This window comes from Serratia sp. H402Y, assembly GCF_051172415.1.
GTDB lineage: Bacteria > Pseudomonadota > Gammaproteobacteria > Enterobacterales > Enterobacteriaceae > Serratia > Serratia ureilytica.
In genome coordinates this window covers 1-113,632 of record NZ_JBPIYZ010000005.1, presented here as the reverse complement: position 1 = coordinate 113,632, position 113,632 = coordinate 1, and the positions used below count along the sequence as shown (strand labels likewise).

The 113,632-nt window shown below is 58.6% G+C and carries 105 protein-coding genes and 2 pseudogenes (1 of these 107 cut by a window edge); 42 read left to right on the top strand and 65 right to left on the bottom strand.

Annotated elements, in window-relative coordinates:
• The 10 genes and pseudogenes from ACSBQS_RS20625 to fdnG all read right to left on the bottom strand — a co-directional run.
• Window positions 1-266, bottom strand: partial view of a type II toxin-antitoxin system RelE/ParE family toxin gene (locus tag ACSBQS_RS20625; protein ID WP_117188038.1) — the 5' portion only. 10 nt of this gene lie to the left of the window's left edge; only the first 266 of its 276 coding nucleotides appear in the window; the start codon lies at window positions 264-266; its stop codon lies beyond the left edge, outside the window.
• Window positions 266-526, bottom strand: a complete 261-nt coding sequence (locus tag ACSBQS_RS20620) for a CopG family ribbon-helix-helix protein (protein ID WP_197666726.1) — start codon at window positions 524-526, stop codon at window positions 266-268. The genes ACSBQS_RS20625 and ACSBQS_RS20620 overlap by 1 nt, the downstream gene beginning before the upstream one ends.
• An 82-nt stretch (window positions 527-608) precedes the next feature.
• Window positions 609-2,458 (bottom strand): annotated as a pseudogene (gene selB / locus ACSBQS_RS20615) (selenocysteine-specific translation elongation factor).
• Window positions 2,455-3,849: an L-seryl-tRNA(Sec) selenium transferase gene (gene selA / locus ACSBQS_RS20610; RefSeq protein WP_342164472.1), complete on the bottom strand. Its 1,395-nt coding sequence runs from the start codon at window positions 3,847-3,849 to the stop codon at window positions 2,455-2,457. The pseudogene selB and the gene selA overlap by 4 nt, the downstream one beginning before the upstream one ends.
• A 69-nt stretch (window positions 3,850-3,918) precedes the next feature.
• Complete coding sequence (locus tag ACSBQS_RS20605) at window positions 3,919-4,524, bottom strand: glutathione S-transferase (protein WP_069100544.1); 606 nt, start codon at window positions 4,522-4,524, stop codon at window positions 3,919-3,921.
• Between the two features lie 40 nt (window positions 4,525-4,564).
• Complete coding sequence (locus ACSBQS_RS20600) at window positions 4,565-5,215, bottom strand: DcrB-related protein (protein WP_033645112.1); 651 nt, start codon at window positions 5,213-5,215, stop codon at window positions 4,565-4,567.
• Window positions 5,216-5,329: 114 nt separating this feature from the next.
• Entirely contained in the window at window positions 5,330-6,259 is a 930-nt protein-coding gene (gene fdhE / locus ACSBQS_RS20595; protein WP_089192377.1) for a formate dehydrogenase accessory protein FdhE, read from the bottom strand.
• A complete protein-coding gene (gene fdoI / locus ACSBQS_RS20590; RefSeq protein ID WP_004934017.1) occupies window positions 6,259-6,894 on the bottom strand; it encodes a formate dehydrogenase cytochrome b556 subunit in 636 nt (211 codons plus the stop codon). The genes fdhE and fdoI overlap by 1 nt, the downstream gene beginning before the upstream one ends.
• On the bottom strand, window positions 6,891-7,793 hold the full coding sequence (gene fdxH, locus ACSBQS_RS20585; protein WP_004934014.1) for a formate dehydrogenase subunit beta: 903 nt from the start codon (window positions 7,791-7,793) through the stop codon (window positions 6,891-6,893). The genes fdoI and fdxH overlap by 4 nt, the downstream gene beginning before the upstream one ends.
• A gap of 12 nt (window positions 7,794-7,805) precedes the next feature.
• Window positions 7,806-10,853: a formate dehydrogenase-N subunit alpha gene (gene fdnG / locus ACSBQS_RS20580; RefSeq protein ID WP_103101707.1), complete on the bottom strand. Its 3,048-nt coding sequence runs from the start codon at window positions 10,851-10,853 to the stop codon at window positions 7,806-7,808.
• A gap of 427 nt (window positions 10,854-11,280) precedes the next feature.
• On the opposite strand from fdnG, the gene sodA reads away from it, so the two are divergent.
• Together sodA and ACSBQS_RS20570 are read left to right on the top strand one after the other, a co-directional pair.
• On the top strand, window positions 11,281-11,901 hold the full coding sequence (gene sodA, locus ACSBQS_RS20575) for a superoxide dismutase [Mn] (protein WP_004934003.1): 621 nt from the start codon (window positions 11,281-11,283) through the stop codon (window positions 11,899-11,901).
• A gap of 125 nt (window positions 11,902-12,026) precedes the next feature.
• Complete coding sequence (locus ACSBQS_RS20570) at window positions 12,027-13,955, top strand: methyl-accepting chemotaxis protein (protein ID WP_047025983.1); 1,929 nt, start codon at window positions 12,027-12,029, stop codon at window positions 13,953-13,955.
• Window positions 13,956-13,987: 32 nt separating this feature from the next.
• On the opposite strand, the gene ACSBQS_RS20565 is transcribed toward ACSBQS_RS20570, so the two are convergent.
• Complete coding sequence (locus ACSBQS_RS20565) at window positions 13,988-14,602, bottom strand: histidine phosphatase family protein (protein WP_031299772.1); 615 nt, start codon at window positions 14,600-14,602, stop codon at window positions 13,988-13,990.
• 135 nt (window positions 14,603-14,737) lie between these two features.
• Between ACSBQS_RS20565 and yiiM the strand changes: the two genes are divergently transcribed.
• Both yiiM and ACSBQS_RS20555 read left to right on the top strand, forming a co-directional pair.
• Window positions 14,738-15,409: a 6-hydroxyaminopurine reductase gene (yiiM, locus tag ACSBQS_RS20560; RefSeq protein WP_033645117.1), complete on the top strand. Its 672-nt coding sequence runs from the start codon at window positions 14,738-14,740 to the stop codon at window positions 15,407-15,409.
• A gap of 102 nt (window positions 15,410-15,511) precedes the next feature.
• The gene (locus ACSBQS_RS20555) at window positions 15,512-16,291 is read left to right on the top strand and encodes a class I SAM-dependent methyltransferase (protein ID WP_033652303.1); all 780 of its coding nucleotides are present in this window, start codon (window positions 15,512-15,514) and stop codon (window positions 16,289-16,291) included.
• A gap of 11 nt (window positions 16,292-16,302) precedes the next feature.
• Here the strand turns inward: ACSBQS_RS20555 and ACSBQS_RS20550 are convergent, their stop codons facing one another.
• Window positions 16,303-16,665, bottom strand: coding sequence for a YibL family ribosome-associated protein (locus tag ACSBQS_RS20550; protein WP_021504152.1), 363 nt, complete (start codon window positions 16,663-16,665; stop codon window positions 16,303-16,305).
• A 73-nt stretch (window positions 16,666-16,738) separates the two neighbouring features.
• Window positions 16,739-18,205, bottom strand: coding sequence for a PLP-dependent aminotransferase family protein (locus ACSBQS_RS20545; RefSeq protein ID WP_042783403.1), 1,467 nt, complete (start codon window positions 18,203-18,205; stop codon window positions 16,739-16,741).
• A gap of 148 nt (window positions 18,206-18,353) precedes the next feature.
• Between ACSBQS_RS20545 and ACSBQS_RS20540 the strand changes: the two genes are divergently transcribed.
• Entirely contained in the window at window positions 18,354-18,962 is a 609-nt protein-coding gene (locus ACSBQS_RS20540; RefSeq protein WP_033652305.1) for a LysE family translocator, read from the top strand.
• Here the strand turns inward: ACSBQS_RS20540 and ACSBQS_RS20535 are convergent.
• From ACSBQS_RS20535 to ACSBQS_RS20520, 4 genes are all read right to left on the bottom strand, one after another.
• Window positions 18,959-19,510 carry an MltR family transcriptional regulator gene (locus ACSBQS_RS20535; protein WP_016929575.1) on the bottom strand — a complete coding sequence of 184 codons (552 nt, stop codon included), beginning with the start codon at window positions 19,508-19,510 and terminating at the stop codon, window positions 18,959-18,961. The two genes, ACSBQS_RS20540 and ACSBQS_RS20535, sit on opposite strands and share 4 nt — an antisense overlap.
• A 94-nt stretch (window positions 19,511-19,604) precedes the next feature.
• The gene (locus ACSBQS_RS20530) at window positions 19,605-20,750 is read right to left on the bottom strand and encodes a mannitol-1-phosphate 5-dehydrogenase (RefSeq protein WP_434991324.1); all 1,146 of its coding nucleotides are present in this window, start codon (window positions 20,748-20,750) and stop codon (window positions 19,605-19,607) included.
• A 58-nt stretch (window positions 20,751-20,808) separates the two neighbouring features.
• Entirely contained in the window at window positions 20,809-22,728 is a 1,920-nt protein-coding gene (locus ACSBQS_RS20525) for a PTS mannitol transporter subunit IICBA (protein WP_042783401.1), read from the bottom strand.
• Window positions 22,729-23,270: 542 nt separating this feature from the next.
• Entirely contained in the window at window positions 23,271-23,990 is a 720-nt protein-coding gene (locus ACSBQS_RS20520) for a DUF3053 domain-containing protein (RefSeq protein WP_342164482.1), read from the bottom strand.
• A gap of 217 nt (window positions 23,991-24,207) precedes the next feature.
• Here ACSBQS_RS20520 and ACSBQS_RS20515 point away from each other — a divergent pair, with 217 nt between their 5' ends.
• Window positions 24,208-25,212, top strand: a complete 1,005-nt coding sequence (locus ACSBQS_RS20515) for a Fic family protein (RefSeq protein WP_342164484.1) — start codon at window positions 24,208-24,210, stop codon at window positions 25,210-25,212.
• A 40-nt stretch (window positions 25,213-25,252) separates the two neighbouring features.
• On the opposite strand, the gene glyS is transcribed toward ACSBQS_RS20515, so the two are convergent.
• A complete protein-coding gene (gene glyS, locus ACSBQS_RS20510; protein WP_042783397.1) occupies window positions 25,253-27,322 on the bottom strand; it encodes a glycine--tRNA ligase subunit beta in 2,070 nt (689 codons plus the stop codon).
• A 9-nt stretch (window positions 27,323-27,331) separates the two neighbouring features.
• Window positions 27,332-28,249, bottom strand: a complete 918-nt coding sequence (glyQ, locus tag ACSBQS_RS20505; protein WP_004933966.1) for a glycine--tRNA ligase subunit alpha — start codon at window positions 28,247-28,249, stop codon at window positions 27,332-27,334.
• A 476-nt stretch (window positions 28,250-28,725) separates the two neighbouring features.
• On the opposite strand from glyQ, the gene ACSBQS_RS20500 reads away from it, so the two are divergent.
• A complete protein-coding gene (locus ACSBQS_RS20500; RefSeq protein ID WP_042783396.1) occupies window positions 28,726-29,400 on the top strand; it encodes an acyl-homoserine-lactone synthase in 675 nt (224 codons plus the stop codon).
• Here the strand turns inward: ACSBQS_RS20500 and ACSBQS_RS20495 are convergent.
• Complete coding sequence (locus tag ACSBQS_RS20495; protein ID WP_033645125.1) at window positions 29,347-30,093, bottom strand: helix-turn-helix transcriptional regulator; 747 nt, start codon at window positions 30,091-30,093, stop codon at window positions 29,347-29,349. The genes ACSBQS_RS20500 and ACSBQS_RS20495 overlap by 54 nt on opposite strands.
• Before the next feature lie 592 nt (window positions 30,094-30,685).
• Complete coding sequence (locus ACSBQS_RS20490; protein ID WP_033645126.1) at window positions 30,686-32,674, bottom strand: autotransporter domain-containing esterase; 1,989 nt, start codon at window positions 32,672-32,674, stop codon at window positions 30,686-30,688.
• Window positions 32,675-32,871: 197 nt separating this feature from the next.
• On the opposite strand from ACSBQS_RS20490, the gene ACSBQS_RS20485 reads away from it, so the two are divergent.
• The 8 genes from ACSBQS_RS20485 (at window position 32,872) to ghrB (ending at window position 40,307) form a co-directional block, all read left to right on the top strand.
• Entirely contained in the window at window positions 32,872-33,438 is a 567-nt protein-coding gene (locus tag ACSBQS_RS20485; RefSeq protein WP_042783395.1) for a DNA-3-methyladenine glycosylase I, read from the top strand.
• Window positions 33,435-33,887 (top strand): N-acetyltransferase, encoded by a 453-nt coding sequence (locus ACSBQS_RS20480; protein ID WP_434991335.1) that lies wholly within the window; start codon window positions 33,435-33,437, stop codon window positions 33,885-33,887. Before ACSBQS_RS20485 ends, ACSBQS_RS20480 begins: the two co-directional genes overlap by 4 nt.
• Before the next feature lie 248 nt (window positions 33,888-34,135).
• Window positions 34,136-34,798: an OmpA family lipoprotein gene (locus tag ACSBQS_RS20475; protein WP_108680009.1), complete on the top strand. Its 663-nt coding sequence runs from the start codon at window positions 34,136-34,138 to the stop codon at window positions 34,796-34,798.
• A gap of 124 nt (window positions 34,799-34,922) precedes the next feature.
• Entirely contained in the window at window positions 34,923-35,957 is a 1,035-nt protein-coding gene (locus tag ACSBQS_RS20470; protein ID WP_004933951.1) for a LacI family DNA-binding transcriptional regulator, read from the top strand.
• 165 nt (window positions 35,958-36,122) lie between these two features.
• Complete coding sequence (locus ACSBQS_RS20465) at window positions 36,123-36,875, top strand: sugar phosphate isomerase/epimerase family protein (protein ID WP_103101711.1); 753 nt, start codon at window positions 36,123-36,125, stop codon at window positions 36,873-36,875.
• A 7-nt stretch (window positions 36,876-36,882) separates the two neighbouring features.
• The gene (locus ACSBQS_RS20460) at window positions 36,883-37,848 is read left to right on the top strand and encodes a sugar kinase (protein WP_147881026.1); all 966 of its coding nucleotides are present in this window, start codon (window positions 36,883-36,885) and stop codon (window positions 37,846-37,848) included.
• 139 nt (window positions 37,849-37,987) lie between these two features.
• Window positions 37,988-39,256, top strand: coding sequence for an MFS transporter (locus tag ACSBQS_RS20455; RefSeq protein ID WP_033645131.1), 1,269 nt, complete (start codon window positions 37,988-37,990; stop codon window positions 39,254-39,256).
• 73 nt (window positions 39,257-39,329) lie between these two features.
• Window positions 39,330-40,307, top strand: coding sequence for a glyoxylate/hydroxypyruvate reductase GhrB (gene ghrB, locus ACSBQS_RS20450; protein WP_033645132.1), 978 nt, complete (start codon window positions 39,330-39,332; stop codon window positions 40,305-40,307).
• A gap of 67 nt (window positions 40,308-40,374) precedes the next feature.
• Here the strand turns inward: ghrB and ACSBQS_RS20445 are convergent, their stop codons facing one another.
• From ACSBQS_RS20445 to ACSBQS_RS20425, 5 genes are all read right to left on the bottom strand, one after another.
• Window positions 40,375-41,325 (bottom strand): hypothetical protein, encoded by a 951-nt coding sequence (locus ACSBQS_RS20445; protein ID WP_033652314.1) that lies wholly within the window; start codon window positions 41,323-41,325, stop codon window positions 40,375-40,377.
• The gene (locus ACSBQS_RS20440) at window positions 41,315-42,577 is read right to left on the bottom strand and encodes an ATP-grasp domain-containing protein (protein ID WP_033652315.1); all 1,263 of its coding nucleotides are present in this window, start codon (window positions 42,575-42,577) and stop codon (window positions 41,315-41,317) included. Before ACSBQS_RS20440 ends, ACSBQS_RS20445 begins: the two co-directional genes overlap by 11 nt.
• 103 nt (window positions 42,578-42,680) lie before the next feature.
• A complete protein-coding gene (locus ACSBQS_RS20435) occupies window positions 42,681-43,619 on the bottom strand; it encodes a phosphotransferase (RefSeq protein ID WP_080273428.1) in 939 nt (312 codons plus the stop codon).
• Window positions 43,620-43,624: 5 nt separating this feature from the next.
• Window positions 43,625-44,764 carry a trans-sulfuration enzyme family protein gene (locus tag ACSBQS_RS20430; RefSeq protein ID WP_047025990.1) on the bottom strand — a complete coding sequence of 380 codons (1,140 nt, stop codon included), beginning with the start codon at window positions 44,762-44,764 and terminating at the stop codon, window positions 43,625-43,627.
• Window positions 44,765-44,843: 79 nt separating this feature from the next.
• Window positions 44,844-45,623: a 2OG-Fe dioxygenase family protein gene (locus tag ACSBQS_RS20425; protein WP_033645137.1), complete on the bottom strand. Its 780-nt coding sequence runs from the start codon at window positions 45,621-45,623 to the stop codon at window positions 44,844-44,846.
• A gap of 1,014 nt (window positions 45,624-46,637) precedes the next feature.
• Between ACSBQS_RS20425 and ACSBQS_RS20420 the strand changes: the two genes are divergently transcribed.
• From ACSBQS_RS20420 to ACSBQS_RS20410, 3 genes are all read left to right on the top strand, one after another.
• On the top strand, window positions 46,638-47,888 hold the full coding sequence (locus ACSBQS_RS20420) for a valine--pyruvate transaminase (RefSeq protein ID WP_047025992.1): 1,251 nt from the start codon (window positions 46,638-46,640) through the stop codon (window positions 47,886-47,888).
• A gap of 73 nt (window positions 47,889-47,961) precedes the next feature.
• Entirely contained in the window at window positions 47,962-48,183 is a 222-nt protein-coding gene (locus tag ACSBQS_RS20415) for a ribbon-helix-helix domain-containing protein (RefSeq protein ID WP_025304767.1), read from the top strand.
• The gene (locus ACSBQS_RS20410; protein ID WP_025304766.1) at window positions 48,183-48,563 is read left to right on the top strand and encodes a type II toxin-antitoxin system VapC family toxin; all 381 of its coding nucleotides are present in this window, start codon (window positions 48,183-48,185) and stop codon (window positions 48,561-48,563) included. Before ACSBQS_RS20415 ends, ACSBQS_RS20410 begins: the two co-directional genes overlap by 1 nt.
• Window positions 48,564-48,573: 10 nt before the next feature.
• On the opposite strand, the gene ACSBQS_RS20405 is transcribed toward ACSBQS_RS20410, so the two are convergent.
• The 3 genes from ACSBQS_RS20405 to ibpA form a co-directional block, all read right to left on the bottom strand.
• Window positions 48,574-50,232: a putative transporter gene (locus tag ACSBQS_RS20405; protein WP_033652317.1), complete on the bottom strand. Its 1,659-nt coding sequence runs from the start codon at window positions 50,230-50,232 to the stop codon at window positions 48,574-48,576.
• A gap of 167 nt (window positions 50,233-50,399) precedes the next feature.
• Entirely contained in the window at window positions 50,400-50,828 is a 429-nt protein-coding gene (ibpB, locus tag ACSBQS_RS20400) for a small heat shock chaperone IbpB (protein WP_004933922.1), read from the bottom strand.
• A gap of 106 nt (window positions 50,829-50,934) precedes the next feature.
• Entirely contained in the window at window positions 50,935-51,348 is a 414-nt protein-coding gene (gene ibpA, locus ACSBQS_RS20395; protein WP_004933919.1) for a small heat shock chaperone IbpA, read from the bottom strand.
• Between the two features lie 309 nt (window positions 51,349-51,657).
• On the opposite strand from ibpA, the gene ACSBQS_RS20390 reads away from it, so the two are divergent.
• Window positions 51,658-52,005, top strand: coding sequence for a YceK/YidQ family lipoprotein (locus ACSBQS_RS20390; RefSeq protein ID WP_016929593.1), 348 nt, complete (start codon window positions 51,658-51,660; stop codon window positions 52,003-52,005).
• Window positions 52,006-52,035: 30 nt separating this feature from the next.
• On the opposite strand, the gene ACSBQS_RS20385 is transcribed toward ACSBQS_RS20390, so the two are convergent.
• Window positions 52,036-53,316 carry a DUF3748 domain-containing protein gene (locus ACSBQS_RS20385; RefSeq protein ID WP_033645140.1) on the bottom strand — a complete coding sequence of 427 codons (1,281 nt, stop codon included), beginning with the start codon at window positions 53,314-53,316 and terminating at the stop codon, window positions 52,036-52,038.
• Window positions 53,317-53,778: 462 nt separating this feature from the next.
• Here ACSBQS_RS20385 and ACSBQS_RS20380 point away from each other — a divergent pair, with 462 nt between their 5' ends.
• Together ACSBQS_RS20380 and ACSBQS_RS20375 are read left to right on the top strand one after the other, a co-directional pair.
• Window positions 53,779-54,747, top strand: a complete 969-nt coding sequence (locus ACSBQS_RS20380) for a threonine/serine dehydratase (protein ID WP_042783385.1) — start codon at window positions 53,779-53,781, stop codon at window positions 54,745-54,747.
• The gene (locus ACSBQS_RS20375; protein ID WP_197666720.1) at window positions 54,734-55,675 is read left to right on the top strand and encodes an ornithine cyclodeaminase family protein; all 942 of its coding nucleotides are present in this window, start codon (window positions 54,734-54,736) and stop codon (window positions 55,673-55,675) included. Before ACSBQS_RS20380 ends, ACSBQS_RS20375 begins: the two co-directional genes overlap by 14 nt.
• Before the next feature lie 25 nt (window positions 55,676-55,700).
• On the opposite strand, the gene yidA is transcribed toward ACSBQS_RS20375, so the two are convergent.
• From yidA to dnaA, 5 genes are all read right to left on the bottom strand, one after another.
• Window positions 55,701-56,516: a sugar-phosphatase gene (yidA, locus tag ACSBQS_RS20370; RefSeq protein WP_047025996.1), complete on the bottom strand. Its 816-nt coding sequence runs from the start codon at window positions 56,514-56,516 to the stop codon at window positions 55,701-55,703.
• Window positions 56,517-56,640: 124 nt separating this feature from the next.
• On the bottom strand, window positions 56,641-59,055 hold the full coding sequence (gyrB, locus tag ACSBQS_RS20365; RefSeq protein WP_004933898.1) for a DNA topoisomerase (ATP-hydrolyzing) subunit B: 2,415 nt from the start codon (window positions 59,053-59,055) through the stop codon (window positions 56,641-56,643).
• Between the two features lie 18 nt (window positions 59,056-59,073).
• On the bottom strand, window positions 59,074-60,159 hold the full coding sequence (recF, locus tag ACSBQS_RS20360) for a DNA replication/repair protein RecF (RefSeq protein WP_004933895.1): 1,086 nt from the start codon (window positions 60,157-60,159) through the stop codon (window positions 59,074-59,076).
• 45 nt (window positions 60,160-60,204) lie between these two features.
• Entirely contained in the window at window positions 60,205-61,305 is a 1,101-nt protein-coding gene (gene dnaN / locus ACSBQS_RS20355; protein ID WP_004933892.1) for a DNA polymerase III subunit beta, read from the bottom strand.
• A gap of 4 nt (window positions 61,306-61,309) precedes the next feature.
• Entirely contained in the window at window positions 61,310-62,704 is a 1,395-nt protein-coding gene (dnaA, locus tag ACSBQS_RS20350) for a chromosomal replication initiator protein DnaA (RefSeq protein WP_004933889.1), read from the bottom strand.
• Window positions 62,705-63,386: 682 nt separating this feature from the next.
• Here dnaA and rpmH point away from each other — a divergent pair.
• The 6 genes from rpmH (at window position 63,387) to ACSBQS_RS20320 (ending at window position 68,174) form a co-directional block, all read left to right on the top strand.
• The gene (rpmH, locus tag ACSBQS_RS20345; RefSeq protein ID WP_000831330.1) at window positions 63,387-63,527 is read left to right on the top strand and encodes a 50S ribosomal protein L34; all 141 of its coding nucleotides are present in this window, start codon (window positions 63,387-63,389) and stop codon (window positions 63,525-63,527) included.
• Between the two features lie 17 nt (window positions 63,528-63,544).
• Window positions 63,545-63,904, top strand: coding sequence for a ribonuclease P protein component (gene rnpA, locus ACSBQS_RS20340; protein ID WP_004933883.1), 360 nt, complete (start codon window positions 63,545-63,547; stop codon window positions 63,902-63,904).
• On the top strand, window positions 63,868-64,125 hold the full coding sequence (gene yidD, locus ACSBQS_RS20335; protein ID WP_004933881.1) for a membrane protein insertion efficiency factor YidD: 258 nt from the start codon (window positions 63,868-63,870) through the stop codon (window positions 64,123-64,125). Before rnpA ends, yidD begins: the two co-directional genes overlap by 37 nt.
• A 2-nt stretch (window positions 64,126-64,127) precedes the next feature.
• Window positions 64,128-65,765: a membrane protein insertase YidC gene (gene yidC, locus ACSBQS_RS20330; protein WP_033645144.1), complete on the top strand. Its 1,638-nt coding sequence runs from the start codon at window positions 64,128-64,130 to the stop codon at window positions 65,763-65,765.
• A gap of 96 nt (window positions 65,766-65,861) precedes the next feature.
• The gene (gene mnmE / locus ACSBQS_RS20325) at window positions 65,862-67,226 is read left to right on the top strand and encodes a tRNA uridine-5-carboxymethylaminomethyl(34) synthesis GTPase MnmE (RefSeq protein ID WP_434991323.1); all 1,365 of its coding nucleotides are present in this window, start codon (window positions 65,862-65,864) and stop codon (window positions 67,224-67,226) included.
• A gap of 147 nt (window positions 67,227-67,373) precedes the next feature.
• Window positions 67,374-68,174, top strand: coding sequence for an MBL fold metallo-hydrolase (locus ACSBQS_RS20320; RefSeq protein ID WP_016929603.1), 801 nt, complete (start codon window positions 67,374-67,376; stop codon window positions 68,172-68,174).
• A gap of 10 nt (window positions 68,175-68,184) precedes the next feature.
• On the opposite strand, the gene ACSBQS_RS20315 is transcribed toward ACSBQS_RS20320, so the two are convergent.
• On the bottom strand, window positions 68,185-69,192 hold the full coding sequence (locus ACSBQS_RS20315; protein ID WP_232092626.1) for a threonine/serine transporter: 1,008 nt from the start codon (window positions 69,190-69,192) through the stop codon (window positions 68,185-68,187).
• Here ACSBQS_RS20315 and ACSBQS_RS20310 point away from each other — a divergent pair.
• Window positions 69,191-69,337 (top strand): hypothetical protein, encoded by a 147-nt coding sequence (locus ACSBQS_RS20310; RefSeq protein WP_226772979.1) that lies wholly within the window; start codon window positions 69,191-69,193, stop codon window positions 69,335-69,337. The two genes, ACSBQS_RS20315 and ACSBQS_RS20310, sit on opposite strands and share 2 nt — an antisense overlap.
• Window positions 69,338-69,362: 25 nt before the next feature.
• Here ACSBQS_RS20310 and ACSBQS_RS20305 read toward each other — a convergent pair whose 3' ends face one another.
• Window positions 69,363-70,256, bottom strand: coding sequence for a hypothetical protein (locus ACSBQS_RS20305; RefSeq protein ID WP_089185144.1), 894 nt, complete (start codon window positions 70,254-70,256; stop codon window positions 69,363-69,365).
• 193 nt (window positions 70,257-70,449) lie between these two features.
• On the opposite strand from ACSBQS_RS20305, the pseudogene ACSBQS_RS20300 reads away from it, so the two are divergent.
• The 4 genes and pseudogenes from ACSBQS_RS20300 (at window position 70,450) to ACSBQS_RS20285 (ending at window position 73,409) form a co-directional block, all read left to right on the top strand.
• Window positions 70,450-70,551 (top strand): annotated as a pseudogene (locus ACSBQS_RS20300).
• A gap of 275 nt (window positions 70,552-70,826) precedes the next feature.
• Window positions 70,827-71,552 (top strand): 4'-phosphopantetheinyl transferase family protein, encoded by a 726-nt coding sequence (locus tag ACSBQS_RS20295; RefSeq protein ID WP_028128065.1) that lies wholly within the window; start codon window positions 70,827-70,829, stop codon window positions 71,550-71,552.
• Window positions 71,553-71,713: 161 nt separating this feature from the next.
• Window positions 71,714-72,280, top strand: a complete 567-nt coding sequence (locus ACSBQS_RS20290; RefSeq protein ID WP_033645148.1) for an NADPH-dependent FMN reductase — start codon at window positions 71,714-71,716, stop codon at window positions 72,278-72,280.
• A 76-nt stretch (window positions 72,281-72,356) separates the two neighbouring features.
• Entirely contained in the window at window positions 72,357-73,409 is a 1,053-nt protein-coding gene (locus ACSBQS_RS20285; RefSeq protein WP_033645149.1) for a hypothetical protein, read from the top strand.
• Window positions 73,410-73,444: 35 nt separating this feature from the next.
• Here ACSBQS_RS20285 and ACSBQS_RS20280 read toward each other — a convergent pair whose 3' ends face one another.
• A complete protein-coding gene (locus tag ACSBQS_RS20280) occupies window positions 73,445-74,782 on the bottom strand; it encodes an NCS2 family permease (protein WP_033652325.1) in 1,338 nt (445 codons plus the stop codon).
• A gap of 234 nt (window positions 74,783-75,016) precedes the next feature.
• On the opposite strand from ACSBQS_RS20280, the gene ACSBQS_RS20275 reads away from it, so the two are divergent.
• Together ACSBQS_RS20275 and yieH are read left to right on the top strand one after the other, a co-directional pair.
• The gene (locus ACSBQS_RS20275; RefSeq protein ID WP_033645151.1) at window positions 75,017-75,421 is read left to right on the top strand and encodes an NUDIX hydrolase; all 405 of its coding nucleotides are present in this window, start codon (window positions 75,017-75,019) and stop codon (window positions 75,419-75,421) included.
• A gap of 46 nt (window positions 75,422-75,467) precedes the next feature.
• Window positions 75,468-76,136 carry a 6-phosphogluconate phosphatase gene (gene yieH / locus ACSBQS_RS20270; RefSeq protein ID WP_004933845.1) on the top strand — a complete coding sequence of 223 codons (669 nt, stop codon included), beginning with the start codon at window positions 75,468-75,470 and terminating at the stop codon, window positions 76,134-76,136.
• Here yieH and ACSBQS_RS20265 read toward each other — a convergent pair.
• The 23 genes from ACSBQS_RS20265 to asnC all read right to left on the bottom strand — a co-directional run bounded on the left by ACSBQS_RS20265 (window position 76,133) and on the right by asnC (window position 98,765).
• The gene (locus ACSBQS_RS20265) at window positions 76,133-76,873 is read right to left on the bottom strand and encodes an amino acid ABC transporter permease (protein WP_047026001.1); all 741 of its coding nucleotides are present in this window, start codon (window positions 76,871-76,873) and stop codon (window positions 76,133-76,135) included. The genes yieH and ACSBQS_RS20265 overlap by 4 nt on opposite strands.
• Window position 76,874: 1 nt before the next feature.
• Window positions 76,875-77,588, bottom strand: a complete 714-nt coding sequence (locus tag ACSBQS_RS20260) for an amino acid ABC transporter permease (RefSeq protein WP_033645154.1) — start codon at window positions 77,586-77,588, stop codon at window positions 76,875-76,877.
• 81 nt (window positions 77,589-77,669) lie between these two features.
• A complete protein-coding gene (locus ACSBQS_RS20255) occupies window positions 77,670-78,509 on the bottom strand; it encodes an ABC transporter substrate-binding protein (protein ID WP_025304747.1) in 840 nt (279 codons plus the stop codon).
• A gap of 168 nt (window positions 78,510-78,677) precedes the next feature.
• Window positions 78,678-79,412 carry a phosphate signaling complex protein PhoU gene (phoU, locus tag ACSBQS_RS20250; protein WP_197666716.1) on the bottom strand — a complete coding sequence of 245 codons (735 nt, stop codon included), beginning with the start codon at window positions 79,410-79,412 and terminating at the stop codon, window positions 78,678-78,680.
• Between the two features lie 11 nt (window positions 79,413-79,423).
• Complete coding sequence (gene pstB / locus ACSBQS_RS20245) at window positions 79,424-80,194, bottom strand: phosphate ABC transporter ATP-binding protein PstB (protein ID WP_016929614.1); 771 nt, start codon at window positions 80,192-80,194, stop codon at window positions 79,424-79,426.
• Between the two features lie 54 nt (window positions 80,195-80,248).
• Window positions 80,249-81,139: a phosphate ABC transporter permease PstA gene (pstA, locus tag ACSBQS_RS20240; RefSeq protein WP_019455481.1), complete on the bottom strand. Its 891-nt coding sequence runs from the start codon at window positions 81,137-81,139 to the stop codon at window positions 80,249-80,251.
• A 1-nt stretch (window position 81,140) separates the two neighbouring features.
• Window positions 81,141-82,097, bottom strand: a complete 957-nt coding sequence (pstC, locus tag ACSBQS_RS20235) for a phosphate ABC transporter permease PstC (RefSeq protein ID WP_004933822.1) — start codon at window positions 82,095-82,097, stop codon at window positions 81,141-81,143.
• Between the two features lie 91 nt (window positions 82,098-82,188).
• Window positions 82,189-83,229, bottom strand: a complete 1,041-nt coding sequence (gene pstS, locus ACSBQS_RS20230; RefSeq protein WP_033645155.1) for a phosphate ABC transporter substrate-binding protein PstS — start codon at window positions 83,227-83,229, stop codon at window positions 82,189-82,191.
• 336 nt (window positions 83,230-83,565) lie between these two features.
• On the bottom strand, window positions 83,566-85,395 hold the full coding sequence (gene glmS / locus ACSBQS_RS20225) for a glutamine--fructose-6-phosphate transaminase (isomerizing) (RefSeq protein WP_060660119.1): 1,830 nt from the start codon (window positions 85,393-85,395) through the stop codon (window positions 83,566-83,568).
• Between the two features lie 152 nt (window positions 85,396-85,547).
• Entirely contained in the window at window positions 85,548-86,921 is a 1,374-nt protein-coding gene (gene glmU, locus ACSBQS_RS20220; protein ID WP_046687989.1) for a bifunctional UDP-N-acetylglucosamine diphosphorylase/glucosamine-1-phosphate N-acetyltransferase GlmU, read from the bottom strand.
• Window positions 86,922-87,211: 290 nt separating this feature from the next.
• Complete coding sequence (locus tag ACSBQS_RS20215) at window positions 87,212-87,631, bottom strand: F0F1 ATP synthase subunit epsilon (RefSeq protein WP_004933814.1); 420 nt, start codon at window positions 87,629-87,631, stop codon at window positions 87,212-87,214.
• A gap of 20 nt (window positions 87,632-87,651) precedes the next feature.
• Window positions 87,652-89,034: a F0F1 ATP synthase subunit beta gene (gene atpD / locus ACSBQS_RS20210; protein ID WP_004933813.1), complete on the bottom strand. Its 1,383-nt coding sequence runs from the start codon at window positions 89,032-89,034 to the stop codon at window positions 87,652-87,654.
• A 32-nt stretch (window positions 89,035-89,066) separates the two neighbouring features.
• Entirely contained in the window at window positions 89,067-89,930 is an 864-nt protein-coding gene (atpG, locus tag ACSBQS_RS20205) for a F0F1 ATP synthase subunit gamma (protein ID WP_004933811.1), read from the bottom strand.
• Window positions 89,931-89,989: 59 nt separating this feature from the next.
• Window positions 89,990-91,531: a F0F1 ATP synthase subunit alpha gene (gene atpA / locus ACSBQS_RS20200; protein WP_033652328.1), complete on the bottom strand. Its 1,542-nt coding sequence runs from the start codon at window positions 91,529-91,531 to the stop codon at window positions 89,990-89,992.
• Window positions 91,532-91,543: 12 nt separating this feature from the next.
• Window positions 91,544-92,077 (bottom strand): F0F1 ATP synthase subunit delta, encoded by a 534-nt coding sequence (gene atpH, locus ACSBQS_RS20195; protein WP_025160298.1) that lies wholly within the window; start codon window positions 92,075-92,077, stop codon window positions 91,544-91,546.
• A 14-nt stretch (window positions 92,078-92,091) separates the two neighbouring features.
• Window positions 92,092-92,562: a F0F1 ATP synthase subunit B gene (gene atpF, locus ACSBQS_RS20190; protein ID WP_004933804.1), complete on the bottom strand. Its 471-nt coding sequence runs from the start codon at window positions 92,560-92,562 to the stop codon at window positions 92,092-92,094.
• A gap of 57 nt (window positions 92,563-92,619) precedes the next feature.
• Window positions 92,620-92,859, bottom strand: a complete 240-nt coding sequence (gene atpE, locus ACSBQS_RS20185; protein WP_004093904.1) for a F0F1 ATP synthase subunit C — start codon at window positions 92,857-92,859, stop codon at window positions 92,620-92,622.
• A 49-nt stretch (window positions 92,860-92,908) separates the two neighbouring features.
• A complete protein-coding gene (gene atpB, locus ACSBQS_RS20180) occupies window positions 92,909-93,688 on the bottom strand; it encodes a F0F1 ATP synthase subunit A (protein ID WP_015376132.1) in 780 nt (259 codons plus the stop codon).
• A 22-nt stretch (window positions 93,689-93,710) separates the two neighbouring features.
• Window positions 93,711-94,094: a F0F1 ATP synthase subunit I gene (gene atpI / locus ACSBQS_RS20175; RefSeq protein WP_004933796.1), complete on the bottom strand. Its 384-nt coding sequence runs from the start codon at window positions 94,092-94,094 to the stop codon at window positions 93,711-93,713.
• Window positions 94,095-94,733: 639 nt separating this feature from the next.
• Complete coding sequence (gene rsmG, locus ACSBQS_RS20170; RefSeq protein ID WP_025304738.1) at window positions 94,734-95,354, bottom strand: 16S rRNA (guanine(527)-N(7))-methyltransferase RsmG; 621 nt, start codon at window positions 95,352-95,354, stop codon at window positions 94,734-94,736.
• Between the two features lie 138 nt (window positions 95,355-95,492).
• The gene (mnmG, locus tag ACSBQS_RS20165; protein ID WP_033645158.1) at window positions 95,493-97,382 is read right to left on the bottom strand and encodes a tRNA uridine-5-carboxymethylaminomethyl(34) synthesis enzyme MnmG; all 1,890 of its coding nucleotides are present in this window, start codon (window positions 97,380-97,382) and stop codon (window positions 95,493-95,495) included.
• Between the two features lie 380 nt (window positions 97,383-97,762).
• Complete coding sequence (mioC, locus tag ACSBQS_RS20160) at window positions 97,763-98,203, bottom strand: FMN-binding protein MioC (RefSeq protein ID WP_015379470.1); 441 nt, start codon at window positions 98,201-98,203, stop codon at window positions 97,763-97,765.
• 100 nt (window positions 98,204-98,303) lie between these two features.
• Window positions 98,304-98,765 (bottom strand): transcriptional regulator AsnC, encoded by a 462-nt coding sequence (gene asnC / locus ACSBQS_RS20155; protein WP_004933786.1) that lies wholly within the window; start codon window positions 98,763-98,765, stop codon window positions 98,304-98,306.
• Window positions 98,766-98,920: 155 nt separating this feature from the next.
• Here asnC and asnA point away from each other — a divergent pair, with 155 nt between their 5' ends.
• Entirely contained in the window at window positions 98,921-99,913 is a 993-nt protein-coding gene (asnA, locus tag ACSBQS_RS20150) for an aspartate--ammonia ligase (RefSeq protein WP_033645159.1), read from the top strand.
• A 6-nt stretch (window positions 99,914-99,919) separates the two neighbouring features.
• Here asnA and viaA read toward each other — a convergent pair whose 3' ends face one another.
• Window positions 99,920-101,383, bottom strand: coding sequence for an ATPase RavA stimulator ViaA (gene viaA, locus ACSBQS_RS20145; RefSeq protein ID WP_187048487.1), 1,464 nt, complete (start codon window positions 101,381-101,383; stop codon window positions 99,920-99,922).
• A gap of 2 nt (window positions 101,384-101,385) precedes the next feature.
• Window positions 101,386-102,894, bottom strand: coding sequence for an ATPase RavA (ravA, locus tag ACSBQS_RS20140; protein ID WP_089197564.1), 1,509 nt, complete (start codon window positions 102,892-102,894; stop codon window positions 101,386-101,388).
• A 283-nt stretch (window positions 102,895-103,177) separates the two neighbouring features.
• Here ravA and kup point away from each other — a divergent pair, with 283 nt between their 5' ends.
• The 7 genes from kup (at window position 103,178) to rbsR (ending at window position 111,030) form a co-directional block, all read left to right on the top strand.
• Window positions 103,178-105,046 carry a low affinity potassium transporter Kup gene (gene kup, locus ACSBQS_RS20135; protein WP_047026005.1) on the top strand — a complete coding sequence of 623 codons (1,869 nt, stop codon included), beginning with the start codon at window positions 103,178-103,180 and terminating at the stop codon, window positions 105,044-105,046.
• 170 nt (window positions 105,047-105,216) lie between these two features.
• Window positions 105,217-105,636 carry a D-ribose pyranase gene (gene rbsD, locus ACSBQS_RS20130; RefSeq protein WP_033645162.1) on the top strand — a complete coding sequence of 140 codons (420 nt, stop codon included), beginning with the start codon at window positions 105,217-105,219 and terminating at the stop codon, window positions 105,634-105,636.
• A 7-nt stretch (window positions 105,637-105,643) separates the two neighbouring features.
• A complete protein-coding gene (rbsA, locus tag ACSBQS_RS20125; protein WP_033652332.1) occupies window positions 105,644-107,149 on the top strand; it encodes a ribose ABC transporter ATP-binding protein RbsA in 1,506 nt (501 codons plus the stop codon).
• A 6-nt stretch (window positions 107,150-107,155) separates the two neighbouring features.
• Window positions 107,156-108,124: a ribose ABC transporter permease gene (gene rbsC, locus ACSBQS_RS20120; RefSeq protein ID WP_047026007.1), complete on the top strand. Its 969-nt coding sequence runs from the start codon at window positions 107,156-107,158 to the stop codon at window positions 108,122-108,124.
• 24 nt (window positions 108,125-108,148) lie between these two features.
• Entirely contained in the window at window positions 108,149-109,036 is an 888-nt protein-coding gene (gene rbsB / locus ACSBQS_RS20115) for a ribose ABC transporter substrate-binding protein RbsB (protein ID WP_025304729.1), read from the top strand.
• 61 nt (window positions 109,037-109,097) lie between these two features.
• Window positions 109,098-110,024, top strand: coding sequence for a ribokinase (gene rbsK / locus ACSBQS_RS20110; protein ID WP_434991322.1), 927 nt, complete (start codon window positions 109,098-109,100; stop codon window positions 110,022-110,024).
• A 4-nt stretch (window positions 110,025-110,028) separates the two neighbouring features.
• Window positions 110,029-111,030, top strand: a complete 1,002-nt coding sequence (gene rbsR / locus ACSBQS_RS20105) for a ribose operon transcriptional repressor RbsR (protein ID WP_047026008.1) — start codon at window positions 110,029-110,031, stop codon at window positions 111,028-111,030.
• Here rbsR and mdtD read toward each other — a convergent pair.
• Window positions 111,027-112,442, bottom strand: a complete 1,416-nt coding sequence (gene mdtD, locus ACSBQS_RS20100) for a multidrug transporter subunit MdtD (RefSeq protein ID WP_033645165.1) — start codon at window positions 112,440-112,442, stop codon at window positions 111,027-111,029. The genes rbsR and mdtD overlap by 4 nt on opposite strands.
• Before the next feature lie 67 nt (window positions 112,443-112,509).
• A complete protein-coding gene (locus tag ACSBQS_RS20095; RefSeq protein WP_033652336.1) occupies window positions 112,510-113,199 on the bottom strand; it encodes a FadR/GntR family transcriptional regulator in 690 nt (229 codons plus the stop codon).
• Window positions 113,200-113,632 lie beyond the last annotated feature (433 nt).

Sequence of the window (113,632 nt, the reverse complement as noted above, 5' to 3'; positions counted from 1 at the left end):
TCGCGGGTATGCCAAATACGCAGAACATAAATCGTTGCCGGCTGCATCTGGTAACGTATCTCATAACGGCCGACCAGAATACGCCTCACTTCCTGCGGTAAAAACTCGTCCAGTCTTTCACCCAGGCGAGGATTATCGAGCAACGCTTTAGGCGCGGCGACCAAGGCCTTCACCGAATTCGCTGCCGCAGTGCGGTTAGCCAAGGCAAAAAACTCAAACAAACGCGCCAAATCCGATAGCGCCTTACTCGTCCATTTTAACTCCATCAGCGCGGTACCGGCAGCGGCTCGTCACTGTCCAGGCTGGCCGCCCAGGCTTCTACCGACTCATGATCGATAACGTTTTGCTCTTCGACATCGGCCAGCGCCGCCAGCGTTAACCGACGGCGCTCTTCCTCTTGCTCAAGCCAGGCGGCGAGGGCTTGCTTCACTATCCATCCCCGTGAGCGTTCAAGTTTGGCGGCCATTTCATCCACCTTTGCAGCCAAAGGCAGCGGGACATGAGCGGTGATGACTTTCGTGTTCATCGTCTTGCTCCTCAGTACAATCAATATCAATCAAAGTGATTAAAGCTGATTATACCGCCATCAGAGAACAAAAAACACGCAATCAGTTGCCGAACAGCCCGCCGTCTCGCAGCAGATGCTCGTTGCCCTTGCGGCGGGTAAAGCCGCTGCGATCGAAGAACTCCAGCACCTGGATCGCCAGCTTGCGCCCGACGCCGAGCCGATCGCGGAAATCGGCGGCGTTGGCGCCCCCGCGCTCCGCATCCAGCTCGCGGATCAGCGCCGCGAACTGATCGATGCGTCGGCTGAGGTAGTAGCGATCCACCACCACCGCCGTCACATGGCCCAGTTGAGCCGCCTTACGCAGCACCGCGCGCACCCGGCTTTCCTCTTCGCCCAGCTCGCTCGCCAGATCGCGCACCCACCACGGCTCGTCGCCGAACAGCGGCTCGATGCGCGCCCACAGCGGCGCCTCGTCGGCGCTGAACGCCAGGCCGTGTTCCGGCAGATGCAGCCAGCCGCGCGTATTGCGCAGCGCGCCGGCCTTCAGCAGCCGATCGATCATCATAAACACCAGCGTTTCCGGCTGCTGAGGCAGAGCCATGCGCCGCAGGCGGGCGCGCCCTAAGCCCAGCTGATCGGCGTGCTGTTGGTGATACTCCGCCAGCACCTGCAACAGGCGGCTTTCCGCCTGTTGCACCTGATCCTGCGCCAGCGCCCGGTCACCGACGATCAGCAGATCGCGGTTCGCCAGCAGTGCCGCCAGGCCGTCGTCGGTCAACTGACGCGCCCAGGCAAACGCCGCCAGCGACAGCGCGCCGTGCGGCAGCTCAAGCGCCAGCGCCTGCGCATCGTCCTGCGCCTGCGCCAGGGCCTGCAGCCATGCCAAATAGTCCGGCTGGCGCTTGCCGCGCTTGGGCGCATTCAGCCTGAGTACCCGGGCCGCGCCCAGCGTTTGCCGCGCGCCGATATCGCGCAGCACCAGCCGATCGTTCTGTGCCAACCACAGCGGACGATCGAGGATCAGTTCCGCCAGCCCGTCGTTCAGCAGCGAAATGCGCCCGGTGATGTGGCTGGCGGCATGGTGCAGATGCAGCGGCTGCCAATGGCGGATCGGCCGATCCGTCTCCAGCGCCACCAGAATGCGTTCCGCCGCCTCCGGCGGGCGCTGCGCCAGCAGCCAATCGCCGCGCGCGATCCGGTCTTTATCGACATCGCCGCTAATGTTAAGCGCGATGCGTTGCCCGGCCCGCGCCTGTTCCACGGTCTGATTCTGGGCATGCCCAGAATCAGACCGCGCACCCGCACCGGCGCGTCGGCGCCGGTCAGCCACAGCGTATCCCCCACCTTCACCCGGCCGCCGAGCGCGGTGCCGGTCACCACCACCCCCGCCCCTTTGACGCTGAACGCACGGTCTACCGCCAGACGAAAACGGCGCGTCAGCGCATGCTCGCCGGGCGACAGCGCCAGCAAATGCGCGCGCAGCGCCTCAATGCCCTCGCCCGCCGCCGCCGCGGTGACAAACAGCAGCGCATCGGGCCAGCCCTGGCGCGCCAGCTCGTCGCGCACCTGAACGCGCACCTCATCGATACGTACCGCCTCCACCCGGTCGGCCTTGGTCAGCGCCACCGTCAGCGCCGGGCGCCCGCTCAGGCGCAGGATCGCCAGATGCTCGCGGGTCTGCGCCATCACGCCGTCGTCGCAGGCCACCACCAGCAGCGCATGGTCAATGCCGCCGACACCCGCCAGCATATTGGCGAGGAATTTTTCGTGGCCGGGCACGTCGATAAAGCCCAGCACCCGGCCGTCCGGCTGCGGCCAGTAGGCGTAGCCCAGATCGATGGTCATGCCGCGGCGCTTTTCTTCCGGCAGGCGATCCGCGTTGATCCCGGAGATCGCCTGCAGCAGAGTGGTTTTGCCATGATCGACATGGCCGGCGGTGGCGATGATCATGATGCGCTCAACACGTCGATCAGCGCCCCTTCCTGTTCCAGACAGCGCAGATCCAGCCACAGCCGGCCGTCGCCGAGGCGGCCGATCACCGGCTGCGGCAGGCGGCGCCAGCGTTCAGCCAGCGCTTCCAGCGTGGCGCCGCGGCCGTCGCGCGGCGTGAAGGTCAGCGCATAGCTGGGCAGGCGATCCACCGGCAGCGAACCGCTGCCAATCTGCGACCAGCACGGTTCGGCGCGCAGCGCGAAATCGGCGGTGAACCGTGGCGTCAGCGCCGTCAGCAGCCGCTCGGCCGCCTGTTGCATCTCCTGCTGCGGGCGGGTCAGCAGCCGCAGCGTCGGCAGTTGCTCAGCCAGTTTTTCCGGCTGCAAATAAAGCCGCAGCGTGGCCTCCAGGGCCGCCAGCGTCAGCTTGCCGACGCGCAGCGCGCGCTTGAGCGGGTGCTGCTGCAGGCGCGCGATCAGCGCCTTTTTGCCGACGATGATGCCGGCTTGCGGGCCGCCCAGCAGCTTATCGCCGGAGAACGTCACCAGATCGACGCCGGCGGCCAGCAACCGCTGCGGCATCGGTTCGGCGGGCAGGCCGTACTGCGCCATATCGATCAGCGAGCCGCTGCCCAGATCGGTGGCGGTCGGCACGCCCTGTTCGGCCCCGAGCTGCGCCAGTTCGGCCTCGTCGACCGCAGCGGTAAAGCCCTGAATGCTGTAGTTGCTGGTGTGCACTTTCATCAACAGGCCGGTCTGCTCGTTGATGGCCTGGCGGTAATCCTTCAGATGGGTGCGGTTGGTGGTGCCGACCTCAACCAATTGACAGCCGGCCTGGCGCATCACGTCGGGAATGCGGAACGCGCCGCCGATCTCCACCAGCTCGCCGCGCGACACCACCACCTCTTTGCCGGGGGCGATCGCCGCCAGCATCAGCAGCACCGCCGCCGCGTTGTTATTGACGATGCAGGCGTCTTCCGCGCCGGTCAGCCGGCACAGCAGACTCGCCACCGCCCGATCGCGATGGCCGCGCCCGGCGCCGTCCAGATCGTACTCCAGCGTCACCGCCTCCCCCATCACCGCGCTCACCGCATCCTGCACCGGCTGCGCCAGCAGGGCGCGCCCGAGGTTGGTGTGCAGCACGGTGCCGCTGAGGTTGAACACCGGCAATAACGCCGGGCGTTGCTGCCGGGCCAGCTCGGCCCGCAGCGCCTGCGGCCAGTCGCCGCACCAGGCCGGTAAACGTTGCTGCTGTTTTATCGCGTCGCGCGCCTCGGCCTGCAGCCGGCGCAGCAGTTCGCCGATCAGCGTCTGGCCATGCTGCGCCACCAGCGGTTCAATCGCGGGTTCACGCAGCAGGCGGTCGATGGCGGGCAGTTGGCTGTAAAGAAGGTGGGATTCAGTGCTCATGGTCGCTCGGTTTTCAGTTTAGACGTATCGGCATAGCAAAACCCCGCCGCGGCGGGGAGAAAAGAACGTTCAGGGCGGCGCCGTGCGGGCGAAACTTTCGCGGGCGAACAGGCGTTCGGCCAGCTTGACCAGCGCCGGACGTTGGACGCACCAGTTGGGCAGGATGCGGCGGAAATTCAGGTAGCCCAGCGCGCAGCCGGTGGCGATATCCGCCAGCGTCAGCCGCTCGGCATTGAGCCACGTTTTTTCCTGCGCCAGCGCCTCCAGCGCATCCAGACCGTGCGTCAGCTTGTCACGCTGGCGCAGCATCCAGTTTTCGTCCTGCTTTTCCGGCGCGCGCCGGCTTTCGCGGTACAGCGTCGCCGCCGCTTCGGTCACGCCGTCCGCCAGCGCCGCCACCTGGCGGACGCGCAGCGCTGCGGCGCGATCGGCCGGCAAAAACGCCGGCTCCACCGTCAGCAGTTCGAGGTATTCGGCCACGATCGGCGAGTCGTAAAACACCTCGCCGTCATCGGCGATCAGCACCGGCACTTTGCCGAGCGGGTTCTGCTCCTTCACCCGGCTGCCGGGCTCATACGGCGGATCGTTGACGAATTCAAACGCGATCCCCTTCTCCAGCAGCATCACGGAAATCTTGCGCACAAAGGGGCTGGTGTAACTGCCGATAAGCTTCATCCGGTCTCCTCCGCTTCGTCCTGGCCGCGGCGCAATGCCCTTACTTCACCGCCAGAGTATCGATAATCCGCTGCACCAGCGCCTGATGCACTTCCGGCGTTTTGGCCGGCGACAGCATTTGCAGCGTTACCACCCGTTTGTTGAACACCGTCAACACCAGGGTGGACACCACCTTTTGGCCGTTGACGGTCTGCTCGGTATCCACCCGGCGAAACTTCTGTTTGCCGACGGTGAAGTTCTCTTCTTTGGTGGTCTGGATATTCTGATAGCGCTCGGCCAGCACCGTGATGGCGCTCTGCGTCAGCTCTTTCAGCATTTTGTCGCTGGTATTGATCTTCATGCCGTCCGGCGGGATCACTTCGGACGAAACCGCGCTCTGGCGCGACTTGCCGTCAAGAAAGCGCTGGATGGTGGAGGTGCTGTCATTGACGATGCCGCTGTTCAGCGTTTGATCGCTAAAGCCCGGCGGCAACTCGAAGGTGATCTTGCCCTTCTGCAGCGACACGTTCAGCCCCGGCGGCGCGGGTGGGGCCTCTACCGGCGCAGGCGGCGGCGGTGGCGCGGGCTGCGTCACGGTCGGCTTGGTGTCCGGTGGCGGCACCGCCGGTTTGGTGTCGTCCTTGTTGTCGCAGGCCGCCAGTCCGATCGCCAGCACGGCGACCGCGGTCAGTTTTGCCAGGGTGTTTAACATCGTGGTTCCTTTCGCTTGGCGCGTCATGGCCTAAACGTAGCAACTCGCCCGGGCGAATGCCAGAAGCCCGTTCTGAAATTGCTTGTCCGGCCCCGCGCGAACGGGGCCGGGCGGTTACTCCGCCGGGAACAGGAACGGATTGATGCTGCTGCGGCCGAAGCCTTCCTCTTCCATGCGGGCGTCCAGCACCAGCGAAGCCAGATCGTCGGCCACCGCTTCGACCTGCGGGTCTTTTTCCTGATAGAGGATCTTCAGGTAAGTGCCGCAGTCGCCGCAGCTTTCCGCCTTCACCGCCGCCTGCTCGCTGTCCAGCGACCAGTAGTTGAGATCGCGGGTCTGCTCGCAGTTGCTGCACTTCACCCGCACCACGTGCCATTCGCTTTCGCACAGGTTGCAGTGCAGGTAGCGCAGGCCGTTGACGGTGCCGATATGCACCATGCTGGAAACCGGGATGCTGCCGCACACCGGGCAGAACTGGCGCTGCTCGCCGTATTCGGCGCGCGCCTTGCCGGGGATCAGGCTGGCCATCTGCGCCCAATAGAGCGACAGTGCGGCCCAGAGGAACGGCGCCTTCTCGCTGCCCACCTTGCCGAACTCGCGGTTGAGCAAGGCGTCGGCCATCAGCTCCAGCTCGTGCGCCGAGGTCTTCTCCAGGTTGTCCAGCACCGCCAGAATGTGTTCCGGCGCCTGCGGACGCAGCTCGGCGATCAGCGACGTCAGCAGCTTGCGCCAGTGCTCGCTGCGCGGGAACACGCTCAGATCGAGCGGCGGTTTGCCGCTGGCGGCGCCCTGCACCAACGCTTCACTCAGATCGAGCTGCAGCGGGTTATCGTGCAGCGCATGCTGCTGCGCCTGCGCCAGCTCGGCGGCAAAGTTCAGGTAGTCACCCAGCGGGTTGTCGACCGCCAGCTGACGCAGACGATCGGCGCGGCGGCTGTACAGGCTTTTCAGGTTGGCGAAAAGTAACGGCGGGATGTTCTCCGCCGTTGTGGACTTCTCACGCTGTGCCCCTAACTGCTCTTTAGGAACGATGCGGATACTCATCAGGGTTTATCTTCCTGTCGTTTCTCGCGGACCTCACGGTACCAGCGCGGATGATGTTTCTTGGCCCAGGCCGCCGGCACCCAGCCTTCCACCATCGCGGTAATGGTGCCTTTTACCCACAATGCGGCGTAAATGTGCACCATAATCACGATGATAAGGCCGACCGCGGCCAGCGAATGCACCAGCAGCGCGATGCGGATCAGCGGGATGGAGAACGACGGCGCAAAATACGGCCGCCAGATCACCACGCCGCTGGCCAGCAGCAGCACCAGGCTGATAATCGCCGCCCAGAACACGCACTTCTGGCCGAAATTATAGCGCCCGGTGTCACCCACTTCCTCGTTCATGGCGATTTTGTGGATGTTCTTGGCCCAGACGATATCTTCCCGGTTGATCAGGTTATGCTTCCAGTAGCGCAGGAACATCAGCAGGAACGCGGCGAACATGATGACCCCGACAAACGGGTGCAGAATGCGCGCCAGCTGCGGCGTCCCGAAGATGTTCATCAGCCAGTTGAAGGAGGGGAAGAAGAACCCCAGCCCGCTGATGGCGGCGAACACGAAGCAGAACGCCACTATCCAGTGGTTGATGCGCTCCGGCGCGCTGTAACGCTGAATGGGCTTTTCCTTTCTCATTTGCGCGTCTCCTCGTCATGCGACTCGTCGTGCTCGTCCTCATCCTCGACGCGGTTAGGCCCGACGCCGACATAGTGGAACACGCTGGCCGCGAAGGTGGCGGCAAAGCCGATGGCCGCCAGGGGTTTCCACACGCCCTTCCAGAAGGTCACCGCCGGGCTGATGCTCGGGTTGTCCGGCAAACCGTGGTACAGCTGCGGTTTGTCGGCGTGGTGCAACACGTACATCACGTGCGTGCCGCCCACCCCCGCCGGATCGTACAGACCGGCGTTCTGGTAGCCGCGGGTGTTCAGCTCGCTGACGCGATCCGCCGCCACCTGCTTCATCGCTTCCTTGGTGCCGAAGTGAATGGCGCCGGTCGGGCAGGTTTTCACGCAGGCCGGTTCCTGGCCGACGTCCACGCGGTCGACGCACAGGGTGCACTTGTACACCCGGTTGTCGTCCTTGTTCATGCGCGGCACGTCGAACGGGCAGCCGGCGATGCAGTAGCCGCAGCCGATGCAGTGCTCGGACTGGAAGTCGACGATGCCGTTGGCGTACTGAATGATCGCGCCTTCCGACGGGCAGGCCTTCAGGCAGCCCGGATCGGCGCAGTGCATACAGCCATCCTTGCGGATCAGCCATTCCAGCTTGCCGTTTTCCTCCACCTCGGAGAAGCGCATCACCGTCCACGACTTGGCGGTCAGATCGGCGGGGTTATCGTACACCCCGACGTTGTGCCCCACTTCGTCGCGGATGTCGTTCCATTCGGAACAGGCCACCTGACAGGCCTTGCAGCCGATACAGGTGGTGACATCGATCAGTTTGGCCACTTCTTCCTGGTGGTCACGGGCGCGCGGCGCCGGCGTGAAGCCATTGGTGGCGGATTTACGAATGATGTCTTGAGATTGCATGGCCATAATTCGTCTCCGTTACACCTTTTCCACGTTGACCAGGAACGCCTTGAACTCCGGCGTTTGCGTATTGGCGTCGCCGACGAACGGCGTCAGCGTGTTGGCGATAAAGCCTTTCTTCGCCACTCCTTCGTAACCCCAGTGAATCGGGATGCCGATGGTGTCGACTTCCTGGCCGTGCACCTGCAGCGTACGAATTCGCTTGGTCACCACCGCCTTGGCCTTGATGTAGCCGCGGTTGGAACTGACCTTCACGGTATCGCCCTGCTTGATGCCCTTCTTCTCCGCCAGCTTTTCGCCGATCTCCACGAACTGTTCCGGCTGGGCGATGGCGTTCAGCCGCGCGTGCTTGGTCCAGTAGTGGAAGTGCTCGGTCAGACGATAGGTGGTGCCGACGTACGGGAACTTGTCGGATTTGCCCATCGCCGCCAGATCGTCCTTGAACACGCGCGCCGCCGGGTTGGACACCACGTTCGGGTGCAGCGGGTTGGTGCCGAGCGGCGTTTCGAACGGCTCGTAGTGTTCAGGGAACGGCCCTTCCGCCATTTTGTCGGTGGCGAACAGGCGGCCCATGCCTTCCGGCTGCATGATGAACGGCCCGACGTCGCTGCCCGGCGCGGCGGTGCTGTAGTCCGGGATATCGGCCCCGACCCACTTGGCGCCGTCCCACTCCAGCAGCTGGCGTTTCGGATCCCACGGTTTACCCTGCGGATCCGCCGAGGCGCGGTTGTACAGAATGCGACGGTTGAGCGGCCATGCCCAGGCCCAGCCCAGCGTGTTGCCGAGGCCGGACGGATCGGCGTTGTCGCGCCGCGCCATCTGGTTGCCGGCCGGCGTCCAGCTGCCGGCGAAGATCCAGCAACCGCTGGCGGTGGTGCCGTCGTCGCGCAGCTGCGCGAACGAGCTGAGCAGCTCGCCTTTTTTCACCACCACTTTGCCGTCGGCATCCAGCAGATCCGCCAGCGCCTTGCCGTTGTTCTCCTGCGCCACCTCTTCCGGGGCCGGGTTGTCCGGCGTCAGGTAGTCCCAGCGCATGTTCAGCACCTGTTCCGGCACCGCGCCGCCGTCGCGCGCATACATCTCGCGCAGGCGGCTGAAGATGCCCGCCAGGATCTCGCCGTCGTTCAGCGCTTCACCCGGGGCGTCCGCGCCTTTCCAGTGCCACTGCAGCCAGCGGCCGGAGTTGACGATCGAGCCGTTCTCTTCGGCGAAGCAGGTGGACGGCAGGCGGAACACTTCGGTCTGGATCTGCGAGGAATCCACCTCGTTGAACTCGCCGTGGTTCTGCCAGAAGTTGGAGGTCTCGGTGTTCAACGGATCGATGGTCACCAGGAACTTCAGCTTGGACAGCGAAGCCACCACCTTGTTTTTGTTCGGGAACGACGCCACCGGGTTAAAGCCTTGGCAGAAGTAGCCGTTGACCTTGCCCTGCGACATCATCTCGAAGTACTGCAGCACGTCGTAGCCTTTGTCCCACTTAGGCAGCCAGTCAAAGCCCCAGCTGTTGTCCTTCTGCGCCTTGTCGCCGTAGAAGGTCTTCATCATGCTGACGAAGAATTTCGGGTAGTTGCCCCAGTAGTTCACCTGGCCCGGCAGCAGCGCCTTCGGCGTGTTGGCCTTCAGGTAGGTCTCGAGATCGGTCTGTTTCTCCGACGGCAGCGTCAGGTAGCCCGGCAGGCTCTGCGACAGCAGGCCGAGATCGGTCAGCCCCTGGATGTTGGAGTGGCCGCGCAGCGCGTTGACGCCGCCGCCCGCCATGCCCATGTTGCCGAGCAGCAGCTGGATCATCGCCATGGTGCGAATGTTCTGCGCGCCGACCGAGTGCTGAGTCCAGCCCAGGGCGTACAGGAACGAAGCGGTCTTATCCGCGACGCAGGTTTCGGCGATGTATTCGCACACCTTGAGGAAATCGTCCTTCGGCGTGCCGCAGATGTTGGTCACCACGTCAGGCGTGTAGCGGCTCACGTGCTGCTTCAGCAGGTTCCACACGCAGCGCGGATCCTGCAACGTGACGTCGCGCTTGGCGAAGCCGTTCTCGTCGAACTGGTAGTTCCAGGTGGTTTTGTCGTACTTGCGGTTTTCCGCGTCGTAGCCGCTGAACAAGCCGTCTTCGAAGGCAAAGTCTTCCCGCACCAGCAGGCTGGCGTTGGTGTAGGCCTCGACGTACTCGCGGTTAAACTTGTTGTTGGTCATCAGATACAGCAACACGCCCGACAGGAAAGCAATGTCGGTCCCGGAGCGGATCGGCGTGTAGAAGTCCGCCACCGATGCGGTTCGGGTAAAGCGCGGATCGATCACGATCAGCTTGGCATTGTTGTGTATTTTGGCTTCCATCGCCCAGCGGAACCCCACCGGATGCGCTTCCGCCGCATTACCGCCCATGACGATAATCAAATTCGCGTTCTTGATATCAACCCAGTGGTTGGTCATCGCACCGCGACCAAATGTTGGAGCAAGACTTGCTACCGTTGGTCCGTGTCAGACACGCGCCTGGTTGTCTACGGCAAGCATGCCGAGAGCGCGACTAAATTTTTGCGACAGAAAACCGGTTTCGTTGCTGGCGGCCGAGGCGCACAGCATGCCGGTGGTCAGCCAACGGTTGACGGTAACGCCCTGGTCGTTGGTTTTGATGAAGTTGGCGTCACGGTCTTCTTTCACCAGCTTGGCGATGCGGGTAAAGGCGTCGTCCCAGCTGATGCGCTGCCATTTGTCCGACCCCGGCGCCCGGTATTCCGGGTACTTGAGGCGGCTTTCGCTGTGGATAAAGTCAACCAGGCCGGCGCCTTTCGGGCAAAGCGCGCCACGGTTTACCGGGTGATCCGGATCCCCTTCGATATGGAAAATGCTTTCTTTGGCGTTTTTGGCGCCATCACCAAGGCTGTACATCAACAGCCCACAGCCGACGGAACAATACGTACAGGTATTACGGGTCTCGCGGGCGCGCAGCAGTTTGTACTGCCGGGTTTCCGCCAACGCCACTTCGGGGGCAAAGCCCAGCGCGGCTACCGTCGTTCCTGCCATACCGCCAGCGCAGATCTTAAAGAACTGCCTTCTGCTGACCTGCATGGGGGTCTCCTTTACTCTCGATTGTCACATTGTTCAAATGGCGCTCCTCGCCAAAACGGCGGAGCGCTAATGTCACTGTTGTTATGCTGATACGCGACGCGGCGATATTACCACAGCGTGCTTGTGGTTGTTACACACTCGTGCTCATTCAGTGAACGCATTGGCACATTTCGATACATTTCGGCGTCGCAGCAGGCTCGGCGCTCTCTACAGTATAGAGAGTAACCAACGCATCGGCGCCAAGGCATGAAGAGGCGCTCAAGGCCTCTTTTCTATCAGTATGTTAACGCAGCGATTTGTTCATTAACCACACAATCAGCAGGGCATTGATAATCATTTTCAATATCATTTAATTAACTATAATGATCCGACTGCTTACGCGGTGCTCGCCCTTTGCGCCGCCCATACACCACTGGAGATGATGATTATGAGTTATTCACTGCCATCCCTGCCGTACGCTTACGACGCACTGGAACCGCATTTCGACAAGCAGACGATGGAAATCCATCACACCAAACACCACCAGACCTACGTCAACAACGCCAACACCGTGCTGGAAGCCTACCCTGAGCTGGCCAAATACAGCGTTGAAGAGCTGATCCAGGATCTGGATAAAGTGCCTGCCGACAAACGCACCTTCATGCGCAACAACGCCGGCGGCCACGCCAACCACAGCTTCTTCTGGAAAAACCTGAAAACCGGCACCACGCTGGGCGGCGATCTGAAAGCGGCCATCGAGCGCGATTTCGGCAGCGTTGAGAAATTCCAGGAAGAGTTCGAGAAAGCCGCAGCCACCCGCTTCGGTTCCGGTTGGGCCTGGCTGGTGCTGAAAGACGGCAAACTGGCCGTGGTGTCTACCGCTAACCAGGACAGCCCGCTGATGGGCGAAGCCGTCGCCGGCGCTTCCGGTTTCCCAATCATCGGTCTGGACGTGTGGGAACACGCTTACTACCTGAAATATCAGAACAAACGCCCTGACTACATCAAGGCGTTCTGGAACGTGGTCAACTGGGACGAAGCGGCCGCACGCTTCGCCGCGAAGAAGTAATTCGCCCCCGTTGATGAAGATGCCCGCCGCCGGCGGGTATTTTTTTGCCTGAAATCCGCTAAAGTTTGACCACTTCTTGCCGATGGTTTGTTCAATTGACGTTCGCCCGGAGAAGGAAAAACGCTATGGCGGCATTGCAAGCATTGGCAGGAAAGTTCACCCATCTCACCGTAGGTAAAAAGCTCGGCCTCGGCTTCGCGCTGTTGCTGCTGTTGGCGGTCGTCATCGCCGGCACCGGGGCGCAATACCTGCACATCATCGAATCCCGCGCCGATCGCATCGACTTCAGCAACCGGCTGAACGAGGAGATCAACCAGGCCAAATACAACCGCGCCATGTACGGCCAGACCTACCAGCCGGAGTATCTGCAGAACAACCGCGCCAATATCGATAACGCCGTCAAACTGATAGACCAGGGCCAGGCGTTGGACTGGGACGCCCAAAGCCGCAAGGATCTGCAGCGTCTGGTGACGCTGATTGGGGAATATCAGCAACAGCAAAAAATCTTTGAGCAGGCGGTCTCGGCGAAAGACGCGGTGCGCCAGAGCTGGAACATGTCGGAAGTGCAGGCCAGCCTGAGCCAGGTGGAGCGCCAGCTCACCAACGGCGATCTGCAGTTGGCCTTCATCCAGCTGAACCAGAAGCTGACCCAGGTGCGCTACGGCGCGCGCGGTCTGCTGCTGAGCCTGAACAAGGAAACCGAAGCGCCGCTGATGGCGGCCATCGACGACGCGCGCGACGCGGCCAACGCCTTGAGCCGCCGGGTCAGCGACGCGCAGCGCCCGCAGCTGCAACCGCTGCTGGCCGCCCTGGACGATTACAAAAACCGCATCGCTGCCTACCTGCCGGCCTATGAGCACGAGCAGCAGATCAGCCGACAGCTCGGTGAACGCGCGCATGAGATCGGCACGCTGGTGAACGCCTTTATGCAGGACGAACTGGCGCAGACGCGCAGCAACATCAACCTGGCGCAGCTGCAGATGGGCATCACTACCCTGATCGCGATTATCGCCGGAGTGCTTATCGCCTGGCGCATCACGCTGCAGATCACCCGTCCGCTGCAAAGCACGCTGGCGATGGCGGAACGCATCGCCGGCGGCGATCTGCGCCAGGCGCAGACCAGCACCCGCCGCGATGAGTTGGGGCAGTTGCTGAACGCGGTGGCGGCGATGAGCCAAAATCTGCGCACCATGATTGAGAAGATCCAGATGGGGGTCAGCCAGGTCTCCACCGCTTCCGCGGAAATCGCCGCCGGCAACACCGATCTCTCTTCCCGCACCGAGCAGCAGGCGGCGGCGGTCGAGGAAACCGCCGCCAGCATGGAACAGCTGACCGCCACAGTGAAACAGAACGCCGACAACGCCCATCACGCCAATCAGCTGGCCACCGACGCCTCGCAGACCGCGCAGCAGGGCGGCAAGCTGGTGGAGAACGTGGTCAGCACCATGCGCGATATTTCCAGCAGTTCGCAGCGTATCGCCGAAATTACCACCCTGATCAACGGTATTGCCTTCCAGACCAACATCCTGGCGCTCAACGCCGCGGTGGAAGCGGCGCGCGCCGGCGAACAGGGACGCGGCTTCTCGGTGGTCGCCAGCGAAGTGCGCAGCCTGGCGAGCCGCAGCGCCCAGGCGGCGAAGGAGATCGAAGGGCTGATCGCCGAATCGGTCAGCCGGGTGAAAACCGGCACCGAACTGGTGGAAAGCACCGGCAATACCATGGAGCAGATCGTCCGCTCGGTTACCCACGTGCGCGACATCATGGCCGAGATCGCCGCCGCCTCCGATGAACAGACGCGCGGCATCGCCCAGATTGGCCAGGCGATCGTCGAAATGGACCATACCACTCAGCAAAACGCCGCGCTGGTGGAAGAGTCCGCCGCCGCCGCCGATTCGCTGGAAGAGCAGGCCGACATGCTGTTGCAGAGCGTTTCGGTGTTCCGTTTGGCGGAGCAGACCGAACCCGCCGCCGTGAAAGCCGCCGCGCCGAAAGCGCCGGCCGTAAAACCCGCGGCCGCCAACGCCGCAGCGGAAGAGAACTGGACCACCTTCTGACGCCCTCAGGCGAGGAATAGCCGTTCCTCGCCCTATCTTTGTGGCAACAGGTGGGTCGCGACTCCCCAATTCAACAAGTTAAAACCAGAGGCGGTCGCATCAAGCATTGCGTAGCCGCAATTGCGATGACCGTATCTGCGGAGGTCCTCCTGCGGGTCGGCCCCTTTAAGCCACCAAATCAGTGCCTGCAGAGCATGGCCGTGCGTAACAACACCAAGCGTTTGATTTTGTCCATCGACAGCCAGATCGGACAGACAAGCCATCAGGCGCCAGGCAACCTCATAAGCATTCTCCCCTCCCGGAGCCGACGCCTCTGCCTTACCGGCAAAGAGGCACTGCGTCGCTTCAGGATAATCGCGCATGGCCTGCGCATAAGATAATCCTTCCAGTCGGCCAAAATCTTGCTCCTGCAAACGCTCATCCATTTGCACAGTGCAGCCACATCTCTCAGCCAACGTCTCCGCTGTCGTAAAAGCCCGGCCAGCCGGTGAACTGATCAACAAAGTGACCGATAACATTTGCAAGCGAGCGCCAAGCCCAGCGATTTGACGTCGCCCCTCTTCTGTCAGCGGACTGTCACTTCGCCCCTGAATAATCCCCGAGCGGTTCCATTCTGACTCCGCATGCCTCAATACAATGAAACGCATGGTTTTTTCTCGACGATAGATAAAAGCCTAAATATAGACAGGAAAAACACATCCTTCCGTACAGGTAAACGCCGGGTAGTGTACGGGAACAACTCAGGCTATGCTGAGCCCTCGACGCGAGACACGGAGGCGCACATGCATCACCCAGACGTTTACATCGGCAGCATCCAACCCTATGAAGGCGGGCGCCCCAGCGCCATCGCCAAACGCCAGGTGGATGGCGCCATTCGGCTCACGCCGCTCGGGCTGGAAGGCGACGAACAGGCCGAAAAAAGCTACCACGGCGGGCCGGACCGCGCGCTGTGTCACTACCCGCGCGAGCATTATGCCCACTGGCGCGAGCAGTTTCCGGCGCAGGCCGAGCAATTTTGCGCCCCGGCCTTCGGCGAGAATATCTCCACCGAAGGGCTGACCGAACACAATGTGTTTATGGGCGACATCTTCCGCTGGGGCGAGGCGCTTATCCAGGTCACCCAGCCGCGCTCGCCGTGCTTCAAGCTCAATTATCACTTCGCCATCGAGGACATTTCGGTGCTGATGCAGCAAAGCGGCCGCTGCGGCTGGCTGTATCGGGTGGTGTCGCCGGGCGCGGTCAGCGGCGATCGTCCGCTGGCGCTGGCGGCGCGCAACAGCGATGTGTCGGTGGCCGAAGCCATCGCCATCGCCTGGCACATGCCGTTCGATGCGGAACAGTATCGCCGCCTGTTGGCGGTGGCCGGCCTCTCCGCCAGCTGGAGCAAGACCATGCTCACTCGGCTCGCCGAAGGGCGCCTTGAGGATTTCAACCGCCGCCTGCTCGGCCATTGAAAGCGCGGGCGGAAAAATGAAAAACGTGCGCCGAATGCCGCGTTAACCCTTTTCTTCCGCCTATACTGTAGCCGCACGTTTTTTCAGCCAGGAGCCAGGTATATGACCACCCCGACCCATTCGATTCATCACGCCGCCGCCGAGGGCTATCAGGCCAATGCCGATCGCTATGTGAAAGGCCGGCCGGATTACCCGCCGGAAATCGCCGCCTGGCTGCGTGACGTCATCGGCCTGCACGCCGGCATGACGGTCATCGATCTCGGCGCCGGTACCGGCAAGTTCACCCCGCGCCTGCTGGAAACCGGCGCGCAGGTGATCGCCGTCGAACCGGTGCCGCAAATGCTGGAAAAACTGTCGGCGGCGCTGCCGCAGGTGAAAACGCTGGCGGGCACCGCCGACGCGATCCCGCTACCGGACGAGTCGGTGGATGCCGTGGTGTGCGCCCAGTCCTTCCACTGGTTCGCCACGCCGCAGGCGCTGGCGGAAATCCAGCGCATTCTCAAGCCCGGCGGCAAACTCGGCCTGGTGTGGAACATGCGCGATGCGCGCGTCGGTTGGGTGCGTAAACTGAATCAGATCGTCGATAGCCACGAAGGCGATGCGCCGCGTTTCTATACCGGCGAATGGCGCAAACTCTTCCCGTTCAAAGGCTTTGAACCGCTGCAGGAGCAGGTGTTTATGCTCGGCCACCGCGGCGCGGTGGAGGACGTGATCTACAACCGCGTGCGTTCAACCAGCTTTATCGCCGCGCTGCCGCAGCCGCAACAGGAGCAGGTTATCGATCGGTTGCGCCAACTGGTGGCGGAAGAAGAGGAACTGCGGGGCAAGGACACGGTCACCGTGCCCTATCAGACCAAGGCGTATTTCACCACCAAGGTCTGACGCCCGGGGATTCAGAACGCTTTCTTGGCGTAGCCGGTGACCGCTTTCAGGCCCATCTCGCGGCCCAGCGCGGTCATCGGGTGCACGACGATCAGCCCGCGCGCGCTTTTCTTCAGCGCGCCCATATCGGCCTGCTCTTTCTTGGTGATCTCGCGGCTGAACGGCAGCTGGCTCAGCTTCTGCGCTTCGGCGCTCAGCTTCTCGCCGCGCACGTTTTTCAGGCGCTCGATCTCCGTCGCCAGTTTCTCTTTCTCTTTGGTGTGCTGCGCGATCAACTCAGGGTTGCCCTGTTGGATCACGGTGGCGTCTTTGTGGTTCAAGGCGTCCAGCAGGTCGCTCAGGCGCTTGATCTCTGCCTTTTCTTTCTCTTTCATGGTCTCTGGCCCGTTGTGCCCAAAATGGCACGCTAATCAATGATACCGGCATTGTAGCAAAAGGCGCGCGCCGTTACCCGTCCTGCGCAATGCCGGGCGGCAGGCCGCTCATCTCGCAGGCCCTGGCGCCGAGCCGAGCCAGCGCCTGGGTGTAGCGCGCGTTGAACGGGTAGCAGCAGGAGAGCCGCAGCGCGTTGCGGTAGCGCCCGCTCGGGGAATACAGGGTGCCCGGCGTCAAACAGATCTGCTCCTCCAACAGCTGATGGAACAGCGCCACGCTGTCCACGCCGGGAGGGAATTCGACCCAGAACACGAAGCCGCCCGCCGGCTGCGTGGCCAGCGTGCCGCGCGGGAAATGCCGGGCGATCAGCGCCCTCGCCTCGTCGACCTGCGCCGCATAGCGCTTGCGCAGGTTGCGCAAATGGTGATCGTAGCCGCCGCTCTCCAGGAAGGTCGCCAGCGTTTCCGACAGCAGCTGCGACTCGGACATCGACGACACCGCCTTCAGCTTGCGCAACGCCTCGTGAAAACGGCCGCCGCAGATCCAGCCGACGCGAAAATCCGGCGCCAGCGTTTTGGTGAAGCTGGAGCAAAACAGCACCCAGCCGTCGCGATCGAACGCCTTCACCGCCGGCGACAGCGCGCCGCCAAACTGGATCTCGGCATACAGCCCATCTTCAATCAACGGCACCTGATGATCGTTCATCAACCGCGCCAGCCGCTTTTTCGCCGCCAGCGGCATGGTGCAACCCAGCGGGTTTTGCACCGTCGGCATGGCGATCACCGCATTCAGCCGCTTCTCGTTCAGCAGCAGCTCCAGCGCGTCCAGCGACAGCCCCAGCTGGGGATCGGTAGGGATTTCCAACGCTTTCAGCCCCAGGCTGGCCAGCAGCGGCAGCAGATAAAAGTAGGTCGGCGACTCCAGCCCGACGCAGTCGCCCGGTTTGGTGGTGACGCGCAGCGCCAGCTGCAGCGCCTCCATGCAGCCGTGGGTCAACACCACGTCGCCCGGCTCCAACAGCATGCCGAGCGTCATTGAGCGGCGGGCGATCTGCTGACGCAGCCGCAGGCTGCCGGGCGGCAACGGATATTGTCCGATCAGATCCGGCTGGCGGCGCAGTTGGGAAGACAGCATGCGCCCCAGTTTGCCGCCGGGATAGAAATCACTGGTCTGCGGGCAGGCCAGCGCAATGTTGGTGAAGGCTGGGTTCTGCTGGGCGGCGAACACCGTATCGATCAACGCCAGCACGTCGTCCGCCGGCGGCTCGATGCGGCCGCTGGGCGCCGAGGCCATCTTCAGCGCCGGCAGCGTGCTGCGGACATAAAACCCCGACTGCGGCCGCGCTTCGATCAGCCCGCGATCCTCCAGCGTGCGGTAAGCCGACACGACGGTATTGATGCTGACGCGATGGGTTTGCGCACAGCGCCGCACCGAAGGCAAGCGGTCGCCGGGCTGTAGCGTGCCGCGGCGAATGGCTTCGGCCAGCGTATCCGCCAGCTGCAGGTAACGGGTATCCGGGGTTTCATCGAGCAAGGTCACAGTTTCTCTCCAGGCAATGGGTACAGTTTACATTTCATACAACTGTAACCATGACAATATCCGATTTGTGATTCTGTCACCATCCCATCGCAGCGATTATGCTGATCCTCTCGTTATTACCGTCATTTTCACGTTCAAGGAACCTGCCATGCTGGACTCCGCCTTTGTCAGCTACGTCACCGTCATGTCGATCACTCCCGGCCCCAACAACCTGCTGCTGGCCTCGTCGGGCGTTAACTTCGGCCTGCGCCGCACCCTGCCGATGCTGTTCGGCATCTGCGTCGGTTGTGCGGTACAGCTGGCGATCATTATCCCGCTGCTGGCGCTGGCGCTGAGCTGGGCCGGCGTCATCCGCCTGCCGCTGGCGGTGATCGGCTGCGCCTATCTACTGTGGCTGTCATGGAAGCTGTTTCAGGCGGCCTCGCCGGACGCCAAAGAACAGGCGCAGCCGATGAGCCTGCTCAGCGGCGCGCTGTTTCAGGCGGTCAACCCCAAGGCCTGGCTGATGGTGATCAACGTGGCGATCCTGTTCACCCCGCGCGAAGGCGCCACTTTCGTCCATACGCTGTCTATCATCGCCGGTTTCGCGCTGCTGAACTTGCCGTGCGTGCTGCTGTGGGCGGTGTTGGGCGACCGGTTGCGCAACGCGCTGCGGGTCACCTGGAAACTGCGCGCCTTCAACGGCGTGATGTCCGGGCTGATGGCCGCCACCGCGCTGTGGTTGCTGTTCGACGAATGGCGCGCGGCCTTCGCTTAGCCGCGGCCGAGAGGAGAGAGTCGGGAAGGTTGTTTGGCGCCGATGCCGGCGATCAGGTCGGTAATGGACAGCACCATGGTGGAGCGCACCATCTGCTGATAGCGCTGGCGCTGCATGGCGATCAGCGCTTCATCCGCCTCGCCCGGCTGCAGGAAGGTCGGCACCGGCGGCAGCGCGGCCACGCAGTGCAGCTCGCCGAACGGCCCGAGGATTTCGTCGTCGACGAAGCGGTATTCCGAACCGTCGTGGTTCAGCTCTTCGCGCATCGCCATCAGCAGTTCGGCGTCTTCATATTCGTGGCGGGAGATCACCCCCAGCCCGTACATCAGCTTCAGGCGTACCGACAGCTCCCCCAGCGGGCCGCTGCCGGACAATAGCGGTTCGACGGCATATTTCACCGCATAGTCGTCCTTGCGGAATACCTGCACCACCAGCACGTTGAGCGCTTCCGCCAGCAGCTCTACCGCCGCGATCAGGAAGCTGCGCACCGTTTTGCCCGCGTTCAGCTTTTCCAGAACCTGGTTTTCAAATGCCTGTGCTTCTTCCATCGTCGCTTTTCGAAAGGCGTGGGGAGGGCCGTCGATGCCGAACTCGGGTTCCAGGAGCGCAGCAAGCTGCGCTCGGGTGTTCATCATCACGATTCTACTTGTGCATGGCGTTATACACAGCAACGGCCTCTTCTACAACCTCGCTTTCCGCCGGCAGGCCGGAAATTTGCGCCAGCGCGGCTTTCGGCCCGAGCGTGTTCAGCAGTTCCGCCAGTTCCTGCGCCTGCGGATCCTGTTCGCTGCGGTAGCTCATGGCGGCGGCGATGCCCTGGATCAGGTTGGCATGCGGCAGGCCGTATTCCAGCGTGCCCAGCAGCGGTTTGATCAGGCGATCGCCGGCGCTCAGTTTACGCAGCGGCTGGCGCCCTACGCGCTCGACGTCGTCGTGCAGATACGGATTTTCAAAGCGGCCGAGGATTTTGTTGATGTAGGCGGCATGCTTGTCGGCGTCGAAGCCGTAACGCTTGATCAGCACCGCGCCGCTCTCTTCCATCGCCCCTTTCACCACGCGGCGGATCGCCGGGTCGAGAATGGCGTCGCGAATGGTTTGCAGCCCGGCCCGTTGACCGAGGTAGGCGGTGATGGCGTGGCCGGTGTTGAGGGTGAACAGCTTGCGCTCGACGAACGCCATCAGGTTGTCGGTCAGTTCCATGCCGGCGATCGCCGGTGGCTGGCCTTTAAACTGCGTCTGATCGACGATCCATTCGCTGAAGGTTTCCACCGTCACTTCCAGCGGATCGCTGCTGTCCGCCGGCGGCACGATGCGGTCGACCGCCGAATCGACGAAGCCGACGTGCTGTTCAACCCATGCCTGCTCGTCCTGCGGCAGCGCGGCGAACACGTGCTGCTTCAGCTGGCTGGTGCCGCGCACCATGTTCTCGCAGGCGATGATGTTCAGCGGCTGCACATTGCCCTGCTGATGGCGCAGCACCAGCCCTTTGGCGATCGTGCCGGCGATTTTGGCGAGAATTTGCGGGCCAACGGCGGTGGTCACCAGATCCCCCTTGGCGATCAGCGCCACCGCCGCCTCGCTGCCGCTGTTGACGGCGCTGACGTTGTTGACGCGCTCCACGCGCTCTTGCTCGCCCACCACGTGCACCGAGTAGCTTTTTCGGCTGTTCAGCAGATCCAGCACCGTTTGATTGACGTCGGCGAAGGTCACCTCAACCCCCGCGTCCGCCAGCAGCTTGCCGATAAAACCACGGCCGATATTCCCTGCGCCAAAATGTAATGCTTTCATAACTCTACCTTCTTAATGTCGAAGGGTGCAGCAAGCTGCACCCTTTAAAATGATTCCGTTATCCGGCTTTTTTGCCGCCGAGCAGGTCCAGCACTTCCTGAACGCTGGTGGTATTCGCCAGCCGCTCGATCACGCTCTCGTCATCCAGCGCGTTGGTCAGGCTGGTGATCACCTGAATATGCTCGTTGTTGCGCGCGGCGATGCCGATCACCAGACGGGCCACTTCATCCTCTTCATCGCCGAAGCGCACGCCCTGTGGGTACTGACAGAACACCACGCCGGTGCGCAGCACCCGGTCCTTGGCCTCGATGGTGCCGTGCGGCACGGCGATCGATTCGCCCAGGTAGGTGGAGGTGAGCTTTTCGCGCTCCAGCATCGCCGGCACGTATTCCGCCTCGACGTAGCCGCCCTTCACCAGCTGCTCGCCGGCGAAGCGGATCGCCTGCTCTTTGTCGCTGGCCTGCAGGTTGAGGAACACGTTGCTCTCGCTCAGCTTGAACAGGTTCGGTTCCCCGGCTTCAAAGCTGTCGTCCAGCGCGCCCAGCACCTTCTGCTGGTTGTCGGTGGTTTTGTTGACCGCCACCAAACGCTCGACCAGATCGCTGTACAGCTTGCTGTCGAGGAAGTTGGTCAGCGAGATGTGCTGGGCCTGCGGCGCGTGGCGCATCGCGCGCTCGGTCAGATCGCGGTGGGTGATCACCAGATCCACGTCGTCCGGCAGGCTGTTGATGGCGCTGTTGGTCACCGAGATGTTCTTCAGCCCGGCGTCGGCCACTTTCTTGCGCAGCACCCCGGCGCCCATGGCGCTGGACCCCATGCCCGCATCGCAGGCGACGATGATTTTGCGCACGGTGCTCAGATCGCCGTCGACCGATGCCGGCGCCGCCGCGCCGCCTTTGGACTGCGATTTCATCTCTTGCATGCGACGGGTCGCGGCTTCCAGATCGTCATCCTCTTTCACCTTGGAGGTTTTCAGCAGGAAAGCGGATACCACGAAGGAGACGGCGAAGGCTGCGCATACCGCCGCAATGTTGGCGAAGTAAGCGCCTTTCGGCGTCATCGCCAGCACCGCCAAAATCGAACCCGGGGAAGCCGGAGAAACCAGGCCGCCGTTCAGCATCGTCAGGGTAAAGACGCCGGTCATGCCGCCCAGGATCACCGCCAGCAGCAAGCGTGGGTTCATCAGCACGTAGGGGAAGTAGATTTCGTGGATGCCGCCCAGGAAGTGAATGATCGCCGCACCGCCGGCGGATTGCTTGGCGCTGCCGCGGCCAAAGAACATGTAGGCCATCAGCACGCCCATGCCCGGACCTGGGTTGGCTTCTATCAGGAAGAACACCGATTTGCCGGCTTCCGTGGCCTGCTGAATACCCAGCGGCGAGAAGATGCCGTGGTTGATGGCGTTGTTCAGGAACAGGATTTTCGCCGGTTCCACGAAGATGGAGGCCAGTGGCAGCAGGTTGTTCGTCACCATCACGTGCACGCCCGCGGCCAACAGTTTGGAGAGCACCTCCACCAGCGGCCCGATGCCCAGGAAGGCCAGGATCGCCAGCAGCATGCCGATGATGCCGGCGGAGAAGTTGTTCACCAGCATTTCAAAGCCGCTTTTGATCTTGCCGTCCACCCAGCGATCGAAATGCTTGATGGCCCAACCGCCCAGCGGGCCGGCGATCATCGCGCCGAGGAACATCGGCATGTCGGCGCCGACGATGACGCCCATGGTGGTGATGGCGCCGACCACGCCGCCGCGATCGCCGCCCACCAGCCGCCCGCCGGTGTAGCCGATCAGCAGCGGCAGCAGGTAGGTGATCATCGGGCCGACCAGCTTGGCTAAGGTTTCATTCGGCAGCCAGCCGGTTGGAATGAATAGCGCGGTGATAATCCCCCAGGCGATAAAGGCGCCGATGTTGGGCATCACCATGTTGCTGAGGAAGCGGCCAAAGTTTTGCACTTTAACCTTGATGTCTGGTGAAAACATAAAACACACCCCTATTGTTACGCGCTGACAATAGAGCGCGTGATTATTGTTGTGACGATCCAGCCGTGTTGCCGCTGTATGCGAAACGGACTCTATCACGCTGTTTTTGTCACGCGAACTTCACGGATTTTTTGTGATACAAATCACACACAACACCCCAACAAACCCTCATTTATAGTGATTTAGATCACACTTATGACGTGTAAAAAAAGCACAGTGAGAAAAAAACCGCCTCAAAACCCACAATAAAGTGACATTGGTCACATTTTTGACTTGGCTGTTTGTTTTTAAATTGTGATGAAAATCACAATTTATTTTAGCTGCAGCGCCCGATCGCAACGCTCTGTTTGATCTTCCCTGTGAGCACTCATCCCGCCGGGAACTAGCGAAGTGATGAATGAAAGAAAACTACATTGCCTAATGAATGGATTAATTGAAGTGTAGTACAGAAGCCTGCGCAATAAGCCAGCAAGCGATTGGAAACGCTGAGGGGAAATAAAACAGGCCGGCAATGCCGGCCTGTTTCGCGCCTGGACGCGTTATTATTGCGTCACGCTTTGAATGGTTTTCTGCGCATTCATCAGGTTCTGCTGCTTAGCCACCAGATTCGACATCATGGTGTTGTATTGCGCCACCTGCTGCGCAGTGCGGAACTGCACGCCGTTGTTGTTGAAGCTGACCTGATTGCCCTGGCTCTGCAGGAAGTCGCCGACCTGCACCAGATCCTGCACAAAGCTGGCGGTAGTCGGGATCGCCGGCATCAAGGCGTTGGCCGGGGCGGTGACGATCTTGTCATAGGCCTGGTTGTACACCGCCTTCAGATCGTCAGGCTGCTTCAGCGCCGCGTGGGCAGTATCCGCCTGCGATTTGGCCGACTGGATCTGCTGGCCCAACAGGTTCAACGCCCCGACCGATTGCTGCAGCGCGTCGCGTTTGTTCAGGTAGTCCTGCGCGGTGCGGATCTGGTCAATCTGATCCAGCGCCGGGGTCAGGCTGGCGCCGACCGACTTGGACAACTGCTGCGAAAAGCCGACCAATATCGCGTAATCGCCGGCATAGTTGCCGAACTTCTGTTTCTGGTCTTCGCTCAGCGTGGGGATGTTTGCCCCGCTGCGCATCACGGTATTCTGTAAGTAATCGATAAATGCTTTGCGCTGTTCCGGCTCTTTATCGCCGCAGGCGGTCAATTGCATGACCACCAACAATGCCAATACCGGTGCCAACCAACGCGCGAAACCTCTGCTCTGGATCCCTACCGCCATGTGACATAACTCCTGTTATAAACCTGCTTTTTCATTGGACTCCGCCCCTTTTTCCGCACTCCGTGCGCCTATAAGAATAGATCAACTGGCGGCGTTCCGATACGCGATTCCACTTGCGGTGAACATTGTCTCAGCCGGGCGGTTGAAAACGGCGTACTGCACGTGCCATGCACGCATGGTACACTTTTCCAACGTTTATCGTCGGGCCAACTTGCTCATGTCCTCTTATCAGCCACCGTTGACCATCACGCCCTCCATTCTGCATCTGGCGACAGACGTCGGCGCCGCATTGGCCCGTTTGACGATACAAGCGGAACAAGAGCATGCATTGCGGCTAAGGCGCATCAATCGGATCCGCACTATTCAAGGTTCGTTGGCGATCGAAGGCAATACCCTGAGCGAAGAGCAGATCACCGCTATCATCGCAGGTAAGCGCGTCATCGCCCCTCCGCGTGACGTTCAGGAAGCGATGAATGCCATCCATTGCTATACCAACCTGAATCATTGGCATCCCGAAAATGAACGCGATCTGCTTGCCGCACATGGGATGTTGATGAACAGCTTACTGCCTGATGCTGGCCGCTATCGTCAAAGCGGCGTCGGCGTGATGAACGGCAATGTTGTGATCCATATGGCTCCGCCGGCGGAACGCATACCGTTGCTAATCCGTCAATTGCTCATCTGGCTGCAACAAACCGACCTGCCACCGCTGATCGGCTGCTGTGTATTTCACTATGAATTCGAATTTATCCATCCCTTTGCCGATGGAAACGGCCGTATGGGACGGTTGTGGCAAACGCTGATTTTGTCACGCTGGGATCCGTTGTTCGCCAACGTGCCGGTTGAGAGCCTGGTACATGATAACCAACCCGGATATTACCAGGCGCTGAATGCCAGCAACCAAAAGACCGATTGCTCACCCTTCGTTGAATTCATGCTGGAAATGATTCTAAAAGCGCTTGAGCTGAGCATTACCCCCCAAGTCACCCCCCAAGTCACCCCCCAAGTCACTGACTTGCTAGCGGCGCTGCAAGGGGAGATGTCGCGAGAAACGCTTCAGAATGTTCTACAGTTGCAAGATCGAAAATCTTTCCGCGAGCGCTATCTACAGCCGGCCTTGAATGCGGGTTGGATTGAAATGACGCTACCGGATAAACCCAAGAGCCGTTTACAACGCTATCGCTTGACCGCTGCCGGTATCAGACTGTTACGCCAACCATAAAAAAGGCGCCCGCAGGCGCCTTTTCACAGCAGAGAATCGCTTACTGCAGCACGGAGATATCCGCCACCTGCAGGAACAGCTCGCGCAGTTTGCTCAGCAGCGTCAGGCGGTTAACGCGCACTTCCGCATCGTCCGCCATCACCATCACGTTGTCGAAGAACGCATCCACCGGCTCACGCAGCGCGGCCAGTTCCACCAGCGCTTCCTGGTAGTTGCCCGCCGCGAAATACGGCTGCAGCTTGTCGCGCAGCACCACCAGGTGAGTCGCCAGCTGGATCTCCGCCGCATCCTTCAGCACCGAGGCGCGCACGCTGTCGTTCAGCGTTTCGCTAGACTTGGCCAGAATGTTGGAGACGCGTTTGTTGGCCGCAGCCAATGCCGCCGCCTCGTCCAGCGTACGGAAATGGGATACCGCCTTGACGCGCGCGTCGAAGTCGGCCGGTTTGGTCGGACGGCGCGCCAGCACCGCCTGAATGGTATCGACCGCGTGGCCTTCTTCCTGATACCAGGCACGGAAACGACCCAGCATGAATTCCACCACGTCGTCGACCACCTTGGCATTGGTCAACTTGCTGCCGTACAGGCGCACGGCCTCTTCGGTCAGAGTCTGCAGATCCAATGGCAGGTTTTTCTCGACGATGATGCGCAACACGCCCAGCGCGGCGCGGCGCAGCGCGAACGGGTCTTTATCGCCCTTCGGATGCTGCCCGATGCCGAAGATGCCGGCCAGGGTGTCCATCTTGTCGGCGATCGCCAGCGAGCAGGCCACCAGCGACTGCGGCAGCGCATCACCGGCGTAGCGCGGCTGATACTGCTCGTTCAGCGCAACGGCGACGTCTTCCGCCTCACCGTCGTGGCGCGCATAATGCATGCCCATCACGCCCTGGGTGTCGGTGAATTCGAACACCATGTTGGTCATCAGGTCACACTTCGACAACAGGCCAGCGCGGGTGGCGTGGTTGACGTCGGCGCCAATCTGGCCGGCAACCCAGCCCGCCAGCGCCTGGATGCGATCGGTTTTGTCGCGCAGGGTGCCCAGCTGCTGTTGGAACAGCACGGTTTCCAGGCGCGGCAGGTTGTCTTCCAGACGTTTTTTGCGGTCGGTGTTGAAGAAGAACTCGGCGTCGGCCAAACGCGGACGCACCACCTTCTCGTTGCCGGAGATGATCTGCTGCGGGTCTTTCGACTCGATGTTGGCCACGAAGATAAAGTTAGGCAGCAGTTTGCCTGCGGCGTCGTACACCGGGAAATACTTCTGGTCGCCCTTCATGGTGTACACCAGCGCTTCCGCCGGCACCGCCAGGAATTTCTCTTCGAATTTGGCGGTCAGCACCACCGGCCATTCCACCAGCGAGGCCACTTCTTCCAGCAGGCTGTCGCTCAGATCGGCCTTGCCGCCGATCTTCTGCGCCGCCAGTTCGGCGTCGCGTTTGATAAGGGCTTTGCGCGCTTCGTAGTCAGCGACCACTTTGCCGCGCTCCAGCAGGATCTGCGGATATTGGTCGGCATTGTCGAGGGTGAACTCGGCTTCGCCCATGAAGCGGTGGCCGCGCACGGTGCGCGCGGATTCGATGCCCAGCACGGTGCCCGGGATCAGATCGGCGCCCAGCAGCATCGTGACGGTGTGCACCGGACGCACGAACTGCACGTCGGAATCGCCCCAGCGCATCAGTTTCGGGATCGGCAGCTTGCCGAGCGCGGTGCTGACCATGCCGGCCAGCAGTTGTTGCGCCGACTGGCCTTTGACATGGGCGCGGTACATCAACCACTCGCCCTTGTCGGTCACCAGGCGCTCCGCCTGATCGACGGTGATGCCGCAGCCGCGCGCCCAGCCTTCGGCCGCTTTGCTCGGTTTGCCTTCGGCGTCGAACGCCTGAGCGATCGCCGGGCCGCGTTTTTCAATTTCGCGATCGGCCTGCGCCGCGCTCAGGTTGGCCACTTTCAGCGCCAGGCGGCGCGGTGCGGCGAACCAGCTCACGTCACCGTGTTCCAGGCCGGCGTTGTCCAGCTCGGCGGTGAAGTTGGCGGCGAAAGATTCCGCCAGGGAACGAAGAGCCTTCGGCGGCAGCTCTTCCGTGCCGATTTCCACCAGGAAAGTCTGTTGAGTCATGGCTGCCTCTTAGTTCTCGTTCTTCTTGTTGCACATCGGGAAGCCCAGCGCTTCGCGGGAAGCGTAGTAGGCTTCGGCAACGGCTTTGGTCAGCGTGCGGATGCGCAGAATGTAGCGTTGACGCTCGGTCACCGAAATCGCCTTGCGCGCGTCCAGCAGGTTGAAGGTATGGCCCGCCTTCAGGATGCGTTCGTAGGCCGGCAGCGGCAGCGGTTTTTCCAACGCCAGCAGCGATTGGGCTTCTTTCTCATACTGCTCGAAGCAGGAGAACAGGAAGTCGACGTCGGCGTATTCGAAGTTGTAGGTGGACTGCTCCACTTCGTTCTGATGGAACACGTCGCCGTAGGTGGTGACGCCCAGCGGGCCGTTGCTCCACACCAGATCGTACACGCTGTCCACACCCTGGATGTACATCGCCAGACGCTCCAGGCCATAGGTGATCTCGCCGGTCACCGGCTTGCACTCCAGGCCGCCGACCTGCTGGAAGTAGGTGAACTGCGTCACTTCCATGCCGTTCAGCCACACTTCCCAACCCAGGCCCCAGGCGCCGAGCGTCGGGTTTTCCCAGTTGTCTTCCACGAAGCGGATGTCGTGGATGGTCGGATCCAGACCCAGCTCTTTCAGCGAGCCCAGGTAAAGTTCCTGAATGTTGTCCGGCGATGGCTTAATCACCACCTGGAACTGATAGTAGTGCTGCAGACGGTTCGGGTTTTCGCCGTAGCGGCCGTCGGTCGGGCGACGGGATGGCTGCACATAAGCGGCGGCCATCGGCTCCGGCCCCAGTGCGCGCAGGCACGTCATCGGGTGTGAGGTTCCCGCGCCGACTTCCATGTCCAATGGTTGAACGATGGTGCAGCCCTGGCGCGCCCAATAATCCTGCAGTGTCAGGATCAGGCCCTGGAAGGTCTTGGTATCAAACTTTTGCATGTTGAATTCGCACGCGATACAAGTGGATTTATATGGAATGCGCCAGTATACCCTTTGACCGTAAGATATACAGCCAGAATCCGGCAACAAGTGCGAATCGGGGCGAGAAGCGCTGGATTTTCACCCGTCGGCCAAGAAAAACGTCGGCGACATCGGCGCCGCAGAGGGCGAGGTAACCGCACCGCCTTTCGCAGGCTCGGGTATCGGCTGGCTTTAGAGAAACGCCGATTCATCCCCCGCATGCTTCCACTACCGGCAGCTTGAGGCTTCTTCGACAAACAACAGGCGTGTTGAACAATATTCAAATAAGTGAATGGAATGAAAAAAAACATAACTCAGTGTTATATATTTACTTTATTCTCACCGACGCGGCATCGACTGAAATTTACTTGCCATAGTGACTCTGGTAGTATAACAAGAACAAATAACAGCCGCAGCTAAAAAGCCATTTAAGTCGCTTAGGAAAAAGATTGAAAATGATAGAGCTCTTTGACGTAGACTATAATTTGCTGCCAGATAACAGATCGAAAGAACTATTCTCTTTAAGAAAAAAAACGTTTAAAGACCGTTTAGACTGGCTCGTTAATTGCGAAAATAACATGGAGTTTGACGAATACGACAACCGTCACGCCACCTATATTTTCGGTACCTACCAAGATCACGTCATTTGCAGCTTGCGATTTATCGAAACGAAATACCCAAACATGATCAGCGATGGCGTATTCGACAATTACTTTAACGATATAAAACTCCCCGAAGGGAATTACGTTGAAGCCAGCAGATTATTTATAGACAAGGCGCGCATTCAAGCACTTCAACTCCATCAAGCGCCAATTAGCACCATGCTTTTCCTGTCGATGATAAACTATGCAAGAAGCTGCGGCTACGAAGGCATATACGCCATTATCAGTCACCCGATGCGCATTATTTTCCAACGCTCCGGCTGGCATATCTCGGTGGTAAAAACCGGATGCTCCGAAAAGAATAAAAATATTTATCTGATCTATCTGCCGATAGACGATGCCAACCGGAACAGATTGCTGGCGCGCATCAACCAACACGCCACAAAGTGGGATAACCCGTTGGATTCCTGGCCATTATCCTTCCGAGTCAGCGAGAAGCGGCCGGATGAGCTGCAGCTCCACACCTAACCTGATGGCATGTTTGGCATTGGTGACGCCAAGCTTTTTGACGGCGTTGCCGATGTGATATTTTACGGTGGTGAGTTTTATTCCCAGGATAAGGGCAATTTCTTGATAGGATTTACCTAAGCTCGCCCAGTAGATGATCTCATTTTCACGCTTGGAGAAAAACTCCCGCTGGTTCATTTTTTCAAAGTCAGCCGGCGTGCTCATTTCCTGGTAGAGCGCCGTCATTTTTCCGTGCATGGTAATCAGCAGCATTTGAATTTCGGCCTTATTATTGTCAATCTGCTGTTCAACATCCGCATCACAATGCTTATCCAACATAATGGATAACACCACCAGATTATGATGATGATCGTGCAAGACGAAAGTATACCCATTAATAATATTGTAGTTCTTGGCCATATCAAAAATCTTTGGCAATTTTAATCCTGCGCCAATTTCCAAATCTTTATCCCAGGTAAACGGGGTGATTCTATGCGATGCGGTAATCAAAACGGGATCAATAAACTGATAGTTATTTTTGATATAAAACTCGAACCACTCCGTCCTATTGGAAATGATTGAAAAGCTAGTCGGATTTCTTTTATTCATTATAGCATAGGCATATTTTATATTATTGTATTTGCTCAGCCCGCGTTCCAACTCTTCTTTTATAGAGGCATTAATGGTTTCATTATTGAAAAAAAAGTTAGACACTCACCAATCCTCTTCAAGAAATAACATCACTATAAAACTGAGAAGAGTATAACCCGGTTGCGCCGCCAAGTAAATTAAACCGACAGGCATAATAGGAAGCGTTAATAATCAACAGGCGTTTTAAAGAGTCAATTAAAATAATTTCGGAGGGGAAATTAATTTAATCGAGAAATAAGCGCGTCGCTGAAGAAGGGGCGGCAGAGGGCATTATCCGGCAAAGAAACACAAAGAAAACAAAATCATAACAACTCGGCATCATGACATGCATCTGACAAAAGCGTTCTGTCGCGTTGAAGATGAGAGGGGGCCAGACAGGCAGGCGAAAACGCCCCGCATCCGATGATGAAGGGAAAAAGCCATTGACAGTGAAGATTTGGATATACAATAATAACCAAAATTTTCCCTGGTGTTGGCCAAGTGGCTACCTGATCCTTTATAGGATCAGTTTTTTTTTGTAGCGCTGTATTTTATCGTTATGCAATAACGATAAGAACTTTCAGCGATAAATGATAGTTGTACTAAAGTACAGTCTCATCCGCCCACATCGCCTCGCCATCTCGCCGTCACAGGCTCTATCCTCTCCCGAGAGTTCTCAGAAGCGCGCGCTGACGCCGACGTTATACATAAACTGCTCGCCGCTGCTCAGGCCGCCGGTTTGCGAGACGGTGGCGAAGGCCGACACTCTGTCCGTCAACGGCATGTTGGCCCCCAGCGTGACATCCACCCAGTTTTTGTCCTGACCCGCACTGTCGCGAGTAAATGAGGTTTGCGTCGATTTCAGGCCGCCGCCGGCGCGGTAGACGTCATCGCCGAACTGATGCTGATAACTCACTTCCGCATAGGGGTTAAACACGCCGAATTGCGTATCCAACCGCCAGCCCAACGCGCCGATCTGCGAATGATAGGTTTGATCGTTGAAGCGCATGGCGGTGCTGTCATCACCGTCTTCGCTGTAGCCGGACACATGACTGTAATCCCAGGCGAACTGCGCCACCGGCCCGGTGGTGAGGTAAGCAGCGATAGGGAAGTCATAGCCGGCGGTCACGCGCGCGCCCCACTGCTTGCCGGAGGTCGAACCGGTTTCGGTGCGCGTCAGCGGCCCCAACCGCATGCTGCGACGGATGTCGTCATAATCCATCGTCGCATAGTGCAGATCGGCATTGACCCACCCCTGTTCGAATATGGCCAGCGAACTGAAGGCCGACAGCAGCACCCCACGCGCCTTGTAGTCATAGCGGCTGGAAGGATGCTGATCGTCGTTGGAACCGGCGATCAACGCACCGATCAACCAGCTGTCGGTCAGCTGATAGTCCACGCCGACGGTCAGGTTGTGGGTGGTGGCGTTGCCATCTCCCGCCGCCCGGTTATCGGCATAGTCATAGTGCTGGCCTGCGTAGCCGCCGAACACGCCCAGCGAGCCCTGCGGATTGTCGCCGTTGCGCAGCTGCTGGAAACGGCTGTCGAGCGTGGCGCGGCTGTCACGCGCCATCGCCGCCGTCGCCTGATTCAGCGCCACCACCTGCGCCGGGCCATCCAACACCGCCTGGATATAATCCGCAATCAGCAGGTGCGCCTGCGGGCTGGGGTGGAAATGGTCGGAGAACAGATAGGACTGGCCGGCGTCGAAGCCGGGCATGTCGGAACGGCAAACCGCCGAGGAAACGCCCGCCGGACAAGCCATGCCGGCCGTGTTGGCGAAGCCGAACTGCGCCGGATTGGCGATCGCTTCGGCGAACAGCTTGTTCACGTCCACCCGCACGATATTGCCGCCCCCCTGCGCCAGCAAACGGTCTTCGCTTTGATTATAGAAATCGGTCAGCTGAGCGGCCTGCGCGCTCAGGCTGTCATACGCCGCCACAAGCTGGGCGGCGATCGCCTGCTGCACCTGAGGGATCGCGCTGCCCTGCTTCGCCGCGGCGGCCAACGCCGCGTGGATCGCCTGCGTGCGCGAAGCGTTGTCCGGGGTTGCCACCGAATTGAGCGTGGCATAGGCCGCCTGAATCGCCGCCCCCTGTACCGGCGGCAGCGCCTGCTGAATAATCAGCTCCATCAGCTGCGGCGTGGAGCCGATGTTCGGCACCGTCGGCACGATCACCGTGCCGGCGCCGGCGTTCAGCAGCGAATGCACCTGCGCGGCGGCGGCCGCGGCGCTGTTATAGGCCACGCCGGGCGCGGTAGCGGCGTTCAGCGCCGCCGCCGCCAAATCGTTACCGCCGATCCAGTGAATATACAAACCGTCGCCATCGGCCTGGCCGTTAACCCGATTCAGGTAGCGCTGCACCTGATCCTGAGTGTTGTCGACCGGGTTCAAGCCCGGCACCGCCACGGCGCCGCCGGCGGCGTAGTTTTCACCGCCGTTGTCCGAGGCCACCAGCGCCGCGCCGATGCGTTGCGCCAACGCTTCGTCGTACAGCAGGTGCTGACTGCCGTCATAGGTGAACCGGCCGTTGTTGCCGGTATCACTCAGGCTGTCGCCAAAGACGTAGAGTTGGTCATACGCCTGAACCGGAAGGGTCACACTGCAAAGTAACGCCACTGCAAGCGCCGCCGGGCGGGGCATGCATGTTATTTTTAGAGGCATGAATCGACTCCTGAGAGCCTGCAAATGAAGGCAATGTCGTTTTTATCGTTGGCCGGTTTTCCACCGGCCATGTAGTAACTATTGTCGGCTTTTTCGTCACGTCAAGCGGGGCTGCGGACAAAACAATCAGAGGCTTGCCAAGTTCACCGCTTCGAGCGATGATTACTGTTCATAAATACAGCATAAGGACATTCAGGATGGCAGACGAACGTTGCGGTTGGGTGACGGCCGATCCGTTGTATCTCGAGTATCACGACAAGGAATGGGGCACGCCCACCACCGACGCGCGCGAGCTGTTTGAAATGCTGTGTCTGGAGGGACAACAGGCCGGTCTTTCCTGGATCACCGTGCTGAAAAAGCGCGAGAACTACCGCCGCGCCTTCCATGATTTCGATCCGCAGCGGGTCGCCGCCATGACCGAACAAGACGTGGAAAGGCTGCTGCAAGACAGCGGCATCATCCGTCACCGCGGCAAGATAGAAGCCATCATCACCAACGCCAAAGCCTATCTGGCGATGGAGGCGGCCGGCGAGAATTTCGTCACCTTCATATGGGACTTCGTCGGCGGCCGGCCCCAGCTCAACCGCTGGCAGGCGCTGAACCAGGTTCCGGCCAAAACCGAGCAGTCAGACGCCATGTCCAAGGCGTTGAAAAAGCGCGGCTTCAAGTTTATCGGCTCCACCATCTGTTACGCCTTCATGCAGGCCAGCGGGCTGGTGAACGATCATCTCACGGGGTGCATGTGCTACCCAAAGCCACGGTGATCCGCCCCTGTGGCCCGGCGGATATTGACCGGCTGATGGCGCTCTGGCTGCCCAGCACCATCGCCGCCCATCCGTTCGTGGCGGAAAAATACTGGCGTGAAAGCGCCGCACTGGTGCGGGAAAATTACCTGCCGCGCGCGCAGAGCTGGGCCTGCTGGCATGAAAACGAGATCGTCGGCTTTATCAGCGTGCTGGACGAACAGTTCATCGGCGCGCTGTTTGTCGATCGGGCGTATCACGGCCGCGGCGTAGCCCGGGCGCTGATGACGCACGTGCAGCAGCGCTACCGCCGGCTCACCCTGGAGGTTTATCAGCAAAACCTGCGCGCCTGCGCGTTTTACCACAAGCACGGTTTTCAGGTGACGCAGCGCCTGTTTAACGACGAAACCCAGGCCTATACGCTGATCATGAACTGGCCGGCAATCGAGAATTCAACCGGTTACGGTTAAAAAAGGCGCATTCGCGCCCTGGCGGCGCGCAATTAGGAATCCGCTGCATGGCGCCGCCCGGCGTTTTGTCGCATAACTCCCCCAGCACTTACCCGCGCTCATCATTTGTCACGTTTTTCTCCGGAACTGCCGGCGAGCCAACGCGTCATAGTAGCGCGGTGATGCGGGCCCCACCTGCGTCGCCTACTTTTTTGCGCCCCCGTGTTGGGCCGGCGCGTACAGATATTGATGCCATTAAGGACAAGAACATGAAAAAACGCATTGTAATTATTGCCGGCGCAGTGAGCGTCGCGCTCACGCTGTCGGCCTGTACCACCAACCCTTACACCGGCGAATCCGAAGTCGGCAAGTCCGGCATCGGCGCGGGCCTCGGGGCCGCACTGGGCGCCGGCGTCGGCGTACTGTCCTCTTCCAAGAAAGATCGCGGCAAGGGCGCGCTGATCGGCGCGGCGGCCGGTGCGGCGCTCGGCGGCGGCGCTGGCTATTACATGGACGTGCAGGAAGCCAAACTGCGCGACAAGATGAAAGGCACCGGCGTCAGCGTCACCCGTCAGGGCGACAACATCGTGCTGAACATGCCGAACAACGTGACCTTCGACAGCAGCAGCGCCACGCTGAAACCGGCGGGCGCCAATACCCTGACCGGCGTCGCCATGGTGCTGAAAGAGTATCCGAAAACCGCAGTCAACGTCATCGGCTACACCGACAGCACCGGTTCCCGTTCGCTCAACATGAACCTGTCGCAGCAGCGCGCCGATGGCGTAGCCAGCGCGCTGATCACCCAGGGCGTGGCGGCGAACCGTATCCGCACCGCCGGTGCCGGCCCGGACAACCCGATCGCGTCCAACAGCACCGCGGAAGGCAAGGCGCAAAACCGCCGCGTCGAGATCACCCTCAGCCCGCTGCAATAATCCCGCGCGGGGCGCCACCGGCGCCCCGCCGCTTCCCTGCGATTTTCTCCTTATCCTTCAACATTCCCGCCCGCACGCCGGGTATGGTAGTCTCCTTGGCAATTAACCGCAGGAGGGATCGGCTGTGAGCACTGTCAAGGCAACGCGCGCCTCAGGACGCGCCACCATCAGCGATGTAGCGAGCATCGCCAAAACCGGCAAGACCAGCGTGTCACGCTATCTGAATGGTGAACAGCACCTGCTTTCCGACGATCTCAAACAGCGCATCGAACAGGCGATCCAGCAGCTCGACTACCGCCCAAGCCAGATGGCGCGCAGCCTGAAGGGCGGCCAAACGCGCCTGATCGGCCTGATCCTCGCCGATATCACCAACCCCTATTCGGTGGACGTGATGCGCGGCATCGAGGCCGCCTGCCGCCAACACGGCTTTACCCTGCTGGTGTGCAACACCAACAACGAAGTCAATCAGGAACAGCACTACCTGCAGCTGCTCAGCAGTTACCGGGTGGAAGGCATCGTGGTCAACGCGGTCGGCATGCGCGAGGAAGCGTTATCCACACTGCAACAGTCGATGCTGCCGATGGTGCTGATCGACCGCAAAATCCCCGACTTCGCCTGCGACGTAGTGGGCCTGAACAACCGCGAAGCCGCCACCGTCGCCACCGAGCACCTGCTGCAACAAGGCTTCGAAGCGATCCTGTTCCTCAGCGAACCGCTCGGTACGGTCAATACCCGCCTGGAACGCCTGCACGCCTTCAGGCATACCATGGCGCAGCACCCTGCGCTGCTGGCGGAGCAGGCCGAAACGCCGCTCAACGATCGGCAAAAACTGGAACAGGTGCTGAGCGATTTCAGCGGCCGTCATCGCGGCATGCGCAAGGCGGTGATCTCCGCCAACGGCGCCCTGACGCTGCAGGTGGCGCGCGCCATGCGCCGGCTCGGCATCCAGTGGGGCAACGACATCGGCCTGCTGGGCTTCGACGAGCTGGAGTGGGCGGAACTGGCGGGCGTCGGCATCACCACGCTGAAACAACCCACCTACCAAATGGGGCACGCGGCGCTGGAGCGGCTGGTGCAGCGTATTCAGGGTCTGGCCGCCCCCAGCGGCGAGCAGATGTTCTCCGGCGAGCTGATCGTCCGCGGCTCCACCACCCGCTAACCCGCCTTCTCCGGGGCCTTAACCGCCCCGCCTTCATCGGCTGTTTTTTGCTCAGCTTCGTGATTGCGATCATATTTTTACACTCTGTCGCTTTCTACTGGAACCGGTTCCATTTAACGTACCGGTAACAGCAGCGGCGGCGACAATGCCGCCTCAGGAGTCAAAATGAAAACAGAAATCATCGTGGTCACCGGCGCCTACGGCGCCGATACCGTCAAACAACAGGGCGGCCAGCGCGCGCTGTTGCCCATCATCGCCGGCGCGGGCGCCGACGGGGTGGAGATCCGCCGCGAACTGTTCGCCGCCGGCGAACTGGACAGCCTGCCTGCGCTGGCCCAGGAGATAGAACGCCAGCAGCTGTTCGCCGTCTATTCCGCCCCTGAGGCGCTGTTCACTCCGCAACATACGCTGAATCCCAACCTGCCGGCGCTGCTGGCGGAAGCGCAGGCGCTGAACGCGCGCCAGCTGAAGCTCTCCCTCGGCCATTTCCGCCCCGGCTTCGATTTTACCGAGTTGAAAGTGGCGCTGGAGCAACATCCGGTCAAACTGGTGGTCGAGAACGACCAAACGCCGGACTGCGGCATTTTGTCGATGCTGAACGCCTTTTTCCATGCAGCGGAAGATAGCCACCTGCCGGTCAGCATGACCTTCGATATGGCCAACTGGCTGTGGGTGGGGCAAGACGCCTTCGCCGCCGCCGAGCGCCTGGCCCGCCACGTGGGTTACGTGCACGTCAAGGCCGCGACGCAAGGCCCGCGCGGCTGGCGCGCCATTGCGCTGGACGAGACCGACGGCAGCTGGCGCGATCTGCTGGCCCGCCTGCCGCACGATGCGCCGCGCGGCATCGAATTCCCGTTGCAGGGTGATGACCTGGAAGCCGTCACCCGCCATTACGTCAATATTTTGCGTGCGGAGTAACCCCATGATGACAACGTTAACGGCAACGACGGCGCAGCAGGCGCCCCTGGATGTGGTCACGCTGGGTGAAGCCATGGCGATGTTCGTGGCGGCGCAGACCGGCGATTTGGCGGAGGTGGAAACCTTCACCAAACGCATCGCCGGCGCCGAACTGAACGTGGCGATCGGCCTGGCCCGTCTGGGCATGAACGTCGGCTGGGTCAGCCGCGTCGGCAACGACTCGTTTGGCCGCTTCACCCTGCAGCAGCTGAAAAAAGAAGGCATCAACTACCGGCAGGTGACGGTCGACGGCCACTATCCGACCGGTTTTCAGGTGAAATCCAAGACTACCGATGGTACCGATCCCAGCGTGGAATATTTCCGTAAAGGCTCGGCGGCCAGCCGCCTGTCAGTCGCCGATTTCAACCGCGAGTATTTCGGTTCCGCGCGCCACCTGCACCTGAGCGGTGTGGCGGCGGCGCTGTCCGGCGAATCGCTGGCGCTGTGCCACCATGCGGCGCGCGAGATGCGCGCCATGGGCAAAACCATTTCGTTCGATCCCAATCTACGCCCGGTGCTGTGGCCCAGCCGCGAGGTGATGATCGAGCAGCTGAACCAGCTGGCGTTCGCCGCCGACTGGGTGCTGCCGGGGTTGAAAGAGGGACAGATCCTCACCGGCCAGTCGACGCCGGAAGGCATCGCCGATTTCTATCTGGAGCGCGGCGTGCAGGCGGTGATCATCAAAACCGGCCCGGACGGCGCCTGGTTTAAAACCGCCGCCGGCAATAAAGCGGCGGTGGCCGCGGTCAAGGTCGACAACGTGGTGGATACCGTAGGGGCGGGTGACGGCTTTGCCGTCGGCACCCTCAGCGCCCTGCTGGAAGGCAAAACGCTGGTACAGGCGGTGCAACGCGGCAACAAAATCGGCTCGCTGGCGATCCAGGCCATCGGCGACAGCGAAGGCTTGCCGACCCGCGCGGCGCTGGCCGAATAACAATAAAAAAACGACTTCTCCCCATGACGTCAGCCTCTGGCCCTACAACCGGGACGCGTCGGGAGAGCATCTGCCCCTTCGTCTTTCATGCCCAACGGGCTGGGCGAAGGGGATGCAACACCACTGAAGGATACTGAACATGAACAAAGCGACTGTCGCGGCCAAACGCTGGTGGTACATCATGCCCATCGTGTTTATCACCTACAGCCTGGCCTATCTCGATCGCGCCAACTTCAGCTTCGCCTCCGCCGCCGGCATCAATGAGGATCTCGGCATCACCAAGGGCATGGCCTCGCTGCTGGGTGCGCTGTTTTTCCTCGGTTATTTCTTCTTCCAAATTCCCGGCGCCATCTACGCCGAGCGCCGCAGCGTCAAAAAACTGATCTTCTGGTGCCTGATCCTGTGGGGCGGCTGCGCCTCGCTGACCGGCGTGGTGAGCAATATCCCGATGCTGGCCGCCATCCGCTTTATCCTCGGCGTGGTGGAAGCGGCGGTGATGCCGGCAATGCTGATTTACATCAGCAACTGGTTCACCAAATCGGAGCGTTCACGCGCCAATACCTTCCTGATCCTCGGCAACCCGGTGACGGTGCTGTGGATGTCGGTGGTGTCCGGTTACCTGATCCACGCCTTCGGCTGGCGCGAAATGTTCATCATCGAGGGCATTCCGGCGGTCATCTGGGCGTTCTGCTGGTGGGTGCTGGCGAAAGACAAACCGGCGCAGGCTGGCTGGTTGAGCGCCGATGAGAAACAGGCGCTGCAACAGCAGCTGGACGAAGAACAGAAAGGCATCAAGGCCGTACGCAACTACGGCGAAGCCTTCCGTTCGCGCAACGTGATCCTGCTGTGCGTGCAGTACTTCGCCTGGAGCATCGGCGTATACGGCTTCGTGCTGTGGCTGCCTTCCATCCTGCGCAGCGGCATGCAGATGGGCATGGTGGAAGCCGGCTGGCTGTCGGCGGTGCCTTACCTGGCGGCGACCATCGCCATGATCGTGGTCTCCTGGGCGTCGGACAAAATGCAAAACCGCAAGCTGTTTGTCTGGCCGCTGCTGCTGATCGGCGCGCTGGCGTTCTTCGGCTCTTACGCCGTCGGCACCAACCATTTCTGGATCTCTTACGGCCTGCTGGTGGTCGCCGGCGCCGCGATGTACGCCCCCTACGGGCCGTTCTTCGCCATCATTCCGGAAATGCTGCCGAAAAACGTCGCCGGCGGCGCCATGGCGCTGATCAACAGCATGGGCGCGCTGGGTTCGTTCTTCGGTTCCTGGTTCGTCGGTTACCTGAACGGCGCCACCGGCAGCCCGGCGGCTTCCTACATGTTTATGGCCATCGCACTGGTGGTGGCGGTGGTGTTGACGCTGATCGTCAAGCCCGCCCGCAACGAGATCCAGCCGCAGATGGCTTGATCCGGTTATACTTTTCCTCTGTCAATCAACCCGAGGGGGCGCCATGCCCCCTTTGGCCCAGCTGGAGTTCGTGATGAAACCTTCTATCGTATTGTACAAAAGCCTGCCCGCCGACCTGCGTGAACGTCTGGAACAACACTTCACCGTACACGCGTTCAACGGCCTGCAGCCGGAGAACCGCGAGGAACTGCGCCAGGCGTTGCAGCAGGCCGAAGGGATCATCGGTTCCGGCGGCAAAATTGACGAAGCCTTCCTGCAGCAGGCGCCCAAACTGCGCGCGGCTTCGACCGTTTCCGTCGGCTACGACAACTTCGACGTCGAGGCGCTCAACGCCCATAACGTGCTGTTGATGCACACCCCGACGGTGCTGACCGAAACCGTCGCCGACACCATCATGAGTCTGGTGCTGGCGACGGCGCGCCGGGTGGTGGAAGTGGCGGAACGGGTCAAGGCCGGCGAATGGCGCGGCAGCATCGGGCCGGACTGGTTCGGCGTCGACGTGCACCACAAAACCATCGGCATCCTCGGCATGGGCCGCATCGGCCTGGCGCTGGCGCAGCGCGCGCACTTCGGCTTCGGCATGCCGGTGCTGTACAACGCCCGCCGCACGCACGAAGAGGCGGAGCAACGCTTCAACGCCCGCCGCTGCGATCTGGATACCCTGCTGGCCGAGTCGGATTTCGTTTGCATCACGCTGCCGCTGACCGAACAAACTTTCCATCTGATCGGCCGCGATCAGCTGGCGAAGATGAAGAAAAGCGGCATTCTGATCAACGCCGGCCGCGGGCCGGTGGTGGATGAGCAGGCGCTGATCGAAGCGCTGCAAAACGGCGTGATCCACGCCGCGGGGTTGGATGTGTTCGAGAAGGAACCGCTGCCGGCCGACTCGCCGCTGCTCAGCATGCCTAACGTGGTGGCGTTGCCGCACATCGGCTCCGCCACCCATGAAACGCGCTACGGCATGGCCGCCTGCGCGGTGGATAACTTGATCGCGGCATTGACCGGCACGGTGAAAGAAAACTGCGTCAACCCGCAGCTGTTGCAGAAATAACTTATCGAGGCCGGCGATCTACGGATCGCCGGCCTCGCCGCTTTTTGCGGCTATCGACAGAGTATCTTCACTCCGTCAAACTCACGGGCTTCCCCCTTATCTTGCTGACGACAAATTTGCCCACGTCGTCATTGGCGATCAGCATGACCAGCAGCAGCATCACCAACACCGCCAGTTTCATATGGCTGTAGGCTATCGACGGGTCAAAAGCCTCCAGCAACAGCGTAATGCAGGGTGAAACATTCACAATAATGTTGGTGGTCAAGGCGCTGGTGAGTTCAATACCCTTTTGCAGCATCCATAGCGGCAATATATTCCCTAATATGACGATGATCGGCAGGTACATCCAGAAGCTGGATTGCGTCGTTGCCAATACGCCTTCGCTCGGCAACATCAGCGCGCAAACGCCAATGAGCAAGGGAAATCTGAACGACTGAATATTGACGGCGTTAAACGCTTGTTTGGACAATGATTTTGCAATATAGGTGCCGACAGCCATACAGGTTGAGGTGACGAGACACACTAAGCCAAGCGCCAGAACAAATAGGGTGTTTGAATCGAAGGGGTTAAAACGCTGCCCTTTCACGGCCAATATCATCAGCACGGCGACAATAAAAGCCAGCATCACGGCTATAACGATGTTTTTTACCCCCACCGAGTTTCGATTATAAATCTCAATGAAAACAGAAATGATCGGGCTCAGTCCAAAAAGCATGGCCACCAGAATGGAGGGCTCCGTCCATTTCAACCCAACGAAAAGCCCAACCCAAGCTCCCAGCGTAGAGATATTCAATAATAGAATTAACTTCCAGGCGTTGAGGCAAGCTCGCAGCTTGACGGGGAAAAACAGCACGGAGATCACAAAGAAACCGAGCCAGGTCAAGGTGAAAGTCCAAAACAATAATACGAACAGATCGATGCTCTGCAACAAACCTGAGAGAAAAACATCTATGGCCGCACCCAGGATGCAATATCCAAGAATGTACGTTGGGCCGGACGCCTTGATTTTAGTGTTCATAGACTTCAAACATGCCCTTACTTTCAAGGCCAACGATATATTGATAGTCGGCATTGAGCTGATCGGCGCAACGGTGGCTTAACGCAATCCAGCCCGGAGAGCTGTAAACGTCCGTCGTGAGTTTTATTTCCTGATCAACATCCGGCAGATTTGATTTCTTGTAGGATGGCAAACCGGCGATGGTATCGACATGCTTAACGGCCTTGATAGTGCCAGCGCTAAAAGATATCAGCTCTTTAATTTTTAAATAGTTTAACGGTTTATATTCCTCTGCGACCGCTTCCAGGAATGCCTCGGTTGAACACACGCTCAGTACCAGTTCGTCAATCTGCGTGCGCTTCAACGCCAGGGATGACAACGCCGGAAAACCCGCGCCGTGCGGTCTGGCCCCGGTTTCAATTAGCGTCCAACCGTCTTTGGTTAAAAACAGTTCCGAGTGCGCTGCGCCAAACGTGATCCCTAAAGCATCCAGACAACTAAAGATGTAATCTTTGAGCTGAGCGTGATTCTGCGCATCGAAGGAGGTCAGTTCGGTGAACTCACAGATGGAATCGGCCCCGTTGTAACTGCCCTTGCCCATCTTCCATATCGCACAGATCTTGTGACGGCCTTGATAACTGACAGTATCGACGACGTACTCTTCCCCCTCAATAAAAGGCTGCAGAATAATGACTTCATTTTTTAAATTGAGCTGATTGCTTTTTTTGAACAAATCACCCGAATGAGCTTCAACTTCTTCAACCGTTTTGCAAACAAAAACGGAGTCCGTGCCTGCGCTGTCAACGGGTTTTAGGACCAGCTTCCGGTATTTTTTAAACAGCTCGGTCGCATATTGCGTGGCGTCTTTAAGGGTAGTTAACCGGTGCGTGGGGATATGATTGATCGCGCTATTTTTCAGGCACTCCTGCATCAGGTATTTATTCCTGCGAGAACGGCTCGTGCCGGTATCGTTACCGGGCAGGTCCAGAAGCTCAGCCAGATGATCTGCGAGTTCAATGCCTGTTTCACAGCCTGCAATCACCGCGATAACATCATACTCTTGCAATTGATTGAGGATCTCATCCCCCGTGTATTGCAAACTGATAAAGAAATCATCCCCTCTGTAGCTATTCAGCAGCTTCGCCGGGATATCTTCTCGACTTTGAATGTGCGCGCACCCGTATCCTTTTTTATTGAATTCCGGTGCCACATCATTTCCGGATGAGTAGGCGTCAACGAGGATGACGATTTTTTTCGTGTCTTTGATGTCCATGCAGCGGGTTACTCCGTACTATAATCAGGGCCGAATATTAACGTTCGATTGTCTTGGCGTCGAATTTACGCTCGACGCCCTTTTACTTTATGAAGGGAACGTGTCAGCAAATTTGTGAGAAGTCGGTGCGTTCAATACTTTTAGCCAGGCTTGTCATTTCGCGATATTTATCAGATTTATCACCACCCGGCTGATAGATTCTATACCGCCAATAACGCCAAAGAGATGTCAGGATGGCGGCGTATTCCGTATAGGTTTTCAACACCTTAATTTCGCGCGCTTCAAGCATTCTTATAGAATTATAACCCGCGATGATATGCTTCGCTTTTTCCGGCGACAGCGTCCCATTGATGCCGCAGGTGCCGACAATCGCCATGGCGATATCGAAAACGGAGTGATAAATACAGGTCAACTCAAAATCTATCATGCCGACGAACTGCTCGCCTTCAAACAGCATATTGTCGTAGAAAAGATCGGAGTGGATGACAGAGGTAGGCAAGCCGCTGATGCGTTCTACGGCAAGATGCCTGAGTCTGTCTTTGGCCCAGCGCTCATAATCCTGATCGATATTGGCATCGAGGGCATCCATGAACTTTTTCTGCTCATAGAAGACTGAGTCTGTTAAGAAATTAGGGACGGGGATCGTATGCAGTTTCGCCATGGCAACGCCGAGCTGCCTGAGCATATGCTCGTTGAAATCCCGGCGGACGGCGCCATCCATATAGGTTCTTAATAGAGAGTGCTTACCCCTTAATATAATTGAATAGCTTTCTTGCCCTTTGGGTTTGACCAGCAAGGAGGTCTCATAATCATGTGCTTCCAGCCATACCAGCGTCTTTGCCATGATCTCAACGTCATCACGGCTTTGCTCTTCAATAATGCTGAAAACACAGCGGCCGATATCCGTTTCGAGGCAGTAATTGGTATTGCCGGATCCCATCCCCAAGAAGGCGCTGCTTTTTACCGTCAGCCCATAAAGAGATTCTATGCGGTGAACTTCATCACTATTCAACGTTGAGCCTGTTTGCATTTCTAATTCCATATCATTCACTTGAGCGCTTGATGCAAATCTTCATACAAGTCATTAACGTCTTCGATGCCGACTGACATTCGTATTAATTGCCTCGTAATCCCTGATTTTTTCTGCTCCTGCTCGCTAAGACTTCTGAACGACGATGAGGCCTGATAAGGCGAGTTCAGCGTGGTCTCCAAATCTCCCAAACTGTTGGAAGGGACGATGAGATTTAACTTCTTCTGAAAACTTGTCGCGTCAAACCGCGGGGCGATTTCAAAGCTGACCATGCCGCCGAACCCCCGCATCTGTTCGCGGGCAACGCTATGATTATGATGACTCGGCAACCCCGGATAGAACACGTTCGCCACATTAGGGTGCTCATTTAAACGGCTGGCCAGTTCCATCGCGTTGCGGTTAATGGCATTCATTCGAATGGCCAACGTGCGCAAGCTTCGCTCAAGCAGATGACATGACTGCGCGTTCAGACACCCGCCAAAGTCATTCATATATTCGGCCATTGCAGCAATGGACTCTTCACTGCCGACAGCCACGCCGCCTGACACATCGCCGTGGCCGCCCAAAAACTTGGTGGCGCTGTGCAATACCAAATCGACGCCATATTCCAGAGGGTTTTGGTTGATCGGCGTCGCCACGGTGTTATCAATAATGGTGAACACCCCCCGACTCTTGGCGAATCGGGTCAATAGCTCAATGTTCAGGATTTTAAGCAATGGATTAGTCGGTGTTTCGATATATATCATTCGCGTATTCGAATTGACTAATGCGATGATGCTCTCTACTTCACAACTCTCCGAAACGCTGTATGTGATGCCTAATTTTGCAAAATGATTCTGTACAAACTTGAGCGCACCTGAATACACGCCGTTTTGTAAAACAATATGGTCACCGGCTTTTAAATGCGAAAGCATCGCCGTCGCGAAAGCCGCCATACCGGAACTGAATACCAGAGCGGCCTCACCACCGCTTTCCAATGCGCACATCTTCTCGGCAACGGCGCGCTGATTGGGTAAGTTACCATGTCTTGGATAGACATCTTCTGTCATATCAAGATGCTTGTGAGAACTCGCGGAGAATAGCGGAGAAAGAATGCCACCATGCATTTCGTCGATAATGGTTCCGCTGTGAACGGCAAGAGTTTCTTTTGCTAACACGGTTACTGCCTATTTTCGAGTATCAGGAAGTGGGGGGCATGCCTTGAATAAAGGATCCCCCCGTTCATGTGAGTCTTTATTACGATGGGTTATTTGGCACCGCGAACATCGGGGTGAAATCGATTAATATGACATCGCGGAAGCCCACCTTACCGTGCCCATCCACATGAACCGGTTTCACCTGGTGCCAGACTAGATCATCAACGATGCCGATGGAGTCCAGCGGTTTGAGCATCGCCTCATTACACAGGATGTTCGTCTTGGTGTTATCTGTAATGATGTTCTCACCGCCAGAAACACCATCACGATTGATCAAATGTATCCAGGTGCAAGGCTCGCCATCCTTATGAAGTCGATTCGGTACGGAAATCCCCGGCGCATCAACCGTCGCTTTCATTCTGATGAAGTGAATGCCGACCTCCATGGGAATCGTGGAAGCATACTCATGTAACGGGGAATTTTTAAAATCATGCAGGACAAGCGACGTGATCAGATTATTTGACAAAATTTCGTTTGGGACAGGCTGAAACTTCCTTGCCTCCTCAACGACTTCATCATTAAATCCGACATCTTGTTTGTAACTGTAGGCGTGTTCGGAAGATTGAGGAATCAAGAGATTAAAGCAAGGTAAAAGCACATATTTACTGTGCTGCCGATAGCGCCCCGCATTTTCACCGTAGGGATCCAGAGCAAGCGTATCGAAATGCCGCTGAATAATACTTAAGTCTGATTTTTGCGCATCGGTAAGGTTAAAGTCATCCGAAGCCAATTTGCAATACCCTACATCTGTCATCATGGGGTATGCGCTCACACGGCACTCAAGTGTGTTCTCAAACTCTTTAATGTTACCACGAATCATCGTGCAATCTTCCTTTTTACTCTGATTGGAATAACGACATATTGATGTTCACCGCAATGCTCATGAACATTGAACAGCAAATGCTTCCCTGTTTTTCAAGTGAAGTAATTCATCTCACAAATAAAAGAGCTTGATTATTTATTCTTTAAACTTCCTGCACGCTAAAAAGTGCGAAAGAGAATTTTATAAATTTCTTTTCCACTTATTTATCGAAACCAGACTTGCGCTGTTTTTCATTGCTACCTGACCTCATCTCACTTGTGCGCGGTGAGCGAAAGTCTACGCTGCATACGGGTTTTCAAATGACGCCAGGTAAATCGGCGCGAAACCTTTATCCTCCAACCCTACCCGCCTAATGGGCTGCGATGCCTGGCGATGCGCATCTGCCGGACACAGAGCGCCCTACCCTGGCGTTACGCCGCTGAATACTATTTGCGGCTCCCTCGCGGGTAGTATGATTAGTGTTTTTTATACAAAATAGCCAATTTTCAGCAACGGCAACGTACATGCCCCATGCCGGCCAGCAGGAGACACCGCTCATCAAACCGATTACTCTGTAGATAGACAGGGACGAAACTGGCAATCAACCCATGGTCAGGCAAGTAAAATCGCCTTGAAAGCCGTGCTTTTGGCATGGCTTCATCCACGCTACCGCACTACTCATCCCTTTCCGAGCATTAGTTTAGACAATCTTTATTGTTAAGCTAAATTTAACGGATGCGGAAGTTACTCGATATGGTTATAAATTGCCATAGTGTTAATGAAATGCAGCGAAAAAGTGTGATCTGGGTCGGGACCGCAAAACCTGTGCCAACCCTAAGATCGCGTGGCTGAAAGGTTGAGGCGATAATGATGTGGGCCGGCGAACGGTCATAATAATCCAGCGTAATATGCTGCTAATCGAACGCAGGGCAAAACTTGTGCCCACCGGTCGATTTGTCAGCCGCATTGCAGCGGGGTTTATCTGGCGGTATGGTGGGTGATTACCTGCTAAAAAACAGTACTGCTGCACCTATGACTTTCTCACTTTTCGGCGAAAAATTTACCCGTTATGCGGGCATTACCCGTTTGATGGACGACCTGAACGAAGGCCTGCGCACCCCCGGCGCCATCATGCTCGGCGGCGGCAACCCCGCACAGATCCCAGAGATGGAAGCGTATTTCAAACAGCTGTGCCAGGAGATGCTCGACCAGGGCAAACTGACCGAAGCGCTGTGCAACTACGACGGCCCGCAAGGCAAGGACGCGCTGCTGAAAGCGCTGGCCAATCTGCTGCGCGACGAGCTCGGCTGGGAGATCTCGCCACAGAATATTGCACTGACTAACGGCAGTCAGAGCGCGTTTTTCTACTTGTTCAACCTGTTCGCCGGCCGCTACGCCGACGGCTCGCGCCGCCGCGTGTTGTTCCCACTGGCGCCGGAATATATCGGCTATGCCGATGCCGGGCTGGATGAAGGGCTGTTCGTCTCCGCCAAACCGAACATCGAGCTGCTGCCGGACGGCCAGTTCAAGTATCACGTCGATTTCGAACATCTCACCATCGGCGATGACATCGGCATGATCTGCGTTTCACGGCCGACCAACCCGACCGGCAACGTGATCACCGACGAAGAGCTGATGAAGCTCGATCTGCTGGCGCAACAGCGCGATATTCCGCTGGTCATCGACAACGCCTACGGCGTGCCGTTCCCCGGCATTATCTTCAGCGACGCCACGCCGCTGTGGAACCCAAACACCATCCTGTGCATGAGCCTGTCCAAGCTCGGCCTGCCCGGCTCGCGCTGCGGCATCGTGATCGCCGACGAGAAGGTGATCACCGCGCTGACCAACATGAACGGCATCATCAGCCTGTCCCCAGGCAGCATGGGGCCGGCGATGGCGACGGAAATGATCGAGCGCGGCGATCTGCTGCGCCTGTCGAACGAGGTGATTCGCCCGTTTTACAAACAGCGCGTCGAGCACACCATCGAGATCATTCGCCGCTACCTGTCGCCGGAACGCTGCCTGATCCACAAACCGGAAGGGGCAATCTTCCTCTGGCTGTGGTTTAAGGATCTGCCGATCACCACCGAAGTGCTGTATCAGCGCCTGAAAAAGCGCGGCGTGCTGATGGTGCCCGGCCACTACTTCTTCCCGGGACTGGAGCATGAATGGCCACATACCCACCAGTGCATGCGCATGAACTACGTGCCCGATCCGGAGAAAATCGAGCGCGGCGTGGCTATTCTGGCGGAAGAGATCGAACGCGCACATCAGGAAGGCTAACGCCGACTGATTGAAAATCGACCGACAAAGATATACGATGCATATATCGTATATCTTTTTTGGAGGGCCAACGATGACTCGCATCGTGATCGATTTACCTGAAGAAGACCTGCGGCAGCTCGATAATCTGAAAAATATCCGCCACGTTCCCCGGGCCGAAATCATTCGTCAAGCAGTCTCCCGCTATCTGACGGAGAACCACGTGGAAGATCCCAGCAACGCTTTCGGGCTCTGGTCCGGGGCGATGGGAGATGGCGTGGAGTACGAAAATCGTCAGCGCGAGGAGTGGGAATAATGGTGGCTCAACGGGCGTTATTCGACACCAATATCCTGATCGATTATCTCAACGGCATTCCTCAAGCCAGGGACGTTCTGGTCGAGTATCACATCAATCCGGCCATCAGCGCCATCACCTGGATGGAAGTGATGGTAGGTGCTAAAAAACAGGGTCCGGCACTGGAGCTGAAAACACGTCAGTTTTTAGGGCAATTTCTGCTGCTGCCTATTACCGATGAAGTCGCCGAACGCGCCGTAGAACTGCGCCACTCACAGCATGTGAAACTGCCAGACGCCATTATCTGGGCCACCGCGCAGGTGGGATTCCGGATGCTCATCTCCCGCAACCCCAAAGATTTCGGCACTGACAATGGCGTGTTGATGCCTTATCGGCTGTAGACGATCCGCACTACAACGTCCAGAACAGCACCGCCAGCAGCTGCGGCGACATGATGCGCAGGAACATCGCCAGCGGATATACGGTGGCGTAAGACAGCGCGGCGGCGCCGCTGGTGGGATGCAGGCCGTTGGCGAACGCCAGCGCCGGCGGATCGGTCATCGACCCCGCCAACATGCCGGACAGCGTCAGATAGTTCATCTTGCCCACCGTGCGCGCCAGAATGCCGACGCTCAGCAGCGGAATGGCGGTGATCAACGCGCCATAACCAATCCATGTCAGCCCCTCGCCATGCAGCAACGTATCGATAAAATTGCCGCCCGATTTCAAACCGACCACCGCCAGAAACAGCACGATGCCCAGTTCGCGCAGCGCCAGATTGGCGCTCGGCGGCATAAACCAGTACAGCTTGCCGATACTGCCGATGCGCCCCAGGATCAGCGCCGCCACCAACGGCCCGCCGGCCAGCCCCAGCCGCAATGCCGCCGGGAAGCCGGGCACAAACAGCGGAATGGAGCCCAGCAGCACTCCGAGGCCGATGCCGATAAAGACCGGCAGCATCTGCACCTGCTGCAGCTTTTGTTGGGCGTTGCCGACGATTGCCGTCACCGCGTCGATGGCCTCCGGCCGGCCGACCAGGTTGAGAATATCGCCAAACTGCAGCGTCACGTTGCTGCCGGCCACCAGCTCCACGCCGGCGCGGTTGAGGCGTGAAATCACCACGTCATATTTCTGCTTCAGGTTCAGATCGCGGATTTTTTTCCCCAGCACCTGCTCGTTGGTCACCGCCGCCCTCACTACCTGCAGCGCAGTGCCGCGCGTGGACAGCGAAGCGTCAACCTCTTCGCCGATCACCAGCCGGGCGTTCTCCAAATCTTCGCGTTTGCCCACCAGGTGCAGATAGTCGCCGAGCTCCAGCCGCTCATGCGGCGCCGGCACCATCAGCAGCTCGCCGCGCTTGAGGCGCGAACAGACGATCGCTTCACCGTTGAGCAGCGGCACGCTTTTGATCGCCATGCCCTGCAGATTGGGGTTACGCACCGCCACGTTCATGGCATGCAACAGCTCGCGCTGATTGCCCAGGCTGCTTTCAAACGCCTGCGCCTCGCGCTCGATGTTGATGCGGAAAACCAATCGGATCAGCCACATCACCAGCAGGATGCCGCAAATGCCGAACGGATAGGCCATGGCGTAACCCATGCCCATGCCGTCCACCAACGCCGGATCGGAACCGAGATCGGTCAGGATTTGCTGACCGGCGCCCAGCGCCGGCGTGTTGGTGACCGCGCCGGAGAACACGCCGAGGATGATCGGCAGCGGCACGTCGAACAGCTTGTGCACCGCCGCCGCCACTGCGCCGCCGGTCAGCACCAGCAGCACCGCGAAGGCGTTGAGCCGCAGACCGGAGACGCGCAGCGAAGAGAAGAAGCCGGGGCCAACCTGAATGCCGATGGTGTAAACGAACAGGATCAGGCCAAACTCCTGGATGAAGTGCAGCATGTCCCCGTTCAGGCTGATTTGCCCGCTCTGGGCGAAGTGGCCGACCAGGATGCCGCCGAACAGCACGCCGCCAATCCCCAGCCCGACACCGTACAGCTTCCAGTTCCCCATCCACAGCCCAATGACGGCCGCCAACGCCAACATGCTGACGGTCAGGGCGATATCGCTCATAGGTCACATCCTTGCCAAAGTTGAACATGGGATTTGCGGACATAGACACACAATTAACAAGGATTATGGCATCGGGCAGACGGGGGGACTGTGGCGCGCGCCACATAACGCAACGGGGGAGATCCGTCTGGATCTCCCCCGCATGATGATGACCGTTTTTCAGTCGGTTATTTGGCTTCCAGCTCCGGCGTCGCGCCGATGGCGATGCGCTGAGGCTGCAAGGCTTCCGGAACCTGACGCACCAGATCGATGTGCAACAGGCCATTTTCAAATTTGGCCTCGGATACCTGCAGGTGTTCCGCCAGGGTGAAGGTCAGCTGGAACTCTTTGCACACCAGCCCCTGATGCAGGTACTCGACCTGTTTTTCCGGCGGCGTGGGTTTACCGCTGACGGTCAGCCGCGGCCCTTCCACTTCGATATTCAGTTCGCTCTGCCGAAAACCGGCCAGCGCCAGAGAAATGCGGTAGTGATTGTCATCGCTTTTCTCGATGTTATACGGCGGGAACCCCTGGGGTTCCTGGCCCCCCATGGAACTGGCCAGTTTATCAAAACCAATCCATTGACGCAGAAGCGGGGATAGATCGTAATTACGCATAGGAACAACTCCTTTCATTAAGCGAGATGTGTTTATTCAGCCCCCTGACGGCGGGCGGATTATTACTGCATATTTGCCGACAGCGTTCCTGCCGGCGAAAACGGAATTATTTAATTTCGATACGGCGCGGTTTTAATGTTTCCGGCACGATGCGCTGCATATCGATATACAGCAGACCGTTTTCCAGTTTGGCGCCTTTAATTTGAATATGTTCGGCCAGCTGGAATTTACGCTCGAAATTACGCTCAGCGATGCCCTGATATAAATAGGTTTTTTCTGCCGGTTCGTTATTGTGCGCACCGCGCACGATAAGCAGATTATCTTGCGTGGTGATCTCCAGCTCCTGCTCGGCAAACCCGGCTACCGCAATGGCGATGCGATAATGATTTTCGTCCACCAGCTCGACATTATAAGGGGGATAACCGCCGTTGCCCTGGCTCTGGCCGGCCTCCAGCGCGTTGAACAGGCGATCGAAACCAATGGCGGAACGGTATAGCGGAGAAAGATCGAAATTACGCATAAAACAGCCTCCTAAGGCACTTCAGCGAGGTTGAAATAAATACGCCTTCCATTCTGGACAGGCTAATTAAGCCAGAATTCCCTTACGGCAAATTCTCAATCCGGCTCTGATGATAAAATGGGGGTTGATTTCATCAATTCAACGGGCGAGGATCAAAAAAAGCGCTTTTCGGTTAGGTGAAAGTTTTTTTACCACTTACACTAAAGTGAGAGAGCCGCCACAGAGCGGGATTTTGCTTCTTTTAAAGCAGCAACAGGATGTTATAAATCAGCTTAATTTAGGGGCACAGCAACCCTGCAGGATGGATTAATGACGACGATGAAAGCGATAGCGACGGGCTGCATGTTGTTGGCGACCAGCGGTTGCTCCAGCGTGATGAGCCATACCGGCCCGAATCAGGGTTACTATCCCGGCACCCGCGCCAGCGTGGACATGCTGAAGGACGACAACACCAGCTGGGCGATGATGCCGCTGGTGGCGCTGGATCTGCCGTTCTCCGCAGTGATGGATACCGTGCTGCTGCCTTACGACTATCTGCGTTCAGGCAATGACGCCACCGCAGACTCGCCAAAAGCGCGCATCCTGCGCAGCGAGCAACAGAATCTGGCGGCAACCGGCAACCCCGGCGAGGGCAACGACAGCACCGCCACACACTAATCACGCACGCAGCGGGCCATCAGGCCCGCCTTACGCCTCAACCACAAAGATCTGGTTGAATCCGGCAATCTCGCGCATAAATGCCACTTTCTTGCCATCCGGCGAAAACACCACGGCATCCCCCGACGGCGGCTGCACGCTGCGCTGCGTTAAACGCTGCAGGCGGCCGCTGGCGACCTCACACAGCATCACGCTGTTGTCACACACCAGGGCTATCGTCCCGCCCTGCGGGTGCCAGCTGAACGCCGACTGGATGTCATGCTCGCCGCGGCTGACCTGGCGCGGCTCACCGCCGTTCGGCGACACCGTCCACAGTTGCACCACGCCGCCGTCATCCTTCATCAGAAAAGCTATCTGGCTGCCGTCCGGCGAGCTGCGCAGCCAATGGCGCGGCGCACCGACCACGCCCGGAAAACGGCGTTCACCGGTAAAGGTCACCCGCCGCTGCCTGACGCCAAGCGGCGGCGCCGGCAGCTCGCTTTCCGTCCCCTGCAGCGGCACCGTGCCGGCCCTGGCGTAGTCGGCGTCGTTCTCCGGCAGATCGACGATAAACACCTCCGGCAGTTTCTCGCCGGCGGCGGACAGCGTATCGCCGATGAACGCCAGCGCCCAACGTTGCCGACTGCCGTCGGCCTTACGGTAGCCTTCGCGGCCAATCCAGCCTTCTTCGTAGGCGCGATTGATCTGATCGCTGCCCGGCTGCGGCTGCGGCACGGTCTCGCTAACCAGCACGCAATAGTGGCTGCCGTCATATTCACGGGGATGCTGTTTCGGCGGATTGACCCCGTGCAGCGGCACGGCCACGCCGACGTTGCGCAGATCGCGCGCCGGATCGCATTCATGCATCACGTGATCGTTGTAGGTAAAGCTGAGGCGGCTGCCGTCCGGGCTGAAAACGTGCACATGGCTGCCGCCGCGCAGCGCGCCGGGCGTGTAGGGCGCCGTGATATCCAGCGCGTCGAGGGTAATGGCCAACTCGCGATCCGGTTCGCTGACGATCACCCCGCGGCGGTGATGAAAATCATACTGCCAGGCGCTGTCCGGGTGTTCCGGGCCGTGGATGAAGACGTAACGCGCCGGCGCATCGGGGCTGACCGTGACCACGCCGACGTGTGCGCCGTGCTGGGCGCGATAAACCACTTCCACCGCGCCGCTGGCGACGTTAACCCGCTCGATGCTCAGGCCGGTGAAAGAGGCGCCGCGCGGGCGCACGTCATAAGCCAGCCATTGGCTGTCCGGCGTCCAGACGTTGATATTGGTTAACTGATGCCCGCGTGGGTCGAAAGTCAGTTGTTTTTCCCGATGGCTCATGGCGGCTCTCCTGCGCATGCTGGCACTGAACGGCCATCTTACCGGATCGGCAGCCGCGTTTCATATGGCCGGCGAGGACGAGCCGGGGGCTTTCCCGCGTCGAAATTTCCATGAGACTTATCCGTTAAGCCTATCGACGACGCCGGCAGGAAATAAACGCCCGGCTAGCCGGCCCCATTCCTGATGGGGAAACTCAACGACGCCCAAACGGTATAAGTAAAGGAAGCGAGCATTATTTTATTGATTATCCTTCTCCTCATTAAATACGCCCACAGCGGCACCTTACTTAACGCAAATAAATAAAAAATTGTGCCGCTAAACGCCCAGTAATGTTTATTTTCACCGCATACGCGATGCCGTACCCCCGCCATTTCCGCTTTCTGGCCGGGTTGCCCGACGGGGTTTACAATCCATACAAAAAAGTACAAACTGGATTTTAAGTCTAAAAAATCCGGAGCCGGTATGAACCCCCTTTTCGATGCCATTGTTTCTGCCCATCAGCAACTGCGCCCTCAGGTGCGAGTCACGCCATTGGAGCGCAGCGTGCTGCTTTCTCAGCAATTGGGTTGCGAGCTGTATTTGAAATGCGATCACCTGCAGCACACCGGTTCCTTTAAATTTCGCGGCGCCAGCAACAAGCTGCGGCTGCTGGATAACGAGCAACGCCGGCGCGGCGTGATCGCAGCCTCTACCGGCAACCACGGTCAGGCCGTCGCTTTGGCGGGGCAACTGATGGGCGTTGGCGTCACGGTTTATGCGCCGGAGACGGCGGCGAGCATCAAGCTCGACACCATTCGCGCGTTGGGCGGCACCGTGGAATTGGTGCCGGGCGATGCGCTGAACGCCGAACTGGCGGGGGAACAGGCCGCACGCGAACAGGGGAAAACCTATATCTCGCCGTATAACGACGAGCAGGTGATCGCCGGCCAGGGCACCTGCGGCATGGAGCTGGTTGAACAACTCACCGATCTGGACGCCGTGTTCGTGGCGGTCGGCGGCGGGGGTTATATCGCCGGCATCGGCACCGTTCTGCGGCAACTGTCGCCGAACACGCAGCTTATCGCCTGCTGGCCGGAAAACGCCACCAGCCTGTACAGCGCGCTGGAAGCGGGCCATATCTTCCCGGTGGAAGAGCAAGAAACCCTGTCCGACGGAACCGCCGGCGGCGTCGAGCCGGGCGCCGTGACCTTTCCGCTGTGCCAACAGCTGATCGACCGCAAAGTGCTGGTCAGCGAGGCGGAGATTAAACACGCGATGCGCCGGATAGCCGCCAGCGATCGTTGGATTATCGAAGGCGCGGCCGGCGTGGCGCTGGCGGCGGCGATCAAACTGGCGCCGGAATACCAGGGTAAAAAGGTGGCGGTGGTGCTGTGCGGCAAGAACATCGTGCTGGAGAAATACCTCAAGGCCATCGCCGATGCACATCCTTAATCGGCAGCAAATCCTCGCCGCGTTCGACGCCGAGACCATAACGCCGCTGCTGAAGCAGGGTTTTATCGCCTACTCGCAACAGCGGGTGCAACAGCCGCCGGTGCAGCATTTCCTGTTCGAGCGGGCCGACGGCGACTGCTGCATCAAGTCCGCCTGGTTGGAAGGCGACGAACTGTTCGTGGTCAAGATCTCTACCGGTTTCTATCGCAATGCCGAACACGGCCTGCCGAGCAATCAGGGGCTGATGATGGCGTTCTCCGCCCAGACCGGTGAGCCGCAGGCGCTGCTGCAAGATGAAGGTTGGCTGACCGCGCTGCGCACCGCCCTGGCCGGCCGCATCGTCGCCGAGCTGTGCGCGCCGCCGCATATTCAGGCGATCGGCATTGTCGGCACGGGCCTGCAGGCGCGGCTGCAGCTGCAATGCCTGAAACCGGTGACCGATTGCCGCGAGGTATGGGTGTGGGGGCGAGACGAACAGGCGCTGGCGGCGTATCGGCGCGATGCCGAAGCCGAGGGTTTCCGGGCGCGGGTTACGCAGAATGCGGCGGAACTGGCGGCGCACTGTCAGCTGATCGTGACTACCACGCCCAGCCGCGAACCGATATTGCAGGCGGCGGATATTCGGCCCGGTACGCACATCACCGCCGTGGGCGCCGACACGCCCGGCAAGCAGGAACTGGCGACCGAGCTGGTGGCCCGCGCAGACGCGCTGCTGGTCGATGCCCTGGCGCAGTGTGCGGACTATGGCGAGATCGCGACGGCTTATCGGCAAAAAAGGCTGATTTCAACGCCAATCGTCGAAATTGGCGCCGTCTTGGCGCAGGGAGGGCGGGTACGACGCGAGCCGCAGCACATCACCATCGCCGATCTCACCGGCTTGGCGATTCAGGATCTGCAGATCGCCAAAGGGGTGTTGGCGAAAGTATAAAGGGGCGCCGCAGCGCCCCGCGCTATCAGGCGTTGAGCACAAACTTCTCGATAGCGCGCGCCACGCCGTCTTCGGTATTGGCGCTGGTGACAAACTGCGCCACCGCTTTCAGCTCGGGAATGGCATTGCCCATCGCCACGCCGACGCCGGCATATTCTATCATCGCCGTATCGTTGGCCTGATCCCCCAACGTCATGATGTTCTCCCGCGCCACGCCGAGATGCTCGGCCAGCATTCTCACCCCGGCGCCTTTATCGACGTTTTTGTGCAAAATCTCAAGGTAGTAAGGCGCGCTTTTCAGGATGGTGTAACGCGCGCGCGTTTCTTCCGGGATGCGCGCGATAGCGCGGTCCAACAGCTCCGGCTCGTCGATCATCATCACTTTAGGGAAACGCATTTGGCGATCCATCTCTTCCACGCTGCGGTATTTCAGCGGAATGCCGGTCATTTCCGCCTCGTGTATGGTGTACTTGCCGATGTCCTTGTTCGGGGTATACAGGGTATCGAAATCAAACGCCTGGAAGTGAACGCCGAACTCGCGCGCCATCTGCTCGAAATGCAGATAATCCTCAAAGCCCAGCGTTTCTTGCAGAATGCAGGCGCCGTCGACCGCACGCAGCACCAGCGCGCCGTTATAGGTGATACAGAAATCGCCGGGGCCTTGAATGTCCAACTGGCGCAGATAATCCTGCACGCCGACATAAGGCCGCCCGGTGGCCAGCACCACGTGCACCCCTTTGCGCCGCGCCGCCGCGATAGCCTGCTTTACCGCCGGCGTGATTTGATGCTGCGGATCCAGCAACGTGCCGTCCATGTCGATCGCAATCAGTTCAATAGCCATTCAACGCTTCTCCCAGTGGTTTTTATTCATGCTAACGCGTTTCAGCCTCGGCTGTCAGCGCCAAAAAAGGCCAAAAAAAATCCGCGCGGGTCGCCCGGCGCGGATTTTCACAGCCATTAACGCATCAGATATCGATGTTCGCCGCTTTCAGGGCGTTTTCTTCGATAAAGGCGCGACGCGGTTCAACCGCATCGCCCATCAGCGTGGTGAACAGCTGATCGGCAGCGATGGCGTCCTTGACGGTCACGCGCAGCATGCGGCGGCTTTCCGGATCCATGGTGGTTTCCCACAGCTGCTCCGGGTTCATCTCGCCCAGACCTTTATAACGCTGTACCGACAGGCCGCGGCGCGACTCTTTCACCAGCCACTCCAGCGCCTGTTCGAAGCTGTCTACCGGCTGACGGCGTTCGCCGCGCTCGATGAACGCGCCCTCTTCGATCAGCCCGCGCAGCTGCTCGCCCAGCTGGCAGATCTTGCGGTATTCACCGCCGTGGATGAAGTCGAAGTCCAGCTTATAGTCGGTATCCACGCCGTGGGTACGGATGCGCAACGCCGGCTCGAACATCTGGCGCTCGCGATTCTCGAAGATCACGAAGTCATAGCTGCTGCCGTGCTGCTCTTTGTCGTTCAGCGCCTGCACCAGCGACGCGATCCAGGTTTTCACCTTGGCTTCATCGCTGAGATCGCCTTCGTTCAGCGTCGGCTGATAGATCAGGCTGTTCAGCAGCGCGCGCGGGTAGCGGCGCTCCATGCGGCCAATCAGCTTCTGCACGCCGTAGTGCTCGGCCACCAGTTTCTCCAACTGCTCGCCGCCGAGCGCCGGTGCGCTGGCATTGGTGTGCAGCGTAGCGCCGTCCATCGCGATGGCGATCTGGTACTGATCCATCGCCTCGTCATCTTTGATGTACTGCTCCTGCTTGCCTTTCTTCACCTTGTACAGCGGCGGCTGTGCGATGAACACGTGGCCACGCTCGATGATTTCCGGCATCTGGCGGTAGAAGAAGGTCAACAGCAGCGTACGGATGTGCGAACCGTCGACGTCGGCATCGGTCATGATGATGATGCTGTGGTAACGCAACTTGTCCGGGCTGTACTCGTCGCGGCCGATGCCGCAACCCAGCGCGGTGATCAGCGTCGCCACTTCCTGCGAAGAAAGCATTTTGTCGAAACGCGCTTTCTCGACGTTGAGGATTTTCCCCTTCAGCGGCAAGATAGCCTGATTCTTGCGGTTGCGCCCCTGCTTGGCAGAGCCGCCCGCGGAGTCCCCTTCCACCAGGTACAGTTCTGACAGCGCCGGATCGCGTTCCTGGCAGTCCGCCAGTTTGCCCGGCAGGCCGGCCAGATCCAGCGCGCCTTTGCGGCGGGTCATCTCACGCGCTTTACGCGCCGCTTCGCGCGCGCGCGCCGCGTCGATGATTTTGCCGACCACGATTTTCGCGTCGCCCGGATTCTCCATCAGGTAATCCACCAGCTTCTCGTTCATCAGCGTTTCAACCGCGGTTTTCACCTCGGAAGAGACCAGCTTGTCCTTGGTCTGAGAAGAGAACTTCGGATCCGGCACCTTCACCGACACCACGGCGATCAGGCCTTCACGCGCGTCATCGCCGGTGGCGCTGACCTTGGCCTTCTTGCTGTAGCCTTCCTTCTCCATGTAGCTGTTCAGCGTACGGGTCATCGCGGTACGGAAACCGACCAGGTGCGTGCCGCCGTCGCGCTGCGGAATGTTGTTGGTGAAGCAGTAGATGTTTTCCTGGAAACCGTCGTTCCACTGCAGCGCCACTTCCACGCCGATGTCGTCTTTCACGGTGGAGAAGTAGAACACGTTCGGGTGGATCGGGGTTTTGTTCTTGTTCAGGTACTCGACAAACGCCTTGATGCCGCCTTCGTAATGGAAGTGGTCTTCACGGTCGGTGCGCTTGTCCTTCAGGCGAATAGACACGCCGGAGTTGAGGAAGGACAGCTCGCGCAGACGCTTGGCCAGAATGTCGTACTCGAATTCGGTCACATTGGTGAAAGTTTGGTGACTCGGCCAGAAGCGCACCATGGTGCCGGTCTGCTCGGTTTCGCCCACCACGTTCAGCGGCGCCTGCGGCTCGCCGTGGCTGTAAGTTTGTTCGTGCACTTTGCCTTCGCGGCGGATCACCAGCTCCAGTTTCTCCGACAGGGCGTTAACCACCGAGACGCCCACGCCGTGCAGGCCGCCGGAAACTTTATAGGAGTTGTCGTCGAATTTACCGCCGGCGTGCAGCACGGTCATGATGACCTCTGCGGCTGAAACCCCTTCTTCCGGGTGAATGCCGGTCGGAATGCCGCGGCCGTCATCCTGCACCGATACCGAGTTGTCGGCATGGATGGTGACCTGAATGTCACTACAGTGGCCCGCGAGCGCTTCGTCGATAGCGTTGTCCACAACCTCGAATACCATGTGGTGCAGACCGGTGCCGTCATCGGTATCGCCGATATACATGCCCGGGCGCTTGCGCACCGCATCCAGCCCTTTTAATACCTTGATACTTGAGGAGTCATAAGAATTCGACATCAACGTTTCTCGCTCATTTTAGTCCTGTGGTTGAACCTCTATTTTACCCTGTTCCACGCGGAACATCTTGCCCTTTTCACCGGCCATGTCGGTCACTTGTTCAGCGCTGACCGCGCTGACAAAAACCTGGGCCTGGGTGGCTTTCAGGCGATCGGCCAGCAACCGGCGACGGCCGGTGTCCAGCTCGGAGGCAAAATCATCAATCAGATACAGGCAACGCCGCCCGCTCTGCCGGGTGAGAAACTCACCCTGCGCCAAGCGCAACGCGCACATCAGCAGCTTAAGCTGACCGCGCGATAACAAATCCTCTACCGGCGTGCCGTCGGCACGAATGCGAAAGTCCGCTTTATGCGGCCCCACCGCGGTATAGGTCAACGCCCTGTCGCGCTCAAACTGGCGCTCCAGCAGCTCGCCGTAGTCGCTCTCTTTGTCCCAGCCGCGCTGGAAGGAGAAGCTCAGGGCGAATTCAGGCAGAAACTGCGCGCAGGTCGCGGTGATATCCGCGGCGATCGCGTCGCTGTATTCCGCCCGCCATTCGCTGATGCGCTCCGCGAGCGGGATCAGTTCCTGATCCCAGGCGCGGATCTGCGCATAGCGACTCACCTGGCGCAGCGCGGCATTGCGCTGCTTCAGTAACCGTTTCAGGTTGCTCCAGGCGGTGAAAAAACCGGGTTCGTTATGAAAACAGCCCCAGTCCAGGAAAGCGCGCCGGAATTTCGGCCCGCCGTTCAGCAGGGTAAAACCTTCGGGGGTGATCAGCTGCATGGGCAGCAGCTGCGCCAGCTCGGCCACCTTGTGGCCGTCGCTGCCATCGATGCGTACTTTGCTGTCACCCTGACGGCTCTTGCTCAATCCTACCGATAGCTCGCGCTCCGCGCCTTCGATGCGGCCATGCAGCACGAACTCCGGTTGGTCGTGGCGGATCACCCGACCGGCCTGCAGACTGCGAAAGGCGCGGCCATGGCCGAGCGTATACACCGCCTCCAGCACGCTGGTCTTGCCGCTGCCGTTAGCGCCGACCAGGAAGTTGAATCCCGGCGCCAGCGCCAAATCCGCCGCCTCGATATTGCGGAAATCTTTAATCAATAAACGCGTCAGAGCCATGCAATCTCTTTACCGATGACGGTGCTGTAATTCAAGGTAACGAGACTACAACCGCATTGGCATGACAACGTAGGCCGCCGCCTGACTGGCGCCGTCTTCGATCTGCACGCTGGAGACCGAGTCGGTCAACAGCAGGCGCACGTCTTCACACTTGAGCGCGTTCAACACGTCCAGCACGTAGCTGACGTTGAAGCCGATCTCCATCTCAGCGCCGTCGTAGCTGACGTCGAGGATCTCTTCCGCCTCTTCCTGTTCCGGGTTGTTGGCGGTGATCTTCAGCTGATTCTGGCTGACGTACAGCCGCACGCCGCGGAATTTCTCGTTCGAGAGAATGGCCGCGCGGGCGAACGCCTGCTTGAGCAGATCGCAGCCGGCTTCCAGCGTTTTGTCCGGGTTCTTCGGCAAGACGCGGCGATAGTCCGGGAAACGGCCGTCAACCAGCTTGGACGTGAAGATGAAATCGCCGACGTGGGCGCGAATGTTGTTGCTGCCGATCTGCAGCTGCAGCAGCGAATCGCCGCCGTCCAGCAAGCGCACCAGCTCCATCACCCCTTTACGCGGCACGATCACCGAATGCGACGGCAGCTGCTGGCCGATCGGCATCGAGCACACCGCCAGGCGGTGGCCGTCGGTCGCGACGGTGCGCAGCTCTTCGCCTTCGGTTTCAAACAGCATGCCGTTCAGGTAGTAACGCACGTCCTGATGGGCCATCGAGAACTGGGTGGCTTCGATCAGGCGCTTCAGCGTCGCCTGCGGCAAGGTGAATTCCACCTCGCTCTGCCAGTCGTCCAGGTTCGGGAAGTCCGCCGCGGGCAGCGTGGACAGCGAGAAACGGCTGCGGCCGGATCGCACCAGCATGCGCTCGCTCTCCAGCGTGACGGCGATCTCCGCTCCTTCCGGCAGGCCACGGCAGATATCAAAGAATTTGCGCGCGGGCACGGTGGTCGCGCCCGGCTCGTGCGGCTGGGACAGGGCGACGCGCGCCACCATCTCCATCTCCAGATCGGTGCCGGTCAGCAGCAGGGAGCCTTCCGTCACCTGCAACAGCAGGTTGCCCAGGATCGGCAAGGTCGGGCGGCCGCCCAGCGGGCTGCTCACCTGTTGCAGCGGTTTTAGCAGATGCTCACGTTCAACGATAAATTTCATAGCGCTATGAAGATAATGTTCTGATTAAATTGGAGAAATCTTCTTTGATGTCGTGACTTTCCTCACGCAGCTGCTCGATCTTCCGGCAGGCGTGCAACACCGTGGTATGGTCGCGGCCACCAAACGCATCGCCGATTTCCGGCAGGCTGTGGTTGGTGAGTTCCTTCGCCAGCGCCATCGCCATCTGGCGCGGGCGGGCAACGGATCGCGAACGCCGCTTGGACAGCAAATCCGCGACTTTAATCTTGTAATACTCCGCCACCGTCTTTTGGATATTGTCGATGGTGACCAGCTTTTCCTGCAGCGCCAGCAGATCGCGCAGCGCTTCGCGCACGAAATCGATGGTGATGGCCCGGCCGGTAAAGTTGGCGTTGGCGATCACGCGGTTCAGCGCCCCTTCGAGCTCACGCACGTTGGAACGCAGGCGTTTGGCGATGAAGAACGCCACTTCGCCCGGCAGGCGAATGTCGTTTTCGTCGGCCTTTTTCATCAGGATCGCCACGCGGGTTTCCAGCTCCGGCGGCTCGATCGCCACCGTCAGCCCCCAGCCGAAGCGGGACTTCAGACGATCTTCCACTCCGTTGATCTCTTTAGGGTAGCGATCCGAAGTCAGGATGATCTGCTGATTGCCTTCCAACAGGGCGTTAAAGGTATGGAAGAACTCTTCCTGCGAACGCTCCTTGTTGGCGAAGAATTGGATGTCATCGATCAGCAACGCGTCGACCGAACGGTAGTAGCGCTTAAACTCTTCGATGGCATTGTTCTGCAACGCTTTGACCATGTCTTGTACGAAGCGTTCCGAGTGCATGTAGACCACTTTGGCGTTGGCCTTGCGCGCCATGATGCCGTTGCCGACCGCGTGCAGCAGGTGGGTTTTACCCAGGCCGGTGCCGCCATACAGGAACAAAGGGTTGTAGGCGCCGCCCGGATTGTCCGCCACCTGGCGAGCCGCCGCGCGCGCCAGCTGGTTTGACTTACCCTCGACGAAGTTGTCGAAGGTGTGTTTGGGGTTGACGTTGGAGCGGTAAGAGAGCTCGGGCTGCGCCGCCGCGTTGTCCCAGCTCGGGCGCGAAGGCGCGGCCGTGCGCGCCGCCGGGGCCGCAGGGGCGCTGCTGACGCTGGCGGTCACGGTCTGGCTGATCACCTGCGTGATCGGCTTGCTGCCGACTTCAAAACGCAGCAAAGGCGCATCCGTGCCGCAGAAATCATTCAGCAGACCATTGATATTGTTTAAGTACTTATCGCGAACCCAATCCAGCACAAAACGGTTAGGCGCGTACAGCGCCAGGGTGTTGTCACTCAGTTCCGCCTGCAATGGGCGAATCCACATACTAAATTCTGTGGCAGGTAACTCATCCTGCAATCGGGCAAGACACTGCTGCCAAAGCGAAAGTGACACGGCGGACTCCACTCGAACAAGATCAATAAAGAAAAGAAACGGGCAACTTTTTTATAACTCATGATTTTTGACACATACCCGGCATCGGCTGTTTGCCTGTGGGGGATGCGAACCGCCTTTCACGGTTTGTGTCCCTCACGATCCCGGCATGAGGGATCGCGATCGGAATGACGGATCATAGCGCAATCCGCGCAAGAGATCCTCCCCTTCCTCACAGATTAGATCCATTTTATCCACAGGCCGCGGCCGGCGGCGATCTTTTCGCCGCCGGCGCCGAATGACCGCGCAGATCCCGGCCGCTGCGCCGCGTTTTTTACATTGTCAACCGGTTATACCCTGTTATCCACGTCGGATCCTGGGATCGCGCGCAAAGGATCTCACGGGGATCCTTGCGATTTCACCCCGAGTCCGTATAATCTTCGCCCTACGTGTGATACCTGGTTCCTTATGGTGCGTCATTAGCCAGACAGGATTCTGCGGTGACCACGGGCCAAGACCGGATTTTGTTCCGTTATTGGCAGACAACCAGGTAGGCTGGCGCGATGCGAATTGACTCAGGACTGTACAATTATTACAATCCCGCTTCTTTATGTATTGCGATTGAGGCGTCGGTCATCTTCACGCCGAGTAGCCAAACGCGTTTACTGATCAGTAATTATTTTAAGTTTAGGTAGAAATCGCTATGAAACGCACTTTCCAACCGTCCGTATTGAAGCGCAACCGTAGCCACGGTTTCCGTGCTCGTATGGCCACCAAAAATGGTCGTCAAGTTCTGGCCCGCCGTCGTGCGAAAGGCCGTGCTCGTCTGACTGTTTCTAAGTAATAAAGCTAACCCGCTGAGTGGTTAAGCTCGCTTTTCCCAGGGAGTTACGTTTGTTAACTCCCACTCATTTCACTTTCGTCTTCCAGCAGCCACAACGGGCTGGCACGCCGCAAATCACCATCCTCGGCCGCCTGAACCAGCTGGGGCATCCCCGCATCGGTCTTACCGTCGCCAAAAAACACGTCAAACGCGCGCACGAGCGTAATCGGATCAAACGCCTAACCCGCGAAAGCTTCCGCCTGCGCCAGCACGAATTACCGGCGATGGATTTTGTCGTGGTGGCCAAAAAGGGGATAGCGGATTTGGATAACCGCGCGCTGACGGAAGCTTTGGATAAATTATGGCGTCGCCACTGTCGCCAGGCTCCCGCATCCTGATCGGGCTGGTGCGGGCCTATCAGCTCGTCATCAGTCCGCTGCTAGGGCCTCGTTGTCGCTTCCAGCCGACATGCTCTCATTACGCAATTGAGGCATTAAGCAGGTTTGGCATGATAAAAGGCAGTTGGTTAGCATTGAAACGCGTATTAAAATGCCACCCTTTGAACCCAGGTGGCGATGATCCGGTGCCGCCAAAAACCGACGATAACAGAGAACACTAACGATGGATTCGCAACGCAATCTTCTCCTCATCGCTCTGCTGTTCGTGTCTTTCATGATCTGGCAGGCATGGCAAACGGACAACGCTCCGCAGCCGGCCGCACAGACCACGCAACAGACTTCGAACGCAGTAGCCGGTGATGCCGCCAGCCAGGCCGTGCCAGCCAGTGGTCAGGGTAAGCTGATTACCGTGAACACCGACGTGCTGTCACTGACCATCAACACCCGTGGTGGCGATATCGAGCAGGCTAAACTGTTGGCCTACCCGGAAACTCTGGGTTCATCGACTCCGTTCCAACTGCTGGAAACCACTCCGTCGTTCGTCTATCAGGCGCAAAGCGGCCTGACCGGTAAAAACGGCCCGGACAACCCGGCCAACGGCGAACGCCCGCTGTACCAAGCGGCGCAGGACAGCTACACCCTGCCGGAAGGCCAGGACGAGCTGCGCATCCCGCTGACCTACACCGATAAAGACGGCGCGGTCTACACCAAGACCTTCGTGCTCAAACGCAACCACTATGCGGTCGGCGTGGATTACAGCATCGACAACAAAGGCGCGGCGCCGCTGGAGCTGACCCTGTTCGGCCAGCTGAAGCAGACCACCGAATTGCCTAAGCACCGCGATACCGGCAGCAGCAACTTCGCGCTGCACACCTTCCGCGGCGCGGCGTACTCGTCCAGCGAGGACAAGTACCAGAAATACGCGTTCGACAAAGACGAAAACCTGAGCGTCACCACCAAAGACGGTTGGGTCGCCATGCTGCAGCAGTACTTCGCCACCGCGTGGGTACCGGCGACCAAGGGTGACAACACCTTCTACACCGCCAAACCGGGTGACAACCTGTCCACCATCGGCTTCAAATCTACCCCGGTCGTGGTGCAGCCTGGCGCTCAGCAGCAGTTGAACGCGACCCTGTGGGTCGGCCCGGAGCTGCAGGACCAGATGGCCCAACTGGCGCCGCACCTGGACCTGACCGTGGATTACGGCTGGCTGTGGTTCATCTCCCAGCCGCTGTTCAAACTGCTGAAGTTCATCCACGGCTTTATCGGCAACTGGGGCTTCTCCATCATCATCATCACCTTCATCGTGCGCGGCATCATGTACCCGCTGACCAAGGCGCAGTACACCTCGATGGCGAAAATGCGCATGCTGCAGCCGAAGCTGCAGGCGATGCGCGAACGCATCGGCGATGACAAGCAGCGCATGAGCCAAGAGATGATGGCGCTGTACAAGGCGGAGAAAGTGAACCCGCTCGGCGGCTGCCTGCCGCTGATCATTCAGATGCCGATCTTCCTGGCGCTGTACTACATGCTGATGGGTTCGGTCGAGCTGCGCCACGCGCCGTTCGCCCTGTGGATCCATGACCTGTCGGCGCAAGACCCGTACTACATCCTGCCAATCCTGATGGGCGTGACGATGTTCTTCATCCAGAAGATGTCGCCGACCACCGTGACTGACCCGATGCAGCAGAAAATCATGACCTTCATGCCGGTGATCTTCACAGTGTTCTTCCTGTGGTTCCCGTCCGGTCTGGTGCTGTACTACATCGTCAGCAACCTGGTGACCATCCTGCAGCAGCAGCTGATTTACCGTGGTCTGGAAAAACGCGGTCTGCACAGCCGCGACAAGAAAAAAAGCTAAGCGTAGTGTAGGGGTTCGACGCACCGACCCTTGCAGTCACCCCAAAGGCGGTCATTAGACCGCCTTTTTGCATCTTAATCGTCAGAGAGAACCGTTATGAGCACCACCGATACCATCGTAGCCCAAGCCACCCCGCCGGGACGCGGCGGCGTCGGCATTCTGCGCATTTCCGGAAGCAAGGCCAAAGACGTCGCCCTGACGTTGCTCGGCAAGCTGCCGAAGCCGCGCTACGCTGACTATCTGCCGTTCCGCGACGCCACGGGCGCCACCCTCGATCAGGGCATCGCGCTGTGGTTCCCGGGGCCGAACTCCTTTACCGGCGAAGACGTGCTGGAACTGCAGGGCCACGGCGGGCCGGTGATCCTCGATCTGCTGCTCAAGCGAGTGCTGGCGCTGCCCGACGTGCGCATCGCGCGGCCGGGCGAGTTCTCCGAGCGCGCGTTTCTCAACGACAAACTCGATCTGGCGCAGGCCGAAGCGATTGCCGATCTGATCGACGCCAGCTCCGAGCAGGCGGCGCGTTCGGCGATGAACTCGCTGCAAGGCGCGTTCTCCACCCGCATCCACCAGCTCGTGGAAGCGCTCACTCACCTGCGAATCTATGTGGAAGCGGCGATCGACTTCCCGGACGAGGAAATCGACTTCCTGTCCGACGGTAAAATCGAGGCGCAGCTCAACGACGTGATGGCGGATCTGGACAACGTGCGCGGTGAAGCGCGCCAGGGCAGCCTGCTGCGCGAAGGGATGAAGGTGGTGATCGCCGGGCGCCCCAATGCCGGCAAATCGAGCCTGCTCAATGCGCTGGCCGGACGCGAGGCGGCGATCGTCACCGATATCGCCGGCACCACCCGCGACGTTCTGCGCGAACACATCCATATCGACGGCATGCCGCTGCACATCATCGACACCGCCGGCCTACGCGACGCCAGCGACGAAGTGGAACGCATCGGCATCGAACGTGCATGGAACGAGATCGAACAGGCCGACAGGGTGCTGTTTATGGTTGACGGCACCACCACCGCCGCCACCGAGCCGGCGGAGATCTGGCCGGAGTTTATGGCGCGCCTGCCAGGCACGCTACCTATCACCGTGGTGCGCAACAAAGCCGACATCACCGGTGAAACGCTGGGTCTGACGGAAGTGAATAACCACTCACTTATTCGCCTGTCGGCCCGCACCGGCGAAGGCGTCGATGTGCTGCGCGATCATCTTAAACAGAGCATGGGCTTCACCAGCAACATGGAAGGCGGCTTCCTGGCGCGCCGTCGCCACCTGCAGGCACTGGAACTGGCAGCGCAGCATCTGGTACAGGGCAAAGAACAGTTAGTGAGCGCTTACGCGGGTGAGCTGCTGGCCGAGGAACTGCGCCAGGCGCAGCTGGCCCTGAGCGAAATCACCGGCGAATTCACCTCCGACGATCTGCTGGGCCGCATTTTCTCCAGCTTCTGTATCGGCAAGTAACACCGCCAGACGCCTTCACGGCCGGGACAAGCCCTTGTTCCGGCCGTTTTTCTTTTCCGCTCTCGCTCTGCGCGCCGGCTCACAGAGCCGCCGCAGCGTCCCGCGCTATACTGGCCAGTCAGGAATCTCTCTCAGGAACGAGTCAACATGGCATTGACCCTCAGGGTACTGCTGGAAAACCGCCGCGCCGCCGGCGCCAACCCGCTATTGCAGGCCAAGGCCGGGTTAAGCCTGCTGATTGAGGATGATACGACGTCCATACTGTTCGATACCGGCCCCGACGACAGCTTTCTGCGCAATGCGGCGCTGATGGGTGTCGATCTCTCCCGTATCACCGCGACGGTGCTCTCCCACGGCCACTATGACCACTGCGGCGGCGTCGCCTGGCTGCCAGACAACAGCCGTATCATCTGCCACCCGCAGGTCGGCGATGAGCGCTATGCGGCGCTGAAGGTGCTGGGCCACACTCGGAAAATCAAAAAGCTCTCTTTGGATATCGACTACTCGCGCCACCGCATGCAATACAGCCGAGAGCCGCTGGCGATCGGCGATCGCTTTATGTGGTCAGGCGAAATCGCGGTGCCCGCACCCCGCGCCTACGGGGTGATCGCCGGGGAGAACGCAGCGGTAGATTACGTTATTGACGAAGGGGTGCTGATTTACAAATCGGATCGCGGTCTGGTGATCGTGACCGGCTGCGGGCACCGCGGGATCGTCAATATCGTGCGCCATTGCCAGCAAATCACCGGGATCGATCGGATCCACGCCTTGATCGGCGGTTTTCATCTGCGCTGCGCTTCCCCGCGCACGCTCTGGCGCGTCCGCCGTTTTTTGCGCCAGCATCAGCCGGAAAAGATTATGGGCTGCCACTGTACCGGCGCCTGGGGCCGGCTATGGCTGCCGGAAGGGATCGCGCCGGCCACCGGCGATAGGCTGGTGCTGGATTAAGCGTGCCGCTTTACACCAACAACGTTGCGATTACCGCGATCCCGCAGCCCAGCACGACGACGCCGATCCCCTTTTGCCTGCCGTCGCCCCGTAGCAAAAAATACAGTGATGGGATGAAAAAGACGGTCATCACGATAACGGGTATCGACCAGCCCGAGATGATCTTGATAATGCTCGGGTTGATCGCGCCAATAAACGTACAGACAACGATATTCCCTGCGATGATTCTCTTTTTGCCCGCCACGCCGAAGGACGTAATGCCATCGATCACGCCGGTCAACGTGCCGATATAGGCGCCGCCGGTCAGTAAACACAGCAACAGGGCAGCGCCTAACCACGCCGTGGCGTTGCCGGTCAAACCGGCGGTATAAAACAGCGCATCCACATTGCGGCTGTTAATGATTGAGATGTCATCCAGCGTCAGCAAACGGCTGATGGCGATAACGATCATGACGATAAACGCCATGATCAGTACCTTGCCAAACAGAATACTGCGCGCCTGCGGTCGTACGGCGCTTTTCGCAAAGCGCTGGATGCACGGGGTAAAGTTAAATGTAAAAAGAAAAATCGGCAGCAGCAGCCACGTCTGCAATGAAATGCCAGGCGGCGCCTGCACCGCCTGCTGCCCCCCCGCAGGTTGTAACAGGAAAAACACCGCCAGGATCGCCACCAGTACGATAGAAACCAGTGCCATTCTGGAAATCAGGTGCTCGATTCGCTGACTAAACGCCAACCATGCCGCCGACAGCGCGGCACTCAGCAACAGCGAAATGCCGCCCCTGACCCAGAATCCGTTGTGGAAAAAAGACGCGACGACGTTGACCAAGGTGATAAAATTTATCAGCACGATAATAATCATCGACAAAATAAACAGCACACAGACGATTGCCGCTGCCCGCTCGCCGATAAATGTCGATGATGCCGCCAGGAAATCTTTCTCCGGGTGCGAAATGATGAATTTGAAAAAAAGATAGTGCGCCATCATCGATACCGACATGGCGATAACGATAAACAGCATGAACACGTTCATCCCCAGCACGCCCGGCCCCACCGCCTGCGGCAAAAAGAAAATCCCGGCGCCGAATGCCGTGGAGAAGAAAGTGACAGGCCAATACAGGTGTGAGATTTTCATGATGATGCTCGACCATCATGGCTATGCGTGACGCATAGCCAGCTGGCACAAAAATGTCATTCGAAACAGGATTTGCCGAAGAAGACCAGTAAAGAAGGCAAGGCGAAGTTATCGTAAAAAGTCGCGGCCGCACGATAGCCATTAAGCACGTTGACGCGTGAACACAGCGGAAAAACGCCAATATGCGACGTGTAATTATCAAAGATTTTATTGGAGGAAATGCGATACCGAATAGCCCTGAACGTCGCAGCATTTCCCGCCGCGCAGGTCGGTTTATTTTCCTTGATGATATCGAACGCGTGTTCACCCACCGTCATCTTCACATTTCCGTCTTGGCGCTGAAAATACGCCTCTTTATCCATACGGTTTTTAATGTGGCGTTTAAAGCGATCCGCCATGTTTTTCTCACTGACATAAAATGCATTGATATCAATGCCATGACGTTGATTCGACGCTAGAATGTAGTCGTTTATTTTTTCCGGAATAATGTACGGCGATGTCGCCATCTTCCTGAATTCGTTAGCGCCGTCTATCTCGCTGCCATCGCTTTTTTCCATATAGAAATCATTTATTTCCATCAAGAAGTCAGGCTGAACACTGAGCCGTCTGATGGATTCGGCAATGTAGTCGATGCAGAAGCGCGCGGACTTTTCCACTTCACTGCTGACAGAAAAACGATCGTCCAAATTAACCACGGTATGCCCACCGGAAATCACCACTTTATCCGTCAAAAAAGACGATGCCAGCGCGATAAGGTCTTCAACGTTGTTATTTGAAACCTCATTGTTGATAACCTCAGCGATCCCATTCTGATCGGCTTTGTAGACAATAAAGCGATCTTCACCCTTCCAACCTTTTTTGCAGTTACATTTATATTCTTTAAAAACAACACGTTCAGCTGTCTTATAAAAATCGGCGCTTTGCAGCGGCATTAATTCGAGATCTGGCATACCCTTCTTCCCTATTCGTAGCCAATGACGCCAACTTTTTATAACAATAGCTAATGTAAATTTAGTGACCTGACTCTGATAATTAATAAACACCCACAATAAATAGGGTTTTTGTGGGTTTGCTCACATTTTCAAGTTCAGGTTATTTTAACCATTTTTATTATGTGGTTTTATGTTTCCAACAAACGAATGCGGAGAGGTGGGCGAGTGGTTTAAGCCAGATTTAAGAAACTAACCGTTTCTTAAATCCACACGAGTCATCGTGTCGTAGGTTCGAATCCTGCTCTCTCCGCCAACTTTTTCTTATCAGGCGATATTTTATGGGTTCATTGGACGCCGTCGATTCGAAAGCGGTTGGCTTCGGAACTGATTAATTTTATGCACGACCCCGTTACGCAACGCGATTTGAGGTCTGAATAACCTTCGCCTTGCATGCCCCCATCCCCTCCTGCACAGCGCAAAAGCTAACAAATCGGATAATCCGCATAGTGTTTTTTGATGATAAATCCTCAACTTAGTCTTAATCTAACACCCCTGCGTTCTTAGCGACCCTCTGTCATGGAGTGAACAATGGCGTGTCATTTTGCCCGATGGACCCCGGCCTCCGCTGTCCTGGATACCCAGAGACTCTCCGACGAAGTGATAGCCGCCACCCGCACCTTTTCCGTTAAGCGCCGCACGCGTTACCTGCAAGGGCGCATTCTGCTCGCCGAAATGATGTTTTACCTGTATGGCCTGCCGACGCTTCCCCCTATAGCCACCACCCCGACCGGCCGCCCCTGCTTCGCCGATCATCAGCTGCCCGATTTTAGCCTCGCCTACGCCAGCAACACCGTGGGCGTGCTGCTTAGCGACGAGGGCAAAGTCGGACTGGATATCGAAGTGATGCGGGCGCGCGGCAGCCGGCAAAGCGCGCTGCAGAACGCGCATCAGACGCCGGCGGAAAGTGCCTGGATCGGCGCGCAGGACGATCGGCTGGAGGCGGAGACTCAGCTGTGGAGCATTCGGCAAAGCGTGCTGAAAATTTCCGGCCTCGGCAACAGCGGCCAATCCACGCTACGTCTGCATCCCTTCTCTGGTCACCTGCGCTCCAGCGCCACGCCGGACGTTCAGGTGATGAGCGATGCCGACGAATATCTGAGCTGGGCCTGCGCCGGCAGCCCCGGGCTGGATCGCCTACTGTGCTGGCGCTACGAAGAGCGCGGTGGCCTGCACAAAGACGGGGAAATCTCGCCGCGCAGCCCGGCGGCGTCCTCGCGCTTCGTCAAACTGACGGGCCTGAAGACGCCAGGTTGACGTGGCGCAAGGCGGATAAAGCCATTTTTACCGCACGAATTTCTGCCGTAATTTGTAAAAACAGCTAAATGTTGAGCAATCGCCTATTCTCGACCCGAGCTTTAGCCTACTATTCGCCCATGTTGTCCGCTGAATCTGCTCATTCGAAAGGGAGAATCACCATGTCAGACCAAGCCTTAAAAATCGTCACTCTACTCGGCAGCCTGCGCAAAGGCTCCTACAACGCCATGGTGGCCCGCGCCCTGCCTGGCCTGGCTCCGCAGGGCGTCACCATTGAAGCGCTGCCCTCCATCCGCGATATCCCGCTGTACGACGCCGACATGCAACAGGGTGAAGGCTTCCCTGCCGCAGTCGAAGCGATAGCAGAGCAGATCCGCCAGGCCGACGGCGTGATCATCGTCACCCCCGAATACAACTATTCCGTGCCCGGCGGGTTGAAAAACGCCATCGATTGGTTGTCTCGCTTGCCGAATCAACCGCTGGCCGGCAAGCCGGTGGCCATTCAAACCAGCTCGATGGGGCCCATCGGCGGCGCGCGCTGCCAGTACCACCTGCGCCAGATCCTGGTGTTCCTGGATGCGATGGTGATGAACAAGCCCGAGTTTATGGGCGGCGTGATCCAGAACAAGGTCGATGAACAGGCCGGCGAACTGAGCGATCAGGGAACGTTGGATTTCCTGACCGGCCAGCTGTCCGCGTTCAGCGATTTCATTCGCCGCGTGGAATGACGGTCTCGCGGCGCCCGCAGGGCGCCGCAACAGGACATGAAGTCCGCCAATTTATTGAAATTAAAGCCATAGCATCATGTATTTTTTCATTTTAGCGTTATTTTTCGTTTCCATCACCAGTCCCGCTTTCGCCGCAGACATGCGTTATCCCGCCGGTGAAGAGCCGCTGGAGCTGCCTGCGCACAGTGCGCTTAACGCCCAACTGTCGCGATCCGCGCAAAACCAGGAAGATAAAAAGCTGGGCGCCATGTCGCTGTACCTGACGCTGATGCGCGAAGACGGCCGCAACGTCTGGGCCCCCTACCAGCTGGCGGTATCGTCGGCGGAGAAAGGGCAAACCGAGCTGGCGGAGCGCTATCTGCAGCTGAGCGCCGATCGCGGCCTGTGGTACTACTACAATCTGCTGGAGGACGACGCCTTCAACAGCATCCAGCACTCCGCCACCTACCAATCCATTCTGGCCGCCACCAAAGCGCGCTATCTGCAGCACGCCCGCCGCTATGAAGGCAAAGCCAGCTACGCGATACCGGACGGCGAAGCGCCGCCCGAAGGTTGGCCAACGGTGATCTTCCTGCATACCTACGGCAAGGCCGCCGCCATCAGCCCCGAGGAACGGCTGCTGTTCGGCGAAATGGGCGTGGCCTATATCGAGATCAACGGCACGCAGATGTTGTCGGAAAACAGCTTCCGCTGGTCGAATTACAGCGACGAGAGCACCCAGGCCGCCCTTCAGCGTACGGTGCAACAGCTGGCTCCACAGTTAAAGCTGAACCCCCAACGGATTTATCTCAGCGCTCGCGGCCAGGGTGCGCTGCACGCCGCCAATCTGATCGCGAAGTACCCGCAGTTTTACGCCGGCGCGCTATTGATCGCCCCCAACGGCGAGATCAAGCCGGCCCAGCAGTCGCTGGCGGCGAAAAAGAAAATCGTGATGGCGTATTACGATCGGCAGAACTTCAGCGAGCAGGCGCTGGCATTGCACTTCGCCAATCTGTTCGGAGAGGATAATCAGGTTCAGACGCTGCACTTCGCCCAGGGGGAGGATGCCGCCGGCAGTTGGCAGGCGCGCTTCAGGCGGCCATTGCAATGGGTGCTGGATCGGGCGCCGGATGCAACGCCGGGAGTCTAAGGTTTCAGGGCCGACGGACGTCGGCCCTTTGGCTGTCAATGGCCGTCGACGAAAACGATCTTCAGCACGAACAGCAGCGCCACGACCACCACGCACGGGCTGATTTCACGCCAGCGGCCGGTACCGAGCTTCATCACGCAGTAGGAGATAAAGCCGAGCGCAATGCCTTCCGTGATCGAGAAGCTGAACGGCATCATCACCGCGGTGACAAACGCCGGTACCGCTTCGGTCAGATCGTCCCATTTAACCCGCGCCAGGCTGGAGGTCATCAGCACGCCGACGTAGATCAGCGCGCCGGCAGCGGCATACGCCGGCACCATACCCGCCAGCGGCGACAGGAAGATCACCAGCAGGAACAGCAGGCCGGTGACCACCGCCGTCAAACCGGTGCGGCCGCCCACGGCGACGCCGGATGAGCTTTCGATGTAAGCGGTTACGGAAGAAGTGCCCGCCAGCGAGCCGGCCACCGAGCTGATGCTGTCAACGTACAGCGCCTGCTTCATGCGCGGGAACTTGCCCTGATTGTCGGTCAAACCGGCTTTATCGGTGACGCCGATCAGGGTGCCGGAGGAGTCGAACAGGTTCACCAGCATAAACGAGAAGATGACCCCGGCCAGCCCGATGTTCAGCGCGCCGGCCACGTCGACCTGGCCCACTACCGAGGTGATGCTCGGCGGCAAGGAGAACAGGCCGCCGTATTTCACGTCGCCCAGCATCCAGCCGATCAGGGTAGTGACCACGATCGATACCAGCACCGCCGCGTGGAAGTTGCGCGAAGAGAGCACGGCGATGATGAAGAAGCCAAGCGCCCCCAGCAGCACATTGTGCGAGGTCAGGCTGCCAATGGTCACCAGCGTGTCCGGGTTGGCCACCACGATGCCGGCGTTTTTCAGCCCCATCATGCCGATGAACAGACCGATGCCGCTGGTGATGCCGACCCGCAGGCTGACCGGAATGTTGGCGATCATCCAGTAGCGAATGCGGAAAATGGTCAGCAGCAGCAGGCCGACCGCGCCCCAGAAGATGGCGCCCATGCCCACCTGCCAGGAGATGCCCATCGCGCCGACCACCACGAAGGCGAAGAAGGCGTTCAGGCCCATCGCCGGCGCCAACGCCACCGGCAGGTTCGCCAGCAGGCCCATAAGGATGCTGCCGAAGGCGGCGATCAAACAGGTGGTGACAAATACCGCCTGGGTATCCATGCCCGCCGCGCCCAAAATTTGCGGGTTAACGAACACGATATACACCATGGTGAGGAAGGTGGTGATACCGGCAATCGTTTCCGTACGCGCCGTCGTGCCATGTTGCTTGAGTTTAAACACGCGCCCAAGCAAGCCTTGCTCAGCGTCAAGGCCAGATACTGGTTTGGTCATTATCAGAATTCCGAAAATGGGAATGGACAGTCGCCGGCTATCCTATAACAAAAAATGGGGCTTTTGACGCCGGTCACAGGTTTTTTTCGCCGTCTTTACGGCTAAACGCGTCAACGGCTTGTATTTACAGGCATTCATTCTCCATCACAGCCCGCCGCGTTGCCGTTTGCCGACACGGCCGATAAAATGGCCTATCGCATCTCTTACCCTACCCGCTAAAAAACAGGAACCCGCATGTCTTCGACCTTTATCGATAAGCTCGCGTTGATCGCGCTGAAAGATGACAAAGTGGCGCTGGTGCGCTCGCACAACAAGACGCTGTTTTATGTACCGGGCGGAAAGCGCGAAGCGGGTGAAACCGATGAGCAGGCGCTGTGCCGCGAAATCGACGAAGAGCTGACCGTTGCGCTGCAGCCGCAATCCATCGCGTTTTACGGCGAGTTCACCGGCCCGGCGGACGGCAAGCAGGACGGCACTCAGGTGCGCATTCGTTGCTACCAGGCCGACTTTACCGGGCAGTTGCAGCCGGCCGCCGAAATCGCCGAGCTGAAGTGGTGCGACAGCCGCGATCTGCCGCAGTGTTCACACGTCGCCGCGCTGATTTTGCACGATCTCAAGGCGCGTAGCCTGATCAAGTGATCGCTGAGCGGCCTCAGCGGCGTTAACCCGAAGGAACCTGTCCCGCATGAATCAGATTGACTGCATTTTGTTCGACTGCGACGGCACGCTGGTGGACAGCGAAGTGCTGTGCAGCAAAGCCTATGTCCATATGTTCGCCCGCTACGGCATTCATCTGTCGCTGGAAGAGGTATTCAAGAAATACAAAGGGGTGAAGCTGTACGAGATCATCGATCGGGTCAACGCCGAGCAGGGCACTGACCTGGCAAAAGAGACGCTGGAGCCGCTGTATCGGCAGGAAGTGGCGCGGCTGTTCGACAGCGAACTGCAACAGATTGCCGGCGCCCGCGAGCTGCTGGCGCAGGTGACGGTGCCAGTCTGCACCGTCTCCAACGGGCCGGTCAGCAAGATGCAGCACTCGCTCGGCCTGACCGGCATGCTGCCTTATTTTGATGACCGGTTGTTCAGCGGCTATGACATTCAGCGCTGGAAGCCGGATCCGGCGATCGTGTTTCACGCCGCCGAACAGATGCAGGTGCCGGTGACGCGCTGCATCCTGGTGGACGATTCGCCCGCCGGCGCGCAGGCCGGCATCAATGCCGGCATCCCGGTCTTTTACTTCTGCGCCGATCCGCATAACCCGCCGATCGACCACCCGCTGGTGACAACGTTTGACGACCTGGCTCAATTGCCCGCGCTGTGGCGCGAACGCGGTTGGCGGCTGACGGCCGATTAACTGGCCGGCAACGGCGGCTTGTTGCGCCACCAGCGCCAGGAGCGCTTCAGGCCGCGGGTTTGCGCGCCGAAATGGCGGTTGACCGCGTTGGCCAGCAGATCGAGCGCCAGGCAGAACACGAAATAGACCAGCGCCACGAACAGGAAGACTTCCATCGGGTAGACCATGCTGCGGTTGTTGACCTGGGTCGCCAGGAAGGTCAGTTCGCCAACGCCGACGATATAAGCCAACGAGGTGTCTTTGATCAGAGAAATCCACTGATTGATGAACGACGGCACCATCATGCGCAGCGCCTGCGGCAGCACGATCATGCGCAGCGTCTGCCAGCGGGTCAGCCCCAGAGAAAGCCCGGCCTGCCACTGGCCGGGGCCGATCGCGGCGATGCCGGCTTTCACCGCATGGGCCAGATAGGCCGAGGCGATCAGCGCCAGCGCGCACACGACGGTGGTGATTTCCGGGATCTCGACGCCAAACACCATCGGCAACAGGAAATAGGTCCAGAAGATCAGCATGATGACCGGAATGGCGCGGAAAAAGCCCAACACCGCCGCCAGCAGCCCGGCGGCGATGCCGCGCGACATCGCCAGCGCCACGCCGAGCAGGGTGCCGAGCACCGCCGAGGCGACCCCGGCCATCAGACTGATCGCCAACGTCAGCGCCGCGCCGCCCAGCGGCCCATCCGGCCAAGTGCCCCACAGCAGGTAGCCCAGGTTGTCGTGAATCACGCTGAAATCCATCTCAATGCCCTCCCAGCGGTTTACGCTGTTGTCGCCACATGCCCCAGCCTTCCAGCAGCGCGATGATGGCGATATACAGCACCGTCGCCACGCCGAACGCCTGGAAAGTGCGCAGGGTTTCGGTTTCGACCTGACGCGAGGCGTAAGAGAGTTCGGCCACGCCGATCGCCATGGTCAACGACGAGTTCTTGATCACGTTCATGTATTGGCCCAGCAGCGGCGGCAGCGCGATTTTCAGCGCCTGCGGCAACACCACATAGCGCATCGCCTGCCAGCCGGTCAGCCCCAGCGCCTGAGCGGCATATTTCTGCCCGCCGGCGACGCCGCGAATACCGGAGCGGATCTCTTCGGCGATAAAGGCGGTGGAGTACAGCGTCAGGCCGAAGAAACCGGCGAGAAACTCGAACGACGGCCACTCAAGCGGGCCAACCTGATGGGCGCTGTTCAGCCACTGCATGGCGGCGGACGGCAGGATCTGCCCGGCGGCGAAGTACCAGAAGAACAGCTGCACCAGCAGCGGCGTATTGCGAAACAGCGAACTGTACCCCATCGCCAGCCAGCGCAACGGCCGCAGGCTGCTGTCGCGCATCGCCGCCAGCACAAAGCCCAGCAGCGTAGCCGCCAGCCCCGCACAGGCGGAAAGCCACAGCGTCAGCAGAAAACCGTGCCACAGCCAGCTCAGGTATTGCGGCGCCAGCAGCCAGTCCAGGTTCATGTTCAATCCTTGTCTTGCAGAATGCATCAGGGGCGCAGCAAGCTGCGCCCCTCCGTGCCTATCTCACCGCAAGCGGTTAAGTCAGGCTTTTGGTTGCTGATCCAAAGGCGCGATTTTGAAATCGCCGCGCGGCTGGGCGGATTTGGTTTCCGGCCCGAACCAGCGATCGTAAATCTTAACCGCTTCGCCGTCTTTTTCCAGCTTGATCAGCGTCTCGTTCACCGCGGCGGTCAGGCGATCTTCACCCTTGGGAATGCCCACGCCCTGATACTCTTTGGTCAGGCTGAACGGCGAAATTTCAAACTCCGCCTTTTGCGCCGCCGGCAGGTTGCCGAGCAGGCCGACCAGCTTGGCGTCGTCCTGAGTGATCGCCTGCACGTTGCCGTTACGCAGCGCCACGAACGCCAGCGGGGTATCATCGTAGGAGATCACTTTCGCCGTCGGGAAACGCTCGCGCAGGGTGATTTCCTGCACCGTGCCCTTATCCGCGCCGATGCGCAGCTTCTTGATGTCTTCCGGCGTTTTCAACACGCCTTTGCGGGCGATGAATTTCTGGCCAGTGGCGAAGTACGGCACGCTGAAGTTCACTTCCTTGGCGCGCTCGTCGGTAATGGTGAAGTTGGCGGCAATCAGGTCAACCTTCTTCGACACCAGCAGCGGAATGCGGTTGGCCGGGTTGGTGGCGCGCAGCTCCACTTTCACCCCCAGCGCTTTGCCGATCGCGTCGGCGACATCCACATCGTAGCCCACCAGCTTCTTGCTCTGCGGATCGATGTAGCCGAACGGCGGGTTGCTGTCGAACACCGCGATGCGCACCACGCCGGCTTGCTTGATATCGTCAAGTTTGTCCGCGTGCGCGGCGCCGGCGGCGAAACCGGTCAGACTGGCTAACAACGTTAAGGCCAAAGCGCGATGTTTCATAGAAAGCTCCTAAGTGGTTGATGTCCTGCTGGCGGATAAGCTAGCAAGCGCCACATAGGTCAGGAAATAATATAAAAAGCTATATTTATAACCTTTTTATCTTTACGAGCTTAAGATGGAATAAAGGCGCGGGAAACCGCGCCTTGGAAGGATATTACCCGGAAAGGGTTAGTCGTCTTTTTCGTGTTTACCGCCCGGAGACAGCAGCTTTTCCAGGGCGTCGCCGCCCAAATGACGGAAATCCTGTCCTTTGACGAAATAGAAGATAAATTCGCAGATGTTCTGGCAGCGATCGCCGATACGCTCGATAGAACGGGCGCAGAACAGCGCGGTCAGCACGCTCGGAATGGTGCGCGAATCTTCCATCATGTAGGTCATCAGCTGACGTACGATGCCTTCGTATTCCTGGTCGACCTTTTTATCTTCACGGTAAATACGGATCGCTTCGTCCAGATCCATGCGCGCGAACGCGTCCAGCACGTCGTGCAGCATCTGCACGGTGTGGCGCCCCAGCGACTCCAGGCTGACCAGCAGCGGCTGGTGCTGGTGCGAGAACTTCTCCAGCGCGGTGCGGCAGATCTTGTCCGCCACGTCGCCGATGCGTTCCAGCTCGGAAATGGTTTTGATGATCGCCATCACCAGACGCAGATCGCTGGCGGTCGGCTGGCGCTTGGCGATAATGCGCACGCAGGCTTCGTCGATCGCCACTTCCATCATGTTGACCTTGGCGTCGCCTTCGATCACGCGCTTGGCCAGCTCGCCATCCTGATTGTGCATCGCGGTGATGGCGTCGGTCAGCTGCTGCTCCACCAGCCCGCCCATGGTCAGCACCTGGGTGCGGATATGCTCGAGCTCTGCGTTGAACTGGCCGGAAATGTGTTTGTTTAAATTCAGGTTATCCATGATGCTTCCTATCAACCATAACGGCCAGTGATGTAGTCTTCAGTCTGCTTTTTCTGCGGCGCAGTGAACAGGTTATCAGTATCACTGAACTCGATCAGCTCGCCCAGATACATAAATGCGGTAGAGTCGGAACAGCGCGCCGCCTGCTGCATGTTGTGCGTCACGATCACCACGGTGTAATCAGCCTTCAGCTCGCTGATCAGCTCTTCAATCTTGCCGGTGGAGATCGGATCCAGCGCCGAGCAAGGCTCATCCAGCAACAGCACTTCCGGACGAATAGCGATGCCGCGGGCGATGCACAGACGCTGCTGCTGGCCGCCGGAGAGGCTGTAGCCGCTCTGGTGCAGCTTGTCCTTGGTTTCGTTCCACAGCGCCGCTTTGGTCAGCGCCCACTGCACGCGCTCGTCCATATCGGCGCGCGACAGCTTTTCAAACAGGCGAACGCCGAAGGCGATGTTGTCGTAAATCGACATCGGGAACGGCGTCGGCTTTTGGAACACCATGCCGACCTTGGCGCGCAGCAGCGCGATATCCGAGTTGTCGGTCAGGATGTTCTGGCCGTCCAGCAGGATGCCGCCTTCCGCACGCTGTTCCGGGTACAGCTGGTACATCTTGTTGAAGGTGCGCAGCAGGGTGGACTTGCCACAGCCGGATGGGCCGATAAACGCGGTGACCTTGTTCTTGGCGATATCCAGCGTGATGTTCTTCAGCGCATGGAATTTGCCGTAGTAGAAGTTCAGATCGCGTACCTGAATTTTGCTGCTGGAAGCGTCAGTAACCATACTCATCAAGACTTCTCTCTTTTCATCAGCGCCGCCAAAGCGGCGCTCAAAATTTTATGAATGCTTTTTCTTGGCGAAAATCACGCGCGCCAGGATATTCAGTAACAGTACGCACAGGGTGATTAACAGCACCCCGGCCCAGGCCAGCTGTTGCCATTCGGCGAACGGGCTCATGGCGAATTTGAAGATGGTCACCGGCAGGTTGGCGATCGGCTGCATCAGGTCGGTGCTCCAGAACTGGTTCGACAGCGAGGTGAACAGCAGCGGCGCCGTTTCCCCCGCAATGCGCGCAATCGCCAGCAGCACGCCGGTGATGATGCCGGACACCGACGCCTTCAGCGTGATGGCGGAAATCATGCGCCATTTCGGCGTGCCCAGCGCATAAGCGGCCTCGCGCAGCGTATCCGGCACCAGCTTCAGCATGTTCTCGGTGGTGCGAATGACGATCGGCACCTGCAGCAGCGCCAGCGCCACGATGCCGGCCCAACCGGAGAAGTGTTCCATCTTCGCCACCACAATGGTGTAAACGAACAGGCCCACCACGATCGACGGTGCGGACAACAGAATATCGTTGATAAAGCGGATCACTTCCGCCAACCAGGATTTACGTCCGTATTCCGCCAGGTAAATACCGGCCATGATGCCCAGCGGCGTGCCGAAGATGGTCGCCCACAGGATCAACAGCCCGCTGCCGGCGATGGCGTTGGCCAAGCCGCCGCCCGCGGTGTTCGGCGGCGGGGTCATCTCGGTGAACAGCGCCAGCGACATGCCGTCGAAGCCTTTGGTCACGGTGGCGATAAGGATCCAGATCAGCCAGAACAGCCCGAACGCCATGGTCGCCATCGACAGGAACAGCGCGAGGCGGTTTTTCTGTCGGCGCCAGGCCTGCATTTTGCGGCGGCTTTCCGCCAGAACGACTGCGTTTTGCATATCCATCGTCGCCATGTTAACGCCCCTCATTCTTGGCCAGACGCATGATCATCAGTTTCGACAGCGCCAGCACGATAAAGGTGATAACAAACAGAATCAGGCCCAGCTCCATCAGTGCGGCGGTGTGCACGCCGGACTCGGCTTCGGCGAATTCGTTGGCCAGCGCCGAGGTGATGCTGTTGCCCGGCATGTACAGCGAAGCGCTGTCGAGCTGGTAGGTGTTGCCGATGATAAAGGTTACCGCCATGGTCTCCCCCAGCGCTCGGCCCAGGCCCAGCATCACGCCGCCGATGACGCCGTTTTTGGTGAACGGCAGCACGATGCGCCAGATGACTTCCCAGGTGGTGCAGCCGATGCCGTAGGCCGACTCTTTCATCATCACCGGCGTCTGTTCGAACACGTCGCGCATCACCGCGGCGATGTAAGGAATGATCATGATAGCCAGGATCACCCCGGCGGCCAGAATGCCGATGCCGAAGGCCGGGCCGGAGAACAGCTCGCCGACGATAGGAATGCCCGACAGCACTTCGCCCACCGGCGTCTGGAAATATTCGGCGAACAGTGGGGCGAACACGAACAGGCCCCACATGCCATAGACGATGCTCGGGATGGCCGCCAGCAGCTCAATGGCGATGCCCAGCGGCCGCTTCAACCAGTTCGGCGCCAGTTCGGTCAGGAACAGCGCGATGCCGAAACTCACCGGCACGGCGATAATCAGCGCGATGAGCGAGGTGACCACGGTGCCGTAGATAGGCACCAGCGCGCCGAACTGCTCCGCCGGCGCATCCCACTCTTTGGTCCACAGGAAGGCGAAGCCGAATTTCTGCATGCTTGGCCAGGAGGCGAAGATCAGCGAAACGATGATGCCGCCCAGCAACAATAGGGTAATCAGCGCAGCCAGTCTCACCAGCGCGCTGAAAATGATGTCACCGTTTTTGCCCGGTGCTTTGATGGTCGGCTTGTACTCAGCCATAGATTACTCTCTGTTTGAACCCTGGCAGCCCCAACCGGGATCGGAGCCTGAAGAACTGTGTGGGGCGCGGCGAACCCGCGCCCCTGCGTTGTTAGTACAGCGCTTTACCTGAACTGTCTTTTACGTTGGTTTTCCAGGCCGCACGCACCTGCTCAACCACTTCTTTCGGCAGGGTGGCGTAATCCAGTTCGTTAGCCTGCTTGCCGCCGGTTTTGTAGGCCCAGTCGAAGAACTTCAGCACTTCGGCGCCCTGAGCAGGGTTTTTCTGCTCTTTATGCACCAGGATGAAGGTGGTGGAGGTGATTGGCCACACGTTGTCGCCTTTCTGGTCAGTCAGATCCTGAGCGAAGGTTTTGCTCCAATCCGCACCCTTGGCGGCGTTGCTGAAGCTCTCTTCGGTCGGGCTGACCGGTTTGCCGTCGGCGGACACCAGCTTGGTGTAAGCCAGGTTGTTCTGCTTGGCGTAAGCGTATTCTACGTAGCCGATAGAGCCAGGCAGACGCTGAACGAAGGCGGCGATGCCGTCGTTGCCTTTGCCGCCCAGACCGGTCGGCCAGTTAACGGTAGAACCGGCGCCGATCTTCTCTTTCCACTGCGCGTTCACCTTGGACAGGTAGCTGGTAAACACGAACGAGGTGCCGGAACCGTCGGCGCGGCGCACCACGGCGATGTTCTGGTCAGGCAGTTTCACGCCTGGGTTCAGCTTGGTGATAGCCGGATCGTTCCACTTTTTGACGTTGCCCAGGTAGATATCGCCCAGGGTTTTACCGTCCAGCGTCAGTTCGCCGGATTTGATGCCCGGGATATTCACAGCCAGCACCACGCCGCCGATCACGGTCGGGAACTGGAACAGGCCATCGGCCGCCAGTTTGTCGTCAGACAGCGGGGCGTCGGAAGCGCCAAAGTCAACGGTGTTGGCCACGATTTGCTTCACGCCGCCAGAGGAGCCGATGCCCTGATAGTTAACTTTGTTGCCGGTTTCTTTCTGATAAGAATCTGCCCACTTGGCGTAAACCGGAGCGGGGAATGTCGCACCTGCACCGGTCAGGCTGGCAGCAGCGAACGCGGACACGGCGGTCAGGGAGAAGGTCGCTGCCACAATACTGGCGACGGTGGTACGCATCAGTTTCATAATCCCTCCTAATGGGATACTTAAAATCGACGTCGAGTCGTTTTAATCAGAGTAAGTATTGCTGCAGGAGGGAAAATAGGACAGTTTGGTGACAGAAAAATGTACGCAATATGACAGTTATATTACAGTGCGTTTGAATGGGGTCTGTTTATTTAAAAATCAATCAATTAAATCAAAAATAGCGCAATTGCCAAACAACAAAAAAACCGTTTGGGCACGGCCTATCCGCTTGAATATGACAATGTTTATCGCCGAATCGGTCGCGCTGTCATCTTTAAGGTCGCTCATGAAAAAAGCCGGCGCGAAGGCCGGCTTTTGCAGTTTACCTGCGGCAAATTACTCTACGGTGACAGACTTCGCCAGGTTGCGCGGTTGGTCAACGTCGGTGCCCTTGATCAGCGCCACGTGGTAAGACAGCAGCTGCAACGGCACGGTGTAGAAGATCGGCGCCACGATTTCCTCAACGTGCGGCAGAGGAATGATGGTCATGCCTTCGCTGCTGACGAAGCCGGCGTCCTGATCGGCGAACACGTACAGCTGACCGCCGCGCGCGCGCACTTCTTCAATGTTGGACTTCAGCTTTTCCAGCAGTTCGTTGTTCGGCGCCACCACGATCACCGGCATATCGGCGTCGATCAGCGCCAACGGGCCGTGTTTCAACTCACCCGCCGCATAAGCTTCAGCGTGAATATAGGAGATCTCTTTCAGCTTCAGCGCCCCTTCCATGGCGATCGGGTACTGATCGCCGCGGCCGAGGAACAGCGCATGATGTTTGTCGGAGAAACCTTCCGCCAGCGCTTCGATCTCTTTATCCATCGACAGCATCTGCTCAATACGCGCCGGCAGCGCCTGCAGGCCGTGCACAATCTCCTGCTCCACGCTTTCCGCCATGCCTTTCAGACGGCCCAGGCGCGCCACCAACATCAACAACACGGTGAGCTGCGTGGTAAAGGCTTTGGTCGAAGCAACGCCGATTTCCGTGCCCGCTTTGGTCATCAACGCCAAATCGGATTCGCGCACCAGCGACGAACCCGCAACGTTACAAACGGCCAGCGAACCGAGATAACCCAGCTCTTTGGACAGACGCAGCGCCGCTAACGTGTCGGCGGTTTCGCCGGACTGCGACAGGGTGATGATCAGGCTGCCCGGACGCACCGCCGATTTGCGGTAACGGAATTCGGACGCGATCTCGACATCGCACGGCACGCCGGCCAGCGCTTCAAACCAGTAACGCGCCACCATCCCGGAGTGGTAAGAAGTCCCACAGGCGATGATCTGCACGTGCTGCACCTTGGCCAGCAGCTCGTCGGCGTGCGGGCCCAGCTCGCTCAGGTTGATTTGGCCATGGCTGAAACGCCCTTCCAGGGTGTTTTTCAGCGCCAGCGGCTGTTCGTAAATCTCTTTTTGCATGTAGTGGCGGTAAGCGCCCTTGTCGCCGGCGTCATACTGCACCTGGGACTCGATCTCAGGGCGCTCGATGGCGTTGCCCTGCTTGTCGAAGATGTTGACGGTGCGGCGAGTCACCTCCACCACATCGCCTTCTTCCAGGAAGATGAAGCGGCGGGTGACCGGCAGCAACGCCAGCTGATCGGAAGCGATGAAGTTTTCCCCGACGCCGCGGCCGATAACCAGCGGGCTGCCGGAGCGCGCCGCGACCAATACGCTCGGATCGCGGCTGTCCATCACCACGGTGCCGTAAGCGCCGCGCAGCTGTGGGATCACGCGCTGAACCACGTCGAGCAGCGTACCGCCCTGCAGCTGTTCCCAGTGCACCAGATGCGCGATCACTTCGGTGTCGGTTTCGGAGCTGAAGCGGTAACCGCGTTCGATCAGCAGTTCGCGCAGCGGCTCGTGGTTTTCGATGATGCCGTTATGCACCACGGTAATGTAGTCGGAAACATGCGGGTGCGCGTTCGCCTCGGTCGGTTCACCGTGCGTTGCCCAACGGGTGTGAGCGATGCCGGTGCCGCCGTGCAGATCGGTCTGCTCCGCCGCTTCGGCCAGTTTTTGCACCTTGCCTACGCGACGCAGGCGACTGACGTTGCCTTGATCGTCGACCACCGCCAGACCGGCGGAGTCGTAACCGCGGTACTCAAGACGACGTAAACCTTCCAGCAGAATTTCTGCGATATCACGTTGCGCTACTGCGCCTACAATTCCACACATTCGGTTATATTCCTAATGAACGCCTTTTATGGGCGTTTTCGATGCCTTGACCTGATTTTTGCCGGTTTTACCGTGCGTCCCCCGAGCCTGTAGATGGTGGGGGTTATTATGTTTTGTATTGGGCTCGTGAATGGAGCCCAACGCAAAACACACTATGACTTCTTCTTCACCGGGCGCTGCCAGCCCTGAATGTGCACCTGCTTGACGCGGCTCAGCACCAGTTCGTTTTCGGCGATATCTCGCGTCACCGTGGTGCCGGCGGCAATGGTGGCCCCTTTGCCGACCGACACCGGCGCCACCAGCTGAGTATCGGAACCGACGAACACGCCATCGCCGATCAGCGTCTTGTGCTTGTTGGCGCCATCGTAATTGCAGGTGATGGTGCCGGCGCCGATATTCACGTCATCTCCAATGTCGGCATCGCCCAGGTAGCTGAGGTGACCGGCCTTGGAGCCTTTGCCCAAACGCGCCTTTTTCATTTCCACGAAGTTACCGACGTGGGCTCCTGTTGCCAGCTCCGCGCCAGGGCGCAGGCGGGCGAACGGCCCCACGGAGCAGGCGGCTTCCAGCACGCTGTCTTCCAGGACGCTGTAAGGGCTGATCTCGCAGTCATCACCGATCACGCAGTTTTTCAGCACGCAGCCGGCGCCGATTTTCACCCGGTCGCCCAGCTTGACGTGACCTTCGATAATCACATTCGCATCAATAGTGATGTCGCGGCCGTGAACAAGTTCACCGCGCAGGTCGAAACGCGCCGGATCCAACAGCATTACGCCGGCCAGCAGCAGTTTTTCAGACTGTTCCGACTGGAACACGCGCTCCAGGGTCGCCAGCTGCTGTCGGTTGTTCACGCCTTCCACTTCGCTCAAACGCGATGGGTGCACGGCTTCGATTTTCTTGCCGTCGGCATGCGCCAACGCAATGATATCGGTGATGTAAAACTCGCCCTGAGCGTTGTCGTTGTTCAACATCCCCAGCCAGCGCTTCAGATCGCGCCCATTCGCCACCAGGATGCCGGTATTGATCTCATTGATCTGACGCTGCGCTTCGCTGGCGTCCTTGTGTTCGACGATGCCCACCACGTCACCCTGCTCGCGCACGATGCGGCCATAGCCACTCGGATCGTCCAGCTTGACCGTCAGCAGTCCGATGCCGCCCTGCGGCTTGGCCGCCAACAGGCGCGTGAGCGTATCGACGGAGATCAACGGCACGTCGCCATACAGCATCAACACGTCTTCATCGTCGGCAAAATGCGGCGCCGCCTGCTGCATCGCATGGCCAGTGCCCAGTTGCTCGGCCTGCAGCACCCAGTTCAGCGCGCCTTCGGTCAACGTGCTTTTCAGCAGATCGCCGCCATGGCCGTATACCAGGTGTACATGTTGCGCGCCCAGTTTCATCGCGGCATCAATGACGTGTTGCACCATAGGCTTGCCGGCCAACGGATGCAACACTTTGGGAAGATCGGAATACATGCGCGTACCCTTGCCTGCGGCGAGGATAACCACGCTCATTGCGCTGTTCGACATAAGCAACCTGATAACTCCATTTTGATAGACGAAAGTAAAACCGTTTAGCGACGATATTACTACATATTTCTCATCACGAAACCTTCGCAGACCACGCAGCGCTTGGCCTGCCACCATCATGTCCAATTAGGCTTCAGGACGAAAAAACTGTCGGTGATTGGCGACGGCTCCACCCTGGATATCAGGGTTAAATACCACTTTCGGTGCTAGGCTGAAATCCTTATTTTAAAGTAAAAAAAAAGCGACCCTATAGGCCGCTTTCTTAAAGTTGGGTGCTCTGCACCCAAACATTACATCGCTTTTCTGGTGAGCTCGATAACGCGCAGTTTTGCGATCGCTTTCGCCAGTTCAGCGGATGCCTGAGCATAGTCGACATCGCCATGAGAGCTGCGAATGTGTTCTTCAGCTTTACGCTTAGCTTCCAACGCTCTCGCTTCGTCGAGGTCAGTACCACGGATAGCAGTGTCCGCCAGCACGGTAACCACGCTCGGCTGCACCTCGAGGATGCCGCCGGACAGGTAGATGAACTCTTCTTCACCGTGCTGCTTAACAATACGCACCATGCCAGGCTTGATGGCAGTCAGCAGCGGCGCATGGCCAGGGAAGATCCCCAGTTCACCTTCGCTGCCTGTCACCTGGATCTTCTGCACCAGGCCGGAAAACATCTGTTTTTCCGCGCTGACTACATCCAGATGGTAAGTCATAGCCATATCACCCTCCTCTCAAGGCGTTACAGTTTCTTGGCTTTTTCCACTGCTTCTTCAATGGTGCCAACCATGTAGAACGCCTGCTCCGGCAGGTGGTCATAGTCGCCGTCCATAATGCCTTTGAAACCACGGATGGTGTCTTTCAGCGATACGAACTTGCCCGGAGAACCGGTGAAGACTTCTGCCACGAAGAACGGCTGAGACAGGAAGCGTTGGATCTTACGCGCACGGGATACGACCAGTTTGTCTTCTTCAGACAGCTCGTCCATACCCAGGATCGCGATGATATCTTTCAGTTCCTGGTAGCGTTGCAGAATGGACTGCACGCCACGCGCTACGTCGTAGTGTTCCTGGCCAACAACCAGCGGATCCAGCTGACGGCTGGTAGAATCCAGCGGGTCAACGGCCGGGTAGATACCCAGAGAAGCGATGTTACGGCTCAGTACCACGGTTGCGTCCAAGTGCGCAAAGGTGGTGGCTGGAGACGGGTCAGTCAAGTCATCCGCAGGAACGTAAACGGCCTGTACGGAAGTGATGGAACCGGTCTTGGTCGAGGTGATACGTTCTTGCAGAACGCCCATCTCTTCCGCCAGCGTTGGCTGATAACCTACCGCGGATGGCATACGGCCCAGAAGTGCGGACACTTCGGTACCGGCCAGGGTGTAACGGTAGATGTTGTCAACGAACAGCAGAACGTCACGGCCTTCGTCACGGAATTTCTCCGCCATGGTCAGACCGGTCAGCGCAACGCGCAGACGGTTACCTGGTGGCTCGTTCATCTGGCCGTAAACCAGGGATACTTTGTCCAGAACGTTGGAGTCGGTCATTTCGTGGTAGAAGTCGTTACCCTCACGAGTACGCTCGCCCACGCCCGCAAACACGGAATAACCGGAGTGCTCGATCGCGATGTTACGGATCAGCTCCATCATGTTTACGGTTTTACCTACGCCCGCACCGCCGAACAGACCGACTTTACCGCCCTTGGCGAATGGACAAATCAGGTCCATTACCTTGATACCGGTTTCCAACAGTTCCTGGGAGCTGGACAGCTCTTCGTAGCTTGGCGCCGCGCGGTGAATCGCCCAACGCTCTTCTTCGCCGATGTCGCCTTTCATGTCGATGGGTTGACCCAATACGTTCATGATACGGCCCAGGGTAGCTTTACCCACCGGCACTTCAATCGGGTGGTCCAGGTTGTTCACTTTCAGACCGCGACGCAGACCGTCGGAGGTCCCCATTGCGATACAGCGAACCACGCCACCGCCCAGCTGTTGCTGAACTTCCAACACCAGTTTTTCGGTGCCGTTTTCTACCTCAAGGGCGTCGTACACTTTTGGTACGGCATCCTGAGGGAACTCGACGTCCACCACGGCGCCGATTACCTGGATAATCTTTCCAGTAGCCATCTTGAATCCTCTACGTAATTCGTAAACCTAGCTTAAACCGCGGAGGCTCCCGAAACGATCTCGGTGAGTTCCTGAGTGATGCTGGCCTGACGCGCCTTGTTGTATACCAACTGCAGCTCTTTGATCAGGCTACCGCCGTTATCGGTTGCGGCTTTCATCGCGACCATTCGTGCGGCCTGCTCGCTGGCCAGGTTTTCCACGACGCCCTGATAAACCTGCGACTCCACATAGCGGCGCAGCAAGGTATCAAGCAGCACTTTTGGATCCGGTTCATACAGGTAATCCCAAGGCGTTTTCTTCAGCTCTTCGTCATCGGCTGGCGGTAACGGCAGCAGCTGAAGCACCTGCGGCTCTTGGGACATCGTATTAACAAATTTGTTGCTGACAATGTACAGCTTGTCCAAACGACCTTCGTCGTAAGCCTGCAGCATCACTTTCACCGGCCCGATCAGATCCGACAGGGAAGGTTTATCTCCCATGCCGGTCACCTGGGCAACCACGTTGCCACCCACGGAACCAAAGAAAGAGGCCGCTTTAGAGCCAATCAGCGCCAAATCGGTTTCGACGCCTTTTTCGGACCAGGCTTTCATCTCTGCCAGCAGCTTTTTGAACAGGTTGATGTTCAAGCCGCCGCAGAGACCACGGTCAGTAGACACCACCAGATACCCAACGCGCTTAACGTCACGCTCATCCAGGTACGGGTGCTTGTACTCCAGATTCCCTAACGCAAGGTGACCAATCACTTTGCGCATGGTCTCTGCATAAGGACGGCTGGCCGCCATGCGATCCTGCGATTTACGCATTTTGGAGGCGGCGACCATTTCCATCGCTTTAGTGATCTTTTGCGTGTTTTGCACGCTAGCGATCTTACTACGTATCTCTTTTGCGCCGGCCATCTCTGCTTCTCCTCAGTGCCAGACGGCCTGCTGTCTTTCAACAGCAGGACCGTTCGGCGTTACCAGGACTGGGTTTTCTTGAAGGTCTCGAGGACGTCTTTCAACTTGCCCTCGATCTCATCATTGAAGTTGCCAGTTTGGTTGATGTGGTTCAGCAGTTCGGCGTGCTCGCGGTCCGCATAGGCCACCAGCGCGGCTTCGAAGCTCACCACTTTGGCGACTTCGACGTCGTTCAGGTAACCGCGTTCTGCGGCAAACAGCACCAGAGACTGTTGTGCAACCGACATCGGCGCATACTGTTTCTGTTTCAGCAGCTCGGTCACTTTCTGACCGTGGCTCAGCTGTTTGCGGGTCGCGTCGTCCAGATCGGAGGCGAACTGGGAGAACGCAGCCAGTTCACGATACTGCGCCAGCGCGGTACGGATACCACCGGACAGTTTCTTCATGATCTTGGTCTGCGCGGCGCCACCAACACGGGATACGGAGATACCCGGGTTAACTGCCGGACGAATACCGGAGTTGAACAGGTTGGATTCCAGGAAGATCTGACCATCGGTAATCGAGATTACGTTGGTCGGAACGAACGCGGAAACGTCACCCGCCTGGGTTTCAATGATCGGCAGAGCGGTCAGTGAACCGGTTTTACCTTTAACTTCACCTTTGGTGAAGGCTTCAACGTACTCGGCGTTAACGCGCGCTGCACGCTCCAGCAAGCGGGAGTGCAGATAGAATACGTCGCCTGGGTAAGCTTCACGACCTGGCGGACGACGAAGCAGCAGGGAAATCTGGCGGTAAGCAACGGCCTGTTTGGACAGGTCATCGTACACGATCAGCGCATCTTCACCGCGGTCACGGAAGTATTCGCCCATTGCGCAACCGGCGTATGGCGCCAGGTATTGCAGTGCAGCGGATTCGGAAGCGGTCGCCACCACCACGATGGTGTTGGCCAGTGCGCCGTGCTCTTCCAGTTTGCGCACCACGTTAGCGATGGTGGACGCTTTCTGGCCGATAGCCACGTAAACGCATTTGATGCCGGAGTCGCGTTGGTTGATGATCGCATCGATCGCCAGCGCGGTTTTACCGGTCTGACGGTCACCGATCACCAGCTCACGCTGGCCGCGGCCGATTGGAATCATGGCGTCAACGGATTTGTAGCCAGTCTGAACCGGCTGATCAACGGACTGACGCTCGATAACGCCTGGGGCGATAGCTTCTACCGGAGAGAAACCGTCGTTTTCAATCGGGCCTTTGCCATCGATTGGCGCGCCCAGGGTGTTAACGACGCGGCCCAGCAGACCACGACCGACTGGAACTTCCAGGATACGGCCGGTGCATTTAACCTTCATGCCTTCGGCCAGATCCGCGTACGGACCCATGACCACGGCACCAACGGAGTCGCGCTCCAGGTTCAATGCGATTGCGTAACGGTTGCCAGGCAGCGCGATCATTTCGCCCTGCATAACTTCGGCCAGGCCGTGTACGCGGATGATCCCGTCGCTGACGGAAACGATAGTACCTTCATTGTGAGCTTCGCTCACTACATTGAACTGAGCAATGCGCTGCTTGATCAGTTCGCTGATTTCGGTGGAATTCAGTTGCATGCTCCAGTCCCCTTAAGACTGCAAGACGTCTGTCAGGCGTTCAAGACGACCGCGAACGCTGCCATCAATCACCATATCGCCGGCGCGAACAACGATGCCGGCCAGTACAGACTTGTCAATTTTGCAATTCAGCTTAACTTTGCGTGACAGACGTTTTTCCATCGCAGCGGCGATTTTCGCCTGCTGTTCGTCGCTCAGCGCGCTCGCAGAGAGCACTTCGACTTCGACGGTGGATTCCAGCGAGGCGCGCAGTTCGATGAACTGCTGCAGCACGGCAGGAAGAACCAGTAAACGTCCATTTTCGGCCATTACACGGATAAAGTTCTGGCCATGTTCGTCGAGCCGATCGCCACAAACCGCGATGAACGTCTTGGACAGCGTTTCTGGCGCAACCGCGCCAGACAGCAGTTCAGAAATCTGTTCATTGCGAGTGACTTCAGCCGCAAACGCCAGCATGTCCTGCCAGCGCTCTACGCTTTGGTGCTCAACGGCAAAGTCAAAAGCTGCTTTGGCGTAGGGGCGAGCTACAGTTACAAATTCAGACATCAGCCCCTCCCTCCTTACAGTTCAGCGACCAGTTTATCAACGATGTCGCTGTTAGCAGCTTCATCCACGGAACGTTCGATGATCTTCTCGGCGCCGGCAATTGCCAGCATCGCGACTTGCTTACGCAACTCTTCACGAGCGCGCTTACGTTCGGCTTCGATCTCAGCCTGAGCCTGCGCCACGATTTTGTTACGTTCCTGCTCGGCTTCGGCTTTCGCTTCATCCATGATCTGAGCTTTGCGTTTGTTCGCTTGCTCGATGATCACCTGAGCTTCTGCTTTGGCAGTTTTCAGCTGGTCGGTCGCATTGGCTTGCGCTAAGTCCAGATCTTTTTTGGCACGCTCTGCAGAAGCGAGGCCGTCAGCGATTTCTTTCTGACGTTTCTCGATGGCAGCCATGATCGGCGGCCATACGTACTTCATGCAGAACCAGACAAACAGAACGAACGCGATGGCCTGGCCGAGGATTGTTGCGTTAAGATTCACAGCACAATGCCTCTTTAAAAGTTAATAGTTTGGTTACGTCGTAGAGGGTTGCTCTACTTACGCGACGGCGAACATCACGTACAGACCCAGACCTACAGCGATCATCGGGATGGCGTCGACCAGACCCATAACGATAAAGAACTGTGTACGCAGCAGAGGAATCAGGTCAGGCTGACGAGCAGCGCCTTCCAAGAATTTACCACCCAGGATGCCGATACCGATCGCAGCACCGATTGCCGCTAAACCCATCATCACAGCGGCAGCCATGTACAGCAGATCCATACTCAGGTTTTCCATGACAGTCTCCAGTTTGTTTCAGTTTAAAAGTGCAAGTGTTTTAAGAAAATCAGTGCTCTTCAGATGCCATCGACAGATAGACGATCGTCAGAACCATGAAAATAAAGGCTTGAAGCGTAATGATCAGGATGTGGAAGATAGCCCAAGGCAAGCTCAGGACCCACTGTGACCACCACGGCAACAGGCCGGCAATCAGGATGAAGATCAACTCACCCGCATACATGTTGCCGAACAGTCGCAGACCCAGTGAAACAGGTTTGGACAGCAGGCTGACACCTTCAAGAATCAGGTTGATAGGAATGAATACAGGGTGGTTGAACGGCTGCATGGTCAACTCTTTAACGAACCCGCCAACGCCTTTCATTTTGATGCTATAGAACAGAATCAGGATAAACACGCCCAGCGCCATCGACAGCGTGACGTTCACATCGGCGGTAGGCACTACGCGCAGCGCAGGCAGGCCGAGGATGTGTTCGCCAACGTAAGGCAGGAAGTCGATGGGCAGCAAGTCCATCAGGTTCATCAGGAACACCCAGACGAACACGGTCAGCGCCAGCGGCGCAATCACCTTGCTCTTGCCGTGGTACATGTCGCGCACGCTGCTGTCGACGAAACCGACTACCAGCTCCACGGCGGTTTGCAGTTTACCCGGCACGCCGCTGGTGGCGTTTTTGGCCACTTTGCGGAAGATCACCAGGAAAAGCGCCCCGAGGACGACGGAGAAAAACATCGAGTCGATGTTGATCGACCAGAACCCAGTCCCGACCTGAAGCTGCGTCAGGTGGTGACCGATATACTCCTGTGGAGTCAAGACTTCTCCTGCAGACATGATGCCTCTTACCCTTATTTAGTTAAGTTCGGTAACTGTTAATCACGGCCGGTGCCACTATCTGCACCACTAACACCGCTAAATAGGTCAGGCCAAGCGGTATAAACTCCGCCTTGAACACCCCCAGCGCCACGATCAGCAAAACGATGGTGATCACGACCTTTAGCCCCTCGCCGATGGCGAACGACCAGGCAACCCTACCGGGCGCCGGCGTTTGCGCCTGATGGCGCAAGGCAAACAGCATAAACATTGCACTCGGCAACCAGGCGGCGAGACCGCCTGCCAACGCCGAAGCGCTCCATTCCGGGCTTTTCAGCCAGAAAGCAACGCTGATCAGAACAAAAGTCATTAACTGCAAAAACAGCAGTTTGCGTGCGACTTTCCCGCTGTATAGGGACACAGACATGACGTTTGTTCTCTCCGTACCCCAGAGGGGGTATGCTGAGTGACGTATACAACTGTTTTTGCTGTCCTGAGTCAAGCAGCAAAAAACGAGCAAATTATACGGGGCATACCAACGAATTCAATCGATAAGTAGCGAAAAGGTGAACAATTATTTAAATTCCCCTATTCCAGCCTATTTTCACAAGAAAACGGTCGGAATAATAGGGCGCATTTAATTGTCTGATTATTCCAGCGTTGCGTTTAGAAACGCGAAGCCGATCACAATAATGCCCTTCACTGATTTATAGCCGATGGACAATCAAACCGTCTTTAGCATTTTGAGCGATCAAAAGATTATATAAATCAAAACATTATCAGTTAACTGTTCAAAAACAATCCGTATACCCGATGAAAACCTTTTATTGACAAGCAACGGGGCAATATTCCAACAGCCAATTAACATTAGCAGCAAAGGCCAATCTTTCGCACATGATTGCTAACGTGACTATTTCTAATTGCAATTACTCTATTGTCGCTAATTAGCCGCGTTTTTTGTGTTAATAGAAAGTAAATTAACTAAAAAAAGCGACCAATTAATTAGCCTGCTTACCTTTACACGCCGTACTACCGTTAATTCACGCTTGTTTGATCAAAAACAAACTCAGTTTGCCTTAAGCACCACCAGATGGCGTTCGCCTTCCAGTTCAGGCACCTGCAACCGCACGATAGACTCCAGGCTAACGCCCTCCGGCAGGTGCGCCAATTCTTCATCCGGGCGCACGCCTTTCAATGCGTAAAAACGCCCCTGCCCTTTCGCCGGCAGGTGATGGCACCAGGACAGCATATCCTGCAGCGAAGCGAACGCCCGGCTGATCACGCCGTCGAACGGCGGCTCGGCCGGAAACGCTTCAACGCGGCTCTGAACCGGCTCGATATTGTTCAGGCCCAGTTCATGCTGCACCTGGCGCAGGAAACGCACGCGCTTGCCCAGGCTGTCGAGCAGCGTGAAATGCGCATCCGGACGCACGATCGCCAGCGGAATGCCCGGTAAACCGGGGCCGGTGCCGACATCGATAAAACGCGATCCCTGCAGATGCGGGTTGACCACGATGCTGTCGAGGATGTGGCGCACCAGCATTTGCTGCGGATCGCGCACCGACGTGAGGTTATAAGCCTTGTTCCACTTATCCAGCATGCCGACATAGCCCAGCAGCTGCTGTTTCTGCTGATCGGGCAGCTCAATGCCTGCTGCCGCGAGCAGCGAGTCTAATTTTTTTTGCACAACGGATCCTCTGGCAGGCGCTGAACGACCAGCGGATGGTTAGCTGGCGCAATGAGGCGCCTATGATAATTCAGCGCGCAGGTGATGTCAGCGGCCGTTTGGCTACGGGTTGAGCAAACGGCCGCCTGGATGCGGGATTTATGCGCTGCGGCGCAGCAGCCCCTGCTTTTTCAGCCAAATCAGCAAAATCGAGATCGCCGCCGGCGTAATGCCGGAGATGCGTGAAGCCTGGCCGATGGAGTTCGGTTTGTGATCGTTCAGTTTGGCGATCACTTCGTTCGACAACCCCGAAACCTGACGGTAGTCGAGATCCAACGGCAACACGGTGTTCTCGTTGCGCTGCTGTTTTTCGATCTCTTCCTGCTGGCGAGCGATGTAGCCTTCGTATTTGACCTGGATCTCAACCTGCTCGGCGGCTTGTACATCGTCCAACGGCGGCGCGAAGGCCTCGGTAGCGGTCAATTGCGCGTAGTCCATTTCCGGACGGCGCAGCAGCTCTTCGCCGTTTGCTTCGCGTGACAGCGGCGCTTTCAGCAACGCATTGACCTGTTCGACGTTCTCGGCGTGCGGGTGCATCCAGATGTCGCGCAGGCGCTGACGCTCACGTTCGATCCGCTCCAGCTTCTCGCTGTAGCGCGCCCAACGCACGTCGTCCACCAGGCCGAGTTCACGGCCTTTTTCCGTCAGGCGGAGATCGGCGTTGTCTTCGCGCAGCATCAGACGATACTCGGCGCGTGAGGTAAACATGCGGTACGGTTCTTTGGTGCCGAGGGTGCTGAGGTCGTCCACCAGCACGCCGAGATAAGCCTGATCGCGACGTGGCGCCCAGCCTTCTTGTTCGGCAGCGAAGCGACCGGCGTTCAGACCGGCCAGCAGCCCCTGTGCGGCGGCTTCTTCATACCCGGTGGTGCCGTTGATCTGGCCGGCAAAGAACAGCCCCTGAATGAATTTGCTTTCCAGCGTCGGTTTCAGGTCGCGCGGATCGAAGAAATCGTACTCGATAGCATAACCAGGGCGAATAATACGCGCGTTTTGCATCCCTTCCATCGAACGGACGATCTGCATCTGCACGTCGAACGGCAGGCTGGTGGAGATCCCGTTAGGGTAAATCTCATTGCTGGTCAGCCCTTCCGGCTCGAGGAAGATCTGGTGCGCGTTGCGATCGGCAAAACGCATGACCTTGTCTTCGATCGACGGGCAGTAACGTGGGCCGATCCCTTCGATGATCCCGGCATACATCGGGCTGCGATCGAGGTTATTGCGGATCACGTCATGGGTTTTTTCATTGGTATGGGTGATATAGCACGCCATTTGTTCCGGATGCTGGCTGGCATCGCCCAGGAACGAGAATACCGGCACCGGCGTATCGCCGTGTTGCGGCGCCAGTACGCTGAAATCGATAGTGCGGGCGTCGATGCGTGGCGGTGTCCCGGTTTTCAAGCGGTTGACGCGCAGCGGCAGTTCACGCAAACGCTGAGACAGCGAGATCGAAGGCGGATCCCCGGCGCGGCCGCCGCTGTAATTTTCCAGGCCGATATGGATCTTGCCGTCCAGGAAGGTGCCTACGGTCAATACCACCGCTTTGGCGCGGAATTTCAGGCCCATTTGGGTGACAGCGCCCACGACGCGATCGTTTTCGACGATCAGATCCTCAACCGGCTGTTGGAAGATCATCAGATTGGGCTGGTTCTCCAACGCGGTACGGATAGCCTGGCGATACAACACGCGATCCGCCTGAGCGCGTGTGGCGCGAACGGCTGGGCCTTTGCTGGCGTTTAGTATCCTAAACTGGATGCCGGCATGGTCGATCGCTGTCGCCATCAGGCCGCCGAGCGCATCAATTTCCTTAACCAGATGCCCTTTACCAATACCGCCAATCGCCGGGTTACAGGACATCTGTCCCAGCGTGTCGATATTGTGTGTCAATAATAAAGTCTGACGTCCCATGCGCGCCGCGGCCATGGCGGCCTCGGTACCTGCATGGCCACCACCGATGATGATGACGTCAAATTGATCTGGATAAAACATGGAACTGCACCTCGCCGTATTGCGAACGATCGTATTTGCCCTGGGGTCGGGGATTCTACTCAAGTTTAGACGATCGACCAAGTGGTCAGGATCGTCGGTAATTAAAAGAAGATCTTTTTTATTTAAAGATCTCTTTATTAGATCTCTTATTAGGATCGCGATCCTCTGTGGATAAGTGACTATTCACGATGAAGATCAGCAGATTAAGGAGGATCGTTTGCTGTGAATGATCGGTGATCCCGACGCAGATAAGCTGGGATCTAAAAGGCTTGTTATGCACAGGACAAAAAGCGCACTACGGTTGTTATTGGGATAACTACGGCTTTTACCCTGCTTTTAAGCTTAGTTATCCACAATCGTTCGCGCGATCTTTAGACGAATTAGAGTAAATTAATCCAGTTTTTTACCCATTCCTCGGCCGGATCCTCGGGAATTTCATGCTCGGTCACGTCGATCTCGAGACGATCGCCGATCCTTTTAGCGCCTCTGGCGATCAATAGATCGTCGATCTGTTTGATCGCACCGCAGAAGGTGTCATATTCCGAACTGCCTAAACCGACGGCGCCGAACTGCACCTCGGAAAGATCCGGCTGCTGCTCAGCGATCTGTTCCAACAGCGGCTGAAGGTTATCCGGCAGTTCGCCGGCACCGTGCGTGGAAGAGACCACCAGCCAGCGGCCGTTCAACGGCAGTTCATCCAGTTCAGGGCCGTGCAGCATCTCGGTAGAGAAGCCGGCGTCTTCCAGCTTTTCAGCCAAATGTTCAGCCACGTATTCGGCGCTGCCAAGCGTACTGCCACTGATCAGAGTAATGTCTGCCATGAACCAACGATCCCAACCTTCTCACTCAAAGTGGCTGCATTGTACGCTGTGAATCGGCTGGGATCTACCTGTGGATAATGTGGGTATGCAATTTGGCGGGTTACGGCACGATGGTGCGCATAATGGGGTTCTGCAGCGAGATCAGCGTTTCGGTGGACTGGATCTCGTCGATGGTCTGGATCTTGTTGATAAGTACCTGTTGCAACGCATCGATCGAGCGGCACATCACTTTAATAAAGACGCTGTAGTGGCCGGTGGTGTAATAGGCTTCCACCACTTCTTCCAGGCTTTCCAGCTTCTTCAGTGCCGAAGGGTAGTCCTTGGCGCTCTTTAATATGATGCCGATAAAGCAGCACACGTCGTAGCCCAGCTGTTTGGGGCTGACGTCGATACGCGCGCCGGTGATGATCCCGGCCTGTTTCATCTTCTCCACCCGCACGTGAATGGTGCCGGGGCTGACGGCGAAGTTTTTCGCCAGTTCGGCGTACGGTGTGCGCGCATTGTCCATCAGGGCGTTGAGGATGCCGCGATCGAGATTATCGATCTGATAAATTTCCGCCATTTAATCCCCCATTAATTAACGATTGTTGAATTCAGTCCGGGTAAAAATGAACGATTAAAAGTGAAAAGGCAATATTGATTAACGGATATTGAATTGGCGTATCGTTTTGTTGCTTAATCGATGGCAACAGAGACAGGTTTACAAGAGATACGGCAATGAAAAAACAGTTTATCCAAAAACAACAACAAATCAGCCAGGTCAAATCCTTCTTCTCCCGCCAGCTGGAACAGCAGCTCGGTCTGATCGAAGTGCAGGCCCCGATCCTTAGCCGCCTGGGCGACGGCACGCAGGATAACCTCTCCGGCAGCGAGAAAGCGGTGCAGGTCAAAGTCAAAACTTTGCCGGACGCCACCTTCGAAGTGGTGCACTCACTGGCGAAATGGAAACGCAAAACCCTGGGCAGCTACGATTTCGGTGCCGGCGAAGGCCTGTATACCCATATGAAGGCGCTGCGCCCGGATGAAGACCGCCTGACGCCAATCCACTCGGTGTACGTCGATCAGTGGGACTGGGAGCGGGTAATGGGCGACGGTGAGCGCGGTCTGGACTATCTGAAAAGTACCGTGCGCAGCATTTACGCCGCGATCAAGGCGACGGAAGCGGAAGTCAGCCGTGAGCATGGCCTGACCCCGTTTCTGCCGGAACAGATCCACTTCGTGCACAGCGAAACACTGCTGCAGCGCTATCCGGATCTGGACGCCAAAGGGCGTGAGCGGGCGATCGCCAAAGAGCTGGGCGCGGTGTTCCTGATCGGCATCGGCGGCAAGCTGTCGCACGGCAAATCGCACGATGTGCGGGCGCCGGATTATGATGACTGGACCACGCCGACGGCGGATGGCCTGGCGGGCCTGAATGGCGATATCGTGGTGTGGAACCCGGTGCTGCAGGACGCTTTCGAGCTTTCTTCCATGGGCATCCGCGTCGACGCCGCGGCGCTGAAACATCAGCTGGCGCTGACCGGCGATGAAGATCGCATGAAGCTGGAATGGCATCAGTCGTTGCTGCGCGGCGATATGCCGCAGACCATCGGCGGCGGCATCGGTCAGTCGCGTTTGGTGATGTTGCTGTTGCAGCTGTCGCATATCGGCCAGGTGCAGTGCGGCGTGTGGTCACCGGAAGTGCGCGGCGCGGTTGAAGGCCTGCTCTGATTCCGCCTAGCGCCGCCAGCGGCGCATCAACCGGCTTTTCAACCCGGTATCGAAGCGCCAGATGTGATCGAAGATGCGCATGATGCCGGGTTTGCCGTAGGCGGACATCGCCACCGCGTGGAAACGCTGCTGGTGGCTTTGCTGCTGCTGTTTCACCTTCTTTACTACCTCCTCCGGCAACCGCTGGGCGATAAAATCAGAAATGATCACCGCATCGGCATCGAACCAGCCGCTCTCCGCCATTTTGGTGACGGTGGCGTTCAGGCAGGCCGCCAGATCGGTGCCGCCGCGAAACTGCTGGCCGAGAAAACGCACCGCCTGCTCAATGCCGCTGGCGGCGGTGAGTTCGTAATGCACGATCTGGTTGGCGAACAGCATGATGTAGCAGCGGCGGTTGTCCGCCAGCGCAATGCGCAGCAGCGCCAGACAGAACGCCTTGGCGCACTGTTCGTTGAAGCCGCCCATCGATCCTGAGGTGTCCACGCAGACGATAAACGGCCCGCGCGGCTGCTGATCCTGCTGCTGATGGGTGACCTGACGGATCAGGATCTGTTCCTGCCAGACGTCGCCCTGCAGGCGGTAGCTCAGCAGTCGCTTTTCCAGCAGGCGGCGATAAAACTCGAATTCCAGCTCTTCAATCCCCAGCGTCGCCAGCTCCGGCGGCAGCAGGCGCAGAATGTCGTCGCTTTGATGAATGCCGCTCACTTCTTCCGGCAGCGTGGCCGGCACCTGCACCATAACCCTGAACGGCTCCGGCTGCGCGTCCTGTTGCTGCACCGCTTTGGCCTGATAGCTGCGGCCCAGCTGTTGCGCCAGCTTTTTCAGCTCCGGCTGCTGCTGCAAAAAGTTGCCGTACTCCACCAGCCGCTGGTAATCGCCGCGCTGCAGCTGGCCTTTGCTCATGTCCCACAGCCTGCCGGCGGCGGTGTCGTTTTCCGACAGCAGCGGTTCCAGCGCGCCGCTCAGCGCCAGGCGTTCCTGCAGTTCCGCCATCAGCTGCTCACGCTCTTGTTCCAGCAGCTGGTGGTGCAACATGGTGGCCTGTAGCGTCAGGCTGATGCGCCAGCGCTGCAGAAACAGCGTTTGAAAACTGTCGTCCAACGGATGATTGGGCAGATCGGCGGCGTCCACCAGCGCGCGCGCCTGTTCATAAAACGGGGAAACCAGCTGGCGCAGCAGCTCCATCGTGTCGTTGAGGTTGTGATAGAACTGGGTATTGTTCTCCAGTTGGCACTGTTGGTAGCGGTAAAATTCCTGCGCCAGCGCCGGCGGCACCATGGCCTCCTGCAAACGCTCCTTTAGCTGCAGCTTCCAGCGCGGCAGATCGCGATCCAGCGCCCGCCGTAGGGCCGGAAACTTTTTAAAGAATACCGACAGCTGCGGCGCGGCCAGCATGCCGACGATCATCTCCTCGATCATCTCGCCTTCGGTGATCGCCAGCAGCAGATCGAGCGTCTCCAGACTGAGCATGGTTACTGGCCGCGCATTTGCTGCTGTTGCTGTTTAACCTGTTCCGCGACCTGCAGCAGACTGGCTTCGATCTTGGCCAGACCGGCGGCGGACGTGAACAGGCAGGGCTGATGTTGGCTGAAGGCGCGGCGCTGCTCCGCCAGGCGCTGGGCCAATGCGTCCATTTCATCCAGCAGCGCCTGCGGCGTAGCGGTAGCCTGTTTGCCCGGCAGCGCCAGCAGCGACGGCTGACGGCTGACGTCCAACACCGTGAGGTGCAGTTGATCGTCCACTTCCAGGTCGATCGGCTGCGCAAAGCCGATGCCGTTCAACTTGGCGCGCACGTCGCCGCCTTTTTGCAGCCAGTTGTCCAGCGCGCTGCTTTCGATGCTCAGATGATTGACCTGAATGTCATGCAGCTGCAGCGGTTTTTGCAGCAGCAGGGTGAGGGTGCCGCCGGCGAACGGCGTGGCCGGCGCGTATTGCGGTTTGCGGCTGAACATCCCGCCTTTTTTCACCAGGCTGATGGCCTGTCGGTCGCTTTGTTGCTGCTGGTCCTGCATCCAGCGGGTATGGATCTGTTGCAGTTGGATCAACATCGACTGCTGCTGATAGGCCGATTCGGTCAGCAGTTGATCGATCTGCTGTTGCAGCAGCTTCAGCGAGGTGAGATCGTGCCACAGGCAGTCTTTCAACAGCATCAGATCGAGCGGGGCGATGGCGTCGCGGCCGCTGAAGAAGGCGCAGGCCTGCAGCAGGCGCAGGGCTTTCTTCCAGCGTCGATCGGAGACGTACGGCGCCTGTTCCAGCGCGTCCAGCCGCTGGCGCAGCTGGAAAATCAGCTCAAAGCAGGCTTCCGGCAGCGCCACCTTATCGATCTGCGGCTGCCACTGCAGAAACTCTTCGTCGCTGACGCTCAGCGCCGCCGGCACCGGGTTTTGGCTTTCGCTCTGGCGGTTGACCAGCAGCGAGCGGAAATTCTGTTTATCCTGCACCTTGTCCAGCCACAGGCGAATCAGCATGCGGTCATACAGGGCTTCGAGGCTGTTGTCCGCTTCGGGCAGTTCGTTGGAAGCGGTGACCAGCAGGCGCAGCGGGATCGGTTCTTCGCTGTTGCCGTTGCGAAAGCGCCGTTCATTGATCGCCGTCAGCAGGGTGTTGAGGATCGCCGGGCCGGCCTTCCAGATCTCGTCCAGAAACACGATCTCCGCTTCTGGCAGATAGCCGGCGGTCAGGCGTTGATAGCGCCCTTCATCTTTCAGCGCCTGAATCGAGAGCGGGCCGAAGACCTCTTCCGGCGTTGAAAAGCGCGTCATCAGGTATTCAAAAGAGCGGGCGTTGCGGAAGGCAAACTTCAGCCGGCGCGCGATCAGGCTCTTGGCGATGCCGGGCGGGCCGAGCAAGAATACGCTTTCGCCGCTCAGCGCCGCCAGCAGGCACAGGCGGATCGCCTCTTGCCGCTCATAAAGGCCGCTCTCCAGCGCGCTGCTGAGGCGGGAAATTCGTTCTGCCAGAAGGGATGATGGCGTCATATAATCGTCGTATTGTCCGAGAGTTAGCCAATCTTGGTCGATAATTCGATGATAAACCACCATTATTTTTAATGGTATAGCTTATTGATTAGTAAAAATTTTCTCAGTTGAGTCGGATATCCGGTTCACATTTTGTTTATTTTTCGGCTCTGATATAAGGGTAGGCAAGCCGTATAAATGGTGCATACTGTGCGGCTTTCTGGTGGGCGTGACGGATCTTTGAGCCCGTATTTTGCCTGATGCGGATGCATCGCTAACGGATGTTCTGATAAAGAAACGAATTATGAGCGCAGAGCATAAGCAGTCCCTATCGGCGGTAACCCTGGCTGCCATCGGCGTGGTCTACGGTGATATCGGCACCAGTCCTCTCTATACGTTGAGAGAGTGTTTCTCCGGCCATTACGGCTTCGATGTTCGTCCAGACGTGGTTTTCGGCTTCCTGTCGCTGATTTTCTGGATGCTGATCGTGATCGTTTCCCTCAAATATCTCACCTACGTGATGCGGGCGGACAACGCCGGCGAAGGCGGCATTTTGACGCTGATGTCGCTGGCCGGGCGCAATACCTCGGCGCGCACCACCGCAGTGCTGGTGATACTGGGCCTGATCGGCGGCAGCTTCTTCTATGGCGAGGTGGTGATCACCCCGGCGATCTCGGTGATGTCGGCGATAGAGGGGTTGGAAATCGCCGCGCCCGCGCTCGACGCCTATATCGTGCCGCTCTCGATTCTGGTGCTGACCCTGCTGTTCGTTATCCAAAAACACGGCACCGGCAGCGTCGGCAAGCTGTTCGCCCCGGTAATGCTGTTGTGGTTCATCGTGTTGGCGGTGCTGGGCGCGCGCAGCATCATTTCGAACCCGGAAGTGCTGCAGGCGCTGAATCCCAAATGGGCGCTCAACTTCTTTATGGAATATAAGAAGGTGTCGTTCTTCGCGCTGGGGGCGGTGGTGCTGTCGATCACCGGCGTTGAGGCGCTGTATGCCGACATGGGGCACTTCGGCAAGTTCCCGATCCGCCTGGCCTGGTTCACCGTGGTGCTGCCTTCGCTGGTGCTCAACTACTTCGGCCAGGGGGCGTTGCTGCTGAAAAACCCTGAAGCGATCAAAAACCCATTCTTCCTGCTGGCGCCCGACTGGGCGCTGATCCCGCTGCTGATTCTGGCAACCCTGGCAACGGTCATCGCCTCGCAGGCGGTGATTTCCGGCGTCTTCTCGCTGACTCGCCAGGCGGTGCGCCTGGGGTATTTGTCGCCGATGCGCATCATTCACACCTCGGAAATGGAATCCGGCCAGATCTACATTCCGGTGATCAACTGGATGCTGTATATCTCGGTGGTGCTGGTGATCATCGGCTTCGAACACTCCAGCAACCTGGCGGCGGCGTACGGCATCGCCGTCACCGGCACCATGGTGCTGACCAGCATTCTGGTCACTTCGGTGGCGATTAATAACTGGCACTGGAACCGCTTCCTGGCGATCGGCATCGTAACCATCTTACTGATCATCGACGTGCCGATGTTCTCCGCCAACGCCCTGAAGCTGTTCTCCGGCGGCTGGCTGCCGCTGACCCTGGCGCTGGTGATGTTCATCATTATGACTACCTGGAAGAGCGAGCGTTTCCGCCTGTTGCGTCGTCTGCATGAGCACGGCAACTCGCTGGAGGCGATGATTGCCTCGCTGGAGAAATCGCCGCCGGTACGGGTGCCGGGCACCGCGGTCTTCTTGTCGCGCGCCACCAACGTCATTCCTTTTGCGCTGTTGCATAACCTGAAGCACAACAAGGTGCTGCACGAGCGCGTGGTGCTGCTGACGCTGCGCACCGAGGATGCGCCTTACGTGCACAACGTGCGCCGGGTGACCATCGAGCAGCTGTCGCCGACCTTCTGGCGGGTGGTGGCCAGCTACGGCTGGCGCGAAACGCCGAACGTGGAGGAAGTGTTCCACCGCTGCGGGCTGGAAGGGTTGCCGTGCCGCATGTCGGAGACGTCGTTCTTCATGTCCCATGAATCGCTGATCCTCACCAAGCGGCCATGGTACCTCTACCTGCGCGGCAAACTGTTCGTTGCTCTGAGCCGCAATGCGCTGCGCGCGCCGGATCAGTTCGAAATCCCGCCGAACCGGGTCATCGAGCTCGGCACGCAGGTCGAGATCTAACCCGCCTGACAGGGGCTCAGCTAGGCTGAGCCCCTTTTGTTTGCGCTTTCTCCGTGCGCGAACGAAACGTTTCGATGACGATCACACTTCTGCATTGTCCGGGTTGCCTTCCCCTGCCGTTTTTTTACACTCATCCAGAGAGCGAAACGTTTCGCTAGCGGAGTGAGAAGATGAAAAAAGGCGTATTACTGAATTCCGACGTGTCTGCCGTGATTGCCCGGCTGGGGCATACCGATCAGCTCACCTTGTGCGATGCGGGTTTGCCGATACCGGCGGCGACGCAGCGCATCGATCTGGCGCTGACGCAGGGCGTGCCGACCTTCATGCAGGTGTTCGCGGCGGTCACGCAAGAGATGCAGGTAGAAAGCGCCATCCTGGCGGAAGAAATCGTGAAACAAAATCCGTCGCTCCACGAGGCATTGTTGGCTGAACTGACCGCACTGGGCCAACGCCAGGGCAATACCATCGGCGTGCGTTATATCAGCCATCAGGCGTTTAAAGCGCAAACCGAGCACAGCCGGGCGGTGATCCGCAGTGGGGAGTGTTCGCCTTACGCGAACGTGATCCTGTGCGCCGGCGTAACTTTCTGAGGCGTTTATGCAACCTTTACTGCAACTGAAAGGGATTGATAAAGCCTTTCCCGGCGTGAAGGCGCTTTCCGGCGCCGCTCTCAGCGTTTATCCCGGCAAGGTGATGGCGCTGGTGGGGGAAAACGGCGCCGGGAAGTCCACCATGATGAAAGTGCTGACCGGCATCTATCAGAAAGACGCCGGCAGTCAGTATTTTCTCGGTAAAGAGGTGGCGTTCAACGGGCCTAAAGATTCGCAGGAAGCGGGCATCGGCATTATTCATCAGGAGCTGAACCTGATCCCGCAGCTGACGATTGCGGAAAACATCTTCCTCGGCCGCGAGTTCGTCAACCGTTTCGGCCGCATTGACTGGAAGCGCATGTACGCCGAGGCCGATCGCTTGCTGGCGCGCCTCAACCTGCGCTACAGCAGCCACCGGCTGGTGGGTGAGCTGTCGATTGGCGATCAGCAGATGGTGGAAATTGCCAAGGTGCTGAGCTTCGAATCGAAAGTGATCATCATGGACGAACCGACCGATGCGCTGACCGACACCGAAACCGCCTCGCTGTTCAAGGTGATCAACGAGCTGAAGGCCGAAGGGCGCGGCATCGTCTATATCTCGCACCGTCTGAAAGAGATCTTTGAAATCTGCGACGACGTGACGGTATTTCGCGACGGGCAGTTCATCGCCGAGCGGCCGGTGAGCGAGCTGCAGGAAGATTCGCTGATTGAAATGATGGTCGGTCGCAAGCTGGAAGAACAATACCCGCGCCTTGATTTACCGCGCGGGGAAAAGCGGCTGGAAGTCAGTCATCTTTCCGGACCCGGCGTTGAAGACGTCAGCTTTACGCTGTATCGCGGTGAGATCCTCGGCGTGGCCGGCTTGATGGGCGCCGGGCGCACCGAATTGATGAAGATTCTGTACGGCGCCGCGCCGCGCAAGGCCGGCACCGTCAACCTCGACGGCCGCGAGGTAGTCACCCATTCGCCGCAGGATGGATTGGCGAACGGCATCGTCTATATCTCGGAAGACCGTAAGCGCGACGGCCTGGTGCTGGGCATGTCGGTAAAGGAAAACATGTCTCTGACCGCGCTGCGCTACTTCAGCCGCGCTGACGGCAGCCTGAAACAGGCCGACGAGCGGCAGGCGGTGGGGGACTTCATCCGCCTGTTCAATATCAAAACGCCGTCGATGGAGCAGCCGATAGGTCTGCTTTCCGGCGGTAATCAGCAGAAAGTGGCGATCGCCCGCGGCCTGATGACCCGGCCGAAGGTGCTGATCCTCGATGAGCCGACGCGCGGCGTCGATGTCGGGGCGAAAAAAGAGATCTATCAGTTAATCAACCAGTTCAAGCAGGAAGGGCTGAGCATCATTCTGGTGTCTTCGGAAATGCCGGAGGTGATGGGCATGAGCGATCGCATTCTGGTGATGCACGAAGGGCATCTCAGCGGCGAGTTCCCGATTGAACAGGCCACCCAGGAAGCGTTGATGGCGGCAGCCGTCGGCAAGCAATACGGCGTAAAGCAGGAGTAATCAGATATGAGTTCCCAGACTATCGCAGCTAAGCGCTGGTTCAGTAAAGAGTGGCTGTTAGAGCAGAAGTCGTTGATTGCGCTGCTGGTGCTGATCGCCGTGGTCTCTTCCATGAGCCCGAACTTCTTCACCCTGAACAACCTGTTCAATATTCTGCAGCAGACCTCGGTCAACGCCATTATGGCGGTGGGGATGACGCTGGTGATCCTCACTTCCGGCATCGATCTGTCGGTGGGATCGCTGCTGGCCCTGACCGGCGCGGTGGCGGCGTCGATCGTCGGCTTTGAAGTCAACGCGCTGGTGGCGGTGGCGGCGGCCTTGGCGCTGGGCGCCGCGATTGGCGCCTGCACCGGGGTGATCGTCTCCAAAGGCAAGGTGCAAGCCTTTATCGCTACGCTGGTGATGATGCTGCTGCTGCGCGGCGTCACCATGGTGTACACCAACGGCAGCCCGATCAATACCGGTTTCACCGACGTGGCCGACACCTTTGGTTGGTTCGGCATCGGCCGTCCGCTGGGCGTGCCTACGCCGATCTGGATCATGGCGATCGTGTTCATCGCCGCCTGGTATATGCTGCACCATACGCGCCTGGGCCGCTATATTTATGCCCTGGGCGGCAATGAAGCGGCGACACGCCTGTCCGGTATCAGCGTCGATAAAGTGAAAATTATCGTCTATTCGCTGTGCGGCCTGCTGGCGGCGCTGGCGGGGGTGATCGAAGTGGCGCGCCTCTCGTCGGCGCAGCCGACCGCCGGCACCGGCTATGAGCTGGACGCCATCGCCGCCGTGGTGCTGGGCGGCACCAGCCTGGCTGGCGGCAAGGGACGCATCGTCGGCACGCTGATCGGGGCGCTGATCCTCGGTTTTCTGAACAACGGCCTGAATTTACTGGGTGTTTCTTCCTACTACCAAATGATCGTGAAGGCAGTGGTGATACTGCTGGCGGTTCTGGTAGATAACAAAAGCAACAAGTAACCTCCCCCTACAGGAATCACGATGATGAAAATGAAAAAACTGGCAACCTTAGCTTCCGCCATCGCGTTGAGCGCCACCCTGAGCGCCAATGCCATGGCCAAAGACACCATCGCGCTGGTGGTGTCCACCCTCAACAACCCGTTCTTCGTCTCGATGAAGGATGGGGCGCAGCAAGAGGCCAACAAGCTGGGTTATAACCTGGTGGTGCTGGATTCCCAAAACAACCCGGCGAAAGAGCTGGCCAACGTGCAGGATCTGATGGTGCGGGCGCCCAAGCTGCTGTTGATCAACCCGACTGACTCCGATGCGGTGGGCAACGCCATCAAGATGGCCAACCAGGCTAAGATCCCGGTCATCACGCTGGACCGCGTGGCGAGCAAGGGTGACGTGGTGAGCCATATCGCTTCGGATAACCGCGTGGGCGGCAAAATGGCCGGCGACTTCATCGCCAAGAAAGCGGGCGCCGACGCCAAGGTGATTCAGCTGGAAGGCATTGCCGGCACCTCCGCCGCGCGGGAACGCGGCGAAGGCTTTAAACAGTCGCTGGATCAGAATAAATTCAAGCTGCTGGCCAGCCAGCCGGCCGATTTCGACCGCACCAAGGGCCTGAACGTGATGCAGAACCTGCTGACCGCTCACCCGGATGTGCAGGCGGTATTTGCCCAGAACGATGAAATGGCGCTGGGCGCGCTGCGTGCGCTGCAAACCGCCGGTAAAACCGACGTGATCGTGGTAGGCTTCGACGGCACCGCCGACGGCGTGAAAGCGGTTGAAGGCGGCAAGCTGGCGGCGACCGTGGCGCAGCGTCCCGATCAGATCGGCGTGATAGGCGTGGAAACCGCCGATAAAGTGCTGAAAGGCGAAAAAGTGCCGGCGACCATTCCGGTCGATTTGAAACTGGTCACTCAGTAAGTCATACCAGCGCCATCGGGACGGGGCGTTTACGATGGCGCGCAATTCAGGAATCAATGCGATGGAAACAGGTAAGCTGGTGGTTCTGGGCAGCATCAATGCCGACCATATCCTCAATATTGAACAATTCCCCCACCCGGGCGAAACGGTGATCGGGAAGCAGTATAAGGTGGCGTTTGGCGGCAAGGGCGCGAATCAGGCGGTGGCGGCCGGGCGCAGTGGGGCGGAGATCGCCTTTATCGCCTGCGTGGGCGCCGACGATATCGGCGAGCGTGTCCGCCGGCAGCTGGCGAGCGATCGCATTGATACCCAACCGATTGAAGCCATCGCCGACAGCACCACCGGCGTGGCGCTGATCTTCGTCAACGCCGAAGGCGAGAACGTGATCGGCATCAATGCCGGCGCCAACGCCGCGGTGACGCCGGATTACCTGGCGCGCTACCGGCAAAAAGTCACCGACGCCGACGCCCTGCTGATGCAGCTGGAGTCGCCGCTGGAGACGGTGATCGCCGCCGCCCGCTTGGCCAAGCAACATCAAACGCAGGTGATCCTCAACCCGGCCCCGGCGCGCGAGCTGCCGGACGAGCTGCTGGGGATGATTGATATGATCACCCCGAATGAAACCGAAGCGCAGCGCCTGACCGGCATCGCTGTGGACAGCGACGCCGATGCGGCGCGCGCGGCGCAGGCGCTGCACGACAAAGGCATCGCGACGGTGATCATCACCCTCGGCAGCCGCGGCGTGTGGCTGAGCGAAAACGGCAACGGCAAACGGGTGCCCGGCTTCAAAGTGCAAGCGGTGGATACCATCGCCGCCGGCGATACCTTTAACGGCGCGCTGGTCACTGCTCTGTTGGAAGGTAAGATCATGGCCGACGCGGTGCGTTTCGCCCATGCGGCGGCGGCGATCGCCGTCACCCGCCCCGGCGCGCAGCCTTCGGTGCCGTGGCGTGAAGAGATCGACGCTTTCTTGCAGCAACAGGGGTGATCCTTTGGCCACCATGAAAGATGTCGCCCGCCTGGCGGGCGTTTCAACCTCTACCGTTTCGCATGTGGTCAACAACAATCGCTTTGTCAGCGACAGCGTGCGCGACAAGGTCATGGCGGCCGTGGAACAGTTGAACTATGCGCCTTCTGCGCTGGCGCGCAGCCTGAAGCTCAATCAGACCCGCACCATCGGCATGCTGGTGACCGCCAGCAACAACCCGTTTTATGCTGAAGTGGTGCGCGGCGTGGAGCGCAGCTGCTATGAACGCGGCTACAGTCTGATCCTGTGCAATACCGAAGAAGACGCCGCGCGCATGAACCGCAGTATGGAGACGCTGCTGCAAAAGCGCGTCGACGGTTTGCTGTTGATGTGCACCGAAAATCACCGGCCATCTCAGGATGCCCTGAGTCGCTACCCGTCATTGCCGATCGTGATGATGGACTGGGCGCCGTTCGAGGGCGCGAACGACATTATTCAGGATAACTCGCTGCTGGGCGGCGAGATGGCGACCGATCATCTGATCGCCCGCGGCTACCGCAAGATCGCCTGCATCGCCGGCCCGCAGGACAAAACCACCGCTCGTCACCGGCTGGAAGGTTATCGCAACGCGATGCGTCGCGCCGGATTACCGGTTCCGAAAGGGTATGAAGTGCATTGCGACTTTGAGTTTGAAGGCGGCGTGACCGCCATGCGCCAGCTGCTGGCGCTGAAAGAGCCGCCGCATGCGGTGTTCGCCGGCAACGACGCGGTGGCGGTAGGCGTTTATCAGGCGCTGTATCAGGCCGGGCTTTCCGTGCCGCAGGATATGGCGGTGATGGGGTATGATGACATTGAACTGGCGCGTTATCTGGCGCCGCCGTTGAGCACCATTCATCAACCGAAGGATTCGCTGGGCGAGCTGGCGATCGATGCGCTGATCAACCGCCTGCAAAACCCGGAGCGCGCGCCCCAGGTGCTGGTGCTGACGCCCGAGCTGGTGGAACGCGCCTCGGTGGGCCGCCGTTAACTGGCCGCCTTCGCTTCTTTCTTGCTTTCCTGGCCGCTGATCAAGTTGCGGCCATCTTTCCTTCTCAGCAACATAAATACCAGCGCCGACGCCACGGTGACGATCCCCATGGTGATAAAGGTGTAATGGAAGTGGTCGATCATCGTGCCTAACGACAGGGATTCGTAAAAACGCAGCACCGCCGCGCTGATCGCTACGCCGAAACTGATGGACAGCTGTTGGGTGACCGCCAGGACGCTGTTGCCGGCGCTGGCGTTGGCGTCGTTCAAATCCGCCAGGCTGATGGTATTCATGGCGGTGAACTGGGTGGACATCGCCATGCCCAGTACGAACAGCGGCAGGATCATCAGCCACAGCGGCATGCCTGGGCTCTGCAGGGCGAACTGCGCGATCAGCGCTCCGATGATAACGGTGATGCCGACTAGCGTTTTACGGTAGCCGAACCAGCGCAACACCTGAGTGACGGTGGATTTCGCCATCAGCGAGCCGATGGCGGTCGGCGCCATCATGCAGCCGGCGACGATCGCCGTGTAGCCAAATCCCACCTGCAGCATGAGCGGCATCAAAAACGGCACGCAGCCGGTGCCCAACCTGGATGCGACGTTGCCGGCGATGCCGACCGAGAAGGTGCGGGTTTTGAACAGGTCGAGGCCGATCAGCGGCTGGGGATGACGGCGGGCGTGCGCGATGTAGCCGAACAGCATCACGAAGCCGCTGAGCAGAATGCCCAGCGAAACGTAGCTCGCCAGTACCCGCTCGCCAAACAGTTCCAGCCCGGTGGAGATCAGCACCAGGCTCAGCCCGAACAGCATAAAGCCCAGAAAATCGAAGCGGCGCTTGGGCGTGGTGAAGTCCGGCATGTATTTGCGCGCATAGAAGATGCCGAGCAGGCCGATAGGGATATTGATCAGGAAAATCCAATGCCAGGTGGCGTAGGTCACCAGCCAGCCGCCCAGCAGCGGCCCCAGAATCGGCCCGACCAGGCCGGGCATGGTGACGAAGTTCAGCACCGGCAGCAGTTCGCTGCGCGGGTAGGCGCGCAGCAGCGCCAGTCGCGCGACCGGCATCATCATCGCGCCGCCGATGCCCTGCAGCACGCGAGAGGCAACCAGCACGCTCAACGTGGGGGAGAGGGCGCACAACAGCGAACCAAGGGTGAATAACGTGACGGCGAAGATGAACACGCGGCGGGTGCCGAAGCGGTCCGCCAGCCAACCGCTGACCGGGATCAGCATCGCCACCGTCAGCGTATAGCTGATGACGGCAGATTGCATCGCCAGCGGCGAGTGCCCCAGGCTGTGGGCGATCGCCGGCAGCGCCGTGTTGAGGATGGTGGCGTCCAGCGCCTGCATAAAGAACGCCATTGCGGCGATCCACGGGAGTCCTGCCATACTGCGCGCGGATTGGGTCATGGTCGGTCCTGGTTAAATGGTCGTCTCTCCCTCATCTCTTTCTTCTATCTATAAGCGGGGAGCGTGTCTAGTCTTTCTCTTTCAGCAAAACTTGGCAGGCGACGAGAGCGCCTGCGCTGTCTCCGGCGAGTATCGCATCGACGATAGCCTGATGGTGGCGCAGCTTGATCACTTCATTGCCTGTAATGGCGCGGAAGTAACTCTGATACACCGAACTGAACAGGTTGGCGAACGAGGTCAGGAACGGATTACCGCTGGCCTCGTAGATGAGCTGGTGGAATTGGGTATCGACCTGGATCCAGCGCTCGCGATCAAACTGGGTATGCAGCGCGCGCATCTCCGCCATCAGTTCCGCCAGCAGTTTGGTTTGCTGTGGGCTGGCGTGGTCTGCCGCCAACGCGCAGGCCTGCGGTTCCAACGAAGTGCGCAATATAAGGAAGTGTTGCATCACCTGATCGAAGTTTTCCCGCGTCATCCACCAGGTCAGTAAATCCTGATCGAGGAAATTCCATTGGCTTTGCGGCATCACGCGGGTGCCAATGCGCGGGCGCGGCAACAACATGCCTTTGGCGGCTAACATCTTTACCGCTTCGCGCACCGCGGTGCGGCTGACGCCGAATTGCTCGCCCAGTTCCATTTCACCGGGCAGGATGCTGCCGGCCTGATAATCGCCTGCCAGAATTTGTTGGCCGAGTTTCTCTGCAAGCAGATAAGAAAGATTGCGTTGGGCGGCCTGTTGTTGTGCATTTAATGGCATGGCTGCGGATCCTTACTGACTTCGTTTCTTCTATTTTACTCCAGTGATCGCCAGCTTTTATGGCTGTTTGCCTGAAAAAGTGACATAAATTCGCCGCTTTTTCGCTCTTTTGCCGAAAAAATCCGCGCTTGAAAAGTTTTTTGCATTTAGGGGTTGCGGCCTGCCGAGAACTCCCTATAATGCGCCTCCACTGACCGGGAACAACGACTGACAAGCCGCCGGGTCAGCGAGAAGAAAGCGAAATAAACGCTTGACTCTCCGGGTGAAAAGCGTAATATACGCAGCCCGCGCCGATGAGTTTCTCGGCACTGCTCTTTAACAATTTATCAGACAATCTGTGTGGGCACTCCACAAGACGATATCCAGCATCTTCGGATGCAAAAAAATATCAAGTCTTGAAGAGTGACTAACTGAAGTAAAATTCATGCAGTAA

What these genes read in the sequence shown, in the direction of transcription:
- ACSBQS_RS20620 (WP_197666726.1), bottom strand. Translation starts at nt 526, where the DNA reads ATGAACACGAAAGTCATCACCGCTCATGTCCCGCTGCCTTTGGCTGCA.
- selA (WP_342164472.1), bottom strand. Translation starts at nt 3,849, where the DNA reads ATGAGCACTGAATCCCACCTTCTTTACAGCCAACTGCCCGCCATCGAC.
- ACSBQS_RS20605 (WP_069100544.1), bottom strand. Translation starts at nt 4,524, where the DNA reads ATGAAGCTTATCGGCAGTTACACCAGCCCCTTTGTGCGCAAGATTTCC.
- ACSBQS_RS20600 (WP_033645112.1), bottom strand. Translation starts at nt 5,215, where the DNA reads ATGTTAAACACCCTGGCAAAACTGACCGCGGTCGCCGTGCTGGCGATC.
- fdhE (WP_089192377.1), bottom strand. Translation starts at nt 6,259, where the DNA reads ATGAGTATCCGCATCGTTCCTAAAGAGCAGTTAGGGGCACAGCGTGAG.
- fdoI (WP_004934017.1), bottom strand. Translation starts at nt 6,894, where the DNA reads ATGAGAAAGGAAAAGCCCATTCAGCGTTACAGCGCGCCGGAGCGCATC.
- fdxH (WP_004934014.1), bottom strand. Translation starts at nt 7,793, where the DNA reads ATGGCCATGCAATCTCAAGACATCATTCGTAAATCCGCCACCAATGGC.
- sodA (WP_004934003.1), top strand. Translation starts at nt 11,281, where the DNA reads ATGAGTTATTCACTGCCATCCCTGCCGTACGCTTACGACGCACTGGAA.
- ACSBQS_RS20570 (WP_047025983.1), top strand. Translation starts at nt 12,027, where the DNA reads ATGGCGGCATTGCAAGCATTGGCAGGAAAGTTCACCCATCTCACCGTA.
- ACSBQS_RS20565 (WP_031299772.1), bottom strand. Translation starts at nt 14,602, where the DNA reads ATGCGTTTCATTGTATTGAGGCATGCGGAGTCAGAATGGAACCGCTCG.
- yiiM (WP_033645117.1), top strand. Translation starts at nt 14,738, where the DNA reads ATGCATCACCCAGACGTTTACATCGGCAGCATCCAACCCTATGAAGGC.
- ACSBQS_RS20555 (WP_033652303.1), top strand. Translation starts at nt 15,512, where the DNA reads ATGACCACCCCGACCCATTCGATTCATCACGCCGCCGCCGAGGGCTAT.
- ACSBQS_RS20550 (WP_021504152.1), bottom strand. Translation starts at nt 16,665, where the DNA reads ATGAAAGAGAAAGAAAAGGCAGAGATCAAGCGCCTGAGCGACCTGCTG.
- ACSBQS_RS20540 (WP_033652305.1), top strand. Translation starts at nt 18,354, where the DNA reads ATGCTGGACTCCGCCTTTGTCAGCTACGTCACCGTCATGTCGATCACT.
- ACSBQS_RS20535 (WP_016929575.1), bottom strand. Translation starts at nt 19,510, where the DNA reads ATGGAAGAAGCACAGGCATTTGAAAACCAGGTTCTGGAAAAGCTGAAC.
- ACSBQS_RS20530 (WP_434991324.1), bottom strand. Translation starts at nt 20,750, where the DNA reads ATGAAAGCATTACATTTTGGCGCAGGGAATATCGGCCGTGGTTTTATC.
- ACSBQS_RS20525 (WP_042783401.1), bottom strand. Translation starts at nt 22,728, where the DNA reads ATGTTTTCACCAGACATCAAGGTTAAAGTGCAAAACTTTGGCCGCTTC.
- ACSBQS_RS20520 (WP_342164482.1), bottom strand. Translation starts at nt 23,990, where the DNA reads ATGGCGGTAGGGATCCAGAGCAGAGGTTTCGCGCGTTGGTTGGCACCG.
- ACSBQS_RS20515 (WP_342164484.1), top strand. Translation starts at nt 24,208, where the DNA reads ATGTCCTCTTATCAGCCACCGTTGACCATCACGCCCTCCATTCTGCAT.
- glyS (WP_042783397.1), bottom strand. Translation starts at nt 27,322, where the DNA reads ATGACTCAACAGACTTTCCTGGTGGAAATCGGCACGGAAGAGCTGCCG.
- glyQ (WP_004933966.1), bottom strand. Translation starts at nt 28,249, where the DNA reads ATGCAAAAGTTTGATACCAAGACCTTCCAGGGCCTGATCCTGACACTG.
- ACSBQS_RS20500 (WP_042783396.1), top strand. Translation starts at nt 28,726, where the DNA reads ATGATAGAGCTCTTTGACGTAGACTATAATTTGCTGCCAGATAACAGA.
- ACSBQS_RS20490 (WP_033645126.1), bottom strand. Translation starts at nt 32,674, where the DNA reads ATGCCTCTAAAAATAACATGCATGCCCCGCCCGGCGGCGCTTGCAGTG.
- ACSBQS_RS20485 (WP_042783395.1), top strand. Translation starts at nt 32,872, where the DNA reads ATGGCAGACGAACGTTGCGGTTGGGTGACGGCCGATCCGTTGTATCTC.
- ACSBQS_RS20475 (WP_108680009.1), top strand. Translation starts at nt 34,136, where the DNA reads ATGAAAAAACGCATTGTAATTATTGCCGGCGCAGTGAGCGTCGCGCTC.
- ACSBQS_RS20465 (WP_103101711.1), top strand. Translation starts at nt 36,123, where the DNA reads ATGAAAACAGAAATCATCGTGGTCACCGGCGCCTACGGCGCCGATACC.
- ACSBQS_RS20460 (WP_147881026.1), top strand. Translation starts at nt 36,883, where the DNA reads ATGACAACGTTAACGGCAACGACGGCGCAGCAGGCGCCCCTGGATGTG.
- ACSBQS_RS20455 (WP_033645131.1), top strand. Translation starts at nt 37,988, where the DNA reads ATGAACAAAGCGACTGTCGCGGCCAAACGCTGGTGGTACATCATGCCC.
- ghrB (WP_033645132.1), top strand. Translation starts at nt 39,330, where the DNA reads ATGAAACCTTCTATCGTATTGTACAAAAGCCTGCCCGCCGACCTGCGT.
- ACSBQS_RS20445 (WP_033652314.1), bottom strand. Translation starts at nt 41,325, where the DNA reads ATGAACACTAAAATCAAGGCGTCCGGCCCAACGTACATTCTTGGATAT.
- ACSBQS_RS20440 (WP_033652315.1), bottom strand. Translation starts at nt 42,577, where the DNA reads ATGGACATCAAAGACACGAAAAAAATCGTCATCCTCGTTGACGCCTAC.
- ACSBQS_RS20435 (WP_080273428.1), bottom strand. Translation starts at nt 43,619, where the DNA reads ATGGAATTAGAAATGCAAACAGGCTCAACGTTGAATAGTGATGAAGTT.
- ACSBQS_RS20425 (WP_033645137.1), bottom strand. Translation starts at nt 45,623, where the DNA reads ATGATTCGTGGTAACATTAAAGAGTTTGAGAACACACTTGAGTGCCGT.
- ACSBQS_RS20420 (WP_047025992.1), top strand. Translation starts at nt 46,638, where the DNA reads ATGACTTTCTCACTTTTCGGCGAAAAATTTACCCGTTATGCGGGCATT.
- ACSBQS_RS20415 (WP_025304767.1), top strand. Translation starts at nt 47,962, where the DNA reads ATGACTCGCATCGTGATCGATTTACCTGAAGAAGACCTGCGGCAGCTC.
- ACSBQS_RS20410 (WP_025304766.1), top strand. Translation starts at nt 48,183, where the DNA reads ATGGTGGCTCAACGGGCGTTATTCGACACCAATATCCTGATCGATTAT.
- ACSBQS_RS20405 (WP_033652317.1), bottom strand. Translation starts at nt 50,232, where the DNA reads ATGAGCGATATCGCCCTGACCGTCAGCATGTTGGCGTTGGCGGCCGTC.
- ibpB (WP_004933922.1), bottom strand. Translation starts at nt 50,828, where the DNA reads ATGCGTAATTACGATCTATCCCCGCTTCTGCGTCAATGGATTGGTTTT.
- ibpA (WP_004933919.1), bottom strand. Translation starts at nt 51,348, where the DNA reads ATGCGTAATTTCGATCTTTCTCCGCTATACCGTTCCGCCATTGGTTTC.
- ACSBQS_RS20390 (WP_016929593.1), top strand. Translation starts at nt 51,658, where the DNA reads ATGACGACGATGAAAGCGATAGCGACGGGCTGCATGTTGTTGGCGACC.
- ACSBQS_RS20385 (WP_033645140.1), bottom strand. Translation starts at nt 53,316, where the DNA reads ATGAGCCATCGGGAAAAACAACTGACTTTCGACCCACGCGGGCATCAG.
- ACSBQS_RS20380 (WP_042783385.1), top strand. Translation starts at nt 53,779, where the DNA reads ATGAACCCCCTTTTCGATGCCATTGTTTCTGCCCATCAGCAACTGCGC.
- ACSBQS_RS20375 (WP_197666720.1), top strand. Translation starts at nt 54,734, where the DNA reads ATGCACATCCTTAATCGGCAGCAAATCCTCGCCGCGTTCGACGCCGAG.
- yidA (WP_047025996.1), bottom strand. Translation starts at nt 56,516, where the DNA reads ATGGCTATTGAACTGATTGCGATCGACATGGACGGCACGTTGCTGGAT.
- gyrB (WP_004933898.1), bottom strand. Translation starts at nt 59,055, where the DNA reads ATGTCGAATTCTTATGACTCCTCAAGTATCAAGGTATTAAAAGGGCTG.
- recF (WP_004933895.1), bottom strand. Translation starts at nt 60,159, where the DNA reads ATGGCTCTGACGCGTTTATTGATTAAAGATTTCCGCAATATCGAGGCG.
- dnaN (WP_004933892.1), bottom strand. Translation starts at nt 61,305, where the DNA reads ATGAAATTTATCGTTGAACGTGAGCATCTGCTAAAACCGCTGCAACAG.
- rpmH (WP_000831330.1), top strand. Translation starts at nt 63,387, where the DNA reads ATGAAACGCACTTTCCAACCGTCCGTATTGAAGCGCAACCGTAGCCAC.
- yidD (WP_004933881.1), top strand. Translation starts at nt 63,868, where the DNA reads ATGGCGTCGCCACTGTCGCCAGGCTCCCGCATCCTGATCGGGCTGGTG.
- yidC (WP_033645144.1), top strand. Translation starts at nt 64,128, where the DNA reads ATGGATTCGCAACGCAATCTTCTCCTCATCGCTCTGCTGTTCGTGTCT.
- mnmE (WP_434991323.1), top strand. Translation starts at nt 65,862, where the DNA reads ATGAGCACCACCGATACCATCGTAGCCCAAGCCACCCCGCCGGGACGC.
- ACSBQS_RS20320 (WP_016929603.1), top strand. Translation starts at nt 67,374, where the DNA reads ATGGCATTGACCCTCAGGGTACTGCTGGAAAACCGCCGCGCCGCCGGC.
- ACSBQS_RS20310 (WP_226772979.1), top strand. Translation starts at nt 69,191, where the DNA reads ATGAACACGTTCATCCCCAGCACGCCCGGCCCCACCGCCTGCGGCAAA.
- ACSBQS_RS20315 (WP_232092626.1), bottom strand. Translation starts at nt 69,192, where the DNA reads ATGCTGTTTATCGTTATCGCCATGTCGGTATCGATGATGGCGCACTAT.
- ACSBQS_RS20305 (WP_089185144.1), bottom strand. Translation starts at nt 70,256, where the DNA reads ATGCCAGATCTCGAATTAATGCCGCTGCAAAGCGCCGATTTTTATAAG.
- ACSBQS_RS20295 (WP_028128065.1), top strand. Translation starts at nt 70,827, where the DNA reads ATGGCGTGTCATTTTGCCCGATGGACCCCGGCCTCCGCTGTCCTGGAT.
- ACSBQS_RS20290 (WP_033645148.1), top strand. Translation starts at nt 71,714, where the DNA reads ATGTCAGACCAAGCCTTAAAAATCGTCACTCTACTCGGCAGCCTGCGC.
- ACSBQS_RS20285 (WP_033645149.1), top strand. Translation starts at nt 72,357, where the DNA reads ATGTATTTTTTCATTTTAGCGTTATTTTTCGTTTCCATCACCAGTCCC.
- ACSBQS_RS20280 (WP_033652325.1), bottom strand. Translation starts at nt 74,782, where the DNA reads ATGACCAAACCAGTATCTGGCCTTGACGCTGAGCAAGGCTTGCTTGGG.
- ACSBQS_RS20275 (WP_033645151.1), top strand. Translation starts at nt 75,017, where the DNA reads ATGTCTTCGACCTTTATCGATAAGCTCGCGTTGATCGCGCTGAAAGAT.
- yieH (WP_004933845.1), top strand. Translation starts at nt 75,468, where the DNA reads ATGAATCAGATTGACTGCATTTTGTTCGACTGCGACGGCACGCTGGTG.
- ACSBQS_RS20265 (WP_047026001.1), bottom strand. Translation starts at nt 76,873, where the DNA reads ATGGATTTCAGCGTGATTCACGACAACCTGGGCTACCTGCTGTGGGGC.
- ACSBQS_RS20260 (WP_033645154.1), bottom strand. Translation starts at nt 77,588, where the DNA reads ATGAACCTGGACTGGCTGCTGGCGCCGCAATACCTGAGCTGGCTGTGG.
- ACSBQS_RS20255 (WP_025304747.1), bottom strand. Translation starts at nt 78,509, where the DNA reads ATGAAACATCGCGCTTTGGCCTTAACGTTGTTAGCCAGTCTGACCGGT.
- phoU (WP_197666716.1), bottom strand. Translation starts at nt 79,412, where the DNA reads ATGGATAACCTGAATTTAAACAAACACATTTCCGGCCAGTTCAACGCA.
- pstB (WP_016929614.1), bottom strand. Translation starts at nt 80,194, where the DNA reads ATGGTTACTGACGCTTCCAGCAGCAAAATTCAGGTACGCGATCTGAAC.
- pstA (WP_019455481.1), bottom strand. Translation starts at nt 81,139, where the DNA reads ATGGCGACGATGGATATGCAAAACGCAGTCGTTCTGGCGGAAAGCCGC.
- pstC (WP_004933822.1), bottom strand. Translation starts at nt 82,097, where the DNA reads ATGGCTGAGTACAAGCCGACCATCAAAGCACCGGGCAAAAACGGTGAC.
- pstS (WP_033645155.1), bottom strand. Translation starts at nt 83,229, where the DNA reads ATGAAACTGATGCGTACCACCGTCGCCAGTATTGTGGCAGCGACCTTC.
- glmS (WP_060660119.1), bottom strand. Translation starts at nt 85,395, where the DNA reads ATGTGTGGAATTGTAGGCGCAGTAGCGCAACGTGATATCGCAGAAATT.
- glmU (WP_046687989.1), bottom strand. Translation starts at nt 86,921, where the DNA reads ATGTCGAACAGCGCAATGAGCGTGGTTATCCTCGCCGCAGGCAAGGGT.
- ACSBQS_RS20215 (WP_004933814.1), bottom strand. Translation starts at nt 87,631, where the DNA reads ATGGCTATGACTTACCATCTGGATGTAGTCAGCGCGGAAAAACAGATG.
- atpD (WP_004933813.1), bottom strand. Translation starts at nt 89,034, where the DNA reads ATGGCTACTGGAAAGATTATCCAGGTAATCGGCGCCGTGGTGGACGTC.
- atpG (WP_004933811.1), bottom strand. Translation starts at nt 89,930, where the DNA reads ATGGCCGGCGCAAAAGAGATACGTAGTAAGATCGCTAGCGTGCAAAAC.
- atpA (WP_033652328.1), bottom strand. Translation starts at nt 91,531, where the DNA reads ATGCAACTGAATTCCACCGAAATCAGCGAACTGATCAAGCAGCGCATT.
- atpH (WP_025160298.1), bottom strand. Translation starts at nt 92,077, where the DNA reads ATGTCTGAATTTGTAACTGTAGCTCGCCCCTACGCCAAAGCAGCTTTT.
- atpE (WP_004093904.1), bottom strand. Translation starts at nt 92,859, where the DNA reads ATGGAAAACCTGAGTATGGATCTGCTGTACATGGCTGCCGCTGTGATG.
- atpB (WP_015376132.1), bottom strand. Translation starts at nt 93,688, where the DNA reads ATGTCTGCAGGAGAAGTCTTGACTCCACAGGAGTATATCGGTCACCAC.
- atpI (WP_004933796.1), bottom strand. Translation starts at nt 94,094, where the DNA reads ATGTCTGTGTCCCTATACAGCGGGAAAGTCGCACGCAAACTGCTGTTT.
- mnmG (WP_033645158.1), bottom strand. Translation starts at nt 97,382, where the DNA reads ATGTTTTATCCAGATCAATTTGACGTCATCATCATCGGTGGTGGCCAT.
- mioC (WP_015379470.1), bottom strand. Translation starts at nt 98,203, where the DNA reads ATGGCAGACATTACTCTGATCAGTGGCAGTACGCTTGGCAGCGCCGAA.
- asnC (WP_004933786.1), bottom strand. Translation starts at nt 98,765, where the DNA reads ATGGCGGAAATTTATCAGATCGATAATCTCGATCGCGGCATCCTCAAC.
- asnA (WP_033645159.1), top strand. Translation starts at nt 98,921, where the DNA reads ATGAAAAAACAGTTTATCCAAAAACAACAACAAATCAGCCAGGTCAAA.
- viaA (WP_187048487.1), bottom strand. Translation starts at nt 101,383, where the DNA reads ATGCTCAGTCTGGAGACGCTCGATCTGCTGCTGGCGATCACCGAAGGC.
- ravA (WP_089197564.1), bottom strand. Translation starts at nt 102,894, where the DNA reads ATGACGCCATCATCCCTTCTGGCAGAACGAATTTCCCGCCTCAGCAGC.
- kup (WP_047026005.1), top strand. Translation starts at nt 103,178, where the DNA reads ATGAGCGCAGAGCATAAGCAGTCCCTATCGGCGGTAACCCTGGCTGCC.
- rbsD (WP_033645162.1), top strand. Translation starts at nt 105,217, where the DNA reads ATGAAAAAAGGCGTATTACTGAATTCCGACGTGTCTGCCGTGATTGCC.
- rbsA (WP_033652332.1), top strand. Translation starts at nt 105,644, where the DNA reads ATGCAACCTTTACTGCAACTGAAAGGGATTGATAAAGCCTTTCCCGGC.
- rbsC (WP_047026007.1), top strand. Translation starts at nt 107,156, where the DNA reads ATGAGTTCCCAGACTATCGCAGCTAAGCGCTGGTTCAGTAAAGAGTGG.
- rbsB (WP_025304729.1), top strand. Translation starts at nt 108,149, where the DNA reads ATGAAAATGAAAAAACTGGCAACCTTAGCTTCCGCCATCGCGTTGAGC.
- rbsK (WP_434991322.1), top strand. Translation starts at nt 109,098, where the DNA reads ATGGAAACAGGTAAGCTGGTGGTTCTGGGCAGCATCAATGCCGACCAT.
- mdtD (WP_033645165.1), bottom strand. Translation starts at nt 112,442, where the DNA reads ATGACCCAATCCGCGCGCAGTATGGCAGGACTCCCGTGGATCGCCGCA.
- ACSBQS_RS20095 (WP_033652336.1), bottom strand. Translation starts at nt 113,199, where the DNA reads ATGCCATTAAATGCACAACAACAGGCCGCCCAACGCAATCTTTCTTAT.